The organism is Pseudoalteromonas sp. PA2MD11 (genome assembly GCF_017808125.1).
Taxonomy (GTDB): Bacteria; Pseudomonadota; Gammaproteobacteria; order Enterobacterales; family Alteromonadaceae; genus Pseudoalteromonas; species Pseudoalteromonas simplex.
The window spans coordinates 1-87,940 of sequence record NZ_JADKNF010000020.1 but is presented as its reverse complement, the minus strand read 5'-3'; the positions used below and the strand labels follow the sequence as shown (position 1 = coordinate 87,940).

The window sequence follows — 87,940 nt, the reverse complement described above, 5'->3', positions numbered from 1 at the left end:
TTATGAGCCCGCATATAAGCACGCAGTCTGACAAAATTAACGAAGGGTATTGTGCAATAGGAGGAGTCCATATAAGGCACTTCAGTGCCGAATTGAGACCTTAACAAACACATTCACGGCTAAAGCCATTCCAATAAGTACACCTTGCCTAGAACCTCTGGCAGAAGAAGACACAGCACCAAACACCTTCACCACGCGGCTGATAGCTGACGGCTGAAAGCTGATAGCTCTGTGTTGGGTTTCGCTGCGCTCTACCCAACCTACGCCACGCCTTCCAACTTTCCAGTTGCTAACAAAAAAGCCCAGCCGGTTTCCCGGCTGGGCTTCTATATCTAGTAATGATGAGATTACTTAATAACCATACTGTAGATAAGCGCAAATACTGCTAGAGAGCCAACTGTTAATACGAACAGTGTGCTTAAGCGGTTTCTGTATTTGTGTAAGCTAGGTACTTTATAAACGGCAATCATTGGCATGATGAAAAGGATCATGGCGATGATAGGGCCTGACAGCTGATCCATCATGTCTAAAATACTTGGGTTGATCACTGAGCAATACCAAATAGCAAAGAACATGATAACAGTGCCAATCTTATCAACGAGTTTAGGGTTCATATGGGCTTGCTTACTAACAAGGCCGTTGAAGCTTTCACGGGCACCTAAGAAGTGACCTAAGAATGAAGACGTAATCGCGATAAAGGCAACTAATGGCCCTAGAGTAGCAATAAACGAGTTATCTGTAATATTGGCAAGGAATGACAAGATAGACACGTTATCAGCTTTTGCTTGTACCATTTGTTCAGTAGATAGTGACAGCACACACGAGAATACAAACAGTAAAACAAACACGATTAATAGTAGGCTAGTACGCTTTAGAATTGCTTCTGACTTCATTTTAGCATTATTGCCGTAGTGAGCACGTTGTACATGCACAAAGCTTGAGATCGCAGCTGCGTGGCTAAATGAGAATACAATGATAGGTATTGATAACCAAAGTGTTTTCATAAAGCCTGAAAACTCAGGGACAGACACATCTGGCATTTGCCAGCTTGGGATCAGGTAAATCGATAAGAAAAACAAGATAGCGACAAGGGGATAAACAAGAATTGCAAAAGCACGTAACATCAGTGCTTCGCCACCAAGCATTAAACTGATCATACCGCCAACGAGTACACCAGATAACAGTACGCGTGGTGGTGATTCCATACCTAGTTGATTAACGATAAAGCTATCAACAGTGTTGGTTAATCCTACACCGTAAATAAGTAAAATAGGGAAGATTGAGAGAAAATACAGTAAAGAGATTAAGCGCCCGGCGTTAATGCCAAAGTGTTCTTCTACTACATCGGTAAAGTCTGCTTCAGGCTGTTTTGATGATAAAACAAATCGGGCTAAGCCTCTGTGAGCTAAGTAAGTCATCGGAAAGGCAAGACACGCCATGATAATCAAAGGCCAAAATCCGCCGATACCGATATTAATTGGTAAGAATAAAATCCCCGCACCGACTGCGGTGCCAAATAAACTTAATACCCATTGGGTGTCATGAAGATTCCATTTTGAGTTACTACTTGTTGTCGATGCATCATACGGCATAGCATCTTGATGTGTGTTCATTAGCACTCCACTATTAGAATAATAATTGTCGCGCAGCATATAGAAAAGCGACTTAGAATGCATGTTTTAGCGTTGTATTTAAATAACTATGCTGTAAGGAGAGACTTACAAAAGAAGAAAGTTGGGCTTATTTATAAAGCCCAGTTGTGGTATTTATTCTGCTGCTGCAAGTGCGCGAGCTTTAATATCTGCGGCAAATGCTAAACCTTTCTTAAAACGTGCCTCAGCTGCTGTGATTTCGTTTTCATCGCCATTAGCGGCAAGCACTCCTTGTGAAAGGGCTTTATAAAGTGCGCTAATTTGGGCCTCGTAGCCAGATTCAATTGCTTTTTCAACAGTCGTCATGGTTATTCCTTTAATAGATTGAGAAAGCAAAATACTATAGGAACAAAGGCTTATTGGCTAGGTTAAACTGATTGTAAAATAAGGAGTATTAAAGGGGCTAGAGTTAAGATGACAGGATAGATGCTGGGTTTCGCTACGCTCTACCCAGCCTACGATATTTATCGGAACGCTCTAGTTCTGTAATGCCGATACGACAAAATACGGATTTAGATACTCTTCTTTACTGTTATACAGTAGTGGGCTGCCATCGAGTTTGCTAACCGTTGCGCCTGCTATTTCGGCAATCGCATGACCTGCTCCGGTATCCCACTCACAGGTTGGGCCTAGGCGTGGGTATATATCAGCACTACCTTCGGCAACAAGACAAAGTTTTAGCGAGCTGCCCTTTGAAACCATTTCTACATCTTCAAACTGTTTTACAAATTCAGCTAGATCAGGAGAAGGGTGTGAACGGCTGCCGACAACACGGATAAGCCCTTTATTTGGTTTACGGGTTACCTTAAGTTCAATGCGCTCATCACCTTTATCTTTAAAGGCACCAATTGCTTCTGCGGCAATATACGACACACCTAATGCCGGTGCATCGACAACAGCTAATACTGGTTTACCTTTTTCAATCAAGGCAATGTTCACTGTGAACTCGCCATTCTTTTTAATGAACTCTTTGGTGCCATCAATTGGGTCTACTAACCAGTAGCGTTGCCAAGTTTGACGAATATCCCAGCTAATATCAGCGCTTTCTTCGCTTAGAATTGGTACATCTGGGGTAAGATGTTGTAAGCCATTCACAATCACTTTGTGAGCTGCTAGGTCGGCGTCGGTCACTGGGCTTTCATCAGCTTTGTACTCAACATTAAAGTCCTTTTCGTAAATCCCCATTATTGCACTGCCGGCTTGGCGTGCGAGGAGTAAGATTTCTTCTAGCAGTTCCGTTTGATTCATGACTTAACCTATAATTTGCTGTTGTTTTAAATACGCTACCAGCTCTTGCACCGATTGGTCTAGGGTGTTTTTACTGGTATCGATTTTAATTTCTGGCGATGTAGGGATTTGATAGTCTGAGTCGATACCAGTGAAGTGCTTAATTTCACCTGCGCGCGCTTTTTTATAAAGCCCTTTAGGGTCGCGTGTTTCACACACGTCGAGCGGGGTATCTAAAAATACCTCAATAAACTCACCATCCTCTACTAAGTTTCTTACCATATCGCGTTCGCTTTGGAATGGCGAAATAAATGCGGTTAATACCACAAGACCAGCATCGACCATTAGCTTTGCAGTTTCACCAACGCGGCGAATGTTTTCCACGCGATCTGCATCTGTAAAGCCAAGATCTTTACACAAGCCATGACGCACATTGTCACCATCAAGTAGGTAGGTATGAACGCCTAACTGGTTTAATGCGCTTTCTAGTGCGTTCGCAACTGTACTTTTGCCTGAACCTGAAAAACCTGTGAACCATAAAATGGCAGGCTTATGCTTTTTTTGCTCACTACGCTGTGATTTGCTAATGGCGTAATTATGCCAAACGATATTTTCATCCATTGTCTTTACTCTCGTTATTGAAATGGGAATACCAGCGGTATGAGTGTTAAAACCGTAATCGAGTAAATAATCGATAAAGGTAAGCCCATGGCAATGTAATCTTTAAGGCGGTAATTTCCCGCACTGTAAACCATCAAGTTAGTTTGATAACCAAATGGCGAAATGAAACTCGCTGATGCACCAAATGCGACAGCCATAATAAAAGGCAACGGTGATACATCAAAACCAACGGCGAGTGCATACGCTACCGGAAATGAAAGCGCGGCAGCGGCATTATTGGTAATGAGTTCGGTAAACAAAACCGTCATCAAGAATATTGCGATAAATGCCCCGTAAGGCCCAAAATCACCTAATACGTATAACATGGCTGATGAAATTTCACCGGCAAGGCCTGTGCCTATCATGAGTTTGGCAAGGCCAATAGCACTACCCACTACTGCGAGTAACTCAATCGGAAAACGACGTTTTACTTCACTTAGCTTGATTGTACCCGTTAGCATTAAACCGATAAGAAGAACGAGTAGGCCTTTCACTAAGGGAACGAGGCCAACAATACTTAACCCCAATACGGCTGCAAAACTTGCTAACACAATATTTGATTGCTTAGGTTTTAAATGGGTTTGTAAATCAAGGCCTGAAATATAAACGAACTCACGTTTTAAATTAGGTAGCGAGTAAAACTCTTTGCCAGGCGCTAGGATCAGCGAGTCACCAGCTTGCAACTGAACTTTACCCAAACCACCTTGTAAACGGTCATGGCCGCGGCGAATAGCAATAACGGCAGCATGAAATTGTTCACGAAAGCGAACTTCTTTAATTGTTTTACCAATGTATTTTGAAGAATGGCTAACAACGACTTCAACTAGGTGCTCGACATCTTTTTCATGTTTGTCGTGTACAACTTTTAAGCCATCAAATCGGGTAAGCAGAGGCACTGACTTTATATCACCTACAAAAAGTAATACGTCACCTTCTTTGATAACTTGTTTTGGCGTAACTGCGCAAATACGTTTATCACCACGAATAATTTCAGCTAAGAACAAGTCTTTTAATTCACGAAGGCCATTTTCCTCAACACTTTTACCAATGAGTTTTGAGCCGGTTTCTACTTTACCTTCAAGGTAAAAAGGGACAACTTCTTGGTTATTTTTACCGTTATCTGGTAAATACCTGAGCATCACTAAAATAGTGATAAGGCCGACGCTCAATGCGCCTAAACCAATCAAAGTAAAATCAAAAAAACCAAGTGGCTCCATGCCCGCTTCAACGGCAAAGCCATTAACAATTAAATTGGTTGAAGTACCAATCAGGGTGATCGTGCCACCTAAAATAGCAGTGTACGATAAAGGTAATAAAAGCTTAGACGGTGAATGTGTCGGGCTTTCTTTTATCGAGCTAATCAGTGATGCCACTACCGCAGTATTATTGGTAAATGATGATAAAAAGGCGGTTGATAAACCAAGCTTGGTCACCGAACTTGTCAGGCTGCCTTTCGAAAGAGACTGAGCAAGCTTTTGCACTAACGTGGTTTTTTCTACCGCTATCGAAACGAGTACAAGTAAAATAAGGGTAATTAAAGAAGGGTTTGCATAGTTTATTAGCATATCTTCAAGGCTTATCAGCCCAGCTAAATAACTAATACCAATGGCGCCGACAAATAACCATGCTGGTTTTAGTCGAGTGCCAAAAAGGCACCCCACTAATACCAGCATAATGCCTGTTAATACCAGCTGTTGATACATGCTTTTTACTTCCTATAACAGGCGAATAGTGGTTATTTAAGCTTAGTTATATCAAGCGCTTGCCAATGAGGGAAGTGCTTGCGTACTAAAGCGTTAAACTCAACTTCAAAGTCGCTAAAGCTACTTTGTTGTTCTTCAGTGCTAAGTAATTGCTCAATCATACCTGCCGCAACGGTTAGGTTTGATAGGCGGTCAATTAGGATAAACGCACCAGTTTCATGGTTGTTGTGGTACTCATCAGCCAAAATTGTTTCTGTAAGCTCTAAGGTTACAATCGCAATTTCGTTAAGTTGTAATGAGTCAGCTTGACCATGCTCAAGGGTATTTACATCAATCGTGTGATCAATTTTTCTTACCACTGCTGAGGTTTTTTTGCTGCCTAACTTAAAGTTGTAGCTTTTACCTAATACTAACGGTGCTTCATGCATCCACACTAATTTAGCTTGAATACGGTTTGTAACAGCGGCTTTTGAAGCGGCTGGCACAATCACATCGCCACGGCTGATATCAATTTCGTCGTTTAACGTTAAGGTAATTGCTTGACCTGCTTCAGCGGTATCTAAGTTGCCATCGAAAGTGACTATCTCTTTGATGCTTGAGCTTTTACCTGATGGTAATACTTTTACTGCATCACCCACACTGAACTTGCCAGACGTTAGAGTGCCTTGGAAGCCACGGAAGTCTAGGTTAGGGCGTACCACATATTGCACTGGAAGACGTGCTTCAAAACCGTTATCCAGTTCTGCAGCTGGCGAGTCTTCAAGTAACTCCAGCAGTGGTTTATCTGTGTAGTAAGGTGTGTGCTCTGAGCGTGTAACTACGTTGTCACCTTTTAGTGCTGACATCGGCACAAACTTGATATTAGTAACGTTTAGCTGCTCTGCAAACTTAAGGTAGTCGGCTTTGATTTTCTCGTATACGGTTTCATCGAAATCGACGATATCCATCTTGTTGATAGCAACAACAAATTGCTTAATACCTAATGAGTCACAGATAAAGCTATGACGCTTAGTTTGTACTTGTACGCCGTAACGAGCATCAACTAAGATAATCGCCACATCACTGGTTGATGCACCGGTTACCATGTTACGCGTGTACTGCTCATGTCCTGGCGTATCAGCAATAATGAACTTACGTTTTGCTGTTGAGAAATAACGATAAGCAACGTCAATGGTAATACCTTGCTCACGTTCAGCTTGAAGACCATCTACAAGGAGTGCTAAATCAAGCTCTTCACCGGCATTACCGACTTTTTCATTGTCTTTATGCAAGGCTGCAAGTTGGTCTTCATAAATTTGGTGACTGTCGTGTAAAAGGCGGCCAATCAGCGTTGATTTACCGTCATCCACACTACCACAGGTCAGCATGCGTAAAAGGCTTTTGTCTTGTTGACGTGCAAGGTAAGCGTCGATGCCTAACTCTCTTACTTCATTTATCGTGTCGTTTGTTTTAGACATTAGAAATAGCCCTCACGTTTTTTCTTTTCCATTGAACCAGCAGAGTCGTGATCAATCACGCGGCCTTCACGCTCAGAAGAGGTTGAAAGCAGCATTTCTTCAATAATTTCAGTTAAGGTTCCTGCATTTGATTCCACAGCACCTGTCAGTGGGTAGCAACCCAGAGTACGAAAACGCACCGACTTCATCTGCGGTACTTCGCCTTCTTCTAATGGCATACGCTCGTCATCAACCATGATTAGCGTGCCGTTACGCTCAACGACTGGGCGTTCTTTAGCAAGGTAAAGTGGAACCATTTCAATGTTTTCTTGGTAGATATATTGCCAAATATCAAGTTCAGTCCAGTTAGATAACGGGAATACACGAATGCTTTCACCTGGGTTAACTTGGCTGTTGTACGTATTCCAAAGCTCTGGACGTTGGTTTTTTGGATCCCATCTGTGGTGTTTGTCACGGAATGAGTAAACACGCTCTTTTGCACGTGATTTCTCTTCGTCACGACGTGCCCCACCAAATGCAGCATCAAAGCCGTATTTATCTAACGCTTGCTTTAAGCCTTGCGTTTTCATAATGTCAGTGTGCTTTGCTGAGCCGTGTACAAATGGATTGATATCAATCTCTAACCCTTCAGGATTTTTGTGGACGATTAAATCAAAGCCATACTCTTTAGCTAGGCGGTCACGAAACGCGATCATTTCCTTAAACTTCCAGTTGGTATCAACGTGTAAAAGTGGAAATGGGATCTTTGCTGGATAAAACGCTTTACGTGCTAAGTGTAATAACACTGATGAATCTTTACCAATTGAGTAAAGCATCACCGGGTTTTCAAACTCAGCAGCAACTTCACGCATGATTTTGATACTTTCAGCTTCTAATTGCTGAAGGTGTGTTAAAGCCATTGTTAGTCGTCCTACTAAAATGATTAAAAGTTAAATTAAGCTACGCCAGTTATTGGCTGGGCAAAGCTGCTGGTTTGTTCTGTTTGACCAAACCATGCAAGCTGATGGTGCAATGATGCAACTTCGCCAATAATTAATAGGGCGGGTGAAATAATGCTATGGCGTGAAATCAAATCGGCCAACTCACCTAATTGCCCTGTAACCACACGTTGTTCTTTACGTGTGCCGTTTTCGATAATGGCAACGGGGGTGTCTGCACCACGGCCATGTTTTAATAATTGTGCTTGAATATGCGGTGATTTAATCACTCCCATATAAATCGCTAAGGTCTGATTTGGCTTGGCGAGTGACTGCCAATCTAATTCTTGACCATCTTTTTTACAGTGACCCGTTACAAACTGAATGGCTTGTGCATGATCTCTGTGAGTAAGTGGAATGCCGGCATAAGCACTACAGCCTGCAGCAGCAGTAATACCCGGTACGATTTGGTAACGCACTTTGTTAGCAGCTAGCACTTGTACTTCTTCACCACCACGACCATAAATAAATGGGTCACCACCTTTAATACGGCAAACTTTTTTGCCTTGCTTGGCAAAATCGACCAACATCTGGTTGGTATCTTCTTGCGCCACGCTGTGATCGCCTAAACGTTTACCTACGCAAACTAGGTCTGCATCACGGCGTACTAAATCCATAATTTCATCAGAAACCAAGTAGTCATATACCACCACATCGGCTTGTTGCATTAATTGTAGTGCTTTTAGTGTTAATAGCTCTGGGTCACCTGGGCCTGCACCTACAACATACACTTCGCCTTCAGGTTCTGGCTTTGCATCTAACAATTGCTCTAACTGCGCTGTGGCAGCTTCGGTATTACCCGCTTGGACTTTGCTTACGACTGATGAATCAAATACGCCTTCCCAAAACTGGCGGCGATCAGCAAAGTGTTTAAAGCGTTGTTTTACTTTGTCACGAAAGCTACCAACTAATGTAGCGAGTGGACCAATATGCTGTGGAATAAGGGTTTCGAGTTTTTCGCGTAAACGACGTGCTAATACTGGCGCTGTGCCTGCGCTTGAAATTGCAATTGTGATCGGGTCACGGTCAACAATTGATGGAAAAATGAAACTGCACTTAGGTTGATCATCCACCACGTTAACGAAAATATTGCGCGCATTCGCAAGTTCGAACACGTCTTTGTTAACGCTGTCTATATCAGTTGCAGCGATTACCAGCATTTGTTGATCTAAATACTGCTCTTTGAAAAAGTCGTTAATGAGTGTTACATCACCTTTCTCAGCAAGTTCTCGCAGCTCATCACAAAATTCAGGGGCGACTAGCGTCACATGTGCACGTGCTTTTAAAAACGCGCGGCATTTGCGTAACGCAACATCTCCACCGCCGACTACCAGCACAGGTTTGTCGTCTAATTTGGTAAAGATTGGTAAATATTGCACTTTGTTCTCACCCCTAAAACACATCAACGAAACTGCTTATTGCAGGCAAGCAGAATATAGTGCTCTAAAAAAAGTAAAAAATAATTAAAACCAAGTTTATATAACTAAAAGTTATACAGGGTGGTTTATTTTGGCTTAAGGCTTAGTTAACAAGGGATTGCTGCGAGTTACAAGTAAATCAGCGGCCTTATGGTGATTAGTTATGATTTATAGCCGAATGATAAAAATTTGCTACTATAGGTCACTAATATGGCAACACAACTATAAGAACTATGACTAAAATGCAAACAAGCGCTGCCCAAGCGGTGGCACTGATGGACTTAACAACTCTGAATGACAGCGACACAACACAAACCATTAATAACTTGATTGCCAGTATTGAGCCTAAGTTAGGCATTCCTGCAGCGGTCTGTGTGTATAGCCAGTTTGTTAGCGACGCAAAGCTTGCTCTCGCTGAGCGCGAACTACAGCAAGTCAAAGTGGCTACAGTTACTAACTTTCCTAGTGGGGAGCAATCGTTAGAGCAAGTGTTAAATGAAACCCTATTTGCCATTGAACGCGGCGCTGATGAAATTGATTTAGTGATCCCTTATAAAGCGCTAATTGCCGGTGATGAGCGCAAAGTTTTAGAGTATGTCAAAGTCTCAAAAGAGGCATGTGGCAGCCAAGCGCAACTTAAAGTCATTATCGAAAGTGGCGAATTAAGCGATGATCTCATTGCAAAAGCAACTAAGCTGGCAATTGATGGCGGCGCTGATTTCGTTAAAACCAGTACAGGTAAAGTGGCTGTTAATGCAACGCTAGCTGCAACAGACATCATGTTAAGCACTATAAAAGCGAGTGGCAAAAAGGTTGGTTTTAAGGCGGCAGGCGGGGTCAGAACAGTCACCGATGCTGCTGAGTATTTAGCCCTAGCTGAGTCAATTATGGGTGAAGCGTATTTACAACCTGAGCTATTTCGTTTTGGCGCTTCTGGGTTATTAAAAGATGTGTATGCAACATTAAATGAATCGTGAAAGTGAACAAGAAAAAATAGCGCTCGAGCATGGCGCAGCAAAGTTGTTTTTGCGCTGTTACGAAAAGCAGTTTGGCGTAAGCATGCGCAATATTTGGCATAACACGCCGAGCAAACCAGACGTGAGTTGTTACAAAGGTGATGAACGGCTTGATATTGAAGTCGCACACTTATATGCCAGCGAAACAGAAGCAATGGCGGTGTTAGGTCGGCCGCTGTCTATCTCAATGCAACGAGATCTCGCTGAAATGGCTTTAGCACCGAGTAACGAGCGTTTGCACTGTGCTTTACATCGCTTGCTGGCGCAAAAAGCTAAGAAACACTACGAGTCTACTCAGCCTTGGTTATTAATACGCAATGCCAGTACTATATGGCATCTTGATGATTTTAAGTCAGTACTTACTCACCTTGATGTGCCTAAGCATCATCCATTTCAACAAATTTGGTTGTTATGTGATTTTTATCGTGGTGAGTTATTACAAATTTTATAATGGAATGAGATAACAAAAATGAAATTTAAACGTTCAGGGACGCAAACACTTCTATCGAGTGTTTTTCCAAGTTTAGCATTAGCAGGGTTAGTTGCTGTATCGCTCACGGCGTGTACTAACCCAAGTACACCTGCGGGTGAAGAAGGTTACGTATTTGAAAAGCCGCGGGTGTTTGGCGAAGGTGGTTATCAAGGCACTATGATTGGCCCTGCTAACTACGGCATGTCACTTTGGCGCAATCAGGTGATTAATATTGATATGCGCCCGAATACGTATACTGAAGCATTTAAAATCTTAGCTAACGATGACTTAAACATTAGTTTTGATTTTCATGCAGTCATTTCAATAGAAAGCGGCTCTGTCAGAGCGGTGGTTGAGCAATACGGTGGTGAAGATTGGTATCCGCGATTTGTTCGTGAAACATTTAGAACTTATGTGCGTGATATAGTGCAGCAATACGATAGTGGTGTGTTAAAAACTAATCGCGAGAAAATAGCTGCAGAAGTAACAGCCCGGTTAAAAGCGTATTTAGAACCAACGCCATTTAAGCTCGCCAATGTCGTAGTGGGAAATATTAACTATCCGGCTATTGTTGCTAATGCTGTTGAGAAAAAGTTGGCTGCACAACAATTACTGTCTGAAAAAGAAACGCAAAAAGAAATTGCACGAAAAGATGCTGAGATCCGTGTAGAAGAAGCGAAAGGTATTGCACAGGCACAAAAAATTATTAATGCCACTTTGACGCCAAATTATCTACAACATGAAGCTATTAATGCGCAGTTAAAGATGGCTGAGTCACCTAACCATACAACAGTTTATATTCCTGTTGGTAACAATGGTGTACCACTGGTGAAAGGCACAAACTAAGGTTTTAAACAGCCAGTGCTGGCACTGGCTGTTAGTTTGCTTAGTTAAATTTAAACATACTGCCAAAGCTTTCTAAACTTGATTTGTTCGTTTTGGCAATACACCCTGAATCATCAAGAGACTTTTTAGTTGTCTCATCAGCAAGGCCTGTCACTTTCAGCTTTTTTTCTTGCTGATACTCAGTGAGCGCAATCACCGTTGCTTGATCGTACTCTACGTCTTCTATTTCATATTCTTCGTAGTGAGGCTGCCTTTTCAAATAACCCAAACAAACCAAGTTCAGTCGTGACATCGCTAAGTCTGTTTTTTCGTAGTAAGGCATTCTGTGAGTTGGAACACTAACCGATGCAACTGGCTTTTTAGCGGGTGCTGCTGCGGTTACTTTTAGTGGTGCAGGGGCTGTATGGCCTGCTGCAATGGTGTTATCGCTATTATAGCGATAATAAGTTGTTGGTACTTTTGATTCTAAAAACTCAACAGCTTTTACGATCACTTCACGGAGTGCTTTTTCTTTTGGTGTATTTGACCAGCTACTTAAGTTACCACCAACGAGTGCGCCACCAAAATTGGTAGCAGCAGATGTAAAGTCAAAATCTTTACTGCCACCCTCAACACTGGTAGCGGCTAGAATACGAGAAGTACGCGTGTCGATTAAGCGTAAATCTATCGCCATGTGCGAACTTGAAAAACCCGCCGATACCGAGCTAAATACATCACCGATAAAGCCACCACTGCCGACACGAGTGCCTGAGTTGTCATCATCAAACTCTGTGACTGCGGCAACCACAACAATTTCGGCTCCCTCTATTTCACCATACGCAGCACCTGATGCTGCACTCACACGGCCTGACACAGCAAGGTCTTGTTCTGATAATACGGCATCAAGTGCTTGTCGCTCTAAAACAATGAACCGATTGGTGCTAACTAATGCGGTTGTAAGTTGATCGGCCATACCTTCACCAATTTCTTTACGCCACCAACGTGAATCGTTTGATTTATCAGTAAAGCGGGCAACAGCGATCCGAGCTTTTGGGCCATTGTATTGCTGCTGTGTTACTTCGTTTATATCTGGGCTATTGGTATTGCTGGTGGTTGTCGAAGTACTCTGGCATGCAGTCAGTGCCGCAGCAAGTAACGTAATCGAAATTGCTTTGTGTGTTTTGGTGAGCATATGACTTTCCTTAACTTATATCTCATGCAGTAAATAACGCCGCACTATGGGCTTTGTTGTTATTGACGTTTGTATGGATAAGCTATAAAAATCAGTGTTTTATTAATAGCACTCAGGCGAAAACTTTATTCACTGATGCGAAATTCGGCATGTTTTTGATGTTTTTCTCGATACTGTTTTGGTGATAAGCCAACATAGCTCTTAAAGCTTCGGGCAAAATAGCTTTGTGAACTAAAACCTGCTTGCTCCGCGACTTGACCAATTGCTAACGCGCTATCGAGTAGCCGTTTTTTTGCAAACTCTAAACGAGTATTACGCAAATAATCAGAAGGCGTTTGTGAGTACAAAGCTTTCATTTTTAGTTGCAGAGCTCGAGAGCTTAAACATAACGCAGAGGCTAATTGTTCAACCGAAAAGCTTTCATCTTGGTAATGCGCTTGTACTATTTGCTTAAGCTTTTCTGTAAAAGAGTAATCTTTATTTTGCACAGTTACTGCAGCTGTATCGCTATTCAGAGGAGCTGCCAGTTGTGCTGTTAGGTGTTGGTTTAAAATATGTCTTAGATTAAGCAGGCCTTTTACTCTGCTTACTAATAGAGTCGGTTCAAAAGGTTTACTCAAAAAATCATCAGCTAATAAATCAAGCCCTTTTAAGCGGCTTTGGGTATCTGCTTTAGCAGAAAGTAATAATACTGGGATATGGCTGGTGGCTGGGTTTGAACGCAGTGCTGCTAATAATTGATAACCATCCATATTTGGCATCATCACATCACTAATAATGAGTTCAGGCAGGTCTGTCTGGCAAAGATCGAGAGCTTGTTGACCATCAGTTGCACAGATACAGTTAAACTCTTTATTAAATAAAGAAAGGAGTAGCTCTGCCATTTCCTCATTATCCTCAACAATCAGCAATGTCTGTTGTGAGGTAAGAACTTGCGTAGCACTATTAATGTGATTATCAGCACTTTCAACCATAGGCAATGATACAGTGAAGCAGCTACCTTCAGCGATTTTACTGCTTACACTGATAGAACCACCGTATTGTTCAACGAGCTGTTTTACTAAGCTCAGGCCAATACCACTACCTGGTTCTGATGATGCTACGCGAGTAAAGCGCTGAAAAACCGACTGCTGATGCTCACTGGCAATACCCACGCCGGTATCAGTAATTTTAAACTGTAACGCTTGCTGCGCTTCACTAATGTGAATATCGACTTTGCCGCCTGCAGGGGTGTACTTAAGTGCATTGCTTATCAGGTTACTAAAAATCGAGTGAGCATGTTCAGGAGCAAGGTTAATCTTAAAGGCTTTCGTGGTGGTGTCAGTGAAGCTAAATTGCAGCTGTTTTTGCTCATACAGAGGCCTGAAATCCGCCACTAAATCTGTTAAAAATGGCGTAATAGAATAGGGGCTGACAGTGTAAATTGCCGTGCTTGGGCGTTGACTCAATTGTAAAAGTTGATTGATTAGCTCTAGTAAGCGTTGGCAGTTTCGTTTAATACTGGCTAGTTGCGTTTGAGCTTTTGGATCGGCATTGCTTCGCTGCAATTGACTGATCGGAGCGAGTATTAAGCTAAGTGGTGTTTTGAGTTCGTGGCTAATGTTATCTAAAAAAAGGTCTTTTAATTTGTTGAGCTCAATTTCGGTTTGCTTCTCTTGCTCTGCTAGTTTGCGCTTGTACAAGGCATTTAACACAAGCCAAGTCAGTGCTAAAGCAAACACAAAGTAAATACAGTAGGCTAGTTTAGTTTGCCACCAAGGAGGCACAACAGTAAGTTCTAACAGCTGTGTACTGTCACTCCATTGACCATATTGATCTTTTGCTTTTAGCAATAACTGGTAGTGACCAGCAGGCAGCTGTGGATAGTTAATTTGTCTAAGGGATGCATCGGTATATAAAAATTGCTCATCAAAGCCAGCTAGCTTGTAGCCATATTGATAATGTTTTGGAGTCGCACCATTTTTTAATGCACTAAATTTAAAGCCGATAACCCCAGCTGATTGAGCAAACGAGAATGTCTGAGTTGCACTAGCAAGGGTATTGGTTTGCTTATCAAAATGATTACTTTTAATTGTTTGGTTATTAAGTAATAACTCAGTTAACACTGGCGTAGGGGGTGTGTGCGATAAGGTTAGTTGCTCAGGGTAAAAATGATTGTAGCCATTAATACCACCAAAAAATAACTCGCCATCGTCAGCTTGAAAGCTCGCACCTAATATAAATGACTGGTGTTGAATACCATCTTCAGGCAAAAACTGCTGCATTTGCTGCGTGCTGGGGTTATAACGAGTAAGTCCGCCATTGGTTGCAAGCCAAAGCATGTCTTGTTTATCGGCAAGAATGTCAAAAATGTTGTCATTAGCTAAACCTTGTTGTTCAGTAATCTGTTTCACTGTGAGGGTATGCTTGTTGACTTGATTCAAGCCTTGCATGGTGCCAACCCAAATGCTGTCTTCACTGAGTAATAAAGAGGTAACCATATTGTGGCTAAGCCCTGTCTCACCAGAGCTTTGTTCATCTAATAAACTAAATTGCTCTGTTGATATATCGAGTTTATTGAGTCCTGCTCGGGTACCAATCCACAGTGCATGCTCTTTATTATCATAAGCCAAAGTAAATACGGTGTTGTTGGCAAGGCTATTTTGCGTATCACTGTGCTTATAGTGAGTTACTTTGGCAGAGGCTGGTTCAAAGCGGGTTAAGCCTTGGTTACTACCTAGCCAAAGCGCACCTGTTTTGTCGCTGGTAATTGCGTAAACACGGTCACTGGCTAGCTGGTGGCTTTGCATGGTGAAAGCTGTAAACTCATCAAGGCTGTCTTGATACTTTATTAAGCCGCCTCCGTACGTACCTATCCACAACTGCTGGTTAGCGTCTTCGTGTAGGGCAAATATATTGTTATTGGTTAGGGCGTCTTTAAAGTGCTGATAACCAGAGGTTGTTTTGCGATTGAGTCCATCACGGGTACCAACCCAGACCTCACCATTGGCTCTTTTAACTATTGAACGGACAAAGTTATGACTTAACGAATTTGCTTGAGAGGTTTTTAATTGATGAGAGAACTGTTGCTGCTTAGGATCATAGCGGTGCACACCATAGCCGTCTGTGCCCAGCCAAATAATACCTTGCGAGTCTTGATAAAGAGAAAGCAAATAGTCGCTGCTTAAGCCATTGTGGTTTTGTTTGTCATGACGATGTTGAGTGAATCGCTCTTGTAAGTCAGCACCTGCAGGTAAAAGGTATAGACCTTGCCCGTAGCTTGTAAGCCAAAGGTTTTGCTGTTGGTCAATCAGGCTGTCTGTTACCCAGATTCCATTAAACTGTTCGATTTCTTCACTACTTTGCGTTGCTAAATTTAATATATGAAGACCTTTTTTAGCGCCAATAAGCAGCTTTTCGTCATTAAGCAATTTGAGATGCCAGAGCGGCACGGAAATCTGAGCATGCTGAGTAAATTGCTCAGTGCTTGAGTTAAATGAAATAAGCCCTTTATCTGTGGCAAGCCAAATTAGTTCATCGGTAATAACAATGTCTCGAACCAGTGGCTGCGCTGATTCATAGTGAAAGTGTGTAAAGCTATTATTTGATACATCAAAACGGGTTAATTTACCGTGTTCGTGGCCAAGCCACATAACATCGTCTTTAGCTAACGCCATAGACCAAATTTTATCTTCACTTAGGCTTTCATTATGGTGTGTAGAAAACACCTCAAACAGACCGGTTTTAGGGTTGAGTCTATTAAGCCCTTTGCTTGCAGTCGAAAACCATAGCTGGTTTTTACTATCTCTAACACAGCCTGTAATCCAATTCCCTGAAATGCTTTTATCATCGCTGTTAGCTTTAAAACGCTTAAATTCATAACCATCAAAGCGATTTAAGCCACCTTGTGTGGCAAACCATAAAAAACCTTGTTGGTCAGTGATGCTGCAAGTGATTGAATTTTGGCTCAGGCCCTGCTGACTATTAAAAGTGCTAAGGTGTAAAGAACGGGCACTACTCTGATTAGCCATCAACAAAATGAGGCATAACAATACAATATTAAAAGGGGATTTTAATAGCAGCACACTGATCCATGTTGTTTTATGTTCCTGTAATGGGTTTATGATAAACTGCTTTTTAATCAATGTTAATATTGATTTTTAAACGAACTGATGAGATTTTAACTAATGGGTATCTTTTACTCTTGTGTTAATGAATTGCGTAAGTATAATAGGCATCCACTTTGCAGGGGCGTAGTTCCAATTGGTAGAACAGCGGTCTCCAAAACCGACGGTTGGGAGTTCGAATCTCTCCGCCCCTGCCACTTTTTACACAATGTGTGCTAAGTCTGAAATTAAAAATCGGTTTAAACAAGTCAGTTTTTAAGTTTAGATTTTAATGGATTAACCCTGCCAGAGCGCAGGGTTGTTGTGTCTGTAGTTAAGGTAAAAATATTATGAGCACGAATGTAGAAACACCATCAAGTGCGATGGATTCAGTAAAGTGGATTGTAGCAATTGCGCTACTAGCAGGCGCAGTCGTTGGTAACCACATGTATGCAGACCAATCTGTATTATTACGTGCTATTGGTGTAGTGGTTGCTGTTGCAGCTGGTTTAGGCATTGCCTCACTAACTGAAAAAGGTCGTACTTTTCTTGCGTTTGCAAAAGAAGCACGTATCGAAGTACGTAAAGTTGTGTGGCCAACTCGCCAAGAAACAACACATACGACATTAATTGTAATGGTTGCAACTGTGATTATGGCGCTTATCCTTTGGGGATTAGATGGCATTTTATTCCGCGCAGTAGGCTTTTTAACTGGATTGGAGATCTAATCCCATGTCGGATGAGAAGAACGAAAAGAAACTACGTTGGTACGTAGTACAAGCTTTCTCTGGTTACGAGAAGCGTGTAGCACAAACTATTCTTGAGCACATCAAGATCGAAGGTTTGGAAGATAGTTTTGGTGAAGTATTAGTACCAACTGAAGAAGTTGTTGAGATGCGCGCTGGCCAAAAGCGTAAGTCTGAGCGTAAATTCTTCCCAGGTTACGTACTAGTTCAAATGGACATGAACGATGCAAGCTGGCACCTAGTGAACAGCACTGCTCGTGTTATGGGCTTCATTGGTGGTACGTCTGATCGTCCAGCACCAATTAGCCAAAAAGAAGCTGACCGCATCTTAAACCGTCTTCAAGAGAACTCTGAAGCACCTAAGCCAGCTACATTATTCGAGCCAGGCGAAGTTGTTCGTGTTATCGATGGTCCATTTGCTGACTTCAGCGGTGTTGTTGAAGAAGTTGATTACGAGAAGAGCCGCGTGAAAGTGTCTGTTCTTATCTTCGGTCGTTCGACACCTGTTGACCTTGAATTTGGTCAAGTTGAGCAAGACAAGTAAGTAAAAAATTAAAGCTGCCAAAATCGTTTAATATTTTGGCAATAAGCTTGAAAAAGGCCGCTGATTAACTTATAATCAGCGGCCTTTTTGTGTTAGGGCAAGTTACAACTTGTTTTATCACTAAAAAGTGAGAACCAATTTTTAAACTGGGAAGCCGTTAGAGTACGCGTCCTCGCGCGCACAAGGCTATGACCCACCAAATGAGGTATTTATTATGGCTAAAAAAGTTGAAGCTATTATCAAGCTACAAGTTGCCGCTGGTATGGCTAACCCTAGTCCTCCAGTAGGTCCAGCACTAGGTCAACACGGTGTAAACATCATGGAATTCTGTAAAGCGTTCAACGCACGTACAGAATCTATCGAAAAAGGCGCTCCAGTTCCTGTAGTGATCTCTGTTTACGGTGACCGTTCTTTCACGTTCGACATGAAAACTCCACCGGCTGCTTACTTACTTAAGAAAGCTGCAGGCATCAAATCAGGTTCTGGCCGTCCTAACACTGAAAAAGTGGGTACAGTAACTCGTGCTCAACTTGAAGAAATCGTTGAGACAAAACGACCTGACCTTACAGCGGCTGATATGGACGCTGCAGTTCGCACTATCGCAGGTTCTGCGCGTGCGATGGGCTTGAACGTAGAGGACTAAGATAATGGCAAAATTAACTAAACGTATGCGTACTATCCGCGAAAAAGTGGATGTAACTAAAGATTACGAAATCAACGAAGCAGTTGCTCTTTTAAAAGAGTTAGCGACAGCTAAATTCGTAGAAAGTGTTGACGTTGCTGTTAACCTTGGTATCGATGCTCGTAAATCTGACCAAAACGTACGTGGTGCAACTGTACTACCTAACGGTACTGGTCGTGAAGTTCGTGTTGCTGTATTCACACAAGGCGCTAACGCAGATGCTGCGAAAGAAGCTGGTGCTGAATTAGTGGGCATGGAAGATCTTGCTGATCTAGTTAAGAAAGGCGAGATGAACTTTGACGTTGTTGTTGCATCTCCAGACGCTATGCGTGTTGTTGGTCAACTAGGTCAAATCTTAGGTCCACGTGGTCTAATGCCAAACCCTAAAACTGGTACTGTAACGCCTAACGTTGCAGAAGCAGTTAAAAACGCGAAAGCAGGTCAAGTTCGTTACCGTAACGACAAGAACGGTATCATCCATACTACTATCGGTAAGGTTGATTTCACTGCTGAGCAACTTCAACAAAACCTTGAAGCTCTTATTGTTGCGCTTAAGAAGGCTAAACCTTCTCAAGCAAAAGGTACTTACGTGAAGAAAGTAACTATCTCTACAACAATGGGCGCAGGTGTTGCTGTTGACCAAAACTCTCTAAGCACAGTTGTTGCTTAATTAAGAGTTTACATGGCGCGAAATTTGAACTATAATTTTGCGCCATTTTGTTGAGAAAGTTAATTTCAAAACAAGTAAAGAATTCGGGTTGAAGTCCATAATTTCGTAATGCCTTCGGGTAAAAACGATAAATTGGACTTCCGTCCAAGACCGTAGGCGGCTTCGGCCTTAATATTTTACCTACGTAGACGGTGTGAATCCCCAGATAGATTTTTCCTAATCTTCTGGCTCTCGCCGTAAAAAGCATCTCCATCTTAGATGGGGAAGAGTAGAACAGGGAAGCCAATTTCGGCAACCCATTAAACCAGGAGTAACACCCATGGCTTTAAATCTTCAAGGCAAAAAAGCAATTGTTGCTGAAGTCAACGAAGCAGCCACTGGTGCTCTTTCTGCAGTTGTTGCAGATTCTCGTGGTGTAACAGTTGGTGCTATCACTGCCCTTCGTAAAGAAGCTCGTGAAGCTGGTGTATGGATGAAAGTTGTTCGTAACACTTTAGCTAAACGTGCTGTTGAAGGTACAGATTTTGAGTGCCTTTCTGACTCACTTGTAGGTCCAAGCTTAATCGCTTTCTCTTCAGAGCACCCAGGTGCTGCTGCGCGTATCTTCAAAGATTTCGCGAAGAAGAACGAGAAATTCGAAGTTAAGACGGCTGCATTTGAAGGTAACGTAGTAGACGCAGCTATGCTAGCAACTCTACCTACTTACGACGAAGCTGTTGCACGCTTAATGAGCGCTATGAAAGAAGCGTCTGCAGGTAAATTGTGTAAAACAATTGAAGCAGTACGTGTACAGAAAGAAGAGCAAGCTGCTTAATTTTAAGCTGTTTTTTTGTTCACTTTCGGTGTAATATTTTTTTTGGGCTATATTTAGTCCGTAATAATTAGGAAATTTGTAATGTCTGTAACTAAAGACCAAATCCTTGATGCTATTGCTGAAATGTCAGTAATGGACGTTGTTGCTCTAGTTGAAGCAATGGAAGAAAAATTCGGCGTAACTGCAGCTGCTGCTGTTGTTGCTGGTCCTGCTGCTGAAGCAGCTGAAGAAAAGACTGAGTTCGACGTAATCCTTACTGGCGCTGGCGCTAACAAGGTTGCAGCTATCAAAGCTGTACGTGGTGCTACTGGTCTTGGCCTTAAAGAAGCTAAAGCACTTGTTGAAGCTGCTCCTGCACCTATCAAAGAAGGTGTATCTAAAGAAGAAGCTGAAGCACTTGCAAAAGACCTTACTGAAGCTGGTGCTGAAGTTGAGGTTAAGTAATCTAGCTTACGCTAGGTTCGCTGCCTGAGTAATCAGGCAAGGGCTGGTGATTATTTAATCACCGGCCTTTTTGCGCTATAGAGCGATGCAATCCTGTGACGCAAATAAAATCTAATTTTCTCTTTACTTTCAAGTTGTTACCTATTTTGGTGTTGAAAGTGTCAGAGCAAAATAGAACAACAATTTAATGTTGTACATCTTGGCTTAGATGCCAGTTAAGTCTGTTCTTACAAGAACAGGTCGGGTCAAAGATCAGCAAGCTGAGGAACCCCATGGCTTACTCTTATTCTGAAAAGAAACGTATCCGTAAGGATTTTGGTAAACGTCCACAAGTTTTGGATATACCTTTCTTACTGTCGACGCAGTTAGAATCGTTTAAAAAATTCTTAGTCCCTGACGCTGATGGCGATCACGGTTTGGAAGCTGCTTTCCGTTCTGTGTTTCCTATCAAAAGCTACTCGGGAAATTCTGAGCTTCAATACGTAAGTTATCGTATTGGTGAGCCAGTATTCGATGTAAAAGAATGTCAAATTCGCGGTGTGACTTATTCTGCTCCACTTCGCGTAAAATTGCGTCTTGTGGTGATGGACAAAGAAGCACCAGGCACAGTTAAAGACATTAAAGAGCAAGAAGTTTACATGGGCGAAATTCCGCTCATGACTGATACCGGTACCTTTGTTATCAATGGTACAGAGCGTGTTATCGTTTCTCAGCTACACCGTAGCCCTGGTGTATTCTTTGATAACGACCGCGGTAAAACTCACTCGTCAGGTAAAGTACTTTATAACGCGCGTGTAATTCCTTACCGTGGTTCATGGTTAGACTTCGAGTTTGATGCAAAAGATAACCTTTATGTACGTATTGACCGTCGTCGTAAATTACCGGCGTCAATCATCTTACGTGCACTTGAGTACTCAACGGATGAAATCCTAGAGATATTCTTCGATACAACTGCGTTTGAAGTTGCTGACGGTAAAGTTCTTATGGAACTTGTTCCTTCACGCTTACGTGGTGAAACTGCCGCTTTTGATATCAAAGGCGAAGACGGTGAAGTCCTTGTTGAAGCGGGTCGTCGTATTACTGCGCGTCACATCAAGAACATCGAGAAAAAAGGTATTAACCAATTAGAAGTACCGCATGAGTACATCATTGGTCGTGTTGTAGCTAAAAACTATGTTGATGAGTCAACGGGTGAGATCATCGCAAACGCGAATGACGAGCTATCACTTGAGCTAATGGCTGAATTGGTTAAAGCAGGTCACACTAAGATTGATACACTATATATCAACGAAGTGGACAGCGGCGCCTACATGTCAGATACATTACGTATCGACACAACAAGCAACCGTTTAGAAGCATTAGTAGAAATTTATCGCATGATGCGCCCAGGCGAGCCACCGACGAAAGACGCGGCTGAAGCCTTATTTGATAACTTGTTCTTCTCTGACGAGCGTTACGATTTATCAACAGTTGGTCGTATGAAGTTCAATAGCCGTGTAGGTTATGACTCAGATACTGGCCCTGGCACATTATCGAAAGAAGACATCGTAGCTGTTATGAAAGTGCTTATCGCTATTCGTAACGGTGTTGGCGATGTTGATGATATCGACCACTTAGGCAACCGTCGTATCCGTAGTGTTGGCGAAATGGCTGAGAACCAATTCCGCGTTGGTCTAGTACGTGTTGAGCGTGCTGTACGTGAGCGTTTAAGCTTAGGTGACCTTGACGCTGTAATGCCACAAGATCTTATTAACGCTAAGCCTATTTCGGCTGCGGTTAAAGAGTTCTTTGGTTCATCTCAGTTATCACAGTTCATGGACCAAAATAACCCGCTTTCAGAAGTAACGCACAAGCGTCGTATTTCTGCATTAGGCCCGGGTGGTTTAACACGTGAACGCGCTGGCTTCGAGGTTCGAGACGTTCACGTAACTCACTATGGTCGTGTATGTCCAATCGAAACGCCTGAGGGTCCAAACATCGGTCTAATTAACTCATTGTCTACGTACGCACGTACTAATGACTATGGTTTCTTAGAAACACCTTACCGTAAAGTGGTAAACGGTGTAGTTACTGATGAAGTAGATTACTTATCAGCCATTGAAGAAGGTCAGTTTGTTATCGCTCAGGCGAACTCAAACTTGAACGAAAACAATGAGTTTGTTGATGAACTAATTCCATGTCGTCACAAAGGTGAATCAACCTTTATGGGCAAAATGGACCAGCAATATATGGACGTATCACCACAACAGGTGATCTCTGTAGCGGCAGCACTTATCCCGTTCCTAGAACACGATGATGCTAACCGTGCATTGATGGGTTCAAACATGCAACGTCAAGCCGTACCAACACTTATCGCGGACAAACCGCTGGTAGGTACAGGTATCGAGCTTACACTAGCGAAAGATTCTGGTGTAACTATCGTTGCTAAGCGTGGTGGTGAAGTAATGTATGCGGATGCAAGCCGCATCGTTGTAAATGTACATGAAGATGAGCGTATTCCAGGTGAAGCGGGCATCGATATTTACAACCTTACTAAATACACTCGCTCAAACCAAAATACATGTATTAACCAAAAACCAACTTGTATGGTTGGTGAGCCGGTAACACGTGGTGACGTATTAGCAGATGGTCCTTCGACTGACCTAGGTGACTTAGCACTTGGTCAAAACCTTCGCGTGGCATTCATGCCATGGAACGGTTATAACTTCGAGGATTCAATCCTACTATCTGAGCGTGTAGTTCAAGAAGATCGTCTAACGACTATCCACATTCAAGAACTACAATGTATCGCACGTGATACTAAATTAGGTCCTGAAGAGATCACAGCAGATATCCCTAACGTCGGTGAGTCTGCACTAGGCAAGCTTGATGAATCAGGCGTTGTTTATATCGGTGCTGAAGTTAAAGGCGGCGATATCCTAGTAGGTAAAGTGACTCCGAAAGGCGAAACGCAATTAACACCAGAAGAAAAGCTACTACGTGCTATCTTCGGTGAGAAAGCGTCAGACGTTAAAGACAGCTCTTTACGCGTACCAAACTCTGTAACTGGTACTGTAATCGACGTACAAGTTTTTACCCGTGACGGTGTTGAAAAAGATAAGCGTGCGTTAGAAGTTGAAGACATGCAGCTTCGCGAAGCGAAGAAAGACTTCAACGAAGAGTTCCGTATCTTAGAAGCAGGTGTATTAGACCGTGCTCGTAAGTTACTTGTTGACGCAGGTCTGAACGCAGATTCAATTGCATCACTAAATGCTGAAAAGCTGCTTACTCAAAGCCTTGCTGAAGAAGACAAGCAAGCTGAACTTGAGCAACTAGCTGCCCAGTACGATGAGCTTAAAGCTGAATACGATAAGAAGTTTGAAAACAAACGTCGTAAGATCACTCAAGGTGATGACCTAGCACCAGGCGTACTTAAGATTGTTAAAGTATACCTAGCTGTTAAACGTCGTATCCAACCAGGTGATAAGATGGCGGGTCGTCACGGTAACAAAGGTGTTATCTCGACTATCGTACCAGTAGAAGATATGCCATACGATGACAAAGGTCGTACGGTAGACATCGTTCTGAACCCGCTAGGTGTACCATCACGTATGAACATCGGTCAGATCCTAGAAACACACATGGGTCTTGCTGCACGTGGTGTGGGTGAGCGCTTAGAAGAAATGATGAAAGAGCAGCGTGAACTGCACGAAATCCGTAGCTTCGTTAAGAAAGTTTACGAATTAGGTGATTGTCGTCAGAAAGTTGATATCGACTCGTTCTCTGATGATGAAGTTCGTCGCTTAGCTGATAACTTGAAAGGTGGTTTACCGATCGCAACTCCAGCCTTTGATGGTGCTCGTGAAAGCGAAATCAAAGACTTACTAGAGCTTGGTGGTTATCCAAGAAGCGGTCAAGTTACACTTTATGATGGCCGTACTGGCGATCAGTTCGAACGTCAAGTAACTGTTGGTTACATGTACATGCTGAAACTTAACCACTTGGTTGATGACAAGATGCACGCACGCTCAACTGGTTCTTACAGCCTTGTTACTCAGCAGCCGCTGGGTGGTAAAGCTCAGTTCGGTGGCCAGCGTTTCGGTGAGATGGAGGTGTGGGCACTAGAAGCTTACGGTGCTGCATATACTCTACAAGAAATGCTAACAGTGAAATCGGATGACGTGAACGGTCGTACTAAGATGTATAAGAACATCGTAGATGGTAACCATAAGATGGAACCAGGTATGCCAGAATCGTTCAACGTATTGTTGAAAGAAATCCGCTCACTGGGTATCAACATCGAGTTGGAAGAAAATTAAGCCATTTAGGTGCGGCGTAAGCCGCACCTGTTAGGCCGAATAGAATGTAGGGGCGATTGGTTCGCCCTCAAGATTAACCTCCGACAGGAGAGCTAAGGTGAAAGACTTACTTAAGTTTCTGAAGCAACAAAATAAGACCGAAGAATTCGATGCAATTCGCATTGGTCTTGCTTCGCCAGATATGGTTCGTTCATGGTCATACGGTGAAGTAAAGAAACCTGAGACAATCAACTACCGTACTTTCAAGCCTGAGCGCGACGGCTTATTCTGTGCCCGTATTTTCGGCCCAGTGAAAGATTATGAGTGTTTATGTGGTAAATATAAGCGCCTTAAGCACCGTGGTGTTATTTGTGAAAAGTGTGGCGTTGAAGTAACGCTTACTAAAGTGCGTCGTGACCGTATGGGTCACATTGAGCTTGCGAGCCCAGTTGCGCACATTTGGTTCTTAAAATCATTACCGTCACGTATTGGCTTAATGCTAGACATGACACTTCGTGACATCGAGCGCGTACTTTACTTCGAATCATTCGTAGTAACTGAGCCTGGTATGACAACGCTTGAGCGTGGTCAGCTTTTAGGTGAAGAAGAGTACCTAGATGCACTTGAAGAGCACGGTGATGAGTTTGAAGCGAAGATGGGTGCAGAAGCAGTATTAGACTTGCTTCGTGAACTTGATCTTGGCCAATTAATTGCTGAAATGCGCGAAGAGTTACCAACAATTAACTCTGAAACTAAGCGTAAGAAGATCACTAAACGTCTTAAATTAATGGAATCTTTCCACCAATCAGGTAACAACCCTGAGTGGATGATCATGACAGTACTTCCAGTACTTCCGCCTGATCTACGTCCATTAGTACCACTAGACGGTGGTCGTTTTGCGACTTCTGATCTGAATGACCTTTACCGTCGTGTTATTAACCGTAATAACCGTCTTAAGCGTCTATTAGATCTAGCAGCACCAGACATTATCGTACGCAACGAAAAACGTATGTTACAAGAAGCGGTAGATGCGCTACTTGATAACGGTCGTCGCGGTCGTGCGATTACAGGTTCTAACAAACGTCCTCTTAAATCGCTTGCTGATATGATCAAAGGTAAGCAAGGTCGTTTCCGTCAGAACTTACTTGGTAAACGTGTAGATTACTCTGGCCGTTCTGTAATCACAGTAGGTCCTACGCTTAAACTACACCAGTGTGGTCTTCCTAAGAAGATGGCACTTGAGCTATTCAAACCATTTATCTACGGCAAATTAGAGCGTCGCGGCATGGCTACGACTATCAAAGCTGCTAAGAAGATGGTTGAGCGTGAAGTGGCAGAAGTATGGGATGTATTAGACGAAGTAATTCGTGAACATCCAGTATTACTTAACCGTGCACCAACACTTCACCGTTTGGGTATCCAAGCGTTCGAACCTGTGCTTATCGAAGGTAAAGCGATCCATTTACACCCATTAGTTTGTGCGGCGTACAACGCTGACTTCGATGGTGACCAAATGGCGGTACACGTACCGTTAACGCTTGAAGCACAGTTAGAAGCACGTGCTCTAATGATGTCTACAAACAACATCCTATCTCCAGCGAATGGTGAGCCAATCATCGTTCCTTCACAGGACGTTGTATTAGGTCTTTACTACATGACGCGTGATCGCATCAATGCGAAAGGCGAAGGTACTGTATTTAAAGATCCTAAAGAAGCTGAAAAAGCATACCGCAGTGGTAATGCTGAGCTACATGCGCGCGTAAAAGTACGTATTAGCGAAACAGTTGACAATGAAGAAGGTGAAGCAGTTGAGCAAGTATCTATTGTTGAAACAACAGTAGGTCGTGCAATTCTTTCACTAATCCTACCTAAAGGCATGCCGTTTGAGTTAATCAACCAAGCCCTAGGTAAGAAACAAATTTCTGGCTTATTAAACGAGTGTTACCGTCGTCTAGGTCTTAAAGATACCGTTATCTTTGCTGACCAAGTAATGTACACAGGTTTCCACTACGCAATGAAGTCAGGTGTTTCAATCGGTATCGATGACCTAGTTATCCCACCGGTTAAAGCAGAAATCATTGAATCAGCGGAAGCTGAAGTAACTGAAATCAACCAACAATTCCAATCAGGTCTTGTAACGGCTGGTGAAAAGTACAACAAAGTTATCGATATCTGGTCACGTGTAAATGAAAACTTATCACGTGAGATGATGGCGAACTTATCAAAAGACACTGTAATCAACGCGAAAGGCGAAGAAGAAGAGCAATCTTCATTTAACTCAGTGTTTATGATGGCAGACTCAGGTGCACGTGGTAGCGCCGCTCAGATCCGTCAGTTAGCGGGTATGCGTGGTCTAATGGCACGTCCAGATGGTTCAATCATCGAGACACCAATCACGGCGAACTTCCGTGAAGGTCTGAACGTACTACAGTACTTCATCTCAACGCACGGTGCGCGTAAAGGTCTTGCCGATACAGCACTTAAAACAGCAAACTCGGGTTACTTAACGCGTCGTCTAGTAGACGTTGCACAAGACTTAGTAATCAACGAAGACGACTGTGGCACAGAAGATGGCTTAACAATGAAACCGCTTATCGAAGGTGGTGACGTTGTAGAAGCACTTCGTGAACGTGTACTAGGTCGTGTTGTTGCTGAAGATGTATTAATTCCAAATACTAACGAGGTACTTGTTGAGCGTAACGTGATGCTTGACGAAAAACTGTGTGACCTTTTAGAAGAGCACTCAGTGGATGAAGTACGCGTTCGTTCAGTAATCACTTGTGATAATGACTTTGGTGTATGTGCTAAGTGTTACGGTCGTGACCTTGCGCGTGGCCACATCATCAACCCAGGTGAGTCAGTAGGTGTTATTGCGGCACAATCAATCGGTGAGCCGGGTACACAGCTTACGATGCGTACCTTCCACATCGGTGGTGCGGCATCTCGAGCGTCTGCTGAAAACAGTGTACAAGTTAAAACTAACGGTACATTGAAGTTACACAATGCGAAGTACGTATTAAACACAGACGGTAAGATTGTTATCACGTCTCGTTCAACAGAGATCACTATCATCGATAGCTTTGGTCGTGAGAAAGAGCGTTATAAAGTACCTTACGGTGCGGTGTTAGCAGTACAAGATAATGCAGAAGTTCAAGGTAACGACATCGTTGCTACTTGGGACCCGCATAGTCACCCAATCGTTCTTGAGCACAAGTCAAAAATCTCGTTCAGCGACATTGATGACTCAAATACCGAAGCACAAACAGACGAGTTAACTGGTTTAACACGTGTGGTTGTTAAAGACTTAGGTAAAGCGAATGCGAAAGAACCTAAACTAATCATCGAAAGCGATGAGCGTGGTCTGCAAGAAACACGTCTTCCTTCATTCACAACGATTGAAGTAACAGACGGTGCAACTGCAAACCCAGGTGACGTACTTGCACGTATTCCGCAAGAAGGTTCGAAGACTCGTGATATCACGGGTGGTCTACCTCGCGTAGCTGACTTATTCGAAGCACGTAAGCCGAAAGATCCTGCAATCCTTGCAGAAATCACAGGTACTATCAGCTTCGGTAAAGAAACTAAAGGTAAGAAGCGTCTTGTAATCACTCCTGCTGAGGGTGACGCATACGAAGAGATGATCCCTAAATGGCGTCAACTTAACGTGTTCGAAGGTGAGCAAGTGTCTAAAGGTGAGGTTATCGCCGATGGTCCTGAGTCACCACATGACATCTTACGCCTACGTGGTGTAACTCATGTAGCTAACTACATCGTTAACGAAGTGCAAGAGGTTTACCGCTTGCAAGGCGTTAAGATCAATGACAAGCACATTGAGACAATTATTCGTCAGATGCTACGTAAATGTATCATCCTTGACGGCGGTGACACTGAGTTCTTAGCCGGTGAACAAGTTGAAGTAGCACGCGTTAATATTTCTAACCGTGAACTTGAGAAACAAGGCAAGATCCCAGCGAAGTTTGAAATCCAGTTAATGGGTATCACTAAAGCGTCACTTGCAACAGAATCTTTCATTTCTGCAGCATCGTTCCAGGAGACAACTCGTGTCCTAACTGAAGCCGCTGTAAATGGTAAGAGCGATGAGCTTCGTGGTCTGAAAGAAAACGTAATCGTGGGTCGTCTGATCCCAGCTGGTACAGGCTTTGCGTATCACCAAGACCGTTTAAACCGTCGCAAGCAAGGTGAAATCGTTGAAGAGCAAACAGTAAGCGCTGAAGAGGCAACTCAAGCACTTACTGACGCACTAAACGCAGATATCTCTGGAAACCAATAATCTCAGCTTAATCAATAGATTAAGAAATCGTAAGGCAGTTATCTTCTGCCTTACGATGAGTTAAGGTTGACAGGTTAAACTTTGCTCATTAAAATTCCGCCACCCATTTGCCTGCACGTTTTGTAACGAGCATGTAAACAGGGCGGATTTTTTATTTTTTCAGTAGTAATTTTAATTTCAGGAGCTATTTAAATGGCAACTATTAACCAGCTAGTGCGTAAGCCACGTCGTAGCAAAGTTACTAAAAGTAACTCAGCTGCACTTAAAGCTTGTCCGCAAAAGCGTGGTGTATGTACTCGTGTATATACAACTACACCTAAGAAACCAAACTCTGCATTACGTAAAGTAGCGCGTGTTCGTTTAACTAACGGTTTCGAAGTAACATCTTACATTGGTGGTGAAGGCCACAACTTACAAGAGCACAGTGTAATCCTAATCCGTGGTGGTCGTGTTAAAGACTTACCAGGTGTGCGTTTCCACACTGTACGTGGTGCACTTGACTGTGCAGGCGTTAGCGACCGTCGTCAAGCTCGTTCTAAATACGGTGCTAAACGCCCTAAGGGCTAATGGTTCTCCGTTAGTAAGGCCAAGCACTAAATTTTTAAATTAATTGTTTTGGGTATTGACTCTAAAAGAGCAAACCTGAAGATACCGGAGATACAAAATGCCTAGAAGACGCGTAATAGGTCAACGTAAAATTCTTCCAGATCCTAAGTTCGGATCGGAACTTCTTGCTAAATTCGTTAACGTAGTAATGTTAGACGGCAAGAAATCTACTGCTGAAAAAATCGTTTATGGTGCGTTAGACGTGGCTGCTGAGAAATCAGGCAAGTCGCACCTTGAAATCTTTGAAGCTGCACTTGAAAACGTTCGCCCACAGGTAGAGGTTAAATCTCGCCGTGTTGGTGGTTCAACGTACCAAGTACCAGTTGAAGTACGTCCAGTACGTCGCAACGCATTAGGTATGCGTTGGTTAGTAGACGCTGCACGTAAGCGTGGCGAAAAATCTATGGGCTTACGTTTAGCTCAAGAAATCGTTGACGCTGCTGACAACAAAGGCACTGCGGTTAAGAAACGTGAAGACGTTCACCGTATGGCTGAAGCGAATAAAGCATTCGCTCATTACCGTTGGTAATCTGCCCTTAACCTTTAAGAGGATCATATGGCACGTACAACTCCACTTGAGCGCTATCGCAATATCGGTATTTGCGCTCACGTAGATGCAGGTAAAACCACCACAACAGAACGTGTTCTGTTCTACACGGGTCTTTCTCATAAGATCGGTGAAGTACATGATGGTGCTGCAACTATGGATTGGATGGAGCAGGAACAAGAGCGTGGTATCACAATCACTTCTGCTGCAACAACGTGTTTCTGGAAAGGGATGGACGCTCAATTTGACGACCATCGCATCAATATCATTGATACGCCAGGACACGTAGATTTCACTATCGAAGTAGAGCGTTCTTTACGCGTACTAGATGGTGCGGTAGTTGTTCTTTGTGCTTCATCTGGTGTACAGCCGCAAACTGAGACAGTTTGGCGTCAAGCGAACAAATACGAAGTTCCTCGCATGATCTTCGTAAACAAAATGGATCGCACTGGCGCTGACTTCTTAACAGTTGTGGACCAGGTGAAATCTCGTCTTGGAGCAACGCCTGTTCCAATTCAGCTACCAATTGGTGCTGAAGACGACTTTAAAGGTGTTATTGACCTTATTAAGATGAAAGCCATTAACTGGAATGCCGAAGATCAAGGCATGACTTTCTCTTATGAGGCCATTCCGGCAGAGCTTCTGGAGCTTGCAGAAGAATGGCGTTCTCACATGGTTGAGAGCGCTGCTGAAGCATCAGAAGAACTAATGGACAAATATCTAGAAGGTGAAGACCTGACCGAAGCTGAAATTAAAGCAGCTTTACGTCAGCGCACATTAGCAAACGAAATTGTTCCAATGACGTGTGGTAGTGCATTTAAGAATAAGGGTGTTCAAGCTGTGCTTGATGCTGTTATCGAATATATGCCTGCGCCAACACAAGTGAAACAAATCCAAGGTATCGTTGAAGATGGTACTGAGGAAGAACGTCCTGCTGATGACAACGCACCGTTTGCCGCACTTGCTTTTAAGATTGCGACAGACCCGTTCGTTGGCACCTTGACCTTCTTCCGTGTTTACTCTGGTACTGTTAAACAGGGTGATGCGGTATACAATCCAGTTAAAAGTAAGCGTGAGCGACTTGGTCGTATCGTTCAGATGCATTCAAACTCACGTGAAGAGATCAAAGTAGTCTACGCAGGCGACATCGCAGCGGCTATTGGTCTTAAAGACGTAACAACAGGTGAGACACTGTGTGATCCGAACTCAATCATTACGCTTGAGCGTATGGAGTTCCCAGAGCCAGTTATCTCTGTTGCGGTTGAGCCTCGCACAGTCGCTGACCAAGATAAGATGGGTATCGCGTTAGGTAAACTAGCGGCAGAAGATCCATCTTTCAGAGTACAAACTGACGAAGAATCAGGCCAGACTATTATTTCTGGTATGGGTGAACTTCACCTTGATATCATTGTCGACCGTATGAAACGTGAATTCAGTGTTGAATGTAACGTTGGTAAGCCGCAGGTAGCATACCGTGAAGCTATCCGTTCAGCTGTTGAAGTTGAAGGGAAGTTCGTACGTCAATCAGGTGGTCGTGGTCAATATGGTCACGTCTGGCTTAAACTTGAACCGATGGATATTTCGGAAGATGATGCGCCAACTTACGAATTCGTTAACGAAATCGTTGGTGGTTCAGTTCCTAAAGAATACATCCCTGCGGTAGACAAAGGCATCCAAGAGCAAATGGCTCAAGGTGTGCTTGCTGGCTACCCATTACTTGGCGTTAAAGCGACTTTATATGATGGTTCATTCCATGATGTAGACTCGAATGAAATGGCATTTAAGATTGCAGGTTCAATGGCGATGAAGAAAGGTGCGCTTGAAGCAAACCCTGCTCTTCTAGAACCAGTAATGAAGGTTGAAGTTATCACTCCTGAAGAAAACATGGGTGATGTAGTTGGTGACTTAAACCGTCGCCGCGGCATGATCGAAGGCATGGAAGAAGCATTCGGTGGTCTTAAGCAAATTAATGCGCAAGTACCACTTTCTGAAATGTTTGGTTATGCAACTGATCTGCGATCTGCAACACAAGGCCGTGCATCTTACTCTATGGAGTTTTTGAAGTATGCAGAAGCCGCTAAAAACGTTGCAGATGCAATAATTGCAGCTCGCGCTGTTATATGATTTAGCTTGTCTGGCCCAATAGTGGGTCAGGCGTTAATTTCTTTATAGGAATTTTTTAAGATGGCAAAAGAAAAGTTTGAACGCGTAAAACCGCACGTAAACGTTGGTACAATCGGCCACGTTGACCACGGTAAAACAACTCTAACAGCAGCAATCACTAACGTACTTGCAAAAGTATACGGTGGTGTAGCTAAAGACTTCGCATCAATCGATAACGCTCCAGAAGAGCGTGAGCGTGGTATCACAATCTCAACTTCACACGTTGAGTACGATACTCCAACTCGTCACTACGCACACGTAGACTGTCCAGGACACGCCGATTATGTTAAAAACATGATCACTGGTGCTGCTCAAATGGACGGCGCAATCCTAGTAGTTGCTGCGACTGACGGTCCTATGCCACAAACTCGTGAGCACATCCTACTTTCTCGTCAGGTTGGTGTACCTTACATCATCGTATTCATGAACAAATGTGACATGGTTGACGACGAAGAGCTACTTGAGCTAGTTGAGATGGAAGTTCGTGAACTTCTTTCTGAGTACGACTTCCCAGGTGATGACTTACCACTAATCCAAGGTTCAGCGCTTAAAGCGTTAGAAGGCGAGAAAGAGTGGGAAGACAAAATCGTTGAGCTTGCAGAAGCACTAGATTCTTACATCCCAGAGCCAGAGCGTGACATCGATAAGCCATTCATCATGCCTATCGAAGACGTATTCTCAATCCAAGGTCGTGGTACTGTTGTAACTGGCCGTGTTGAAGCTGGTATCATCAACGTGAATGACGAAGTTGAAATCGTAGGTATCAAAGAAACTACGAAGACAACTTGTACAGGTGTTGAGATGTTCCGTAAGCTTCTAGACGAAGGTCGTGCGGGTGAGAACATCGGTGCACTTCTACGTGGTACTAAGCGTGAAGACGTTGAACGTGGTCAAGTACTAGCTAAGCCTGGTTCAATCACTCCACACACGAAGTTCACTTCAGAAGTATACGTACTTTCTAAAGATGAAGGTGGTCGTCACACTCCATTCTTCAAAGGTTACCGTCCACAGTTCTACTTCCGTACAACTGACGTAACAGGTGACGTACAGTTACCAGACGGCGTTGAAATGGTAATGCCTGGTGACAACATCAAGATGACTGTAGAACTAATCTGCCCAATCGCGATGGACGAAGGTTTACGTTTCGCTATCCGTGAAGGTGGCCGTACAGTTGGTGCTGGTGTTGTAGCAACTATCGTTGAGTAATCAACTGTAGTGATGCATCAAGCATTAAGAAAAACCCGAGCTTAGTCTCGGGTTTTTTTATGGCTGTGGAAAAGGTATTCGCTGATGAAAGGCTAATCTGCCGCCTTCAAACTCCCAATGGACGAAGGTTTACGCTTCGCTATCCGTGAAGGTGGCCGTACAGTTGGTGCTGGTGTTGTTGCAACTATCGTTGAGTAATCAACTATAGTGATGCATTAAGCATTAAGCATTAAGAAAAACCCGAGCTTAGTCTCGGGTTTTTTTATGGGTGAAAAAAGCTACCAGTTTTAAGTTTTAAGCAGTTTAGAGTGAAAGGCTAATCTGCCGCCTTCAAATTCCCAATGGACGAAGGTTTACGCTTCGCTATCCGTGAAGGTGGCCGTACAGTTGGTGCTGGTGTTGTTGCAACTATCGTTGAGTAATATCAACAGATAGAGCTTCACAGCTTATAAAAAGGTCGCCTAGGCGGCCTTTTTTAATGCCTGTAGGAAAGCTATCAGCTTTCAGACGTCAGATTAGATTGAGAGGGTTGTTTAGTGTGGTGTCTCACTCAGCATTTGCCCTGTTCATTCTTAGGGTAGGTTGGTTTGAGCGAAGCGAAACGAAACCCAACTTAAACAGAGCTATCAGCTTTCAGACGTCAGATCACACACACATAGAACGGTGGAGTTGTTTTGTGCGGTGTCTCACTCAGCATTCGGCCTGTTCATTCTTCGGGTAGGTTGGTTTGAGCGCAGCGAAACCCAACACAATCCATGTAAACCTTTTCTTTGGTAAAGCCAAACCACATTAAAGCACTCCCAAGGTTATGCTTGACCTAGAAGCTAGAACTTTTACCCTCGCAACTCACACCTAGCAACCAACTCTGTTATTTCTACTAAAACTAATTACTTACCTATAGCTAAAGTTGTTTTTGGTTTCATCATTTCGTCATGAAAAGTCACTTTTTTAGTAACAATGCCTTCTTAGTATGGCTGCGCTAATTATCCAAGTGCAGTTTAGTTAGCACTCAAATTCTTAAAAATAACGTACTAACGGAACGTAACGATGAAAATTAATAAAATTGCTACTGCAATTGGTTTAACGTTGGCATTGTCAGCGACGGCCAATGCAGGTGTGTTACCAGACAGTCAAAAACAAAATGATTGGTATAGTGCCGCTGAAACAAAATTAACAGAAAAAGAGGCGGCGGCTCAGGCTGAGCAAACGTTTAAAGCTAAAAATGTCATTTTATTTGTTGGTGATGGTATGGGTATCTCAACGCTGACTGCATCGCGTATTATGGCGGGACAAATGGAAGGCAAGTCAGGCGAAGAAGGCTTACTAAGCTTTGAAGAATTCCCTTACTCAGCGCAAATCAAAACTTATAACGTTGATGCGCAAACCCCTGACTCTGCAGGCACAATGACAGCAATTATTTCAGGTGTTAAAACCGATGTAGGTGTAATTGGTGTTAACGAAAATATCGAGCGTGGCGAGTGTGCAACTGTTGCGGGTAATGAGTTAATTACCGCAACAGAACTGGCAGAAATCAAAGGTCTAGCAACAGGTGTTATCTCTACGGCGCGTATTACTCACGCAACACCGGCTGCAACCTATGCAAAATCAGCTGACCGTAACTGGGAAGACGTATCAGACATGCCAGCTGATGCTGTAGAAGCGGGTTGTGAAGATATTGCCTCACAACTTGTAAATTTTGAGAAAAACCTAGAAGCACGCTTCGTAGGGACTGACGTAGATGGTCTTGAAGTTGTGATGGGCGGTGGTCGTCGTCACTTCTTACCAAAAGACGCAACGTTTAACTCAACTGATGCAGTGAGCGAAGTAGAAGGTGACCGTACGGATGAGCGTGACCTAACGGCTGAGTGGCAAGAAATGTACCCTGATGGTAAGTACGTCATGGACCAAGCAGGCTTCGATACACTAAATGCTGACAGCAAACGTGTATTTGCATTATTTAACGAATCACACATGCAATACGAAGCAGATCGCGCTAACGATGTAGCGGGTGAACCGTCATTATCTGAAATGACAGGTAAAGCAATTGATATCTTAAAGAGCAATGAAAAAGGCTTTTTCTTAACGGTTGAATCAGGCCGTATCGACCATGGCCACCATGCGGGCAATGCTTATAACGCGTTAAACGATACCGTTGAATTTGCCAAAGCAGTGCAAACAGCAGTTGAGAACACCAACCCAGAAGAAACTCTTATTCTTGTTACTGCCGACCACAGCCACGTATTCACTATCGCGGGCTACCCAAAGCGTGGTAATCCAATCTTAGGTCAAGTAGTTGCTATTGGTAGCGAAGAGCCAAGCCTTGCGGCAGATGGAATGCCTTACACCACAGTTGGTTATGCTAATGGTTTAGGTTTTCGCGATTTAGGCGATGAAACCGACGCTGATGCATCTTATAGCGAAGCGGCATTTGCAGGCCGTGTTGATTTAACGGGTGTTGATACGACTACTCCTGGTTATCACCAAGAAGCCACTGTGCCACTAAGTTCAGAGACTCATGCAGGTGAAGATATTTCACTGCATGCAAAAGGTCCAGGTGCGCAACTAGCACAAGGCGTTGTGGAGCAAAACGTAATTTTCCACATCATTAACCAAGCTCTAGAACTAATTGAAGAATAATGGCGACGACGATGAAAAAACTAAATTTAATTTCTCTTGCTGTAGTAGTGGCATTAGCGGGTTGTTCTGATGACGATGACAACTCACCAAAAACATTAACCATTGAAAATACATTAGCTGTTGGCTCTGAGCAGTGCGTAAACGGTGGTACAGAAACCCTTACCGGTGAAGATAGCAACGATAACGGTGAGCTAGACTCAGCAGAAGTAACGGATACAAGCGTTGCATGTAATGCACCAGCAACGTCGTTAACGGCATCGCAATTAGCGCCGTTGACTAATAACGAGTGGTTCAAGTCAGCACAAGTTAAAGTCGCTAGTAGCGAAGAAAACATTGCTGCCGTTGTAAAAGAGTCAGGTAAAGCGAAAAACGTGATTCTGTTTGTTGGTGACGGCATGGGTATTTCAACTGTCACAGCAGCACGTATTATGGCCGGTCAACTAGAGGGTAAGCTAGGCGAAGAGCATCAACTAAGCTTTGAAACACTACCATTCTCAGGGTTTGCTAAAACCTATAACGTTGATGCGCAAACACCTGATTCTGCGGGTACGATGACAGCAATGGCATCGGGCGTAAAAACGGATGCTGGCGTTATCGGTGTTGATGAAGACATCGAACGTGGTAACTGTGCAACGGTTGCAGGTAATGAACTAGTTACAGCCACTGAGCTTGCTGAGATTGCCGGTAAGTCGACGGGTATTGTTTCGACAGCGCGTATCACTCACGCAACGCCTGCAGCAACGTATGCAAAATCGGCTGACCGTAACTGGGAAGACGTATCAGATATGCCAGAAGCGGCAGTTACCGCTGGCTGTGAAGATATTGCATCGCAGTTAGTTAACTTTGAAGCAAACCTAGAGGCACGCTACGAAGGCTTAGATGTTGATGGTTTAGAAGTTGTGATGGGCGGTGGTCGTCGTCATTTCTTACCGAAAGACGCAGCGTTTAACTCTGCTGATGCTGTGAGCTCAGTAGAAGGTGACCGTACAGATGGTCGCGACCTAACAGCTGAGTGGAAAGCTAAATATCCTGCAGGTCAATATGTGATGGACCAAGCTGGTTTTGATGCAATTGATGCAGAGTCAACAGAGCGCGTATTTGGTTTATTCAATGAATCACATATGCAATACGAAGCAGACCGTGCAAACGATGTAGCAGGCGAGCCTTCACTTGCTGAAATGACAGCAAAAGCAATTGATGTGTTAGATAACAACGCCAATGGTTTCATGCTAACAGTTGAAGCTGGTCGTATTGACCACGGTCACCACGCTGGTAATGCTTACAATGCACTAAGCGACACAGTTGAGCTTTCAAAAGCAGTCCAAGTTGCTCTTGATAAAACCAGCATCGAAGACACGTTAATCATAGTAACAGCTGACCACAGCCACGTATTTACCATTGCAGGCTACCCAAAACGTGGTAACCCAATCTTAGGTAAAGTGGTACCTGTGGGTAGTGATGAACCATCACTTGCAGCAGATAACATGCCATACACAACGGTTGGTTATACCAATGGTGGCGGTTTCCGCGACTTAGGTGATGAGACTGATGCTGATGCAGGTTATAACTTTGCACCGGTAACGGGTCGTGTTGATTTAACAGATGTTGACACAACAACGCCAGGTTTCCACCAAGAAGCTGTTGTACCACTAGGCTCTGAAACACACGCAGCAGAAGATGTGGGTGTGTATGCAGTAGGTCCAGGTGCACATTTAGTAACAGGCACTAATGAGCAAAGCCTTATCTTCCATGTTATGGATTATGCCGCTGACCTTGTTAAACAAGCCGATGCTAAATTAGCACAATAATGAGTGTTTGGGAGGCTCCATGCCTCCCTTACTCAATTAGTTATAAAGTAAACCAAGACAAAAGAGAATCCCGTGAAAGCAGCCATCTTACTTGCCTCATTACTTAGTCCACTTGCTGTTGCAGGGCAATGCGATATGAACACCGGTTTTACGCAAGCAGACTATACGGTCACCACAGAAATCGTTGCTAATAAGCAGCATACTGAAAACACTTTTACCCTTTGGCGTACGCCTCACCAGGTGGCTAAGCAGAATCCACAATTTATTGAATTATGGCAACAGTTGCGCAATCAACAAATTCGCCCAATTCGTTATTTTCAGCATGCCCAGCGTGGTATTGAGTATCAACCATCGGAAGTGCAAGGTGAACAAGATTGGAGTAGCAAATATCAGCTAGTAAGCGATAAGTTTTTAGCCTCAATGACGCACCAGAAAAGCACCGGTGAAGGCTGTGAGTTAACAGAGTATTACACACAGCAGCAGGGTGAGAGCAAAATAGAGCTAAGCTGGCTTGCCAATCAAAAGTTACTCAAAGCAATTCGTATTTCAACACCAACTTATAGCCGTGAAATTGCTTTAACAGCCAGTCATTACAACCAGCAAAAGATTCAGGCAGAATTTGCGAAATGGGATAACTATCAAACGACCGATTACGCAGATATCGGTGATAATGAAAGCGATCCATTTTTAGCTAAAATGATCAACTTAGGGTTTGTTGAGCATGGTGCAAGTGGATTTTATGATGCGCAAGGTAATCAGCTCAAAGGTGAGCACGGTCATCATCACTAATTAAAAAAGGCACCTTGGTGCCTTTTTTGTTGTTTAATTACTTTAGCTTAAATCTAAAATGCATAGTTCCAAGTTAGATTTACAGTGCGGCCAGTGCCTGCAAAATAGCGAGTTGCCGATGGGTTTGTTTGCCCATAATAAGTGATGTAGTACTTATCTAGCAGGTTATCGATACCTAGGCTAAATGCACCATACTCAGCACTTTGATATTGCACTGATAAATCAACGGTTGTGTAGCCGTCAAATTCTTCACCAGTATTAAAGTCGCGATCAAACACTTTATTAACTTGTAAGCGGCTAGACAAACTTGCTGGCCATTGTTGCTGCCAGTAAAGGTTTAACCGTGTCGGTGAAATATTGCTGCCGCCTAAGTCGCTCTCTACTTTATTGTCGCCATCACCGTCATATTGGCCTTCTGTATCAGCGTAACTTGCACCGAATGTTGTGCTGTTAGTTAGGTAATACTGTGCATTGGCTTCAAAACCTGAGATCTCAGTGCGTTCACGTTTTACACTGTAAATACCATCAGCATCAGCTTGTAAACGAGAGCCTAAGTCTGAGTCAGATTCAAAGTAGCTGGCTTTAATATTGAAGCTATCGCTTGCATATTCAAAACCTAATTCGCGGTTATCAGAAATCACAGGTTCTAGGTTTAAGAAACTTTCAACCGATAAGCCAGCTTGGTTTATACCACGCAGTACACGCCCCACATCGGCCATGCTAAAGCCTTCGCTGTAGCTTGCGTAGAAACGAAGGTCATCAGTCACTTGGTAGACAACACCTAAGTTCTCTAATAATTCGTTAAAGCTTGGCTCACCGCCTTCTACAAAGCTGCTGTTGTAAGATGCTAGGGTAGTAAAGTCATCTACTTTTAATTTGCCGTACTCGTAACGAACACCGGCATTGAAAGTCCAATCTTCTAAGCCGTCATAACGTAGCTGAGCGAATGGTGCGATGTTATTAAACTTGGTTTTTGGCACCCAATGACGACCTGTTTGCGCAAGCTCTTGGTATGTTTCGTCAGAAAGTAAATCGATACCGGTCGCAATATCAAACTGGCTGCTTAATAGGTTATCTTTATTATAAGTAACGCGACTTCCAAACTTTTGTGACTTGTTTTGAGATTGGTCGTAAAGGTTTTCACCAAATTCAGGATCTTGGAAAGTACCAAATGTACCGCCGCCATACATTGCCGCAAAATCTTGCGTGAATAACTGAACTGCAAGGTTGCCGCCAGCGATATTAGTGTGGTTGTAATCAAGGGTGAAGGTTGTTACACGGTTGCGTGGTGCATCACCTTCTATATCGCCTTTTTCAGCTGATGTGGCAAGGCCTGTTGTTGGGTCACCATTAATAGCAACAAAATCTCCATTACCCTCAATTTTGTAATGGTTCAGCATCGCTTGAATACTTTGTTCATTATCAAGCTGATATTTAACTTTTAAAAATAGGTCTAGGCTGTTTGAGTCTTGCGTATCACCTTGTGTGCCATCTAACCCAACAAAGTCTCCGTTACCATCGCGATACATACCTGTACTACGAGCCGATACACCACCAATAAAGCTAATATCATCTAGCTGTTGGCTAAATAAGTAGCTGGCTTTATAGCTTTGGCTGTCGCTGCCACCGTCTGTTGGAGTGCTAAACCCCGCGCTCATTTGGTGATTAAAATCGCCTGCTGATTTTGTGATGATATTAATAATACCACCGCTTGCCCCCATGCCTTGAATTGCATTAGCACCACTGATCACTTCAATACGTTCAATCATCGCAGGATCAATCGTATTCCCATCACGAGAACCATTACGCAGCGGGTTTGACTGAGGAACCCCATCAATCATGTATAGCGGCTCACGACCACGTAGTGTTTCACCTGCACTAGTCATCTTTTGACGGCTTGGCGAAAAACTCGGTAATAAATTACCTAAAATTTGCGACAGATCTTGTGTATGAGTTAGTTGTTCTGCAATGTCTTCACTGGTAATAACGCTGATAGTTGCTGGCACAGTACTGACAGGTGCCGTACTACGAGTTGTAGAAACGGTAATACGTTCAATATCTTGAGCCTGATTTGCTAACGCAGCGATAGGGGTAAGTAAAAAAGGAAGCGCAAATTTCATTGACATCGTTAAATCGCTATATAATTGTTATTAAAAATTGTTCGTATTTATACATGTGTTTATTGCTGCAATCAATATTGTGTAAAGGCTATAAAAACTTGGTTTACTTTGGTTTTTCTGTAAGTGACTGATAATGATTATTTAATTTTTCTAAACGGTTATTTAATTAATTTAAAAAATAATTGGTAAAAAAGCCGCTTGTTGATTACCGTTAATGAAGGAGGAACAGCCATGACAAAAATAAATACAAAACACCCTGCGGGTACTTTCTGTTGGGCCGAGTTATGCGCAAAAGACTGGCAAGCTGCAAAGCAATTTTATACGCAACTTTTTGACTGGGGTTTTGACGACCAGCCAATAGGTGAAGACATGTATTACACCATGCTGCAAAAGCAAGGTGATGATATTGCCGCTATGTATCAACTGCCTGCAAGTATGAGTGAGATGCCAACCCATTGGTTATTATATATTGCTGTTGATGATGTTGACCAAAGCACTGAGCTGGCAAAATCATTGGGGGCAACGGTTTTGGCAGGGCCACATGATGTCATGACGGCAGGTCGAATGGTGATGCTGCAAGAGCCTAGCGGCGCAACATTTGCCTTGTGGCAAGCGGGTGAGCATATCGGGGCTAAAAGAGTGCAAGAGCTTAACCTACCTTATTGGTTTGAGCTTGTGTCGAAAGACATGCAAAAAAGTCGCGACTTTTATTGTCAGTTATTCGGATGGCAGTTTGAGGTGAAACCCATGGAAGGTATGGACTACACCTTATTCACTATTGATGAGCAACCGATAGCAGGCATGCTCGAAATGACCGATGAATGGCCAGATGATATTCCACCGCATTGGATGCCGTATTTTGCGGTAGCAGATTGCGATCAGACGGTTGCCAAAGCAACGCAGCTTAATGGCGCTATTTGTGTGCCAGCAACAGACATTCCAGATGTTGGGCGTTTTAGTGTGATTACCGACCCACAAGGGGCCGTTTTTTCTATTCTTAAGTCAACCATTGATGAATTAACTTAAGCTCTTGGTTTTTGCCAATCTGTCCCAAAGTATACACCTAAGCCTCATCAAGATGCAGAAACTCGCACCTTGAGGTGGTTTAGGTATAAATACCCCAACTAAGGAGCAGATTGATGACTAAGCATGTGGTGGTTACGGGGGCCAATAAAGGTATTGGTCTTAATTTATGTAAACAATATTCAGCCAAAGGTTACCGTGTTACCGCGGTGGTTCGCACCCCAAGCGAAGAACTTCAAGCACTCGATGTGAAGATTATTAGCGACATTGATGTATCTAACGCCGATGATGTTGCAACACTTGCCAATTACTTACACGGCGACAAAATTGATATTTTGGTTAATAACGCCGGTATTTTTCACAACGAAACATTCGCTGATATGGACTTTGCTGCCATCGAAAAGCAAATTAGCGTGAACAGTATCGCGCCTATTCGTATTACGCATGCATTACAGCAAAGTTTAGGCGTTGATGCTAAAGTGGCGATGATCACATCGCGCATGGGCTCAATTGCTGATAACGGCTCGGGCGGTTACATTGGTTATCGCATGTCAAAGGCGGCCCTTAATGCTGCGAGTGTTAGTTTAGCCTATGAGTTAAAAGATAAAAAAATTGCTGTTGGCTTATTTCACCCAGGCTTTGTACAAACGCAAATGGTTAATTTTGCTGGCGATATCAGCCCTGAAACTGCAGCAGAGCGTCTCATCAAACGTATTGATGAACTAAACCTTAGCAACACAGGTGGGTTTTGGCATTCAAATGGTGAAACGCTACCTTGGTAATACTTTTTTCACTGTTTTTATAACTCGGTTAGTTAGTAGCTAAAAAGCTGCTAACTGCTGATAAGTTTCGCTAATTTTTGAACTTATAGTTTGCTATACTCGTACAATTAAAAGTCATTTTGATGTAGAGAACAGCACATGGAATTAGAGCAAAATAGCGAATTAACCCTTCCTCTTTTTTATTTCGATGAAAACCTTCATAGCCGCGATATTGAATCTCCAGATCTATTATTACATGTAACGTTAAGCGAAGAGTTACTTGCGCAGCTTTGTCAAAACCCAGCTGCTGATAGCAGTGTCGCTATTGCTATTAATGAATATCGTCTTGAAGCGTTAAATGATGATTATCAAGTATTGATTAATAGTGAGCACGACGCGCAGTTAACTTTAGTTCGCGGGCCATTATTGAGCGCAATGCTTAGCTGTGACAATGATCAAACTTTTGTGTCGCCGCAAGTAGATATGATGCCAACCTTCGATTTAGGTGATGACGTTGAAGATATCGAGGAGGAAGGATGAGAAAAACCCTCACGACCGTATTCGGCCTTATTCTTTTAAGTGGCTGTGCATATTTAGGCGCTGCTCATTACGATGAATTGTTTGGTGAAGAGCAACCTAGAGAGCGTGTTGTTGCTGCATCAACACTTGAAGGCGCCGAGTTTTTAAGTGACGTAAAACCTGTTCTTGACACTCGTTGTGTGGTTTGTCACGGCTGTTATGATGCACCTTGTCAGCTTAAGTTATCTTCTGTGGAAGGAATTGACCGAGGTTTAAGTAAAGAGCGTGTCTATGATGGCACACGTTTGCTTGCACAAGAGCCAAGTCGTTTACTATTTGATGCGACAACCACAGCTCAGTGGCGTGAAAAAGGCTTTACGCCAGTGCTTAACGAGCGAGTACAAACCGAAGAAGCGAACCTAGCGGGTAGCGTGCTTTATAACTCTTTGGTGCTTAAGCAAAGCAGCCCTCTGCCTAAGCAAGCTATTTTAGGCGATGAGTTTGATTTTTCACTCGATCGTGAACAAACATGCACCACAATGAATGAGTTTGATTCATTTGCTAAAGATAATCCACACAGTGGCATGCCATATGGTTTACCGGGGATCTCAAGCGAAGAGTTTCAGCACCTTGCTAAATGGCTCAGAAAAGGCGGATATCTTGCTCATATTGAGCCCCCTGAAAAAGGCGTACTTAAGCAAGTGGAGCGCTGGGAAGCTTTCTTAAATCAAGATGGTTTAAAGCATCAACTAGCTGCTCGTTATATTTACGAGCACTGGTACTTAGCGCATATTTATTTTCCTGAGCATGGCGATAAACACAGCTACTTTAAACTAGTTCGCTCTTCGACTCCGCCGGGAGAAGAGATCAAGCATATTAGCACGCGTCGCCCTTATGAAGACCCTAAAGTTGAACGAGTTTACTATCGTTTAATGCATGACCGCTCGACTATTTTAGCTAAAACACATTTACCTTTAGCATTAAATGATGAAAAACTTGCCCGCTTACATTCGCAATTTATTGAAGCTGATTATCAAGTAAATAAATTGCCAAGCTATAAGCCTGAAGTAGCATCAAATCCGTTTAAAGCTTTTGCAGCAATTCCAGTAAACTCGCGTTATCAATTTATGCTTGATGAAGCAGAGCTGATAATCATGGGCTTTATTAAAGGTCCTGTTTGTCGTGGTCAAATCGCGTTAAACGTGATTAACGATCAGTTTTGGGTTGGTTTTGCTAAGCCTGAAATGGCGGCGACACCTAAAGTCGGTGAAATGTTGTTACAACATGAAGATGCGCTAGCTTTACCAGCAGAAGAAGAAAGTAACGCTTTACCGATTTCTAGTTGGGTAAAGTATTCAAAACGCCAAAACAAATACTTATCAGCAAAAGTTGCACTGGCAAATAAGATGTTTGAGAACGGTCAGCACCTTACCACCGATTTACTTTGGCAAGGTGATGGTCATAACCAAAATGCAGCGCTGACGGTGTTCCGTCATTTCGATAGTGCAACGGTTGTAAAAGGTTGGATAGGTCAGCAACCAAAGACTGCTTGGATACTCGATTATGCCTTATTTGAGCGTATTCATTACCTGCTGGTGGCGGGGTTTGATGTGTACGGCAATATAGGTCATCAGCTTTTAACTCGTTTGTATATGGACTTTTTACGCTTAGAAGGCGAAGCGAATTATCTGGCGTTATTACCAGAAGCTAAACGCAAAGAAGTTAAAGCTCAGTGGTATCGTAAATCGCCACCTAGTTTAACCAGTTTCTTTGAAGATGAACTGTCATTTAGTCAACCTACTGGCATTGAATTCAAAACAGCAGATCAACAGTCTGAGCTGTATAACATGCTTAAAGAGAAGCTCAAACCAATTTTGAGTCCTCGTTATGACTACACCAAAGTGCCTGAGCCGCTTGCACAAATAAATGATTTGCCTGTCAAAGCAATTAATCTACTGCCGCAAATTTCGTTTGTGTTAGTCAAAGAGGGCGATGAACAGCACAAAGCCTATACTCTTATTCATCACAATGCTCATTACAATATTTCGAGCTTATTGAATGAAGAAGGGCAGCGAGCTTATGACGAAGATACTGTAACAATTGTACCTGGGTTTATTGGTGATTACCCAGAAGCAATTTGGTATCTACATAACGAACAACAGGTTGCCGCATTTGCAGCTGGGCTTGCTAAAGTGACTGATGAGTCGGCATATAGAGACCTGAAAAGCGAATTTGCGATTCGTCGAACGCATCCTCAGTTTTGGCAATACAGCGATATTTTGCATCGTGTAGCTAAAGAATACCGAGGTGTCGAATTTGGGTTATTTGACTATAACCGCCTCGAAAATAGGTAGTCTTTAAGTACAGCTTTGTTTGTTGATAAAGCCCACTTAATAGTGGGCTTTACTGCTTAATTTAGACTAGAATAAAATAAAAAAGATCAGAGAAATGCATGTTAAACCTAGTTATTGATATCCGTAAAAGATATCGCTGGGGATTATTAGCGATAGCGCTTCTAATATCCTTGTCAGCGGCCTTGATTCAATCTTTGTTGTATATCCAAAAGGATGATGCCGAGGTGATCAATATTGCCGGCAAGCAACGAATGCTCTCTCAAAAGATTGCTTTGCACGGTAACGCATTAATTTATGACAAGTCTCTGCCTGTAAAGCAACAGCATCGCAAGCTGCTACAAGACACCGTTGAGCAGTTTATTGCAGGTCACCAGTTTTTGGTCGCTCGCGATGGTCCAAATACGTTTCGTCATTTAAATCAGGAGTTAGAGGCACATTACTTTGCCGCTCCAATTAATCTTGATGCGCGTGTTAAACGTTATGTTAGCAAAGCACAGAAGTTATTAAATAGCCGTGACGACTACACAGATTTTGACGGGCCAGTTTTCGAAACTCAACAAGTTGAAGTCTTATTAAATGAATTAGATGTAGCTGTTGAGTTGCTTGAGCAAGAGTCTGTAAAAAAAGTCACATTTATTGCAACAGTTGAATTAATATTTTGGTTAACTGCTTTGCTGTTGTTATTGATTGAACTATTTTTTGTCTTTAAGCCAATGGAATCATTAATCGCTAAAACAATTAATAAGTATCAAACTCAAAAAGAATATGCGGAGCAAATAAGCAAAAATAAAGAGCGCTTTATAGCGCGCGCAAGTCATGAATTTCGAACACCAATACAAGGCCTTACAGCCTCTATTGAAGCGCTTGATATCAATGAACAACAGCTCGCAACTAAAAAACAAGCTGTTTATTGTGTGAATAGATTAGTCGCAATGTTAGATGAACTTGTTGATTTACAACAGCTCACAACAGGAAATTGGCAATTAAACCCGAGTCGTGGAAATTTAAAGTCGACTCTAAAACACGCGATCACCCCATTTGAATATGTTTGCGACGAAAAGAATATTCTGCTTAGTATCGATATTCCAGAATCTCTTAACAAAGATGTACTTACTGATCATGCTCGTTTACAGCAAGTTTTGGCTGAACTCATCAACAATGCAGTAAAGTTTACTGCTGAACAAGGTCGAATTGCGATCACAGCAAGAAGCCAAGGCGAACAAAACTACATTATTGAAGTGCAAGATAACGGCAAAGGATTTGAAAAGCCACCGACCGATATACTCAGCTTGGAAAATGATAGCGAGCAGCATTTTCAAGGCCTTAAAACTGGTTTGTTGAGGGTGGTGCATATTGTTAAAGCTTTGCAGGGGAATATTGAGTTTTTAAGTGCTCAACCGCAAGGTGTTAAAGTGGTGCTTAGCTTAGAGTTAAGTAATGCCGCTGGTGATGACGCAGAGGTTTTATTACCCAATAAGTTACACTGCTTAATTGTGGAAGATAATCAGTTGAATGCCACTATATTAGGTCGTATTTTAGGGCAGTTAAATTACAGCTTTGATATCGCTGAAAATGGCTTAATCGCCACAGATAAAGCGTCAGATAAGCAGTATGATTTAATCTTTATGGATTTGAACATGCCAGTTATGGATGGCTTTAAAGCGATTGATATTATTCGTAATGAGCAGGGGCAACAGGTGCCAATTTTGGTGGTGACGGCCAATACATCAAATGATGATTTACAACGTGTGTATGAACTTGGGGCTAACCTACATGTATACAAACCGATATCACTAGATTCAGTGCAAAAAGCTCTCAGTATTTTATTTACCGAGAGCTCACAGGGATAACCAAAGCGTTAAATTAGTTTGTTACTTTGATGTCGCCAACCCCTACTTCAACGTCAATATCATGCAGCCCATTGCCTCGGTAGCTTGAGTGAGAGCTAACGACTTTGCGGCTGGTGTTAGCCTCTTTTTTCAAGCCGCGAATCTTGGTGTCGCCCACACCGGTATCCAGTTCGATGCGTCTGTAATCGTCAAGCGCACTATCAATTCTTACTGCGCCCACACCAAGTTCAATCTCAACGGAATTACTTGCGTCATTAATCTCAACATCACCTACACCTAGCTCAACATCAATTGCCATTGATTTAGGCATTTTTACATGCCAGTTTTGTTGAATGTCATCGTTATCTAATTTTAAGCTAAGTGAGCTGGCACTTTGCGAGTGGCTTAATTCGATATCTGATAAGTCAACATCAGAGCTGAACCAGCTATTGTCATTTTTTGGTTCAATGCGAACTGTAACCACGACTTCGCTGCCGTCATAGCTTTCGACTTCTAAGCTGCCCACCGGAAAATCAATATCAAGCTGGCTTGCGCCATTCACTGCAAAGTTATGATTTAGCTCACGTGAGTCTTTTGCCATTGCGTATGTTGTTGAAAGTGCTAAGCCTAATGCCGCTACACAAAGTAATTTTTTCATTGTCTGATTCCTGTTAATGACCTTTTATACCTTAGTCGCAGCTGTGTTTAAAAAAGGTTTAAACGATTTTTAATTTTTTCTCGAATGCGGTAACGTCAAGCTAACGGTAACTTAGAATGAGGATTCAAAGTGCAACAAGTGCAGTTGGTTAATGTTAGAGCCAGCCTGAAGGGCCAAGGCAATGACGTTTATTATTTAGATGAGCTCAATATCAATGTATCGCCATTGCAGAAATGGGTTTTACTTGGTGCGAATGGGGCAGGTAAATCGGCTGTGGCCGCTGCCATTGCCGGTTTTGCGAAAATAGAAAAAGGCCAGTATGAGAATAGCTTTGAGCGTATAGCATTGGTTTCGCCAGACAGCCAAAAGCAGCTCCTTGCGGCTGAGCTAACAAAAGATCAAGATGATATTATTGATGGCGTGACGCCTTCGAGTACGGTTTATGAGTTAATTATTGCAGGTCGAGACGAGCAACAGCTTGATAGTGATTTGCTACAGCAGTTAATAAGCCTATTTGATTTTAGTGACAAACTTAGCAAGGCATTTCGCGATTTATCGACCGGTGAAACCCGCAAATTGATGCTGATTAAAGCCATAATAGGCCGGCCAGATTTACTTGTGCTTGATGAGCCTTTTGATGGCTTAGATGTCAAGGCAATGGCTGGGTTGAATCAGTTACTCGCTGAGCTTAGTAAAACGACGACCCTTATTTTTGTGCTTAATCGCTTAACTGAGATCCCTGACTTTGTTGATCACTACGCCTACGTTAAAGAGGGTCATGTCACAGAGCAATTAGCAACGCCTACAGCCGAGCAGCGCGATGATTTACTTAAGCTATTGCACCTTACTCATACTCAGCTACAAATACCTGAGGCAGATATTGACCATCAAGCGCCTCCGCTCACAGACTCTATGCTGGTAAGATTAAACAACGCATCGGTAAGTTATGGCGGCGAGGCTATTTTTGAAAAACTCAACTGGCAAATTAACCAAGGCGAACATTGGCAGTTAACAGGTAAAAATGGCTCAGGTAAAACTTGTTTGCTGAACCTTATCACGGGTGATAACCCGCAGTGTTACAACAACGATATCAAGGTGTTTGGCTACCAACGCGGAAGCGGTGAGAGTATTTGGCAAATTAAACAGCACATTGGTTATATCTCCAACGCGCTGCATATGGATTATCGAGTGAGTATCACCGCACTCAATACGGTTGTTTCGGGCTTTTATGACAGCATTGGTCTTTACCAAAAAGCCACTGATAAGCAACTTACCATAGCCAAACAATGGTTAGCGTTATTAGGGTTAAGTGACAAACAAAGCAGCTCATTTAGCCAGTTATCTTTTGGTGATCAGCGTTTATTATTGATTGCTCGGGCTATGGTTAAACACCCTAACTTATTGATTCTTGATGAGCCTTGCTTAGGTCTTGATGAAGCGAATAGACAGCGTGTGTTATTGTTGATAGAAAAAATCTGCGCTGCAGGTACCAGCACCGTGGTGTATGTTAATCACCATGCGAGTGACAAAATAGCCGGTATCGACAACTATTTAGAGATGGCTGATTTCACAAAAAAAGCGCCTTAAGGCGCTTTTTAAACGATTGAAATCATTTAGATACGGGTAACTGTAAAACCCTTGTCTGTTAACTGCTTCAATAAGCCGTGTTGCTCAGGTAAGTGCAAAGCGCCCACTGCAATGAACAGCTTTTCTTTACCGATGCGAGTAGATAGTTGATTAACCCAGTCATTGTTACGGTCTATCAACATCACTTGCTCGCTTAGCTGACCGTACTGAGAGTCATCAAAGCTTTCGTTATAAAACTGTGTAAGTGTTTTCATGTCACCTGATTTCCAAGCCTTGATCAGGCCAAAAAAGTAGGTGTCTACATCTGCAAGTTGGTCGAACGTTTCTTCGATCATTTTGTCATTCATGATTGCTAAGTGCTCAAACATTTCCATTTGTCGTTCAAGAGTTTCTAGCTCACCAACAGAAATTTTATGTTCTTGAGCATAAGCAAGTACTTGCTTGTCTATGCCGTATTGATCTGAAAAACCAACGCTTTGGAACTCCATTTGCATCATGGTGACCATCACCGCCCACGGTGCTAAGTTCTTAAACATCGCAATATCAATTGATTTATCCGCAAAGTACTTTTGCAGTTTTGCATAGTTTTCTGGTGATAATTCTGATTGTAAGGTTTTGCCATTTTTCAGCATCATAAATGGTAATGAGCGACGCTGCATTTCCATCGGTGAAATAGCGCTGATATCCACCTCAACAATGACTTTATCTGAGTTATCGAGTGCTTTTTTTACCTTGCTCGGTAAGCCTTTCATGCTGTCATCGCCAACATGTACGGTACCAAATAAATATGAAGCAACGCCGTTCTTTTCTACTTTCCATAATCCCGGCTCGGCAAGTGCATGTTGGCTAAAACCAAGCAGTAGCACCATAAAAAACAGGGCATTTATACGTTGGACGAATTTCATAACTTTCCTTTTCATTACGTGGTTATTTTCAATACTAAACTAATTTTTTAAAGAGGCGTTAAATTAAATCGGCTTTAAGCAGAAAAAATTACATTTAATTGCCAAAAATTAATCAATCATAGAATGGCAGATAAAGAGGTATGAAATTTCAATATTAAGCAAATGGCGAAAAATAAATCTTATTAATGGCAAAGTTTAGATATTTATTTCTATAAAGTCGTTTTTTTGCTTGTTTTTTGAATTGAATTTTATGTTGACTTAACGCCCCCAGCGCGGTACTAATAGAAAAAGACAGCGGGATGGCTAGATTTCCGCTACAAATGAACAGAATTTGGTTACAGATAAATGCTTACAAACAAACTTTCTCTAATTCTAATTAACGTCGTGGTGATTATTATTACCGCGGGGGCTAGTTAGTGCTTAGAGAAAAGTGAAGCATTTAAAAAGCCCCCCGCACTTAACAGTCCGGGGGGCTTTTTTGTTTTAAGGTTTGAGTCGCAGCAAATACACAATGTCACTGAGGAATGAGGATTTACGATGACAGGCGCAGAGTTAACAATCGATTTATTAGCCAAACATGGCGTTAAGGATGTTTTTGGTTACCCAGGCGGTGCCATCATGCCTATTTACGATGCCTTGTACGGTGCGCCAGTCAAACATTATTTGACGCGTCATGAACAAGGAGCGGGTTTTGCAGCAGTGGGGTTTGCCCGCAGCACAGGTAAGTTAGGTGTGTGTTTTGCAACATCAGGCCCTGGAGCAACCAACTTAATAACAGCCCTTGCTGATGCGATGATGGATTCAGTGCCGTTACTTGCAATCACAGGGCAAGTACCTACCGCAGCGATAGGCTCCGACGCCTTTCAGGAAGTGGACGTTCTAGGTATGTCGTTATCATGTACTAAACATAGTTACATGGTTGAAAGAGCAGAAGATTTAGCCGAAATCCTACAAGAAGCCATCCACTTAGCGCAAAGCGGCCGCCCAGGTCCTGTGTTAGTTGATATCCCGAAAGACATCCAAATGGCACAAGTGCCATTCCACCCTTGGTTAGGCGCCGAAGATCATTTACCAAAATTAGACCCGAACCAAGTTGCAATAGCTAATCAAATCTTAAGTGAAGCGCAGCGCCCTGTGGCGTATATCGGTGGTGGTGTACAAGCTGCTGATGCACAAAACGAGCTTATGCAGTTTTTAGAAAAAACACATATGCCTGCGGTATCAACGTTGAAAGCGTTAGGCAGTGTATTACCTGATTATGAATATGATTTGGGTATGCTAGGTATGCATGGCGGTAAAGCAGCTAACTTAGCAGTGCAAGAGTGTGATGTTTTGGTTTGTATCGGTGCCCGTTTTGACGACCGTGTTACTGGCAATTTAAGCAAGTTTGCCGCAAAAGCAAAAGTGATACACCTTGATATCGATGCCGCAGAAATTGGTAAACGTAAGCCTGCAAAAGCGTCTTTAGTTGCAGATTTAAAAACCTCATTACCGCAACTTGATTGCTTTGTTACACCAGATGAGTGGTTAACGCACATCGAAAGCATGATGAAAGAGCATGCGTGGCGTTATGACTATCCGGGCGAAAAAGTGTTTGCCCCATATTTATTAAACCAGCTAAGCCAAAAAATGCCAGCAACGGGTGTTGTGTGCTGTGATGTGGGTCAGCATCAAATGTGGGTGGCGCAGCACATGAAGTTTAGCCACCCAAGCAATCATTTAAGTAGTGGTGGTGCAGGTACCATGGGCTTTGGTTTACCAGCCGCTATCGGCGCCCAAGTTGCGCGCCCAAATGATTTTGTGATCACGGTGTCGGGTGATGGCTCAATCATGATGAACATTCAAGAACTGGCAACAATTCGCCGTAACAATCTGCCAGTTAAAATTCTAATCCTAGATAACCAGCGCTTAGGCATGGTACGTCAATGGCAGCAGCTATTTTTTGAAGGTCGTTATTCTGAAACAAACCTTTCAGATAATCCTGATTTTGTGCAGTTAGCAGCGGTGTTTGGCATTCCAGGTCAAACCATCACTAAAGCAGATGAAGTCGATGCTGCGGTTGATGCGTTAGTTAATAGTGAAGGTCCATATATTCTTCATGCCTGTATCGATGATAAAGAAAATGTATGGCCGCTTGTACCACCGGGTGCAGCTAATGATGAAATGATGACGGAGACAGTAAAATGAAACACACCCTAACGATTGCACTAAAGAATCAAAGTGTCGCTGTAGAGCGCTTTTTACGCGTTGCACGTCATCGCGGCTTTGACCTAACAACCATGAATTTAGAAATGGCTGATGAAGCGTTTCACGTCACTATGACGGTAGACAGCGATAAGCCAATTTATCTACTAACATCACAATTGAATAAATTGGTTGATGTTAAACACGTTAATGTTGAAAACCAATTTCAACAGCAAGCAATCTAGTAAAAATCAACAGGTAGCTAGAGCAATCAGATTAATGCTTTAGTGAGAAATAAATTAGGAATGAGGAAGTCAGTGGCATGCCACTGCAACAACTGAGGTAATTATGGCTAAATTAAGAAGTGCAACAACAACAGAAGGTCGCAAACGTGCAGGGGCGCGTGCTTTGTGGCGTGCAACAGGGATGACAGATAAAGACTTCGGTAAGCCAATTATCGCTGTTGTTAACTCATATACTCAGTTTGTACCGGGTCATGTTCACCTTAACCAACTTAGTGAGCTGATGGCTGAAACCATCACCGAAGCCGGTGGTGTACCCAAAGAATTCAATACTATTGCAATCGACGATGGTATCGCAATGGGTCACGGCGGCATGCTGTATTCACTACCATCGCGTGACTTAATTGCTGACTCAGTGGAATACATGGTTAATGCACACTGTGCTGATGCCATGATCTGTATTTCTAACTGCGACAAAATCACCCCAGGGATGATGCTAGCAGCACTGCGTTTAAATATTCCGGTTATTTTCGTATCAGGTGGTCCAATGGAAGCGGGTAAAACACGCCTTGCTGATATCGACATTAAACTTGATTTAGTGGATGCCATGGTGAAAGGCGCTGATACCACAGTAAGCGATGAAGACTCTGAAAAAGTCGAGCGCTCTGCGTGTCCTACTTGTGGTTCGTGTTCGGGTATGTTTACTGCCAACTCAATGAACTGCTTATTAGAAGCGATTGGTTTAGCACTGCCGGGTAACGGTACCACACTTGCTACGCACAAAGACCGTAAACAACTTTACGTTGAAGCAGGTGCGCGCATTGTTGATTTATGCCGTGAGTATTATCAAAAAGATAATGCAGCAGTGTTACCTCGTGCGATTGCTAATCGCACAGCCTTTATGAATGCAATGGTGGTTGATATTGCCATGGGTGGTTCATCAAATACGGTTTTACACTTATTAGCTGCCGCGCAAGAAGCGGGTGTTGATTTTGATATGTCGCACATCGATGAGCTTTCTCGCAAAACTCCTTTCCTTTGTAAAGTGGCACCCGCAACCAATAAATATCACATTGAAGATGTGCACCGCGCTGGTGGCATGATGGCAATTATCCGTGAGTTAGGTAAAGCAGGCCTTGTTGATTTATCTGTTGATCACGTTGCAGGCCACAGTATGGCTGAAATGGTGGCTAAATGGGATGCCACCGATCCGAATAATGAAGTGGCGCAAAAATTCTATAAAGCAGGCCCAGCCGGTATCCGTACTACAAAAGCAATGAGCCAAGAGTGCCGCTGGCCAGAACTTGATAACGACCGTGAAAACGGCTGTATCCGCAGTGTTGAAAATGCCTTTCGTCAAGATGGTGGCTTAGCTGTACTTTCAGGTAACTTAGCCCTTGATGGCTGTATTGTTAAAAGTGCCGGCGTAGTTGAAGAAATGCTGCATTTTGAAGGCCCTGCGGTTGTATACGAATCACAAGATGATTCGGTAGAGGGTATTCTTAACGGCGAAGTGAAAGCCGGTGACGTTGTTGTAATTCGTTACGAAGGACCAAAAGGCGGCCCAGGCATGCAAGAAATGCTTTATCCAACGAGTTACTTAAAATCAATGGGCTTAGGTGAAAAGTGTGCCCTTATCACCGATGGTCGTTTCTCCGGTGGTACATCGGGTTTATCAATTGGTCACGTTTCACCAGAAGCAGCAAGCGGTGGTGCAATCGCCTATGTTGAAAATGGCGATAAAATAGTAATTGATATCGCAACCCGCGAAATCACCTTAGCGCTGTCTGATGAAGAGCTTGAAGCGCGTAAACAAAAGCAACTAGCGCGCGGGAAAAATGCTTATAAACCACTTGATCGTGACCGCTATGTTTCACCTGCACTGAAAGCCTATGCGTTACTTGCAACCAGTGCAGATAAAGGAGCTGTTCGCGACTTAGCAAAACTTGAGGAGCTTAGTTAATTATGGTTTCTCAAGAGCTCGATTATTTTCGCGCTATCATCCAAGCGAACATGGAGCCGCTTGCAAAAGTCACTGAGGTCAGCGAAATGGCTGATCTTAGTGCACGGTTAGGCAACCATGTGTGGCTAAAGCGTGAAGATCAACAACCGGTTTATTCATTTAAACTTCGTGGTGCTTTTCATAAACTGAGCAAGTTGCCAAAAGGGTCTGATGTGATCACAGCCTCAGCGGGTAACCATGCGCAAGGCGTTGCACTCAGTGCCTCATTTTTAGGGCATAAAGCAACGATTGTGATGCCAGTTACAACACCAGAGATTAAAGTGAATGCAGTACGTTCACTTGGTGGTGAAGTGGTACTACACGGCCATCATTTTGACGCGGCAAAAGCCCATGCTTTAGAGCTGACAGAGCAGCGTAGCGGGGTGTTTGTGCCACCGTTTGATGATCCCGATGTGATTGTTGGTCAAGGTACTGTTGCCCGTGAATTAATGCAGCAATTGAACGACCTTGATGCTGTGTTTATTCCTGTTGGCGGTGGTGGTTTGCTAGCAGGCATGGCGGTGTACATTAAGTCGTTACGTCCTGATATCAAAGTCATTGGTGTTGAAGCTGATGAGAGTGCTTGCCTAAAAGCAGCGCTTGAAGCAGGCAAGCCCGTTGAGCTTGACCGTGTTGGCAGCTTTGCAGATGGTGTAGCCGTAAAAGTTATCGGCACAGAAACATTTCGTTTAGCGCAAAAGTTTTGTGATGAAGTGGTCACTGTAACGGGCGATGAAATCTGCGCAGCAATGCAAGATATCTTTGTTTCAACCCGTGCGATAGCGGAGCCTTCAGGGGCGCTATCAACAGCGGGCCTTAAAAAGTGGTGCCAACAAAATGGTGTTAAAGGCTTAAACGTAGCTGCGATTTTATCGGGTGCAAACTTAAACTTTGACCGCTTACGTTATGTTGCTGAGCGAACGGCTCTTGGTGAAAAGAACGAAGCGCTGCTTGCTGTGACCATTAAAGAAGAGAAGGGTAGCTTTAAGCAGTTTTGTAACTCATTAGGTGGCAGAGCTATCACCGAGTTTAATTACCGTTATGCAGGCCCCGGCGAAGCACAAATTTTTGTTGGTATTGCCTTAAGACAAGGGCAACAAGAGCTCGATGAATTAAAAGCCGCACTGACAGAAAACGACTACACGTTTTGCGATCTATCAGATAACGAGCTGGCTAAATTGCATATTCGTTACATGGTGGGTGGTAAAGCGCCTGCTCAACTTCATGAGCGTTTACTGCGCTTTGAGTTCCCTGAATACCCAGGCGCACTGGCACGATTCTTAGATACCCTTGGTAGTAATTGGAATATCACTCTATTTCATTATCGTAATCATGGTGGAGCGATTGGTAATGTGCTGGCGGCCTTTGCTATTGAACCGAGTGATTATGAGGTATTTAATGAGCATTTGAACCGTTTGGGATATAACGTTCAAGATGAAACGAACAATCCATGTTTCACCCAGTTCTTAACTAGCCAAGGTCAAGAGTTAAGTGAGGTTAAAGCGGCAAATCAGTAGCTTAATATAATCAAGGCTGCTAATTAGTAGCCTTGTTTTTTTGTCTATTTTTCCTATAGTTATTGCACGGTTCTCAATCAAGGATGATGCGTGCAAGGCATGAAAAGTCTACTAGGGTTAATCTGTCTAATGCTCTCTATGAGCGCACAGAGCGTTGATAACGTTAGCTTACAATTAAAATGGACTCACCAGTTTCAATTTGCAGGTTATTATATGGCTGCAGAAAAAGGCTTTTACAAGGAAGCGGGCCTTAATGTTGCTATTATACCTGCCGACCCAAATGACCCTGATACCTTTCCTAAAGTGTTAAACGGCCAAGCCGACTTTGCCATTACTCACTCAGGCATATTACAAAAACGCCAGCAAGGCGCATCGGTTGTTGCCCTTGGAGCCATTCTGCAGTTTTCGCCTTACTGCTGGATGGTAAAGAATAACTCCGATATTTTTCAGCCCAGAGACTTTGTTGGAAAGAAACTCAGCAAAGTTAGCTCACTAGAAAATGCAGAACTCTTGGTCATGTTACAGCGTGCTGGATTGAGCCAAGAAAGCTTGATGGCAGCTAGCCATGAAGGCGGCGTTAAAGAGTGGCTTGCCGGTGATTTAGATGCGGTGCAAGTGTATGTCACCAATGAGCCTTACAGCATGACTCTTAGAGGGGTTGGCTACCGACTCATTTGCCCGCAAAAGTTCGGCTTGAATGTGTATGGTGATATTTTATATACCTCTGAGCAGTTTTTAGAGAAAAAGCCTGAGGTTGTAGAGCGTTTTTACCGCGCGAGCCTAAAAGGGTGGCGGTATGCTTTATTGCACTTAGAAGAAAGCATCGATGTGACCAAGCAGCACTATGCTAAACATAAAAGCGTACAGGAGCTGGCTTATGAAGCACATGTTTTGGCAAGCTATATTCAACCTCCAGGGATTAAGTTAGGCAATATGTCGATGGCAAAATGGCGTTTAATTGCAGATCTATATGGCATCGAGCAAGCTGATTTTGATCAGGCTTTTGATGGCTTTATGTATGATCAGCAGCAAGCTGAAGCTATTGAGCTGTCGTGGATGTTGATCCTCGCCATCATTTTAAGTATTGCGTGTGTGCCATTGTACAGTCGTTTGATCAGCAGTAACCGACGTTAAATAAGATAAAAGCTGTTATACTGCTCTTTATTTCTTGTCGCTAAGTAGTTATGACACTTGCCGAGCACTTTGCAGCTTTAGATGCACTGCTATTTTCAACCCGCCAATACTGGCAATGTACCGCATTTGATTTTGATGATCTTCCTTGGCCTGAATTAGCCAACTTATTATGGGCGCTTGATGACCAACAAGTGAGTGAACTTGATGCCGATCAGCAAGCTTTATATCGTTATTTTACTGAGGCAATAGAGGGTATCGACCAGTTGGCTGAGTTGTGTAATTTGCCTGCTATAAGTGCTGCCCGTAATGAATTTCCATTTTGGATAAGTAATGGCATTAAGGGCCGTAAGTTTGAACAACTACAAGACTTTGTCGCGGCCATTAGTCAGCAGTCATTAAACCAGCCTGTTTTAGAATGGTGTGCAGGTAAAGGGCATTTAGGTCGTATGTTGGCATTTAATGGGGCACCACGTGTCCATAGCATTGAGCTACAACAACACTTGTGCGATCAAGGTCAACACAGTGCTAAGCAACAGCAATTGGCGATGCAGTTTTCACAAGCTGATGTATTAACCGATGACACAGATGGCTTTTTTGAAAGCCAGCAGCATGCAGTTGCATTGCATGCCTGTGGTCGTTTGCATCAAACATTTATGCAGCAAGCAAGTAAAGCGAAAACCCAGCAAATTAGTTTTTCACCGTGCTGTTATCATTTATTCACAGATAACGCTTATCAAGCAATGAGCGAGCCCGCAAAAAAAAGCCAACTTGCGCTTACTCATCGTGATTTAAAATTGGCACTACAAGAAACAGTAACAGCACCGAGCCGAGTTGATAAGGTCAGAAAAACAGAGGTTGAATGGCGTCTTGGATTTGATGCGTTACGTAAATCACTGACCGGTGAAATGCACTATGTGAGTGTACCGTCAGTGAACAAAGCGATCTTCTCTGATTCTTTTAACTCATTTTGTTTATGGGCTGCTGAGAAAAAATCATTACATTTACCTGAAGGCATTGGTTACAATAAGTTTTTAGAGATAGGTAAAAAGCGCAAAAGGGTCACCGAGCGAGTTGAACTCGTCCGACATGTGTTCAGAAGGGCAATTGAAGTTTGGCTCGTGCTCGATCGTGCTTTATATTTGCAACAACAAGGGTATCAAGTAACAGTTAGTACGTTTTGCGAAAAGCAGCTGACACCAAGGAATATCTTGATCCAAGCTAATTATTAAAAACCGTAAAGAGGCGCAATGAGAAAGTTAAAAAATTTATTCGAAAATAATAGACGTTGGGCAGCGCGTACGAGTGAAAATGATCCTGAGTTTTTTAAAATTCTATCAATGCAGCAAAATCCAGAGTATTTGTGGATCGGTTGTTCTGACTCGCGTGTACCTGCAAACGAAATTGTAGACTTATTACCGGGTGAGCTATTTGTTCACCGTAACGTAGCAAATGTCGTTGTGCATACTGACCATAACTGTCTTTCGGTAATGCAATACGCTGTTGAAGTGCTGAAAGTGAAGCACATCATGGTCGTTGGTCACTATGGCTGTGGTGGTGTTCAAGCAGTATTAAACGAAGCGCGTTTTGGCTTAATTGATAACTGGCTACGCCATGTAGGTGATGTAAAAGAAAAACACATCGAACAACTCAATGCATTACCTGAGCAAGAGCGTTTAAATAGCTTAATTGAACTAAACGTTATCGAACAAGTACGTAACGTGTGCCGTACTAACATTGTGCAAGATGCTTGGGCGAAAGGCCAAGATTTAACAATTCATGGTTGGGTGTATGGCTTAGCGAATGGTCACCTTAATGATCTTGAGTCGGTTGTGACCTGTGCTGAAGAAGCTAGTGATACCTACGGTATCGCCGTTAAGCGTGTATTCGAACGCGTGGCAGAAAAAAGCTAAAACCTAAACTAGTTAGGTAGAAAAAAGGAGAGCTAATTCGCTCTCCTTTTTTATTGTTCGTCTTGTTTGCTAGCAAGTTGCTGCTCGAGTAATGCAACTTTCTCTTCAAGCTCAGTGAGTTTTTCACGAGTACGAATAAGTACTTGGCTTTGAATATCAAACTCATCACGGCTTACAAAGTCCATCTCAGCAAGTTTGTTTTGAATAGCTTGCTTTGTTTTGCCTTCAACTGTTTCGGCAAGGTTTTTCACGCCTTGCGGCATGTTGTCAGTAATTTGCTTAGCGATTTCTTCAAGTTTTGCTGGGTTGATCATCTTCGTCCCTTGAGTCACGTAAAAAAACAATCTTACCTTATTGGCTAGGCGTAGTGTAGTGATTACGGTAAAATTGCCCGTCCTGTCTTTGGATAATTTCTTTAGGGGCTTATGAAACTCAACCCAAAACAAGATGAAGCGGTAAAGTATATCAGTGGACCGTGTCTGGTATTAGCCGGTGCGGGCTCTGGTAAAACGCGTGTTATTACTAATAAAATCGCTTACTTGGTGCAAAAGTGTGAGTATCAAGCGCGCAATATTGCGGCGGTAACTTTTACCAATAAAGCGGCAAAAGAAATGCGCGAGCGTGTTACGCAAACACTCGGCAAGCAAGAGTCGAAAGGCTTATGGGTTTCAACGTTTCATACTCTTGGGCTTGAGATCATCAAAAAAGAGTTAACGACGCTAGGGTTTAAACCCGGTTTTTCGTTGTTTGATGATCAAGATACCAACCAGTTATTAGCCGAGCTGACCGAAGAAGAACTAAAAAAAGACAAAGACTTACTCAATCTATTAAAAATGCAAATAGGTAACTGGAAGAACGAATTGATTCTACCAGAGCGTGCCGTTCGCGAAGCCCGTGAGCCACAAAAAGCCTTGTTTGCTCAGCTGTATGCGCGTTACCAAAATCAACTACGTGCTTATAATGCCCTTGATTTTGATGATCTGATCATGATCCCTACTTTATTGTTAGGCCAAAATGCTACTGCGCGTGAGCGTTGGCAACAGCGTTTTCGTTACTTGCTTGTGGATGAGTACCAAGATACTAATACCAGCCAGTATCAGTTGGTTAAGTTATTGGTGGGTGAACGAGCTCGTTTTACAGTGGTAGGCGATGATGACCAATCTATTTACTCATGGCGCGGTGCTAAGCCTCAAAACCTTGTACTATTGAGTAAAGATTTTCCGGGCTTACGTTTAATTAAGCTTGAACAAAACTACCGAAGCGCAGGGCGAATTCTAAAAGCGGCGAATATTTTGATCGCCAATAACCCTCATGAGTTTGATAAAAAGCTATTCAGTGAACTTGGTTATGGTGAGCCAATCAAAGTGATTGGTTGTCGTGATGAAGAGCATGAATCAGAGCGAGTGGTGGCAGAGATCATTTCTCATAAATTCATGAAACGCACCAGCTACAAAGATTACGCGATTTTATACCGTGGTAACCATCAAGCGCGCGTGTTTGAAAAAGCACTTATGAGCAACCGCATTCCCTATAAGATCAGTGGCGGCATGTCGTTTTTCTCGCGTTCAGAGATTAAAGATATCATGGCGTATTTACGCTTATTGGTGAACCAAGATGATGACAATGCCTTTTTACGTATTGTAAATACGCCACGCCGTGAGATTGGTACAGTCACACTCGAAAAACTTGGCACCCTTGCTAATGAAAAGCATATCAGCTTATTTGCAGCCTGTTTTGAACCTGAACTTGCTCACCGATTAAAAGGCCGTGGTTTTAATGCCTTAGCTGGTTTTGCCCGCTGGGTGGTTGAGCTTTCTGATAATGCGGTACGCGGCGATACCCTTGAAGCTGTGAAAGAGTTAGTTAGGCAAATTAACTACGAAGCATACCTTTATGAGTCATCACCGAGTGCAAAAGCTGCTGAAATGCGCATGAAGAACGTTTCAGAGCTTTATCGTTGGATCACCGACATGCTAACAGGGGACGCAGACAACCCGCCGCTGAACCTTGCTGAGGTGGTTAGTAAACTGACTTTACGTGACATGCTTGAACGTAACGAAGAGGAAGACGAATCTGATGCGGTACAATTACTGACACTGCATGCTTCAAAAGGTTTGGAGTATCCGTATGTGTTCATGGTTGGCATGGAAGAGGGGTTACTACCACACCAAGTAAGTATCGATGAAGATAACGTTGAAGAAGAGCGTCGTCTTGCTTATGTAGGTATAACCCGTGCTCAACAAGAGTTGGTAATGACTTATGCTAAGTTACGTCGTCAATTTGGTGAAACGTCAGATACTGAGCTCAGTCGATTTGTGCAGGAGTTACCACAAGATGACTTAGCCTTTGAAGCGAAAAAGCCACCGTCTTCACAGGCTGAGCGTATGGAAAAAGGCCAAGCCCGTGTAGCTAATCTAAGAGCGATGCTTAAGAAGTAATTATTTGTGCGCTTGGTGTTTCGTATTCGAAGGGCGCCAGCGCATGCTGTTTACCAATAAACAACGACAACCCGTGCTTATCGAGTAACGTGCGGTAGTTAAAAATCGACGGTCCTTTCGCGATTACTTTGATATTTTGCAGCTTAGTAATCGCCAGTACACCTTGCAGTTGTAAGTGATAGTTTTCTTGCTGTAACACGCGCTTGCTAAATGTTGAACTTAATAACAAGTAATCGAATTGAAACTCAGTCAGTAAGTTTAATTCACAGCGATCTTTAGCAAATTCATTCAACCCAATCGAAAATCCTTGTGCGACCAAGTTTTTTAAATTTTCAATTTGTACCGCTGATGCGTAACGAATTTCTTGTTCGTTGAATAACAGACACATTCTATTCGCATCGTGGGCTTTTAATAGCTTACATAGTGCTTGAAAATTAATACGTTCAAGGACTAAGCCAGAGCAAGGGAACAATACTTTTTCTTTCTTACTGTCACTTACTAAGCTGAATGCTTGTTTTAGTAAGTTAAGTTCAACCTCAAAGTGCTGTACTCTATCGGTCGCAAACTTCTTAAGTACTTCAAAGCTGGTGCTGCCAAGTACAGGGTGTTCACCAAATGCTTCGAGTAAAGACTCTGCGCGAGTTTGCTCATCCAAGGTAATGATTTCGGCACTTCTAAAGTGCATAGGCAAGTCATCTAAGTGATGCATATTGTCAGCATCATGTTGCACATTACTGGCATTAAGCAGCGGATGGTAACATTCAAAGCGATTACGGCCTGCATTTTTGGCGTAATACATGGCAGCATCCGCATCACGTATAATTTCATCGGTGTGCTTGTAGCTTGGTTTTGAGTAAGTAATACCAATACTGGCACCACTTTGAATGCATTGACCTTTCATACAGAAAGGTTTTCTCATTATTTCGATGATACGTTTGGCAACATCTTGAGCTTGCTGTTGCTCAGTTAAGTGAGTGAGCAATACCACAAACTCATCACCACCTAAACGTGCAAGTAAATCATGCTCACGGATACAATGCGAGAAAGATTCAGCAACACCAATTAAAAATTGATCGCCTGCTTGGTGACCAAGGTGATCGTTGATGTCTTTAAATTTATCAAGGTCAATAAATAACACTGCAAACTGCTGCTCTGGATAGCGCTGATAATGCTGCAATGTTTTTTCTAACTGTGTTAGGAATAAACTGCGATTAGGTAAACTGGTTAATGAGTCATGGTGTGCATCGTGGTACAGCTGTTGTTCTATTTTTTTACGCTCTTCAATTTGCATCTGTAAGTGCAGGTTTGCTTGGCGTAACTCTTTCGTTTTCTCTGCAACTCTGTTTTCCAGCTTTTGATGATTTAGCTTTAACTCTTGATTTGCTAAATGGGTTTGAATGACGTTGGCTATTTGATGCGATACAAAGGTAATTAACTCACAGTCATCTTGCGTGAATTCGTGTTTATTATTATACGCTTGGCAAACTATTAGACCAATGACACCTTGCGATGTTTTAAGTGGTGCACCTAACCAGCTAGTTGCTGTTCGTTCAGCCGGGACGTCTACGGGCCTTTCAACAACGCCTAACTTAATTAGATTATTTGCTTTATCAATATCGATGACTTGGCATTCTTCGGAGCTTAAAACAAGTTCACTAAAACCTTTTGCAAAAGGTCTCGGCCTGCCTGTGTCATTGTATTCATCGACACAGTACGGAAAACTTAACCAGTGAGTTTGCTCATCATAAAGGGCAATATATAGGTTGTCTGCATAGGTAATGGTTTTAATAATTTCGTGAACATGTTTATAAACGTCGTCAAGATTTTCACTTAAGGTTGCCAGCTCTGATATTTTAAAAAGGATCTGTTGACGCTCTAACGCTTTTTTACGTTGCTGTATTTCTTCATTGAGAGCTTGATTACTTTGTGTCAGTGCACGAGTACGAATTTTAACTTCTGATTCGAGCAGTTCACGTTTCTTAACTCGTTCGATGGCCGTTGCCAAATAAAGTGACATTACTTCTAGCAACTCAATTTGTTGCTCAGAATAACTCAGGTCTTTTTCATAGCTTTGCGCGACCATCACTCCAATTATTGACTTATCGCGGTATACAGGAACGCCAACCCAATGCTCGGCAGGTGTGCCAAAGCATTTGAGTAAGCCTTGTTCAACCGCTAGCTCTGTTTGTTGTTTGGTGAAGTAGCTGGTTTTACCTTGCTTAAATACGTAACCTGTCAGGCCTTCTTTAAAGTACTGCTCATACTTCAATGGCACAGAGAGGCCATCTTTTTCGTCGGCAAAATAAGATAACTCAAGGTTATCGTAAACAGGGTTATGCAAAACCACGAAGAAGTTTTTACTTGGAATATAGTCTTGCAGGATGTTGTGGATAGCAGGGTAAAGCAAGGTTAATTCGGCAACAGTACTCGCTTGCTCTGATAATTGTAAAAGAGCATGTTGCAAGTGATGTGATTGCTTATACTTTTGTAAAAGCGATTTTAAGCGAACATTTTTACGTGCAAGCTTATCAAAGTGTGTTGCTGAATCTTCCAATGATTTAGAACTCATTTTATTATTGTTTAAATATCGTCCTTAATAGTTCCACTTTTTTATTAGATCGTCAAGTAACAGCTGTTAACAAATTAGTAATTTATTATGGTAGTATTTGGCTACAGAGCTAGCCTCGCGCCCTGATAAAGGCATAAAAAAAGGGCTTATAAAAATAAGCCCTTAGTATTAGATTTGAAACTGTTACTTGCTAGTCATGAAATCGATAGCAGCGCTGATCTCTTCATCAGAACAGTCCATACACGTACCTTTAGGAGGCATCGCGTTGAAACCATTAATTGCATGGTCAAGTAAAGTGTCCATGCCTTTAGCAATACGAGGAGCCCAATCATCAGCTGATTTAGGTGCGCCTAGTGCACCAGTGCCGTGACAAGCAAAGCATGCTGCTTGGTAAACTTGTTCACCAGAACGAGGGCCTGTAGGTTCAGCAGCGACTGCAGCTTTATCACCTTCTAGATAGACAGAACCAATTGGCGCTAGACGCTTTTTGATAGCATCTTCAGTCAAAGAGTTGTCATACGCTTGTGCATATGCCGTTGTTGCTAGCAGTAATAATGCAGCTGATAGTTTTTTCATTTTGCCTTGCTCACTTCGATTTGAACGTGATCAATCACGATATATATGACGGAAATTAGAACGATTATAACGCTAAGCCACAATTTATAAAATGATCTAAAAGGCTTTTTCTTGAGAAAAACCGTCATTTTTTTGCGTTAGCGCAAGAAAAGCCAGCATAAAATACTGGCTCTTAGCTTGATGCTTAAGCAAGCTCTAATACTTTGTTAACTAATTTTTCGATACCCGCATCTGCATCTAAAATACTTTGGGCCAACATATAGGCTGGGGTAGTGACCACTTTATGTTGTTGATCAACAACGATATCGTTCACAGCACAGCTTTGGTGTGCTCCACCAAGTTGTTCTATAGCTGCGGCGGTCTCTGCATCGCTCCCAATGGTTGTTTTTACACCTTTACCATAAATAAGCGGCAGCATGGCAGGCGCAATACATATATAACCTGCTGCTTTGTTGGCATCAACAAAAGCCTTCGCTGTTGTCAGTACATCACCTTGAACTTGGGCATCCGCACCTTTTACTGCAAAGTCGGATAGGTTTTTCGCGGCCCCAAAGCCACCTGGTACGATCAAGGCATCGAACTCATCTACATTTAGCTCAGTGAGCGCTTTAATTTCACCGCGGGCAATACGTGCAGCTTCAACTAGCACATTACGATTAGGTGTCATTTCTTCACCTGTTAGGTGATTAACGGTGTGCATTTGTTCGATATCGGGTGCGAAGCATTCATAGCTCGCGCCTGCTTTAGCGATATGTAATAAGGTTAACACGGCTTCATTGATTTCTGCGCCGTCGTAAACACCGCAACCAGCTAAAATTACAGCAACTTTTTTCATTTTTGAACTCTCCTTAATGCGACTAGCTTAAGTTTAACAAGGATACGAGCATGGCGACAAAATAAAAAATTTTCGTCGCTTGATAACTCGCAAAGCATGATGAATAGCTGTTTATGCCTTTTTATAAATTACTAACGAAAAAAAAAGTATAAAGGATCGCTATGATCTTTGATCCATTATGCTAGAATACTCCTCCGGTTATGAAAAGGGATGTTAATTCGGTATCGAATAAGCAAAAGGTTATCGCTACTAAAACCGTTTTCCACATCGGACAAAAATAATAAAAAAAGAACGCCGTAATATCTTTTTTAAATAAAAACATAAGCTTATCTAATTTTCCTAAATGTTTTTTCATTTTGGGAGAATTAACTGTGTCTGTTATCTACAAAGTTATCCACAGCTTGCTCTGTCATAAGGCTTTATTGGTTAATAATTCACAGTCGTTTTCTTCATGACCTTATGGCATGCTTACAAACAATTTAATGTTATTCAATTAGGATCCAATTTCACCATGGCTCAGATCCCTGAAAATCCACTTATTCTTGTAGATGGTTCTTCTTATTTATTCCGTGCATACCATTCGCCACCGCACCTTACTAACTCAAAAGGTGAAGCGACAGGCGCAATCTATGGCGTAGTTAATATGCTTAAGAGTTTGATCAAGCAATATGATCCATCGCACATGGTGGTGGTATTTGATGCCAAGGGTAAAACCTTCAGAAATGATATGTACAGCGAATATAAAGCGAATCGTCCGCCAATGCCGGATGATTTACGCACACAGATCGCACCACTGCATAACATTATTAAAGCAATGGGTTTTCCACTGATTAGTATTGAAGGTGTTGAAGCTGACGATGTTATCGGTACGTTTGCGCGAATAGCCTCAGAGCAGCAGCGTCATGTGCTGATCTCGACTGGCGATAAAGATATGGCGCAGCTTGTTAATGAGCATGTTACGCTGATCAATACCATGACAGATAGCATTTCAGATCCAGAAACCGTGGTTGAGAAGTTTGGCGTTGGTCCTGAATTGATCATTGATTACCTTGCCCTAATGGGTGACAAAGTCGATAACATCCCAGGTGTTGATGGCTGTGGTCCAAAAACAGCGGTGAAGTGGCTGCAAAAATATGGATCATTACAAGGTGTCATTGATCATGCAGGTGAAATAAAAGGCAAGATTGGTGAAAAGCTTGCTACAGCACTTGATCATTTACCACTTAGCTATGAGTTAGCAACAATTAAGTGTGATGTTGAGGTTGAGCCAGATCTTGAAAGCTTTAAGCTGCAAGAGCCTAATCGTGACGAATTGATTGCACTTTATGGTGAGTGTGAGTTCCGCCGTTGGTTAGCTGAGCTACTTGATAACCCTAAAGACGCTGACACGCATTTAGATGTGCCAACTGAAGCTAACGAACTACCAAAAGTTGCTGATGCACACTACGAAACAATCTTAACTGAAGAGCAACTTGATACCTTAGTGGCGCAGTTAAATGACGCCGAATTGTTTGCTTTTGATACTGAAACAACCAGCCTTGATTATATGCAAGCGCAATTGGTTGGTATGAGCTTTGCGGTTAAAGCCGGTGAAGCGGCTTACCTTCCGGTTGGTCACGATTACCCAGATGCGCCTGAGCAATTAAGCTTAGAAACCGTAATGGCAAAAATTGGCCCAATCTTAGCTGACGAAAACAAAGCGAAAGTGGGGCAAAACCTTAAGTACGATAAAAGCGTGTTAGCTAACGCAGGCTTTGAATTAAAAGGCATTAAATACGACACCATGCTGGAGTCGTATGTATTTAATAGTGTAGGCAGCCGCCATGATATGGACTCGTTGGCACTGAAATACCTTGGTCACAAAAATATCAGCTTTGAAGATATTGCCGGTAAAGGTAAAAAACAGTTAACGTTTAACCAAATTGAGCTAGAAAAAGCGGCGCCTTATGCTGCTGAAGATGCTGATATAACGCTACGTCTTCATCAAGTATTATGGCCAAAAATTGATGCTGATAGCCAATTAAAATCGGTATTCGAAGAGATTGAGTTACCACTTGTCACAGTGCTTTCTGATATTGAGCGTACTGGTGTTGCAATTGATAGCAACATGCTAGCAGCTCATAGTCAACGTTTAGGTGAACGCCTGTTAGAGCTTGAGCAAGAAGCTTATGATATTGCAGGTGAAAAATTTAACTTAGGCTCACCTAAGCAACTGCAAGCTATTTTGTTTGAAAAACTTGAGCTGCCTGTTATCAAGAAAACACCTAAGGGTGCACCTTCGACAGCAGAAGAGGTGTTACAAGAACTTGCTCATGATTATCCGTTACCAAAAGTGATTATTGAGCACCGTGGTTTATCTAAACTTAAATCAACCTACACAGATAAACTTCCGCTAATGGTTGATGAGCGCACTAAGCGAGTGCATACCTCTTACCATCAAGCTGTAACAGCAACAGGTCGTTTAAGTTCAACGGATCCTAACTTGCAGAATATTCCAATTCGTTCAGAAGAAGGCCGTCGAATTCGTGAAGCCTTTATTGCTGCACCAGGCCATAAAATTGTGGCTGCCGATTACAGCCAAATTGAATTACGTATCATGGCGCATTTATCTCAAGATAAAGGCCTATTAACTGCCTTTGCGAATGGTTTAGATGTTCACAGTGCAACAGCGGCAGAAGTCTTCGGGGTTAGCCTTGAAGAGGTTACCAGCGATATGCGCCGTAAAGCTAAAGCGGTTAACTTCGGTTTAATTTATGGCATGTCGGCGTTTGGTTTATCACGTCAATTAGATGTACCACGTCATGAAGCACAGCATTATATTGATAAATACTTCGAGCGTTTCCCTGGCGTACTTGAGTACATGGAAACAACCCGTGAAAAAGCAGCTGATAAAGGGTATGTAGAAACGATTTTTGGCCGCCGCTTACATTTACCTGAAATCAATGCCCGTAACGGTGCTCGTCGTAAAGCCGCTGAGCGTGCTGCGATCAACGCACCAATGCAAGGGACTGCTGCAGATATCATCAAAAAAGCGATGCTAAAAGTTCATCAATGGGTGAACGCACAAGCTGCAGGTTCAGTTAAGCTGCTCATGCAAGTGCACGATGAATTAGTGTTCGAAATTAAAGAAGAATCTGTGGACGACTATAAAGCTGAAATTTGTAAGTTAATGTCAGAAGCCGCTACTCTTGATGTGCCTCTGATTGTTGAAGCCGACAGCGGTGACAACTGGCAACAAGCTCACTAATATCTAAGCTAAGAGCCACCGATATAACAATTCGAGTGGCTCGGTCTGATTAGTTAAGGAGTGGTCGGTAGCTCCCATCACCCTTGTGGCTTTACATGAAATCGCTCCGAAAGTTTAACCCCAAACTTTAATTGTAAGCTCGTTACTTATTTATTTCTAAAATAGCTTTTAGGGTATTCTCTTTTTCAAGAATATCGCGATACAGTGCGAACTGGTTTCGGGCTCGTTCGAGGTTATGGTGTGCATGCTTAGTTGCAAAGTAATTGTCACCATCAATAAAATCAGTAAGAAAGCGCAAGCCAATCATAAATGTCATTACTTTTGTGCCAAGCCAAAAGCTCTCTTTTTCTGCATCAGTGATTACATTTTTTAATGGTTCTACATAGCCCTTAACAATAGCTGCAAAAATTTCTTCGCGAACTGTTACATTTTTCAGGTTAGTTGAGTCCTCTTGCTCAGGTGAACAGAAAGTGCGCACCATGTCACCAAAATCAAATAACCAATAGCCAGGCATACAGGTATCTAAATCGATAACTGCTTTTGCATCATCAGAATCTTTACAAAAAAGCATGTTATTGATTTTTGTATCATTATGACAGGGTCTTAATGGGATCTTACCTTCCAGTTTCTGTAGTTCATCAATTAGCGATTGCTGATTTAAACAGAACTCGATATCTGGTTGGCAAAGCTCGATACGATTTACAGGGTCATTTTCGATTGCTTTTCTGAAAGCATCAAAACGCATTGCTAAATTATGAAAATCTGGGATAACATGATGTAGTTGCTCAGCCTGAAAGTCTTGTAAAGCAAGCGCAAATTGACCAAATGCATTGGCCGCAGTTTGTGCTTGAGAGATGTTTGCTACAACATCCTCACTGTAACTGCCGCCAATAAATTCGAGTGCACGCCACACGCCTTGGTCACATTCCACCAAAAAATCATTTTTTATTGTCGGTACATGACGAATAATCTCGAGACTATATTCTCCTTTCACATGTTTGTCGTTTAGGTGCTTTTCGATAAGCCTTGCATTCTCTACAAGCTGCTCAGGGTTAGGAAATACATCAGTATTTAGTTTTTGCACAACGACAGCATTATCTTGTGACTTAAGAAGCATCGTTGTGTTTATATGGCCGTTGCCAATAGGTTTCAGTGTCACGTGATCTGAACTTAAGCCAAAATGCTCAGAAAGATAAGTTGCAACAGGATTCGACTTCATTAATTTTCCATTACTTTTTGTAAGAAGAGGTGTAGATTTATTCATTAAGCCCGAGGCGTAACTGACGTAATGTACTTGCTATTGCATCCAATTCAGCTTTGTAGGTTACGCCGTACCATGGCTCTTGTGCGGTATAAACGGCGACAGTTTGATTGTAATCTTTAATCGCAAGTTGTATCTGATTTGGTAAATAATACTCTTTCGTGACACCGTTGTCAGTATTTTCTAAAAACTGTACAAAGCCCTTTTCTAGAACCATGAATAAATCATCTGTAATCCCCCAAAAACTCATTGAACCAAGAGCTTCCTTAGCAATACTCTGACGCTCACCTAGAGAGTTATTACCTAACAAAATATCTTGCTCTAGCTTGATATCAAGATATTCAACAACATCGATTAAATGTTGTTGCTCATCGATGCTACACACTCCGCGATTGACCCCTCCTTGAGTCGATAAAGTATCAACTATAGGGTAACCAACCATAGCCCAATCATTACTACGCTTAAAATGTTCGGCGATAATTTTAAACGAAGAGGCCCCATAATAATCATCGGCTGTAATTACAATTGCAGGGTTCTTTACATAGGGTTTTGCACATAAAAGAGCGTGGCCTGTTCCCCAAGGCTTTTGCCGCTCTTTAGCTAAAGAAAGATACTTTTCTGGAATTGCAGTGATTTCTTGATTAACTAAGATAACTTCAAGTGATTTAGGCAAACGGGGTAAAATTCTTGCTTCAAATTCGGCTCGAATATTAGCATTTATGATGATAACAGCTTGAGTTACACCTACTTGAACAGCATCTCGAATACTTAGTTCCATAATAGTGCTGTTAAGACCTGGAATATCAGCAATTTGTTTGTTTCCACCAAAGCGACTACCGAGTCCGCCAGCTAATACGATTAAGGTTAGAGAATGATGAGTCATTGCGCGAGTAATAAGATGAACAAAGGAAAAGTGTACCAGAACCTTTGATATTCGAGCAACGGCTGTTAATAAGGATTGTAAGTGTTAAAAAGCACCATGTTAAGAGAGATTTAAGAGGGCACAAAGTAGAGCTCAGTGCTCCTCAAAAATCATCAGCACGTTGTAGTGATTAAGTGTTTATTTGAAGGTTGCTAGCAACTGTAATAACTGTTGCAGTTTAATAACGGTTTTTTTCAGCTTCTCTTCGTCCATACCGTCGTTGCTTAAGCTTTCTACATCAGCTGCAACATCGAGAACGTAAGGTTTAAAGCGTTTCGCTTCAAAATCAAAGCCAGCATCTTTTGCAAATAAGGCTTTGAATTTGCCATGGCCTTGCTGCTGTAAATCATCTAATTTTTTATCAGCATCAAGTGCCTGACGATAAACGATTTTTAGGTTAGCATTGAGTTGTTCAATAATTGAATCCATTTTTTTCCTAAAGCTTTAGACTGCAATGCCGATATAGTACGTGGATTGTCATAAAAAGTCAGGTAATGAACTATGAATATATCAGGATCAAGCTTACCAGCGATGAGTGGCGGTGGCGAAAGCGCAGAAGTTTACAGCGCATCACTTGCTAAAAAACAGCAAAAGGCTGATGGTGCTGCGGCACTTGCACTTATCGAAGGCGCAGCAATGAATACCAGTGCTGCACAAACACCTGCTAAGTCGGTAACTGCGACACTAGGTAACAACGTAAACGTATACGTTTAGTTGTTAAATTAGATAGGGCGTGTTGACCCTTTATGATTGATTTTGCAGCAGTGTGTTTGGTATTTAGGCAAGGCAGAGCCTATGTAGTGTGGTTGTTCCACATAAATAGGCGATAACGCAGCATTAATGCCAAACACGCGCTGCCCTTCGGGTTCTTCCTAGGGGCGATTAACTCTTTGTTACTCGATTTTTACTTAGCCCACTAGGTTACAAATCTCGCGCCGCGATTAAATCGCCCCTAGAGTGAACAAATTTCAATCAACAAAGGTCAACACGCCCTTAGATCGATAGGCGTTTTACTTTTTTCGCCGCCGATCTCGCGCACAAGCTTAGGAACTAAGAACCCCGGCAATGCTGCCAGCATAGCCGTCACGATTTCCCGTGCCTGACTTTCAGCTATATCAAAATGGCTGGCACCTTCAACTTTATCAAGTAGATGTAAGTAGTAAGGTAAAATGTCTGCTTCGAATAGCGCTTCACTAAGTGCAACTTGTGACTCGACAGAATCATTCACATCTTTTAGTAACACCGCTTGATTTAATAACGTAACACCCACAGCCTTTAATTTTTGCATGGCCGCTTTAAAGTCATCATCAATTTCGTTAGCGTGATTGATATGGTTTATAAACACCACCTTTAAGGGCGATGCAGCAAAGCGTGCACATAGCTCATCGGTAATTCTTGCAGGGATCACCACAGGTAAGCGGCTGTGAATACGCATGCGTTTAATTTGCGGAAGCTGCTCTAACTCATCCATAAACCAACTTACAGCATCGTCTTTGGCCATCAATGGATCGCCACCACTTAAAATGACTTCGTTGATGTTGCTGTCGGCTTTAATATAAGCCAGTGCGTCAATTAAGCTGCGTTTGTTTAATTGGTTTTCTTGATACGGAAAGTGGCGTCTAAAACAATAACGGCAATTTACAGCACAGCCGGTTTTAAACATCACTAAAACCCGAGAGCGATACTTGTGTAACAAACCAGGTTGGTTGTTATCTTGCTCTTTTAGAGGATCTTTGTCGTAACCTGTTTTTGCTAAAAACTCTTGGTGTCTTGGCATCACTTGCAGTAAAAGAGGGTCGTTTATGTCGCCATAACGCATTTTTTTGATAAAAGGCAGCGGCACGCGGACAGGAAAAAGACTGCGTGCTTTGAGGTCTTTTTCGTCTACTTTGCTTGATAATCCTAGCATTTCTAGCAAGCGTTCAGGACAAGTGACAACATTTGCCAATTCTTTTTGCCAGTTTTTATGCAAATTTACTTCATTTCTTTGTATCATTGACACGTAGATTACTCGAAATTATTTAGACAGAGGAAACGATGGCGAATTATAGCACCAATGAGTTCAAGGGCGGCCTAAAAATTATGTTAGATGGCGAACCTTGCAGCATCTTAGAAAATGAAATGGTAAAACCAGGTAAAGGCCAGGCGTTTAACCGTGTTCGTATTCGTAAACTTATCACAGGTAAAGTACTAGAAAAAACATTCAAGTCAGGTGAATCAGTTGAAGGTGCAGACGTAATGGATACAGATTTAGCGTATCTATACACTGACGGTGAGTTCTGGCACTTCATGAACAACGAAACATTTGAGCAAATCGCTGCTGACGAAAAAGCGCTTGGCGACAATGCAAAATGGTTAGTTGAAAATGACGTTTGTACTATCACGCTTTGGAACGGTAGCCCAATCGCTGTGACTCCACCAAACTTCGTTGAATTAGAAATCACTGAAACAGATCCAGGTCTAAAAGGTGATACAGCGGGTACTGGCGGTAAACCAGCAACATTAAGCACAGGTGCTGTTGTTCGTGTTCCTCTATTCGTACAAATCGGCGAAGTGATCAAAGTTGATACACGTAGCGGTGAATACGTGAGCCGTGTTAAGTAATAGGCATTGTTAAGCAATTTATTATAAAATCCCAGCTTCTGCTGGGATTTTTTTTGGGAAACACTATGTCTAATGTCCTTTGGCAACCAAGCGCCGATATTGAAACTTTACGAGAGCGTGCCGTCATCATTCGCCGTATTCGCGAGTTCTTTTATGCCCGTGATGTTATGGAGGTTGAAACGCCAAGCCTTAGTGCTGCCAGTGTAACCGATGTGCATTTAGTGACTTTTAGTACCGAGTTTGTTGGTCCTGGTCATGCTGGTGGCTTACCACTTTATTTGCAAACTTCCCCTGAGTTTGCCATGAAGCGTTTACTTGCTGCAGGCTCTGGAGCTATTTTCCAGCTATGCAAAGCTTTTCGTAATGAAGAGGCGGGTAGTCATCATAATCCTGAATTTACAATGCTTGAGTGGTATCGTCCGGGTTTTGATGAATTTGCGCTTATGGATGAAATGGATGAGCTTATGCAATTAGTGCTCGGCGTAGAAAGCGCAGAGCGACTCACTTATCAGCAAGCCTTTGTAAACGCCTTAGGTGTAGACCCTTTAACTGCTGATATCAGCACATTGCAGCAACTCGCAACAGAGCAGGGCTTTGCCGATATTGCCGCGAATGAAACACACCGCGACACCTTGTTGCAGCTGTTATTTTGTATGAAGGTTGAGCCAACTATTGGCCAAGAAAAGCCTTGTTTCGTTTATCATTTTCCAGCTTCGCAAGCAGCTCTTGCGCAAATTTGTCAGCACGATGAGCGAGTAGCAGGGCGCTTTGAGTTATATTTTAAAAATATGGAACTGGCAAACGGCTTTAATGAGCTGACCAATGGCAAAGAGCAAGCAGCTCGTTTTAGTGAAGATAATCAGTACCGAGAAGCAAATGGCTTAAAGCATGTGCCAATGGATGAGCGTTTAATAGCTGCACTAGAGCATGGCTTACCACAATGTGCGGGTGTCGCACTGGGCATTGATCGACTCATTATGCTGGCAACGAATAAACAAAAGATTAAAGACGTACTCGCCTTTGATGTTGAAAGGGCTTAACTTATTTGGCTCTTGGCTCTTGGCTCTTGGCTCTTGGCTCTAGGTGTTTGGGTGCTAGGTAAAAAACCTAGCACCCAATTACTTATAGCTCGTAAATAAATGTCACACCGGCAACCATTGGTTCGCCAAGTTGTGTGTATGTATGAGTGGTGTAACCGTCTAATGGATCGTTACCAAACTCAAAACCACGAGTTGGTACGTCTTCGTCAAATAAGTTACGTGCCCATGCATTAATGCTCCAATTATCACTTTCATAACCAAATGAAGCATTCACTAAATTAGTGCTTGGTGCTTGTGAGTTATGGCTGTCAGAGAAGTAGTAATCGTCTTTGCCTTCTACACCAATTGATGCATAAAGTGCTGGCGTAAAGTTATAACGCGCAGTGAATGCGTATTGGTATTTAGGTGCTTGTGCTTGATCTCGACCATCTTGATCTAGGCCTGATTGCGCAACAAAGTCATTGATTTCTGTATGTAGATAACCTGCACTACCTGTTAGTAGTAAATTGTCAGTAGCTTGGAAGCTGCCTTCAATTTCTAAACCGTAGTTTTCTCCAGAGCTGGCGTTATCGATATAGCCTGTGAATTTTTGGCCTTCAACTTGCCACGATTTTAACTGCATATCTTCGCGGTACATGTAGAAAGCGGCAAGACGTAACACAAACTTATCGTCCAAAGAGCTGCCTTTAACACCAAACTCACCGCTCCATAGGTATTCAGGGGCAAATGATGTGTGATTAGCAAAGAAATCCGCATCTAGGTTTAAGCCTTCGTCTTTTGCTTTTGCTAAAGCCTCAGAGTTAATACCGCCAGCCTTATAGCCACGAGTAATGCTGGTGTAGATCATTGTGCGATCAATGACCTGGTATTCAAGTGCAAGCTTACCGCCTACCATGACATCATCGGTTTCTTCGATAAAACCGTTATTGTCTGTATAGTCGCCTTGATACTGCTCAACACGTAATCCTGTGATTAAGGTTGTTTTTGGACCGATAGGTGTTGCTAATTGCCCGTATGCAGCAATATTGCTGGTTTCATAATTCGATGCAAATGGTTGTGCCAGCCAAGTGTATTGGCGCTCTAAATCAACTTCGCGGCCTTGATAGTAAATGCCAGCGACCCAATCACCTGATTTACCGCTAAATTGCAGCTCTGCAGCCTGATCTTGACGATCGCGAAAGTAAGCGTCTGTTGAGCTATAGCCCCAATCATGCAAGCCAGCAGCACATAACTCAGGTTGGGCTTCATCATTACACACCCAGTCTTCGTCATAGCTGTATAACAGCTCGCTGTCGATACCAGATAGGTTTAGGCTAACATCAAAAAAATCAAAGCCGGTGTATATGTTTGCTAGGCCAACCGCAATGCTTTCTTGGTTGTCTTGGCCTGGTTCATCAGCAACACTGTAACGGCTGTTATCTAATGTGAATGCGTCATAGCCGTTATTTATATCGATGTAATGTACATTCAGTTCAGTACGTAAATGCTCGGTCAATTGGCTGTGTAACTTAAAGCGAGAGACAAGCTCATCTTGTTGCTGGGTATCTTCACCTAAATAACGGTTTTCTACATACCCATCAGACTCACGTTGATAAATGCTGGCGCGTACTGCTGTGTCGTCGGTAATACCCGTACCTGCGGCTATACCTGCTTCATAGCTGTTGTAGTTGCCCGCACCTAATTGTATTTTCACACTTGGGTCAAGAGTGGGTGTTGCAGATTCCATTTGAATCATGCCAGCTAAGGCATCAGCACCAAAGCGAGTTCCTTGTGGGCCGCGATAAATTTCAACTTGGTCGATATCAAATAACAGTGAACTGCCGCCTAAACCAGAGTAGTTAATACCGTCGATCACTAAGCCAACCGAAGGATTAATAGGGTCAACAAACTGTGAGCGTAAACCAACACCACGAATTTGCACGAAACGACCACGAGATGCCCCTGAGGTAAAGTTTACATTCGCTGCACTAGCAAGCATCTCATCTAAAAACTTTGCACCGCGTTGATTGATTTCATGGTCTGAAAACAAGCTGGCGCTGGCACTAAGGGTTTGAATGCTTTCTCTTTTGAAATCACCGGTAACTTCAATTTTTTCAAGCTCACCGTCTTCAGCGTAAGCAATCGAAGATGCTGCGAATAAAGGCAGGATGGCAGCAGATAATAATGATAAACGTCGTTTCATGCGGATTCTTAACTCCATTTTCGGGACTGCTATTCTAGCAACCTAGCTAGCCAAATGGCTATAAAATCAATTTTTATGATATAAACGCAGGCAATTATACGTAAATTGATTAGGAATACGACTATGACCTTTAAAGTAGACTTTAAAGTGCGTGATTATGAGTGTGATTTACAAGGCATTGTTAATAACAGTGTTTATTTTAATTACCTAGAGCATGCTCGCCATGAGTTTTTACATGCTCAAGGTGTCGACTTTGCAAAGCTAGCAAGAGAAAAAGTAAACCTTGTCGTGCTGCGAAGCGAAATGGATTACAAGGCATCACTAGTGCCGGGCGATGAGTTTTACGTTGCAGTTGAGCCTGAGCGTATCAGCCGTTTAAAGTTTGCTTTTAGGCAAACGGTGTATCGTAAACATGACGATAAAGTGATGCTTCAAGCGCTGGTAATTGGCACGTCGGTAAATGAAAAAGGTCGTCCTTTTTTACCAGAAGAAGTCGATAACTTATTCAAATAGTCTGCATTGTTCTTATACATACTCGCTTTGAACATTTTTTTACAGATAAAACATGTTTTTTTAACGATCAATTGCGTTAAATGTTGTTATTATTACTACATTGAAATTTGAATCGTAAAAAATATGAAGTTAGTAGCCTTGCCCCTTCTTTTAGTATTATTTTGCATGGGCTGCTCATCGACAGGGACAGTCACTAGTGAGCAATTAAAATATACACAGTGGCAATTATCAAAAGTGAATGGTTTAGCTATTCCTGTATCTCAAAAAGCCTCTATACGCTTTATCGAAGCGATGCAGGTTAACGGCTTTGCAGGCTGTAATAAATTTTTTGGTGAAGGTGCGCTCAGCGAAGATACGCTAACGGTAAAAAAATTAGGTATGACTCGTAAATCATGTGGTGAGCAAGTTAATGAGCTTGAGCAGCAATTATTGTCAGCGCTAAAAGAAGGTGCGGCAATTACGCTAACAGGTGAGAAACTAACTCTGCAAGGCGAGCATCACTTTACCTTCATTGCAAAAAACTAAAGTGGCTTAGCTTGCAGCAATTTTTTAACTGACGTACACTCAGAGCGTTTTAAAAGAAACGAATTTATACTTGTCGGAGTGCCTTTAACAAGGCTGAGATCGCGAAAGCGGGATCCGTGAACCTGATCAGGCTAACACCTGCGTAGGGAACAAGCTGCCTCACTGGGCGCTTGTGCGCCAAATTTATGGGGCATAAGCGGCACAGGCTGCACTAGTAAGCACTTAGCTTATTAACGATCCAATGGCGTTTGCCACTCTCTATTGCATTTGCAATATCTGACAAGACAACCCTTGAAGCAATGAGGTAAGTCATGTCAAACACAACAACTAAACCATCTCGCCGCGAAGTTCGTGCGGCAGCATCAGACTATATTTATAACTTAACGGGTCAACCCTTTCCTAATTCTCATAAAGTTTATGTAGAAGGTACACAAGACAATGTACGAGTAGGGATGCGTGAAATCACTCTCAGCGATACCTTCATCGGAGGCACTGAAGAGAACCCTGTATTTGAATCTAACGCGCCAATTCGTGTTTACGATACCTCGGGCCCATACACTGACCCAGATTTTAAACTTGATGTGCGCAAGGGCCTTGAGAAATACCGTGAAAAGTGGATTGAAAGCCGCGGCGACACTGAAATTTTAGACTCAGTGACTTCACAATTTTCTCAACAACGAATGGCAGATGAAGGGTTAGATCATATCCGCTTTGAACATCTACCAAAGATCCGCCGTGCAAAAGCGGGTAAAAACGTGACCCAAATGCATTATGCGCGACAAGGCATTGTGACGCCTGAAATGGAATATGTCGCAATTCGTGAAAACATGGGACGCGCTAAAATTCGTGAAGAGTTACTAGCAGCCCAGCACAAAGGCGAATCGTTTGGCGCTAGCATTCCTGATTTTATTACCCCTGAATTTGTGCGTGATGAAATTGCCCGTGGCCGCGCCGTGCTTCCTAACAACATCAACCATCCAGAAACCGAGCCGATGATTATCGGCCGAAACTTCTTAGTTAAAGTGAACGCGAATATTGGTAATTCGTCGGTCACTTCATCAATCGAAGAAGAAGTAGAAAAAATGGTGTGGTCGACGCGTTGGGGCGCCGACACGGTAATGGACTTATCAACGGGGCGCTACATTCACGAAACCCGTGAATGGGTAGTACGTAATTCGCCAGTGCCAATTGGTACCGTACCAATCTATCAAGCGCTTGAAAAAGTAAACGGTGTAGCTGAAGACCTAACGTGGGAGATTTTCCGCGATACCTTGATTGAACAAGCAGAACAGGGTGTTGATTACTTTACCATTCACGCTGGGGTATTGCTGCGTTATGTGCCAATGACCGCAAAGCGTGTTACCGGTATTGTTTCCCGTGGTGGCTCAATCATGGCGAAATGGTGTTTAGCGCACCATAAAGAAAACTTCTTATACACGCACTTTGAAGAAATTTGTGAAATTTTAAAACAGTACGATGTGTGTTTTTCATTAGGTGATGGCTTGCGCCCAGGCTCTATTGCTGATGCGAATGACGAAGCCCAGTTCAGCGAATTACGCACTCTAGGTGAGTTGACAAAACTTGCTTGGAAACATGATGTGCAAGTGTTCATCGAAGGCCCAGGCCATGTGCCAATGCATATGATCAAAGAGAACATGGAAGAGCAGCTAAAACACTGTGAAGAAGCACCGTTTTATACTCTTGGTCCATTAACCACGGATATTGCACCGGGGTACGACCATTTCACATCAGGTATTGGCGCTGCGCAAATTGCTTGGTACGGCTGCGCTATGCTTTGTTATGTAACCCCTAAAGAGCATTTAGGCTTACCAAACAAAGAAGACGTTAAAGAAGGTTTAATCACTTACAAAATTGCTGCTCATGCTGCCGATTTGGCAAAAGGCCACCCGGGTGCGCAAGAGCGTGACAATGCATTATCAAAAGCGCGCTTTGAGTTCCGTTGGCACGACCAATTTAACCTAGGTTTAGACCCAGAACGCGCCCGCGAATATCACGACGAAACACTGCCACAAGAATCAGGCAAGATTGCACATTTTTGCTCAATGTGTGGCCCTAAGTTCTGCTCGATGAAGATCACTCAAGAAGTACGTGATTACGCCAAAGATCTTGAAGCAAGAGGGATTGATCCAAATAACGTAGGTGATGCTATCGAAATCAAAATGGTCGATGTTGAAGCCGAAATGAAAGCGAAATCAGACGAGTTCAAAAAAACAGGCTCTGAGATTTACCACAAAGCCGTTTAATTGATGGAGCTAGGCATCAGCGATAGGCTCTGGGTATTTACCTAGGGCCTAGAGCCTAGGGCCTAGAAAGTTTATGTCATTAAAGATAGCGATACTGGGTTTTGGTTTAACTGGCCGTTTAACTGCATTAGCACTTGCTAAAGAGCATCAGCTAAGTGTGTTTGAGCAAGATAATGAACATGCTAGCAACAGTGCTGGCAGCGTTGCCGCAGCGATGTTGGCACCCCTTGCAGAATCAGTCTTGTGTGAACAGGATTTAGCCCTACAAGGGCTTAATAGCATCACTCGTTGGCAGCAAATTTTAAGTGAGCTCGATGACGCTGTGTATTTTCAACAAACAGGCAGCTTAGTGGTTGCTCATCAGCAAGATAAGGGCGATTTACAAAGTTTTGTAAGCCGCTTAAAACCGCTTGAAAGCTATCAGGCACAGGCATTGGTTGGCACTCAAATCGCAGACCTTGAGCCAGAACTTGCTGGGCGTTTCCACCAAGGTGTTTATTTACCTTGTGAAGGGCAACTCGATAATCATGCATTTTATAGTTCCAGTTTTAAAAAGCTTACCTCGCAAGGGGTGCAATTTAACTTTGGCTGTAAAGTTGAATTGAACGCCCATCAAGTGAATGGCCAAAGCTTTGACTATGTATTTGATTGCCGCGGCTTAGGTGCTAAACAGGCTGAACCCTTACTTCGCGGAGTAAGAGGGGAGGTTGCGCGTTTATATGCACCAGAGGTGAATCTAACCAGGCCGATACGACTGATGCATCCGCGTTACCCAATTTATATTGCTCCTAAGCCAAATCATCAATTTGTGATTGGTGCGACTGAAATCGAATCGCAAGACCGCGGTAAAGTCACCGTGCGCTCGGCGCTGGAGTTATTGTCTGCTGCTTATACGGTGCATAGCGGCTTTGCTGAAGGGCGTATCGAGAGCTTGCAATCAGGGCTTCGTCCTGCGTTTGCAGACAACCGTCCGAAAGTCACAAAACAAGGTCGAGTGATCAAAATTAATGGCTTGTACCGCCATGGCTATTTACTTGCACCTCAGGTGGTTGATGATGCAGTGAGCTTAATTGCTTAAGGATAAAAATGAATATTTTAATTAATGGTCAGTCAGTTACAGTGAACGACAATACATCGCTCACTCAGGCGTTGAGCCAGTTTGGCGCAAGACCTCCATTTGCCGTTGCCGTTAATGGTGACTTTGTACCGCGCAGTCAATGCGATGCTAAAACCCTCAACGAAGGCGACAGCATTGAGTTATTGTCGCCAATTCAAGGAGGCTAAGATGGATAGTTTTTCGGTTTATGGTGAGCAGTTTACAAGTCGGTTACTGATAGGCTCAGCATTGTATCCTTCACCTAGTGTTATGCAGGATTCGATAGTGGCCTCACAGGCTGAGATTGTCACCGTTTCATTAAGACGCCAGCAAAGCGCTGCTGCGGGTGATGATTTTTGGCAATTGATAAAAAACACTGGGTTAAAGGTGCTGCCGAATACGGCGGGTTGTCATAGCGTGAAAGAAGCGGTGACCTTGGCGCAAATGTGCCGCGAAGTGTTTGCCACTGATTGGATCAAGTTAGAACTAATTGGTGATGAATATAATTTACAGCCAGATCCAATCGCACTGCTTGAAGCCACTAAAATTTTATTGGCCGATGGCTTTAAAGTTTTACCTTATTGCACAGATGATTTAGTGCTGTGTCAGCGCCTCGCTGATTTAGGCTGCGAAGTATTAATGCCTTGGGGCGCACCAATTGGCACGGGTAAAGGCTTGCTAAATCCTTATAACTTAAAAATGATCCGTGAGCGCTTGCCAAACCATACTTTAATTGTTGATGCGGGCTTAGGTTTACCATCTCATGCCTGCCAAGCGCTTGAATTAGGGTATGATGCCGTATTATTAAATTCGGCAATTGCGGGTGCAGGTTGCCCAGTGACGATGAGTAAAGCGTTTAAGAGTGCTGTAGAGGCGGGGCGATATAGCTATGTGGCTAAAGCGATGTCAGAAAAAGACGTCGCAAGCCCATCAACGCCGACGCTCGGAATGCCATTTTGGCATCAAGAATAAAATGTGAGGAATAACATGAATCAGGTTGTATGGACCATAGCTGGCTCAGATTCGGGCGGCGGTGCAGGAATTCAAGCCGATATCAAGGCAATGCAAAGTTTTAATGTACATGGCTGTACGGTTATTACTGCTTTAACGGCACAAAATAGTTTAGGTGTAGAAGCGCTAAACCCGATATCAACAGAAGTGATTGAGTCGCAACTATTAGCCTTAGCCAGTGATATGCCTGCCAGCGTGATTAAAATTGGTATGCTTGCCAATGTGCAGCAAATACAGCTTATTAGTGAGCATTTAAAGCATTACAAAGCGACTTGGGCAGAGCCGCCTTTAGTTGTTTATGATCCGGTTGCCATTGCCTCAAGTGGTGATTTATTAACAGAAGAAGATACCGTTAGTGCCATCAAAGAGTGCTTATTGCCATTAGTCGATGTAGTAACACCGAACACCCACGAAACGCAGTTATTAACTGGTGTTTATTTGATTGGCCCAAGCGCAGTGAAAGAAGCCGCCGAGAAGTTAACAGGCTATGGTGCAAAAGCGGTGATTATCAAAGGGGGTCACTGGGATTACCCAAGTGGCTATTGCATTGATTACTGCGTGCAAGGTGAGCAGGAATATTGGCTTGGTAACGAAAAAATTCAAACTCCGCATAGTCACGGTACTGGATGCAGTATGGCCTCTGTGATTGCTGCGTGTTTAACCAAACAGTATCCTCTCAAAGATGCCTTTATTTTAGCGAAAGCCTATATAAACCAAGGATTAAAAGCAGCCGTTCGACATGGTGAAGGGATTGGACCTGTTGCACACACTTGCTTTCCAACAAATCTAGCAGATTACCCACAAGTCATCGAGGCGGGAAGTTGGCTAGGTGATGAGCTCGACTTTGATTGCCCGGTTGATTTTACTATGGCTGCAGGTTTTGCCGAGTGCGACTCTAAACAGCTTGGGCTATATGCCGTTGTTGATACGGTTGATTGGTTAGAGAAGTGTTTAGCCGAAGGGGTTAAAACCGTTCAATTAAGAATGAAAAATGCAGACGATGCAGCACTTGAAGAGTCGATTGCAAGTGCGGTTTTGCTGGGGCAGAAGTACGATGCGCAGGTATATATTAATGATTATTGGCAATTGGCGATTAAGCACGGCGCTTATGGTGTGCATTTAGGACAAGAAGACTTACAAACCGCTAATTTAATTGCCATAAAAGAGGCGGGGTTACGCTTAGGTGTATCGACTCATGGCTTTTATGAGATGCTGCGTGCACATAATTACAGACCAAGTTATATGGCGTTTGGTGCTATTTATCCAACCACCACTAAAGACATGACTGGGCAAATTCAGGGCTTAGAAAAGCTCGAAAAATTTGTGCCGTTGATGGCCGATTATCCAACGGTGGCGATTGGTGGAATTGACTTATCTCGTGCTGAGCAAGTTGCGAGCACGGGGGTTGGCAGTGTTGCAGTAGTACGTGCGATTACTGAAGCCGAAAACTACCAAGCAGCCATTGCCACGTTAAAACAGCTGGTCGAAGGTCAGTCATAATATGAGCGCGTTAAGCGACAAAGAGCAAATTCGTTATAGCCGCCACTTGCTACTCAAAGAGGTGGGGCATGCAGGGCAGCAAAAGTTAAAAACTGCACATATTGTGGTTGTCGGAGCGGGTGGGCTTGGCTCACCGGCATTGTTTTATTTAGCGGCTGCAGGAATCGGGACGCTCACTTTGATTGACGACGATAAAGTTGAGCTTTCAAATCTACAGCGACAAATACTCTATAAAGTAAACCACATGGGGCAGGCAAAAACACAGGCGGCTGCCAAGGTGTTAGGCAGTTTAAATAATCAAATTACGGTTAAGCCTCTATGCCAAAAGCTTGATGAAAGTAACTGTGCTGAGCTACTTGAAGGTGCTGACATCATCCTCGATTGCAGTGATAACTTTGCTACCCGCTATTTGGTTAATCGCTATTGTTTAGCTAAATCTATCCCACTTGTATCAGCTGCCGCTATTGCAACGCAGGGGCAGGTGATGAGTTTTGATTTTCGTGATGAACAAAGCCCTTGCTATGGCTGTATATTCCCGCAAACGGAGGAGCAAACAGCACTTAATTGTGACAATGCTGGGGTATTGAGCCCGTTACTGGGTGTTATGGGAAGCATGCAAAGTTTATTGGCTATCAATATATTGCTTGGCCATAAAACGGGCAGCGAGTTTATTCAATTTGACGGGCTAACATTAATGCAGCAGCGCTTTAATATTCAAAAAGATAGTGAGTGCTCAGAGTGTAATCGTGGGGTGTAGGCGCGATTTATAGATAATTTTAAGCAAACCACTTTTGCTCAAGTGGTTTGCTTAATTGAACTTATTAGTCGTTAATTTTTGCAAATGGTGTGCCCATGCGCGTTACTGTTTCTGGGTGTTGATCTGATAAGAACTCAGCTTGATTTGCACCCCAAGCTAAAATAACGGTAGAGCCTAACTTAAAGCGACCCATTTCTTCACCCTTCTTCAGAGTAATCGCGTTGTCACCTGTAGTTGGGTAATTCCAACTAAATACATCTTTACCTGCTGGTGGCGTTACTGTGCCTGCCCAAATAGTCTCGATGCTAGCAACAATTGTCGCACCAACAAGTACCATGGCTAGCGGGCCAATTTCAGTTTCAAAGATAGCCACAACACGCTCGTTACGAGCAAATAGGTTAGGTACATTTTGTGCTGTTAACGGGTTTACCGAAAATAAATCACCCGGTACGTAGATCATTTTGCTCAGCGTACCATCAACAGGCATGTGAATACGGTGGTAATCTTTTGGTGCTAAATAAATAGTCGCAAACTTACCGCCTAAAAACGGCGCTGTGTCTTCTTCTTTGCCACCAAGGAGTGCTTGTAAGCTGTAGTCATGGCCTTTTGCTTGGATGATTTGACCGTCGACTACATCGCCTAATTGGCTAATTGCCCCATCAACTGGGTGAGCAATAATGTCGCTATCTTCAGCAAGAGGACGAATACCTTCTTTTAATGGGCGAGTGAAAAACTCATTAAAAGTTTTGTAATGAGCTGGATCTGGGTATTTAGCCTCACTCATATCAATTTTGTATTGTTTGATAAACAATTTAATTAAGGCCGTTGTTAAGCCACCCGCTTTTGCTGCTGCTAACTTGCCAACCATGCGCGAAATGAAATGTTTTGGCATGGCATATTGCATAGCAATTTTGAATTTATCTAAACTCACTTGTTATTTCCTAAATAGTTATACGCGAGGAGCGCGTGCACCAGCACGGCCGTCGGCCATAGTTTCTAAAATTCGGTGGTAACTGTCAAAACGAAGTTCTGAAATTTCACCATCATCAACAGCTTGGCGAATTATACAGCCAGGATCGTTTAAATGCTTACAATCGCGAAAACGACAGCCACCAATAAAATCACGGAACTCTTTAAAGCACCATGTAACGCGCTCAACATCTAAATGCCATAAGCCGAACTCACGAATTCCCGGTGAGTCGATTAGGTTACCACCACTTGGTAAATGGTGTAATCGCGATACGGTTGTTGTGTGTTGACCAAGGCCGCTGTTCTCAGAGACTTCTTGGGTTAAGATATCTGCATCTGGCAGTACCGTGTTCACTAAGGTTGATTTGCCCACACCACTTTGACCAACAAAAATACTGTTCTTATCAACCAGTTTTTGTTTAAGCTCAGCAATGCCTTGACCGGTTTTATTACTGACTAACAGTACTTGATAACCTAGCTCACGATAGATATCGAGAATTTCATCAATAAAAGCAAGGCCTTCACCGTCAATTAAATCTATTTTGTTAAGCACTAAAATTGGCTCAATCCCCATGTCTTCACAGGCAACTAAATAGCGGTCGATAATGTTTGGCGTAAACTCAGGCAATACCGCAGAGACCATTAAAATTTGGTCGATATTGGCAGCGACGACTTTTACCCCGTCATAAAAATCAGGGCGCGTTAATTGTGAGCGACGCTCATGGGTTGCTTCAATAACGCCTGCTAAGTCGCCTTCGCTAACTTTTGCACGGCGAAAAATAACTTCATCACCACATACAAGGCTCGATACAGTTCTGCGTATATTACAGCGCAGAACTTCGCCTGATTCGGTTTCGATATCGGCATGTTGGCCAAAACGACTGATCACAACCGCATTTTCGGCAGGGCCTAAATTGTCATTTTGCCACTGCACAGTTGCCCCTTTCTGTTGCTTTTTATCTGCATTAGAGAGGCGTTTTTGATGATTGGCCTTAATTCGACGCGATTGGCCTTTACTTAATTTCTTTTGTTTTGCCACTTTTGGCCTATAACTTGAGTAAATGTCGGGCTTTTTGAAAAAAAAGCTTTAGGTCGACTGATGATACTAATATGATATATCTAAATGCGTTGGATCTAAAGGAAAGCACCGCTAAGGTAACTATGTCTTTTCATAAATCAAATCTTATCTGGCTCGACCTGGAAATGACAGGTCTCGAACCAGCAACAGATAAAATACTCGAAATTGCCACTGTTGTCACCGACAGTGATTTAAACATCTTGGCTGAAGGCCCTGTTATTGCTATTCATCAAAGCGATGAACTGCTTGATGGCATGGACGAGTGGTGCACGACTCAGCACGGTCAATCTGGTTTAACAGCTCGTTGTAAAGCAAGCACATTCACTGAACAAGATGCTATTGATCAAACATTGGCATTTCTAAAGCAATGGGTACCTGCGGGTGCTTCACCTATGTGTGGTAATTCTATCGGCCAAGACCGCCGTTTTATGAATAAGTACATGCCTGAATTGGAAGACTACTTTCACTACCGTAACCTTGATGTGAGTACCGTTAAAGAACTTGCACGTCGTTGGAAACCGGACGTATTAGCGCAAGTGAACAAAAAAGGTTCACATCTAGCCCTCGACGATATCAAAGATTCGATCATGGAATTAAAGGTTTACCAAGAAAAATTCTTTAATTTGTAAAAAACATTTGCAAACACATCGGATTATTGTAGAATCCTGCCCCGCTTAAGACGTTAACCCCCGCGGGGTTAGTGTATCTTTAGCTAAACTTTTATAGTTGAAAGTTATAATTTGCGGCACTAGCTCAGTTGCCAGAACGTTTTACCGCAACCTTCAGGTTGTGCGCCAACGGACAAATTACTGACTACTTTAGAGCGGCACTAGCTCAGTTGCCAGAACGTTTTACCGCAACCTTCAAGGTTGTGCACCAACGGACAAATTACTGACTACT

69 protein-coding genes, 1 tRNA gene, 2 pseudogenes and 1 riboswitch are annotated in these 87,940 nt (G+C 42.8%); of the genes and pseudogenes, 48 read left to right on the top strand and 24 right to left on the bottom strand.

All coding sequences use genetic code 11. From position 1 onward, the window contains the following. Nucleotides 1-347: 347 nt before the first annotated feature. The 8 genes from ISP07_RS18285 to cysG all read right to left on the bottom strand — a co-directional run bounded on the left by ISP07_RS18285 (nucleotide 348) and on the right by cysG (nucleotide 9,055). Nucleotides 348-1,613, bottom strand: a complete 1,266-nt coding sequence (locus ISP07_RS18285; protein WP_209328480.1) for an aromatic amino acid transport family protein — start codon at nucleotides 1,611-1,613, stop codon at nucleotides 348-350. 153 nt (nucleotides 1,614-1,766) lie between these two features. Continuing rightward, the gene (locus ISP07_RS18280) at nucleotides 1,767-1,958 is read right to left on the bottom strand and encodes a hypothetical protein (RefSeq protein ID WP_054554816.1); all 192 of its coding nucleotides are present in this window, start codon (nucleotides 1,956-1,958) and stop codon (nucleotides 1,767-1,769) included. A 171-nt stretch (nucleotides 1,959-2,129) separates the two neighbouring features. Next, nucleotides 2,130-2,900 carry a 3'(2'),5'-bisphosphate nucleotidase CysQ gene (gene cysQ, locus ISP07_RS18275; RefSeq protein WP_063700756.1) on the bottom strand — a complete coding sequence of 257 codons (771 nt, stop codon included), beginning with the start codon at nucleotides 2,898-2,900 and terminating at the stop codon, nucleotides 2,130-2,132. A gap of 3 nt (nucleotides 2,901-2,903) precedes the next feature. Continuing rightward, nucleotides 2,904-3,500 carry an adenylyl-sulfate kinase gene (cysC, locus tag ISP07_RS18270; RefSeq protein ID WP_209328479.1) on the bottom strand — a complete coding sequence of 199 codons (597 nt, stop codon included), beginning with the start codon at nucleotides 3,498-3,500 and terminating at the stop codon, nucleotides 2,904-2,906. Nucleotides 3,501-3,514: 14 nt separating this feature from the next. Continuing rightward, nucleotides 3,515-5,242, bottom strand: a complete 1,728-nt coding sequence (locus ISP07_RS18265; protein ID WP_209328478.1) for an SLC13 family permease — start codon at nucleotides 5,240-5,242, stop codon at nucleotides 3,515-3,517. A 32-nt stretch (nucleotides 5,243-5,274) separates the two neighbouring features. Beyond that, on the bottom strand, nucleotides 5,275-6,699 hold the full coding sequence (gene cysN, locus ISP07_RS18260) for a sulfate adenylyltransferase subunit CysN (RefSeq protein ID WP_209328477.1): 1,425 nt from the start codon (nucleotides 6,697-6,699) through the stop codon (nucleotides 5,275-5,277). Next, nucleotides 6,699-7,598 (bottom strand): sulfate adenylyltransferase subunit CysD, encoded by a 900-nt coding sequence (gene cysD / locus ISP07_RS18255; RefSeq protein WP_209328476.1) that lies wholly within the window; start codon nucleotides 7,596-7,598, stop codon nucleotides 6,699-6,701. Before cysD ends, cysN begins: the two co-directional genes overlap by 1 nt. 35 nt (nucleotides 7,599-7,633) lie before the next feature. Next, a complete protein-coding gene (cysG, locus tag ISP07_RS18250; RefSeq protein WP_054564014.1) occupies nucleotides 7,634-9,055 on the bottom strand; it encodes a siroheme synthase CysG in 1,422 nt (473 codons plus the stop codon). Between the two features lie 272 nt (nucleotides 9,056-9,327). On the opposite strand from cysG, the gene deoC reads away from it, so the two are divergent. The 3 genes from deoC to ISP07_RS18235 are packed head-to-tail and all read left to right on the top strand — an operon-like array spanning nucleotide 9,328 to nucleotide 11,428. Further along, on the top strand, nucleotides 9,328-10,071 hold the full coding sequence (gene deoC, locus ISP07_RS18245) for a deoxyribose-phosphate aldolase (RefSeq protein ID WP_209328475.1): 744 nt from the start codon (nucleotides 9,328-9,330) through the stop codon (nucleotides 10,069-10,071). Further along, nucleotides 10,061-10,561 (top strand): hypothetical protein, encoded by a 501-nt coding sequence (locus ISP07_RS18240; protein ID WP_058586658.1) that lies wholly within the window; start codon nucleotides 10,061-10,063, stop codon nucleotides 10,559-10,561. Before deoC ends, ISP07_RS18240 begins: the two co-directional genes overlap by 11 nt. An 18-nt stretch (nucleotides 10,562-10,579) precedes the next feature. After that, the gene (locus ISP07_RS18235; protein WP_054564005.1) at nucleotides 10,580-11,428 is read left to right on the top strand and encodes an SPFH domain-containing protein; all 849 of its coding nucleotides are present in this window, start codon (nucleotides 10,580-10,582) and stop codon (nucleotides 11,426-11,428) included. Between the two features lie 40 nt (nucleotides 11,429-11,468). Here the strand turns inward: ISP07_RS18235 and ISP07_RS18230 are convergent, their stop codons facing one another. Then, nucleotides 11,469-12,599 (bottom strand): CsgG/HfaB family protein, encoded by a 1,131-nt coding sequence (locus tag ISP07_RS18230; protein WP_209328474.1) that lies wholly within the window; start codon nucleotides 12,597-12,599, stop codon nucleotides 11,469-11,471. Between the two features lie 125 nt (nucleotides 12,600-12,724). Then, nucleotides 12,725-16,609, bottom strand: coding sequence for a two-component regulator propeller domain-containing protein (locus ISP07_RS18225; protein ID WP_228290676.1), 3,885 nt, complete (start codon nucleotides 16,607-16,609; stop codon nucleotides 12,725-12,727). Nucleotides 16,610-16,825: 216 nt separating this feature from the next. Between ISP07_RS18225 and ISP07_RS18220 the strand changes: the two genes are divergently transcribed. From ISP07_RS18220 to ISP07_RS18135, 18 genes and pseudogenes are all read left to right on the top strand, one after another. Continuing rightward, nucleotides 16,826-16,902, top strand: a tRNA-Trp gene (locus tag ISP07_RS18220). Between the two features lie 132 nt (nucleotides 16,903-17,034). Then, entirely contained in the window at nucleotides 17,035-17,412 is a 378-nt protein-coding gene (gene secE / locus ISP07_RS18215) for a preprotein translocase subunit SecE (RefSeq protein ID WP_036971579.1), read from the top strand. A 4-nt stretch (nucleotides 17,413-17,416) separates the two neighbouring features. Next, a complete protein-coding gene (gene nusG, locus ISP07_RS18210) occupies nucleotides 17,417-17,974 on the top strand; it encodes a transcription termination/antitermination protein NusG (protein WP_054554826.1) in 558 nt (185 codons plus the stop codon). Nucleotides 17,975-18,188: 214 nt separating this feature from the next. Beyond that, nucleotides 18,189-18,617, top strand: coding sequence for a 50S ribosomal protein L11 (gene rplK / locus ISP07_RS18205; RefSeq protein WP_054554827.1), 429 nt, complete (start codon nucleotides 18,189-18,191; stop codon nucleotides 18,615-18,617). 4 nt (nucleotides 18,618-18,621) lie between these two features. Then, nucleotides 18,622-19,326 carry a 50S ribosomal protein L1 gene (gene rplA, locus ISP07_RS18200; protein ID WP_054554828.1) on the top strand — a complete coding sequence of 235 codons (705 nt, stop codon included), beginning with the start codon at nucleotides 18,622-18,624 and terminating at the stop codon, nucleotides 19,324-19,326. A 319-nt stretch (nucleotides 19,327-19,645) separates the two neighbouring features. After that, nucleotides 19,646-20,140 (top strand): 50S ribosomal protein L10, encoded by a 495-nt coding sequence (gene rplJ / locus ISP07_RS18195; protein WP_054554829.1) that lies wholly within the window; start codon nucleotides 19,646-19,648, stop codon nucleotides 20,138-20,140. Nucleotides 20,141-20,221: 81 nt separating this feature from the next. After that, nucleotides 20,222-20,584: a 50S ribosomal protein L7/L12 gene (rplL, locus tag ISP07_RS18190; protein WP_054554830.1), complete on the top strand. Its 363-nt coding sequence runs from the start codon at nucleotides 20,222-20,224 to the stop codon at nucleotides 20,582-20,584. 272 nt (nucleotides 20,585-20,856) lie between these two features. Further along, a complete protein-coding gene (gene rpoB, locus ISP07_RS18185) occupies nucleotides 20,857-24,882 on the top strand; it encodes a DNA-directed RNA polymerase subunit beta (RefSeq protein WP_054554831.1) in 4,026 nt (1,341 codons plus the stop codon). A gap of 97 nt (nucleotides 24,883-24,979) precedes the next feature. Beyond that, nucleotides 24,980-29,152 (top strand): DNA-directed RNA polymerase subunit beta', encoded by a 4,173-nt coding sequence (rpoC, locus tag ISP07_RS18180; protein WP_054554832.1) that lies wholly within the window; start codon nucleotides 24,980-24,982, stop codon nucleotides 29,150-29,152. 192 nt (nucleotides 29,153-29,344) lie between these two features. Beyond that, nucleotides 29,345-29,719, top strand: a complete 375-nt coding sequence (gene rpsL, locus ISP07_RS18175; RefSeq protein ID WP_002958885.1) for a 30S ribosomal protein S12 — start codon at nucleotides 29,345-29,347, stop codon at nucleotides 29,717-29,719. Nucleotides 29,720-29,816: 97 nt separating this feature from the next. After that, nucleotides 29,817-30,287, top strand: coding sequence for a 30S ribosomal protein S7 (rpsG, locus tag ISP07_RS18170; protein WP_054554834.1), 471 nt, complete (start codon nucleotides 29,817-29,819; stop codon nucleotides 30,285-30,287). A gap of 27 nt (nucleotides 30,288-30,314) precedes the next feature. After that, nucleotides 30,315-32,429, top strand: coding sequence for an elongation factor G (gene fusA / locus ISP07_RS18165; protein WP_054554835.1), 2,115 nt, complete (start codon nucleotides 30,315-30,317; stop codon nucleotides 32,427-32,429). A 60-nt stretch (nucleotides 32,430-32,489) separates the two neighbouring features. Next, nucleotides 32,490-33,674: an elongation factor Tu gene (tuf, locus tag ISP07_RS18160; RefSeq protein ID WP_054564107.1), complete on the top strand. Its 1,185-nt coding sequence runs from the start codon at nucleotides 32,490-32,492 to the stop codon at nucleotides 33,672-33,674. A 111-nt stretch (nucleotides 33,675-33,785) separates the two neighbouring features. Beyond that, nucleotides 33,786-33,872, top strand: a pseudogene (locus tag ISP07_RS18155) (elongation factor Tu); the annotation flags it as partial. 143 nt (nucleotides 33,873-34,015) lie between these two features. Next, nucleotides 34,016-34,096: pseudogene (locus ISP07_RS20790) on the top strand (elongation factor Tu); the annotation flags it as partial. Between the two features lie 625 nt (nucleotides 34,097-34,721). After that, nucleotides 34,722-36,311: an alkaline phosphatase gene (locus ISP07_RS18145; protein WP_054554097.1), complete on the top strand. Its 1,590-nt coding sequence runs from the start codon at nucleotides 34,722-34,724 to the stop codon at nucleotides 36,309-36,311. Nucleotides 36,312-36,322: 11 nt separating this feature from the next. Next, nucleotides 36,323-38,119, top strand: a complete 1,797-nt coding sequence (locus ISP07_RS18140) for an alkaline phosphatase (RefSeq protein ID WP_138619844.1) — start codon at nucleotides 36,323-36,325, stop codon at nucleotides 38,117-38,119. A gap of 72 nt (nucleotides 38,120-38,191) precedes the next feature. Beyond that, the gene (locus ISP07_RS18135) at nucleotides 38,192-38,908 is read left to right on the top strand and encodes a hypothetical protein (protein ID WP_209328472.1); all 717 of its coding nucleotides are present in this window, start codon (nucleotides 38,192-38,194) and stop codon (nucleotides 38,906-38,908) included. A 53-nt stretch (nucleotides 38,909-38,961) separates the two neighbouring features. Here ISP07_RS18135 and ISP07_RS18130 read toward each other — a convergent pair whose 3' ends face one another. After that, on the bottom strand, nucleotides 38,962-41,028 hold the full coding sequence (locus ISP07_RS18130) for a TonB-dependent receptor (protein WP_209328471.1): 2,067 nt from the start codon (nucleotides 41,026-41,028) through the stop codon (nucleotides 38,962-38,964). Between the two features lie 231 nt (nucleotides 41,029-41,259). Between ISP07_RS18130 and ISP07_RS18125 the strand changes: the two genes are divergently transcribed. The 5 genes from ISP07_RS18125 (at nucleotide 41,260) to ISP07_RS18105 (ending at nucleotide 47,535) form a co-directional block, all read left to right on the top strand. Next, nucleotides 41,260-42,054: a VOC family protein gene (locus ISP07_RS18125; protein WP_209328470.1), complete on the top strand. Its 795-nt coding sequence runs from the start codon at nucleotides 41,260-41,262 to the stop codon at nucleotides 42,052-42,054. Between the two features lie 113 nt (nucleotides 42,055-42,167). After that, on the top strand, nucleotides 42,168-42,833 hold the full coding sequence (locus ISP07_RS18120) for an SDR family oxidoreductase (protein WP_209328469.1): 666 nt from the start codon (nucleotides 42,168-42,170) through the stop codon (nucleotides 42,831-42,833). 138 nt (nucleotides 42,834-42,971) lie between these two features. Continuing rightward, entirely contained in the window at nucleotides 42,972-43,352 is a 381-nt protein-coding gene (locus tag ISP07_RS18115; protein WP_054554103.1) for a hypothetical protein, read from the top strand. Then, nucleotides 43,349-45,685: a fatty acid cis/trans isomerase gene (locus ISP07_RS18110; RefSeq protein ID WP_138619841.1), complete on the top strand. Its 2,337-nt coding sequence runs from the start codon at nucleotides 43,349-43,351 to the stop codon at nucleotides 45,683-45,685. Before ISP07_RS18115 ends, ISP07_RS18110 begins: the two co-directional genes overlap by 4 nt. Before the next feature lie 98 nt (nucleotides 45,686-45,783). Next, complete coding sequence (locus ISP07_RS18105; RefSeq protein WP_209328468.1) at nucleotides 45,784-47,535, top strand: response regulator; 1,752 nt, start codon at nucleotides 45,784-45,786, stop codon at nucleotides 47,533-47,535. Nucleotides 47,536-47,548: 13 nt separating this feature from the next. On the opposite strand, the gene ISP07_RS18100 is transcribed toward ISP07_RS18105, so the two are convergent. Then, nucleotides 47,549-48,172, bottom strand: a complete 624-nt coding sequence (locus ISP07_RS18100) for a hypothetical protein (RefSeq protein WP_209328467.1) — start codon at nucleotides 48,170-48,172, stop codon at nucleotides 47,549-47,551. 129 nt (nucleotides 48,173-48,301) lie between these two features. On the opposite strand from ISP07_RS18100, the gene modF reads away from it, so the two are divergent. Then, nucleotides 48,302-49,759 carry a molybdate ABC transporter ATP-binding protein ModF gene (gene modF / locus ISP07_RS18095; protein WP_209328466.1) on the top strand — a complete coding sequence of 486 codons (1,458 nt, stop codon included), beginning with the start codon at nucleotides 48,302-48,304 and terminating at the stop codon, nucleotides 49,757-49,759. Nucleotides 49,760-49,785: 26 nt separating this feature from the next. Here modF and ISP07_RS18090 read toward each other — a convergent pair whose 3' ends face one another. Further along, complete coding sequence (locus ISP07_RS18090; RefSeq protein WP_138619838.1) at nucleotides 49,786-50,664, bottom strand: TraB/GumN family protein; 879 nt, start codon at nucleotides 50,662-50,664, stop codon at nucleotides 49,786-49,788. Between the two features lie 537 nt (nucleotides 50,665-51,201). On the opposite strand from ISP07_RS18090, the gene ilvG reads away from it, so the two are divergent. The 7 genes from ilvG to can all read left to right on the top strand — a co-directional run bounded on the left by ilvG (nucleotide 51,202) and on the right by can (nucleotide 59,653). Next, on the top strand, nucleotides 51,202-52,851 hold the full coding sequence (gene ilvG, locus ISP07_RS18085) for an acetolactate synthase 2 catalytic subunit (RefSeq protein WP_209328465.1): 1,650 nt from the start codon (nucleotides 51,202-51,204) through the stop codon (nucleotides 52,849-52,851). Further along, nucleotides 52,848-53,093 carry an acetolactate synthase 2 small subunit gene (gene ilvM / locus ISP07_RS18080; protein WP_054554110.1) on the top strand — a complete coding sequence of 82 codons (246 nt, stop codon included), beginning with the start codon at nucleotides 52,848-52,850 and terminating at the stop codon, nucleotides 53,091-53,093. The genes ilvG and ilvM overlap by 4 nt, the downstream gene beginning before the upstream one ends. Before the next feature lie 103 nt (nucleotides 53,094-53,196). After that, nucleotides 53,197-55,053 (top strand): dihydroxy-acid dehydratase, encoded by a 1,857-nt coding sequence (gene ilvD, locus ISP07_RS18075; protein WP_209328464.1) that lies wholly within the window; start codon nucleotides 53,197-53,199, stop codon nucleotides 55,051-55,053. 2 nt (nucleotides 55,054-55,055) lie between these two features. Beyond that, complete coding sequence (ilvA, locus tag ISP07_RS18070; RefSeq protein ID WP_209328463.1) at nucleotides 55,056-56,609, top strand: threonine ammonia-lyase, biosynthetic; 1,554 nt, start codon at nucleotides 55,056-55,058, stop codon at nucleotides 56,607-56,609. A gap of 138 nt (nucleotides 56,610-56,747) precedes the next feature. Next, nucleotides 56,748-57,743, top strand: coding sequence for an ABC transporter substrate-binding protein (locus ISP07_RS18065; protein ID WP_228290675.1), 996 nt, complete (start codon nucleotides 56,748-56,750; stop codon nucleotides 57,741-57,743). A gap of 50 nt (nucleotides 57,744-57,793) precedes the next feature. Further along, on the top strand, nucleotides 57,794-58,972 hold the full coding sequence (locus ISP07_RS18060) for a methyltransferase (protein WP_209328462.1): 1,179 nt from the start codon (nucleotides 57,794-57,796) through the stop codon (nucleotides 58,970-58,972). Nucleotides 58,973-58,990: 18 nt separating this feature from the next. Continuing rightward, entirely contained in the window at nucleotides 58,991-59,653 is a 663-nt protein-coding gene (gene can / locus ISP07_RS18055) for a carbonate dehydratase (RefSeq protein ID WP_054554114.1), read from the top strand. 50 nt (nucleotides 59,654-59,703) lie between these two features. Here can and ubiK read toward each other — a convergent pair whose 3' ends face one another. After that, entirely contained in the window at nucleotides 59,704-59,967 is a 264-nt protein-coding gene (ubiK, locus tag ISP07_RS18050; protein ID WP_054561163.1) for a ubiquinone biosynthesis accessory factor UbiK, read from the bottom strand. A 111-nt stretch (nucleotides 59,968-60,078) separates the two neighbouring features. On the opposite strand from ubiK, the gene rep reads away from it, so the two are divergent. Next, nucleotides 60,079-62,091: a DNA helicase Rep gene (gene rep, locus ISP07_RS18045; RefSeq protein ID WP_054554116.1), complete on the top strand. Its 2,013-nt coding sequence runs from the start codon at nucleotides 60,079-60,081 to the stop codon at nucleotides 62,089-62,091. On the opposite strand, the gene ISP07_RS18040 is transcribed toward rep, so the two are convergent. The 3 genes from ISP07_RS18040 to elbB all read right to left on the bottom strand — a co-directional run bounded on the left by ISP07_RS18040 (nucleotide 62,081) and on the right by elbB (nucleotide 66,071). Next, a complete protein-coding gene (locus ISP07_RS18040; protein ID WP_209328461.1) occupies nucleotides 62,081-64,660 on the bottom strand; it encodes a diguanylate cyclase domain-containing protein in 2,580 nt (859 codons plus the stop codon). The genes rep and ISP07_RS18040 overlap by 11 nt on opposite strands. A gap of 183 nt (nucleotides 64,661-64,843) precedes the next feature. Continuing rightward, nucleotides 64,844-65,236, bottom strand: coding sequence for a c-type cytochrome (locus tag ISP07_RS18035; RefSeq protein WP_054554118.1), 393 nt, complete (start codon nucleotides 65,234-65,236; stop codon nucleotides 64,844-64,846). Nucleotides 65,237-65,420: 184 nt separating this feature from the next. Next, nucleotides 65,421-66,071 carry an isoprenoid biosynthesis glyoxalase ElbB gene (elbB, locus tag ISP07_RS18030; RefSeq protein WP_054554119.1) on the bottom strand — a complete coding sequence of 217 codons (651 nt, stop codon included), beginning with the start codon at nucleotides 66,069-66,071 and terminating at the stop codon, nucleotides 65,421-65,423. 511 nt (nucleotides 66,072-66,582) lie between these two features. On the opposite strand from elbB, the gene polA reads away from it, so the two are divergent. Further along, nucleotides 66,583-69,318 (top strand): DNA polymerase I, encoded by a 2,736-nt coding sequence (gene polA, locus ISP07_RS18025; RefSeq protein WP_209328460.1) that lies wholly within the window; start codon nucleotides 66,583-66,585, stop codon nucleotides 69,316-69,318. A 142-nt stretch (nucleotides 69,319-69,460) separates the two neighbouring features. Here polA and ISP07_RS18020 read toward each other — a convergent pair whose 3' ends face one another. From ISP07_RS18020 to ISP07_RS18010, 3 genes are all read right to left on the bottom strand, one after another. After that, complete coding sequence (locus ISP07_RS18020; protein ID WP_054554121.1) at nucleotides 69,461-70,537, bottom strand: phosphotransferase enzyme family protein; 1,077 nt, start codon at nucleotides 70,535-70,537, stop codon at nucleotides 69,461-69,463. A gap of 37 nt (nucleotides 70,538-70,574) precedes the next feature. Then, the gene (locus tag ISP07_RS18015) at nucleotides 70,575-71,462 is read right to left on the bottom strand and encodes an NTP transferase domain-containing protein (RefSeq protein WP_209328459.1); all 888 of its coding nucleotides are present in this window, start codon (nucleotides 71,460-71,462) and stop codon (nucleotides 70,575-70,577) included. A 177-nt stretch (nucleotides 71,463-71,639) separates the two neighbouring features. Then, nucleotides 71,640-71,930, bottom strand: coding sequence for a hypothetical protein (locus tag ISP07_RS18010; protein WP_054554123.1), 291 nt, complete (start codon nucleotides 71,928-71,930; stop codon nucleotides 71,640-71,642). A gap of 72 nt (nucleotides 71,931-72,002) precedes the next feature. Here ISP07_RS18010 and ISP07_RS18005 point away from each other — a divergent pair, with 72 nt between their 5' ends. Beyond that, entirely contained in the window at nucleotides 72,003-72,215 is a 213-nt protein-coding gene (locus ISP07_RS18005) for a hypothetical protein (protein WP_054554124.1), read from the top strand. Nucleotides 72,216-72,483: 268 nt separating this feature from the next. Here the strand turns inward: ISP07_RS18005 and epmB are convergent, their stop codons facing one another. Continuing rightward, nucleotides 72,484-73,497: an EF-P beta-lysylation protein EpmB gene (gene epmB / locus ISP07_RS18000; RefSeq protein ID WP_209328458.1), complete on the bottom strand. Its 1,014-nt coding sequence runs from the start codon at nucleotides 73,495-73,497 to the stop codon at nucleotides 72,484-72,486. Between the two features lie 41 nt (nucleotides 73,498-73,538). Between epmB and efp the strand changes: the two genes are divergently transcribed. Both efp and epmA read left to right on the top strand, forming a co-directional pair. After that, on the top strand, nucleotides 73,539-74,105 hold the full coding sequence (efp, locus tag ISP07_RS17995; RefSeq protein WP_054554126.1) for an elongation factor P: 567 nt from the start codon (nucleotides 73,539-73,541) through the stop codon (nucleotides 74,103-74,105). A 65-nt stretch (nucleotides 74,106-74,170) separates the two neighbouring features. Further along, entirely contained in the window at nucleotides 74,171-75,145 is a 975-nt protein-coding gene (gene epmA, locus ISP07_RS17990; protein ID WP_209328457.1) for an elongation factor P--(R)-beta-lysine ligase, read from the top strand. 82 nt (nucleotides 75,146-75,227) lie between these two features. Here the strand turns inward: epmA and ISP07_RS17985 are convergent, their stop codons facing one another. After that, nucleotides 75,228-77,327 (bottom strand): TonB-dependent receptor, encoded by a 2,100-nt coding sequence (locus tag ISP07_RS17985; protein ID WP_209328456.1) that lies wholly within the window; start codon nucleotides 77,325-77,327, stop codon nucleotides 75,228-75,230. A 123-nt stretch (nucleotides 77,328-77,450) separates the two neighbouring features. Here ISP07_RS17985 and ISP07_RS17980 point away from each other — a divergent pair, with 123 nt between their 5' ends. The 8 genes from ISP07_RS17980 to ISP07_RS17945 all read left to right on the top strand — a co-directional run bounded on the left by ISP07_RS17980 (nucleotide 77,451) and on the right by ISP07_RS17945 (nucleotide 84,993). Next, nucleotides 77,451-77,840 (top strand): acyl-CoA thioesterase, encoded by a 390-nt coding sequence (locus tag ISP07_RS17980; RefSeq protein ID WP_209328455.1) that lies wholly within the window; start codon nucleotides 77,451-77,453, stop codon nucleotides 77,838-77,840. Between the two features lie 123 nt (nucleotides 77,841-77,963). Continuing rightward, on the top strand, nucleotides 77,964-78,365 hold the full coding sequence (locus tag ISP07_RS17975) for an META domain-containing protein (RefSeq protein WP_209328454.1): 402 nt from the start codon (nucleotides 77,964-77,966) through the stop codon (nucleotides 78,363-78,365). A 64-nt stretch (nucleotides 78,366-78,429) separates the two neighbouring features. After that, a riboswitch (TPP riboswitch) is annotated at nucleotides 78,430-78,531 on the top strand. A gap of 145 nt (nucleotides 78,532-78,676) precedes the next feature. After that, complete coding sequence (gene thiC / locus ISP07_RS17970) at nucleotides 78,677-80,629, top strand: phosphomethylpyrimidine synthase ThiC (protein ID WP_054554131.1); 1,953 nt, start codon at nucleotides 78,677-78,679, stop codon at nucleotides 80,627-80,629. 73 nt (nucleotides 80,630-80,702) lie between these two features. Further along, a complete protein-coding gene (locus tag ISP07_RS17965) occupies nucleotides 80,703-81,707 on the top strand; it encodes an FAD-dependent oxidoreductase (protein WP_209328453.1) in 1,005 nt (334 codons plus the stop codon). An 8-nt stretch (nucleotides 81,708-81,715) separates the two neighbouring features. Continuing rightward, complete coding sequence (thiS, locus tag ISP07_RS17960) at nucleotides 81,716-81,913, top strand: sulfur carrier protein ThiS (RefSeq protein ID WP_171041525.1); 198 nt, start codon at nucleotides 81,716-81,718, stop codon at nucleotides 81,911-81,913. A gap of 1 nt (nucleotide 81,914) precedes the next feature. Continuing rightward, on the top strand, nucleotides 81,915-82,697 hold the full coding sequence (locus ISP07_RS17955) for a thiazole synthase (protein ID WP_209328452.1): 783 nt from the start codon (nucleotides 81,915-81,917) through the stop codon (nucleotides 82,695-82,697). Between the two features lie 15 nt (nucleotides 82,698-82,712). Next, on the top strand, nucleotides 82,713-84,236 hold the full coding sequence (gene thiE, locus ISP07_RS17950) for a thiamine phosphate synthase (protein WP_209328451.1): 1,524 nt from the start codon (nucleotides 82,713-82,715) through the stop codon (nucleotides 84,234-84,236). A 1-nt stretch (nucleotide 84,237) separates the two neighbouring features. Further along, the gene (locus ISP07_RS17945) at nucleotides 84,238-84,993 is read left to right on the top strand and encodes a HesA/MoeB/ThiF family protein (protein ID WP_209328450.1); all 756 of its coding nucleotides are present in this window, start codon (nucleotides 84,238-84,240) and stop codon (nucleotides 84,991-84,993) included. A gap of 64 nt (nucleotides 84,994-85,057) precedes the next feature. Here ISP07_RS17945 and asd read toward each other — a convergent pair whose 3' ends face one another. Together asd and rsgA are read right to left on the bottom strand one after the other, a co-directional pair. Then, nucleotides 85,058-85,924, bottom strand: coding sequence for an archaetidylserine decarboxylase (asd, locus tag ISP07_RS17940; RefSeq protein WP_171043875.1), 867 nt, complete (start codon nucleotides 85,922-85,924; stop codon nucleotides 85,058-85,060). Nucleotides 85,925-85,942: 18 nt separating this feature from the next. Further along, a complete protein-coding gene (rsgA, locus tag ISP07_RS17935) occupies nucleotides 85,943-87,001 on the bottom strand; it encodes a small ribosomal subunit biogenesis GTPase RsgA (RefSeq protein WP_209328449.1) in 1,059 nt (352 codons plus the stop codon). Nucleotides 87,002-87,123: 122 nt separating this feature from the next. Between rsgA and orn the strand changes: the two genes are divergently transcribed. After that, nucleotides 87,124-87,669 (top strand): oligoribonuclease, encoded by a 546-nt coding sequence (gene orn, locus ISP07_RS17930; RefSeq protein WP_054554138.1) that lies wholly within the window; start codon nucleotides 87,124-87,126, stop codon nucleotides 87,667-87,669. Nucleotides 87,670-87,940 lie beyond the last annotated feature (271 nt).

Bases quoted from the DNA above. Each gene is read 5' to 3' on its own strand.
- fusA (WP_054554835.1), top strand. From the start codon at position 30,315: ATGGCACGTACAACTCCACTTGAGCGCTATCGCAATATCGGTATTTGC.
- deoC (WP_209328475.1), top strand. From the start codon at position 9,328: ATGACTAAAATGCAAACAAGCGCTGCCCAAGCGGTGGCACTGATGGAC.
- ISP07_RS18005 (WP_054554124.1), top strand. From the start codon at position 72,003: ATGAATATATCAGGATCAAGCTTACCAGCGATGAGTGGCGGTGGCGAA.
- ilvD (WP_209328464.1), top strand. From the start codon at position 53,197: ATGGCTAAATTAAGAAGTGCAACAACAACAGAAGGTCGCAAACGTGCA.
- rplA (WP_054554828.1), top strand. From the start codon at position 18,622: ATGGCAAAATTAACTAAACGTATGCGTACTATCCGCGAAAAAGTGGAT.
- ISP07_RS17945 (WP_209328450.1), top strand. From the start codon at position 84,238: ATGAGCGCGTTAAGCGACAAAGAGCAAATTCGTTATAGCCGCCACTTG.
- ISP07_RS18100 (WP_209328467.1), bottom strand. From the start codon at position 48,172: ATGAAAAAATTACTTTGTGTAGCGGCATTAGGCTTAGCACTTTCAACA.
- ISP07_RS18115 (WP_054554103.1), top strand. From the start codon at position 42,972: ATGGAATTAGAGCAAAATAGCGAATTAACCCTTCCTCTTTTTTATTTC.
- ISP07_RS18035 (WP_054554118.1), bottom strand. From the start codon at position 65,236: ATGAAAAAACTATCAGCTGCATTATTACTGCTAGCAACAACGGCATAT.
- ISP07_RS18110 (WP_138619841.1), top strand. From the start codon at position 43,349: ATGAGAAAAACCCTCACGACCGTATTCGGCCTTATTCTTTTAAGTGGC.
- rep (WP_054554116.1), top strand. From the start codon at position 60,079: ATGAAACTCAACCCAAAACAAGATGAAGCGGTAAAGTATATCAGTGGA.
- ISP07_RS18020 (WP_054554121.1), bottom strand. From the start codon at position 70,537: ATGAAGTCGAATCCTGTTGCAACTTATCTTTCTGAGCATTTTGGCTTA.
- secE (WP_036971579.1), top strand. From the start codon at position 17,035: ATGAGCACGAATGTAGAAACACCATCAAGTGCGATGGATTCAGTAAAG.
- cysN (WP_209328477.1), bottom strand. From the start codon at position 6,699: ATGTCTAAAACAAACGACACGATAAATGAAGTAAGAGAGTTAGGCATC.
- ISP07_RS18120 (WP_209328469.1), top strand. From the start codon at position 42,168: ATGACTAAGCATGTGGTGGTTACGGGGGCCAATAAAGGTATTGGTCTT.
- rplJ (WP_054554829.1), top strand. From the start codon at position 19,646: ATGGCTTTAAATCTTCAAGGCAAAAAAGCAATTGTTGCTGAAGTCAAC.
- nusG (WP_054554826.1), top strand. From the start codon at position 17,417: ATGTCGGATGAGAAGAACGAAAAGAAACTACGTTGGTACGTAGTACAA.
- ISP07_RS18265 (WP_209328478.1), bottom strand. From the start codon at position 5,242: ATGTATCAACAGCTGGTATTAACAGGCATTATGCTGGTATTAGTGGGG.
- tuf (WP_054564107.1), top strand. From the start codon at position 32,490: ATGGCAAAAGAAAAGTTTGAACGCGTAAAACCGCACGTAAACGTTGGT.
- rpoB (WP_054554831.1), top strand. From the start codon at position 20,857: ATGGCTTACTCTTATTCTGAAAAGAAACGTATCCGTAAGGATTTTGGT.
- orn (WP_054554138.1), top strand. From the start codon at position 87,124: ATGTCTTTTCATAAATCAAATCTTATCTGGCTCGACCTGGAAATGACA.
- thiC (WP_054554131.1), top strand. From the start codon at position 78,677: ATGTCAAACACAACAACTAAACCATCTCGCCGCGAAGTTCGTGCGGCA.
- elbB (WP_054554119.1), bottom strand. From the start codon at position 66,071: ATGAAAAAAGTTGCTGTAATTTTAGCTGGTTGCGGTGTTTACGACGGC.
- thiS (WP_171041525.1), top strand. From the start codon at position 81,716: ATGAATATTTTAATTAATGGTCAGTCAGTTACAGTGAACGACAATACA.
- ISP07_RS17985 (WP_209328456.1), bottom strand. From the start codon at position 77,327: ATGAAACGACGTTTATCATTATTATCTGCTGCCATCCTGCCTTTATTC.
- ISP07_RS17955 (WP_209328452.1), top strand. From the start codon at position 81,915: ATGGATAGTTTTTCGGTTTATGGTGAGCAGTTTACAAGTCGGTTACTG.
- ISP07_RS18040 (WP_209328461.1), bottom strand. From the start codon at position 64,660: ATGAGTTCTAAATCATTGGAAGATTCAGCAACACACTTTGATAAGCTT.
- epmB (WP_209328458.1), bottom strand. From the start codon at position 73,497: ATGATACAAAGAAATGAAGTAAATTTGCATAAAAACTGGCAAAAAGAA.
- cysQ (WP_063700756.1), bottom strand. From the start codon at position 2,900: ATGAATCAAACGGAACTGCTAGAAGAAATCTTACTCCTCGCACGCCAA.
- epmA (WP_209328457.1), top strand. From the start codon at position 74,171: ATGTCTAATGTCCTTTGGCAACCAAGCGCCGATATTGAAACTTTACGA.
- cysC (WP_209328479.1), bottom strand. From the start codon at position 3,500: ATGGATGAAAATATCGTTTGGCATAATTACGCCATTAGCAAATCACAG.
- ISP07_RS18015 (WP_209328459.1), bottom strand. From the start codon at position 71,462: ATGACTCATCATTCTCTAACCTTAATCGTATTAGCTGGCGGACTCGGT.
- ISP07_RS18105 (WP_209328468.1), top strand. From the start codon at position 45,784: ATGTTAAACCTAGTTATTGATATCCGTAAAAGATATCGCTGGGGATTA.
- ISP07_RS18090 (WP_138619838.1), bottom strand. From the start codon at position 50,664: ATGAAATTCGTCCAACGTATAAATGCCCTGTTTTTTATGGTGCTACTG.
- ilvM (WP_054554110.1), top strand. From the start codon at position 52,848: ATGAAACACACCCTAACGATTGCACTAAAGAATCAAAGTGTCGCTGTA.
- ISP07_RS18140 (WP_138619844.1), top strand. From the start codon at position 36,323: ATGAAAAAACTAAATTTAATTTCTCTTGCTGTAGTAGTGGCATTAGCG.
- ISP07_RS18230 (WP_209328474.1), bottom strand. From the start codon at position 12,599: ATGCTCACCAAAACACACAAAGCAATTTCGATTACGTTACTTGCTGCG.
- ISP07_RS18065 (WP_228290675.1), top strand. From the start codon at position 56,748: ATGAGCGCACAGAGCGTTGATAACGTTAGCTTACAATTAAAATGGACT.
- cysD (WP_209328476.1), bottom strand. From the start codon at position 7,598: ATGGCTTTAACACACCTTCAGCAATTAGAAGCTGAAAGTATCAAAATC.
- ilvG (WP_209328465.1), top strand. From the start codon at position 51,202: ATGACAGGCGCAGAGTTAACAATCGATTTATTAGCCAAACATGGCGTT.
- ilvA (WP_209328463.1), top strand. From the start codon at position 55,056: ATGGTTTCTCAAGAGCTCGATTATTTTCGCGCTATCATCCAAGCGAAC.
- ISP07_RS17965 (WP_209328453.1), top strand. From the start codon at position 80,703: ATGTCATTAAAGATAGCGATACTGGGTTTTGGTTTAACTGGCCGTTTA.
- ISP07_RS18010 (WP_054554123.1), bottom strand. From the start codon at position 71,930: ATGGATTCAATTATTGAACAACTCAATGCTAACCTAAAAATCGTTTAT.
- ISP07_RS18240 (WP_058586658.1), top strand. From the start codon at position 10,061: ATGAATCGTGAAAGTGAACAAGAAAAAATAGCGCTCGAGCATGGCGCA.
- thiE (WP_209328451.1), top strand. From the start codon at position 82,713: ATGAATCAGGTTGTATGGACCATAGCTGGCTCAGATTCGGGCGGCGGT.
- rplL (WP_054554830.1), top strand. From the start codon at position 20,222: ATGTCTGTAACTAAAGACCAAATCCTTGATGCTATTGCTGAAATGTCA.
- ubiK (WP_054561163.1), bottom strand. From the start codon at position 59,967: ATGATCAACCCAGCAAAACTTGAAGAAATCGCTAAGCAAATTACTGAC.
- ISP07_RS18125 (WP_209328470.1), top strand. From the start codon at position 41,260: ATGACAAAAATAAATACAAAACACCCTGCGGGTACTTTCTGTTGGGCC.
- ISP07_RS18130 (WP_209328471.1), bottom strand. From the start codon at position 41,028: ATGAAATTTGCGCTTCCTTTTTTACTTACCCCTATCGCTGCGTTAGCA.
- rplK (WP_054554827.1), top strand. From the start codon at position 18,189: ATGGCTAAAAAAGTTGAAGCTATTATCAAGCTACAAGTTGCCGCTGGT.
- efp (WP_054554126.1), top strand. From the start codon at position 73,539: ATGGCGAATTATAGCACCAATGAGTTCAAGGGCGGCCTAAAAATTATG.
- polA (WP_209328460.1), top strand. From the start codon at position 66,583: ATGGCTCAGATCCCTGAAAATCCACTTATTCTTGTAGATGGTTCTTCT.
- rpsL (WP_002958885.1), top strand. From the start codon at position 29,345: ATGGCAACTATTAACCAGCTAGTGCGTAAGCCACGTCGTAGCAAAGTT.
- rpsG (WP_054554834.1), top strand. From the start codon at position 29,817: ATGCCTAGAAGACGCGTAATAGGTCAACGTAAAATTCTTCCAGATCCT.
- ISP07_RS17980 (WP_209328455.1), top strand. From the start codon at position 77,451: ATGACCTTTAAAGTAGACTTTAAAGTGCGTGATTATGAGTGTGATTTA.
- ISP07_RS18145 (WP_054554097.1), top strand. From the start codon at position 34,722: ATGAAAATTAATAAAATTGCTACTGCAATTGGTTTAACGTTGGCATTG.
- ISP07_RS18235 (WP_054564005.1), top strand. From the start codon at position 10,580: ATGAAATTTAAACGTTCAGGGACGCAAACACTTCTATCGAGTGTTTTT.
- can (WP_054554114.1), top strand. From the start codon at position 58,991: ATGAGAAAGTTAAAAAATTTATTCGAAAATAATAGACGTTGGGCAGCG.
- ISP07_RS18285 (WP_209328480.1), bottom strand. From the start codon at position 1,613: ATGAACACACATCAAGATGCTATGCCGTATGATGCATCGACAACAAGT.
- ISP07_RS17975 (WP_209328454.1), top strand. From the start codon at position 77,964: ATGAAGTTAGTAGCCTTGCCCCTTCTTTTAGTATTATTTTGCATGGGC.
- ISP07_RS18280 (WP_054554816.1), bottom strand. From the start codon at position 1,958: ATGACGACTGTTGAAAAAGCAATTGAATCTGGCTACGAGGCCCAAATT.
- ISP07_RS18225 (WP_228290676.1), bottom strand. From the start codon at position 16,609: ATGGCTAATCAGAGTAGTGCCCGTTCTTTACACCTTAGCACTTTTAAT.
- ISP07_RS18060 (WP_209328462.1), top strand. From the start codon at position 57,794: ATGACACTTGCCGAGCACTTTGCAGCTTTAGATGCACTGCTATTTTCA.